This window comes from Desulfurococcaceae archaeon MEX13E-LK6-19 (genome assembly GCA_029637525.1).
GTDB lineage: Archaea > Thermoproteota > Thermoprotei_A > Sulfolobales > Desulfurococcaceae > MEX13ELK6-19.
Genome location: CP072660.1, coordinates 1,499,457 through 1,614,799, shown reverse-complemented (window position 1 = coordinate 1,614,799; position 115,343 = coordinate 1,499,457). Strand labels below are relative to the sequence as shown.

General features: G+C 41.7%; 106 protein-coding genes (2 of these 106 cut by a window edge). 52 read left to right on the top strand and 54 right to left on the bottom strand.

Annotated elements, in window-relative coordinates; genetic code table 11:
* On the top strand, positions 1–119 hold the end of the coding sequence (locus tag J4526_08380) for a YkgJ family cysteine cluster protein (protein WFO75075.1). The gene continues 442 nt to the left of window position 1, outside the view; only the last 119 of its 561 coding nucleotides appear in the window; its start codon lies beyond the left edge, outside the window; it ends in the stop codon at positions 117–119.
* Between the two features lie 81 nt (positions 120–200).
* The gene (locus J4526_08375) at positions 201–1,220 is read left to right on the top strand and encodes an RsmB/NOP family class I SAM-dependent RNA methyltransferase (protein WFO75074.1); all 1,020 of its coding nucleotides are present in this window, start codon (positions 201–203) and stop codon (positions 1,218–1,220) included.
* Between the two features lie 262 nt (positions 1,221–1,482).
* Here J4526_08375 and J4526_08370 read toward each other — a convergent pair whose 3' ends face one another.
* The 3 genes from J4526_08370 to J4526_08360 all read right to left on the bottom strand — a co-directional run bounded on the left by J4526_08370 (position 1,483) and on the right by J4526_08360 (position 6,019).
* Positions 1,483–3,900 carry a hypothetical protein gene (locus J4526_08370; protein WFO75073.1) on the bottom strand — a complete coding sequence of 806 codons (2,418 nt, stop codon included), beginning with the start codon at positions 3,898–3,900 and terminating at the stop codon, positions 1,483–1,485.
* Positions 3,901–4,026: 126 nt separating this feature from the next.
* Positions 4,027–5,316, bottom strand: coding sequence for an ABC transporter permease (locus J4526_08365; protein WFO75072.1), 1,290 nt, complete (start codon positions 5,314–5,316; stop codon positions 4,027–4,029).
* Positions 5,291–6,019 carry an ABC transporter ATP-binding protein gene (locus J4526_08360; protein WFO75071.1) on the bottom strand — a complete coding sequence of 243 codons (729 nt, stop codon included), beginning with the start codon at positions 6,017–6,019 and terminating at the stop codon, positions 5,291–5,293. Before J4526_08360 ends, J4526_08365 begins: the two co-directional genes overlap by 26 nt.
* Positions 6,020–6,139: 120 nt before the next feature.
* Between J4526_08360 and J4526_08355 the strand changes: the two genes are divergently transcribed.
* From J4526_08355 to J4526_08325, 7 genes are all read left to right on the top strand, one after another.
* Positions 6,140–6,931 (top strand): hypothetical protein, encoded by a 792-nt coding sequence (locus tag J4526_08355; GenBank protein ID WFO75070.1) that lies wholly within the window; start codon positions 6,140–6,142, stop codon positions 6,929–6,931.
* Complete coding sequence (locus J4526_08350) at positions 6,922–7,371, top strand: sigma-70 region 4 domain-containing protein (protein WFO75069.1); 450 nt, start codon at positions 6,922–6,924, stop codon at positions 7,369–7,371. Before J4526_08355 ends, J4526_08350 begins: the two co-directional genes overlap by 10 nt.
* Positions 7,372–7,501: 130 nt before the next feature.
* Positions 7,502–8,209 carry a hypothetical protein gene (locus J4526_08345; GenBank protein WFO75068.1) on the top strand — a complete coding sequence of 236 codons (708 nt, stop codon included), beginning with the start codon at positions 7,502–7,504 and terminating at the stop codon, positions 8,207–8,209.
* 94 nt (positions 8,210–8,303) lie between these two features.
* The gene (locus J4526_08340) at positions 8,304–9,227 is read left to right on the top strand and encodes a hypothetical protein (protein WFO75067.1); all 924 of its coding nucleotides are present in this window, start codon (positions 8,304–8,306) and stop codon (positions 9,225–9,227) included.
* On the top strand, positions 9,224–10,156 hold the full coding sequence (locus J4526_08335; GenBank protein WFO75066.1) for a 2-dehydropantoate 2-reductase: 933 nt from the start codon (positions 9,224–9,226) through the stop codon (positions 10,154–10,156). The genes J4526_08340 and J4526_08335 overlap by 4 nt, the downstream gene beginning before the upstream one ends.
* 238 nt (positions 10,157–10,394) lie before the next feature.
* Positions 10,395–11,234: a 3-methyl-2-oxobutanoate hydroxymethyltransferase gene (gene panB / locus J4526_08330; GenBank protein WFO75065.1), complete on the top strand. Its 840-nt coding sequence runs from the start codon at positions 10,395–10,397 to the stop codon at positions 11,232–11,234.
* A gap of 214 nt (positions 11,235–11,448) precedes the next feature.
* Positions 11,449–11,778 (top strand): carboxymuconolactone decarboxylase family protein, encoded by a 330-nt coding sequence (locus J4526_08325; GenBank protein ID WFO76386.1) that lies wholly within the window; start codon positions 11,449–11,451, stop codon positions 11,776–11,778.
* 39 nt (positions 11,779–11,817) lie between these two features.
* On the opposite strand, the gene J4526_08320 is transcribed toward J4526_08325, so the two are convergent.
* Genes J4526_08320 through coaBC form a run of 4 tightly spaced genes read right to left on the bottom strand, consistent with a single transcriptional unit; the run spans position 11,818 to position 14,911 of the window.
* Entirely contained in the window at positions 11,818–12,084 is a 267-nt protein-coding gene (locus J4526_08320; GenBank protein WFO75064.1) for a hypothetical protein, read from the bottom strand.
* A complete protein-coding gene (locus J4526_08315; protein WFO75063.1) occupies positions 12,084–12,866 on the bottom strand; it encodes a phosphopantothenate/pantothenate synthetase in 783 nt (260 codons plus the stop codon). The genes J4526_08320 and J4526_08315 overlap by 1 nt, the downstream gene beginning before the upstream one ends.
* Complete coding sequence (locus J4526_08310) at positions 12,850–13,707, bottom strand: hypothetical protein (GenBank protein WFO75062.1); 858 nt, start codon at positions 13,705–13,707, stop codon at positions 12,850–12,852. The genes J4526_08315 and J4526_08310 overlap by 17 nt, the downstream gene beginning before the upstream one ends.
* Positions 13,697–14,911: a bifunctional phosphopantothenoylcysteine decarboxylase/phosphopantothenate--cysteine ligase CoaBC gene (coaBC, locus tag J4526_08305; GenBank protein ID WFO76385.1), complete on the bottom strand. Its 1,215-nt coding sequence runs from the start codon at positions 14,909–14,911 to the stop codon at positions 13,697–13,699. Before coaBC ends, J4526_08310 begins: the two co-directional genes overlap by 11 nt.
* 111 nt (positions 14,912–15,022) lie before the next feature.
* Here coaBC and rimI point away from each other — a divergent pair, with 111 nt between their 5' ends.
* Together rimI and J4526_08295 are read left to right on the top strand one after the other, a co-directional pair.
* Positions 15,023–15,556 (top strand): ribosomal protein S18-alanine N-acetyltransferase, encoded by a 534-nt coding sequence (rimI, locus tag J4526_08300; protein WFO75061.1) that lies wholly within the window; start codon positions 15,023–15,025, stop codon positions 15,554–15,556.
* Positions 15,557–15,642: 86 nt separating this feature from the next.
* Positions 15,643–16,359, top strand: a complete 717-nt coding sequence (locus J4526_08295; protein WFO76384.1) for a beta-glucosidase — start codon at positions 15,643–15,645, stop codon at positions 16,357–16,359.
* Between the two features lie 7 nt (positions 16,360–16,366).
* Here J4526_08295 and J4526_08290 read toward each other — a convergent pair whose 3' ends face one another.
* Positions 16,367–17,752 (bottom strand): acetate--CoA ligase, encoded by a 1,386-nt coding sequence (locus J4526_08290; GenBank protein WFO75060.1) that lies wholly within the window; start codon positions 17,750–17,752, stop codon positions 16,367–16,369.
* A gap of 204 nt (positions 17,753–17,956) precedes the next feature.
* On the opposite strand from J4526_08290, the gene J4526_08285 reads away from it, so the two are divergent.
* The gene (locus J4526_08285; GenBank protein ID WFO75059.1) at positions 17,957–19,072 is read left to right on the top strand and encodes a family 43 glycosylhydrolase; all 1,116 of its coding nucleotides are present in this window, start codon (positions 17,957–17,959) and stop codon (positions 19,070–19,072) included.
* A gap of 20 nt (positions 19,073–19,092) precedes the next feature.
* Here the strand turns inward: J4526_08285 and J4526_08280 are convergent, their stop codons facing one another.
* Positions 19,093–19,839 (bottom strand): hypothetical protein, encoded by a 747-nt coding sequence (locus J4526_08280; protein WFO75058.1) that lies wholly within the window; start codon positions 19,837–19,839, stop codon positions 19,093–19,095.
* On the bottom strand, positions 19,814–20,416 hold the full coding sequence (locus tag J4526_08275; protein ID WFO75057.1) for a metallophosphoesterase family protein: 603 nt from the start codon (positions 20,414–20,416) through the stop codon (positions 19,814–19,816). The genes J4526_08280 and J4526_08275 overlap by 26 nt, the downstream gene beginning before the upstream one ends.
* Positions 20,417–20,568: 152 nt before the next feature.
* On the opposite strand from J4526_08275, the gene J4526_08270 reads away from it, so the two are divergent.
* Positions 20,569–20,874: a hypothetical protein gene (locus J4526_08270; protein WFO75056.1), complete on the top strand. Its 306-nt coding sequence runs from the start codon at positions 20,569–20,571 to the stop codon at positions 20,872–20,874.
* Complete coding sequence (locus tag J4526_08265; protein WFO75055.1) at positions 20,861–21,580, top strand: hypothetical protein; 720 nt, start codon at positions 20,861–20,863, stop codon at positions 21,578–21,580. Before J4526_08270 ends, J4526_08265 begins: the two co-directional genes overlap by 14 nt.
* On the opposite strand, the gene J4526_08260 is transcribed toward J4526_08265, so the two are convergent.
* Positions 21,561–22,634: a hypothetical protein gene (locus J4526_08260; protein ID WFO75054.1), complete on the bottom strand. Its 1,074-nt coding sequence runs from the start codon at positions 22,632–22,634 to the stop codon at positions 21,561–21,563. The two genes, J4526_08265 and J4526_08260, sit on opposite strands and share 20 nt — an antisense overlap.
* Before the next feature lie 112 nt (positions 22,635–22,746).
* Between J4526_08260 and J4526_08255 the strand changes: the two genes are divergently transcribed.
* The gene (locus J4526_08255) at positions 22,747–22,899 is read left to right on the top strand and encodes a hypothetical protein (protein ID WFO75053.1); all 153 of its coding nucleotides are present in this window, start codon (positions 22,747–22,749) and stop codon (positions 22,897–22,899) included.
* Between the two features lie 31 nt (positions 22,900–22,930).
* On the opposite strand, the gene J4526_08250 is transcribed toward J4526_08255, so the two are convergent.
* The 3 genes from J4526_08250 to J4526_08240 are packed head-to-tail and all read right to left on the bottom strand — an operon-like array spanning position 22,931 to position 26,229.
* Entirely contained in the window at positions 22,931–24,307 is a 1,377-nt protein-coding gene (locus tag J4526_08250) for a hypothetical protein (protein WFO75052.1), read from the bottom strand.
* Between the two features lie 24 nt (positions 24,308–24,331).
* Positions 24,332–25,330, bottom strand: coding sequence for a hypothetical protein (locus tag J4526_08245; protein WFO75051.1), 999 nt, complete (start codon positions 25,328–25,330; stop codon positions 24,332–24,334).
* Positions 25,331–25,359: 29 nt separating this feature from the next.
* Positions 25,360–26,229, bottom strand: coding sequence for a hypothetical protein (locus J4526_08240; protein WFO75050.1), 870 nt, complete (start codon positions 26,227–26,229; stop codon positions 25,360–25,362).
* A 144-nt stretch (positions 26,230–26,373) separates the two neighbouring features.
* Here J4526_08240 and J4526_08235 point away from each other — a divergent pair, with 144 nt between their 5' ends.
* Complete coding sequence (locus J4526_08235) at positions 26,374–26,613, top strand: Lrp/AsnC ligand binding domain-containing protein (GenBank protein WFO75049.1); 240 nt, start codon at positions 26,374–26,376, stop codon at positions 26,611–26,613.
* 2 nt (positions 26,614–26,615) lie between these two features.
* Here J4526_08235 and J4526_08230 read toward each other — a convergent pair whose 3' ends face one another.
* Both J4526_08230 and J4526_08225 read right to left on the bottom strand, forming a co-directional pair.
* A complete protein-coding gene (locus J4526_08230) occupies positions 26,616–26,888 on the bottom strand; it encodes a hypothetical protein (protein WFO75048.1) in 273 nt (90 codons plus the stop codon).
* A gap of 128 nt (positions 26,889–27,016) precedes the next feature.
* Positions 27,017–27,220 (bottom strand): hypothetical protein, encoded by a 204-nt coding sequence (locus tag J4526_08225; protein WFO75047.1) that lies wholly within the window; start codon positions 27,218–27,220, stop codon positions 27,017–27,019.
* Positions 27,221–27,501: 281 nt separating this feature from the next.
* Between J4526_08225 and J4526_08220 the strand changes: the two genes are divergently transcribed.
* Positions 27,502–28,476 carry a triphosphoribosyl-dephospho-CoA synthase gene (locus tag J4526_08220; protein ID WFO75046.1) on the top strand — a complete coding sequence of 325 codons (975 nt, stop codon included), beginning with the start codon at positions 27,502–27,504 and terminating at the stop codon, positions 28,474–28,476.
* Positions 28,477–28,498: 22 nt separating this feature from the next.
* Here J4526_08220 and J4526_08215 read toward each other — a convergent pair whose 3' ends face one another.
* The 3 genes from J4526_08215 to J4526_08205 form a co-directional block, all read right to left on the bottom strand.
* Entirely contained in the window at positions 28,499–28,681 is a 183-nt protein-coding gene (locus J4526_08215) for a 4Fe-4S binding protein (protein WFO75045.1), read from the bottom strand.
* A gap of 138 nt (positions 28,682–28,819) precedes the next feature.
* A complete protein-coding gene (locus J4526_08210) occupies positions 28,820–30,064 on the bottom strand; it encodes a hypothetical protein (protein ID WFO75044.1) in 1,245 nt (414 codons plus the stop codon).
* An 88-nt stretch (positions 30,065–30,152) separates the two neighbouring features.
* Complete coding sequence (locus tag J4526_08205; protein WFO75043.1) at positions 30,153–31,682, bottom strand: hypothetical protein; 1,530 nt, start codon at positions 31,680–31,682, stop codon at positions 30,153–30,155.
* 164 nt (positions 31,683–31,846) lie between these two features.
* Between J4526_08205 and J4526_08200 the strand changes: the two genes are divergently transcribed.
* The 3 genes from J4526_08200 (at position 31,847) to J4526_08190 (ending at position 33,375) form a co-directional block, all read left to right on the top strand.
* Positions 31,847–32,137, top strand: coding sequence for a 30S ribosomal protein S25e (locus J4526_08200; protein WFO75042.1), 291 nt, complete (start codon positions 31,847–31,849; stop codon positions 32,135–32,137).
* 136 nt (positions 32,138–32,273) lie between these two features.
* Positions 32,274–32,417: a hypothetical protein gene (locus tag J4526_08195; protein WFO75041.1), complete on the top strand. Its 144-nt coding sequence runs from the start codon at positions 32,274–32,276 to the stop codon at positions 32,415–32,417.
* A gap of 499 nt (positions 32,418–32,916) precedes the next feature.
* Positions 32,917–33,375, top strand: coding sequence for a hypothetical protein (locus tag J4526_08190; protein WFO75040.1), 459 nt, complete (start codon positions 32,917–32,919; stop codon positions 33,373–33,375).
* 134 nt (positions 33,376–33,509) lie between these two features.
* Here J4526_08190 and J4526_08185 read toward each other — a convergent pair whose 3' ends face one another.
* The 3 genes from J4526_08185 to J4526_08175 form a co-directional block, all read right to left on the bottom strand.
* Entirely contained in the window at positions 33,510–33,881 is a 372-nt protein-coding gene (locus J4526_08185; GenBank protein ID WFO75039.1) for a transcriptional regulator, read from the bottom strand.
* A gap of 185 nt (positions 33,882–34,066) precedes the next feature.
* On the bottom strand, positions 34,067–35,569 hold the full coding sequence (locus J4526_08180) for a leucyl aminopeptidase (GenBank protein WFO76383.1): 1,503 nt from the start codon (positions 35,567–35,569) through the stop codon (positions 34,067–34,069).
* A 32-nt stretch (positions 35,570–35,601) separates the two neighbouring features.
* Entirely contained in the window at positions 35,602–38,337 is a 2,736-nt protein-coding gene (locus J4526_08175) for a glycosyltransferase family 39 protein (GenBank protein WFO75038.1), read from the bottom strand.
* 439 nt (positions 38,338–38,776) lie between these two features.
* Between J4526_08175 and J4526_08170 the strand changes: the two genes are divergently transcribed.
* From J4526_08170 to J4526_08150, 5 genes are all read left to right on the top strand, one after another.
* A complete protein-coding gene (locus J4526_08170; protein ID WFO75037.1) occupies positions 38,777–39,274 on the top strand; it encodes an LEA type 2 family protein in 498 nt (165 codons plus the stop codon).
* Positions 39,275–39,416: 142 nt separating this feature from the next.
* Positions 39,417–39,977, top strand: coding sequence for a 2-oxoacid:acceptor oxidoreductase family protein (locus tag J4526_08165; GenBank protein ID WFO75036.1), 561 nt, complete (start codon positions 39,417–39,419; stop codon positions 39,975–39,977).
* A 6-nt stretch (positions 39,978–39,983) separates the two neighbouring features.
* Positions 39,984–40,274, top strand: a complete 291-nt coding sequence (locus J4526_08160; GenBank protein WFO75035.1) for a 4Fe-4S binding protein — start codon at positions 39,984–39,986, stop codon at positions 40,272–40,274.
* Positions 40,275–40,289: 15 nt separating this feature from the next.
* Entirely contained in the window at positions 40,290–41,549 is a 1,260-nt protein-coding gene (gene porA, locus J4526_08155; GenBank protein ID WFO75034.1) for a pyruvate ferredoxin oxidoreductase, read from the top strand.
* Between the two features lie 5 nt (positions 41,550–41,554).
* A complete protein-coding gene (locus J4526_08150) occupies positions 41,555–42,601 on the top strand; it encodes a pyruvate ferredoxin oxidoreductase (protein ID WFO75033.1) in 1,047 nt (348 codons plus the stop codon).
* Positions 42,602–42,862: 261 nt separating this feature from the next.
* Here J4526_08150 and J4526_08145 read toward each other — a convergent pair whose 3' ends face one another.
* Positions 42,863–43,054 (bottom strand): Lrp/AsnC ligand binding domain-containing protein, encoded by a 192-nt coding sequence (locus tag J4526_08145; GenBank protein ID WFO76382.1) that lies wholly within the window; start codon positions 43,052–43,054, stop codon positions 42,863–42,865.
* Positions 43,055–43,298: 244 nt separating this feature from the next.
* On the opposite strand from J4526_08145, the gene J4526_08140 reads away from it, so the two are divergent.
* Positions 43,299–44,612 carry a helix-turn-helix domain-containing protein gene (locus tag J4526_08140; GenBank protein WFO75032.1) on the top strand — a complete coding sequence of 438 codons (1,314 nt, stop codon included), beginning with the start codon at positions 43,299–43,301 and terminating at the stop codon, positions 44,610–44,612.
* Positions 44,613–44,774: 162 nt separating this feature from the next.
* On the opposite strand, the gene J4526_08135 is transcribed toward J4526_08140, so the two are convergent.
* Complete coding sequence (locus J4526_08135; GenBank protein WFO75031.1) at positions 44,775–45,560, bottom strand: DUF4234 domain-containing protein; 786 nt, start codon at positions 45,558–45,560, stop codon at positions 44,775–44,777.
* A gap of 341 nt (positions 45,561–45,901) precedes the next feature.
* Here J4526_08135 and J4526_08130 point away from each other — a divergent pair, with 341 nt between their 5' ends.
* A complete protein-coding gene (locus J4526_08130; GenBank protein WFO75030.1) occupies positions 45,902–47,383 on the top strand; it encodes a DUF2139 domain-containing protein in 1,482 nt (493 codons plus the stop codon).
* Positions 47,384–47,403: 20 nt separating this feature from the next.
* Here the strand turns inward: J4526_08130 and J4526_08125 are convergent, their stop codons facing one another.
* On the bottom strand, positions 47,404–48,084 hold the full coding sequence (locus tag J4526_08125; GenBank protein ID WFO75029.1) for a hypothetical protein: 681 nt from the start codon (positions 48,082–48,084) through the stop codon (positions 47,404–47,406).
* 166 nt (positions 48,085–48,250) lie between these two features.
* On the opposite strand from J4526_08125, the gene J4526_08120 reads away from it, so the two are divergent.
* The gene (locus tag J4526_08120; protein ID WFO75028.1) at positions 48,251–49,699 is read left to right on the top strand and encodes a metallophosphoesterase; all 1,449 of its coding nucleotides are present in this window, start codon (positions 48,251–48,253) and stop codon (positions 49,697–49,699) included.
* Positions 49,700–49,721: 22 nt separating this feature from the next.
* On the opposite strand, the gene J4526_08115 is transcribed toward J4526_08120, so the two are convergent.
* The 6 genes from J4526_08115 to J4526_08090 form a co-directional block, all read right to left on the bottom strand.
* Positions 49,722–50,663, bottom strand: a complete 942-nt coding sequence (locus J4526_08115; GenBank protein ID WFO75027.1) for an SDR family oxidoreductase — start codon at positions 50,661–50,663, stop codon at positions 49,722–49,724.
* Positions 50,664–50,761: 98 nt separating this feature from the next.
* Complete coding sequence (locus J4526_08110) at positions 50,762–52,528, bottom strand: DASS family sodium-coupled anion symporter (GenBank protein ID WFO75026.1); 1,767 nt, start codon at positions 52,526–52,528, stop codon at positions 50,762–50,764.
* 21 nt (positions 52,529–52,549) lie between these two features.
* Positions 52,550–53,341 (bottom strand): phosphohydrolase, encoded by a 792-nt coding sequence (locus tag J4526_08105; protein ID WFO75025.1) that lies wholly within the window; start codon positions 53,339–53,341, stop codon positions 52,550–52,552.
* Positions 53,342–53,644: 303 nt separating this feature from the next.
* Positions 53,645–54,526, bottom strand: a complete 882-nt coding sequence (locus J4526_08100; protein ID WFO75024.1) for a P-loop NTPase — start codon at positions 54,524–54,526, stop codon at positions 53,645–53,647.
* Positions 54,523–55,413: a P-loop NTPase gene (locus J4526_08095; GenBank protein WFO75023.1), complete on the bottom strand. Its 891-nt coding sequence runs from the start codon at positions 55,411–55,413 to the stop codon at positions 54,523–54,525. The genes J4526_08100 and J4526_08095 overlap by 4 nt, the downstream gene beginning before the upstream one ends.
* Positions 55,414–55,890, bottom strand: coding sequence for a NifB/NifX family molybdenum-iron cluster-binding protein (locus tag J4526_08090; protein WFO75022.1), 477 nt, complete (start codon positions 55,888–55,890; stop codon positions 55,414–55,416). It abuts the gene before it with no gap.
* 104 nt (positions 55,891–55,994) lie between these two features.
* On the opposite strand from J4526_08090, the gene J4526_08085 reads away from it, so the two are divergent.
* Positions 55,995–57,116, top strand: a complete 1,122-nt coding sequence (locus tag J4526_08085) for a radical SAM protein (GenBank protein WFO75021.1) — start codon at positions 55,995–55,997, stop codon at positions 57,114–57,116.
* A gap of 8 nt (positions 57,117–57,124) precedes the next feature.
* On the opposite strand, the gene J4526_08080 is transcribed toward J4526_08085, so the two are convergent.
* Both J4526_08080 and J4526_08075 read right to left on the bottom strand, forming a co-directional pair.
* Complete coding sequence (locus tag J4526_08080; GenBank protein ID WFO75020.1) at positions 57,125–58,129, bottom strand: hypothetical protein; 1,005 nt, start codon at positions 58,127–58,129, stop codon at positions 57,125–57,127.
* Between the two features lie 19 nt (positions 58,130–58,148).
* Complete coding sequence (locus tag J4526_08075; GenBank protein WFO75019.1) at positions 58,149–58,358, bottom strand: hypothetical protein; 210 nt, start codon at positions 58,356–58,358, stop codon at positions 58,149–58,151.
* Between the two features lie 106 nt (positions 58,359–58,464).
* Between J4526_08075 and J4526_08070 the strand changes: the two genes are divergently transcribed.
* A complete protein-coding gene (locus J4526_08070) occupies positions 58,465–59,082 on the top strand; it encodes a DUF1028 domain-containing protein (protein WFO75018.1) in 618 nt (205 codons plus the stop codon).
* A 160-nt stretch (positions 59,083–59,242) separates the two neighbouring features.
* The gene (locus tag J4526_08065; GenBank protein WFO75017.1) at positions 59,243–59,566 is read left to right on the top strand and encodes a hypothetical protein; all 324 of its coding nucleotides are present in this window, start codon (positions 59,243–59,245) and stop codon (positions 59,564–59,566) included.
* Positions 59,567–59,596: 30 nt separating this feature from the next.
* On the opposite strand, the gene J4526_08060 is transcribed toward J4526_08065, so the two are convergent.
* Positions 59,597–74,146, bottom strand: coding sequence for a hypothetical protein (locus J4526_08060; protein ID WFO75016.1), 14,550 nt, complete (start codon positions 74,144–74,146; stop codon positions 59,597–59,599).
* A 239-nt stretch (positions 74,147–74,385) separates the two neighbouring features.
* Positions 74,386–75,849 (bottom strand): tRNA 4-thiouridine(8) synthase ThiI, encoded by a 1,464-nt coding sequence (gene thiI / locus J4526_08055; protein ID WFO75015.1) that lies wholly within the window; start codon positions 75,847–75,849, stop codon positions 74,386–74,388.
* A 285-nt stretch (positions 75,850–76,134) separates the two neighbouring features.
* Here thiI and J4526_08050 point away from each other — a divergent pair, with 285 nt between their 5' ends.
* Entirely contained in the window at positions 76,135–77,730 is a 1,596-nt protein-coding gene (locus tag J4526_08050; GenBank protein ID WFO75014.1) for a hypothetical protein, read from the top strand.
* A gap of 96 nt (positions 77,731–77,826) precedes the next feature.
* Here J4526_08050 and J4526_08045 read toward each other — a convergent pair whose 3' ends face one another.
* Entirely contained in the window at positions 77,827–79,908 is a 2,082-nt protein-coding gene (locus tag J4526_08045; GenBank protein ID WFO75013.1) for a hypothetical protein, read from the bottom strand.
* A gap of 157 nt (positions 79,909–80,065) precedes the next feature.
* Between J4526_08045 and J4526_08040 the strand changes: the two genes are divergently transcribed.
* From J4526_08040 to J4526_08015, 6 genes are all read left to right on the top strand, one after another.
* Entirely contained in the window at positions 80,066–80,674 is a 609-nt protein-coding gene (locus tag J4526_08040) for a YIP1 family protein (protein WFO75012.1), read from the top strand.
* Positions 80,675–80,687: 13 nt separating this feature from the next.
* Positions 80,688–81,542 carry a hypothetical protein gene (locus J4526_08035; GenBank protein WFO75011.1) on the top strand — a complete coding sequence of 285 codons (855 nt, stop codon included), beginning with the start codon at positions 80,688–80,690 and terminating at the stop codon, positions 81,540–81,542.
* Positions 81,543–81,547: 5 nt separating this feature from the next.
* Positions 81,548–82,240, top strand: a complete 693-nt coding sequence (locus J4526_08030; GenBank protein ID WFO75010.1) for a winged helix-turn-helix transcriptional regulator — start codon at positions 81,548–81,550, stop codon at positions 82,238–82,240.
* Positions 82,241–82,429: 189 nt separating this feature from the next.
* Complete coding sequence (locus J4526_08025) at positions 82,430–83,749, top strand: DUF438 domain-containing protein (GenBank protein ID WFO75009.1); 1,320 nt, start codon at positions 82,430–82,432, stop codon at positions 83,747–83,749.
* A 1-nt stretch (position 83,750) separates the two neighbouring features.
* The gene (locus tag J4526_08020) at positions 83,751–84,152 is read left to right on the top strand and encodes a transcriptional regulator (protein ID WFO75008.1); all 402 of its coding nucleotides are present in this window, start codon (positions 83,751–83,753) and stop codon (positions 84,150–84,152) included.
* A gap of 112 nt (positions 84,153–84,264) precedes the next feature.
* Positions 84,265–85,026 (top strand): FAD-dependent monooxygenase, encoded by a 762-nt coding sequence (locus tag J4526_08015; protein WFO75007.1) that lies wholly within the window; start codon positions 84,265–84,267, stop codon positions 85,024–85,026.
* A 137-nt stretch (positions 85,027–85,163) separates the two neighbouring features.
* On the opposite strand, the gene J4526_08010 is transcribed toward J4526_08015, so the two are convergent.
* The 3 genes from J4526_08010 to J4526_08000 form a co-directional block, all read right to left on the bottom strand.
* Positions 85,164–86,918, bottom strand: a complete 1,755-nt coding sequence (locus J4526_08010) for a S9 family peptidase (protein ID WFO75006.1) — start codon at positions 86,916–86,918, stop codon at positions 85,164–85,166.
* A 115-nt stretch (positions 86,919–87,033) separates the two neighbouring features.
* Positions 87,034–88,050: a glycosyl transferase family 4 gene (locus tag J4526_08005; protein WFO75005.1), complete on the bottom strand. Its 1,017-nt coding sequence runs from the start codon at positions 88,048–88,050 to the stop codon at positions 87,034–87,036.
* Between the two features lie 200 nt (positions 88,051–88,250).
* A complete protein-coding gene (locus tag J4526_08000; protein WFO75004.1) occupies positions 88,251–89,081 on the bottom strand; it encodes a magnesium transporter in 831 nt (276 codons plus the stop codon).
* A gap of 215 nt (positions 89,082–89,296) precedes the next feature.
* On the opposite strand from J4526_08000, the gene J4526_07995 reads away from it, so the two are divergent.
* Positions 89,297–90,112: a hypothetical protein gene (locus J4526_07995; protein WFO75003.1), complete on the top strand. Its 816-nt coding sequence runs from the start codon at positions 89,297–89,299 to the stop codon at positions 90,110–90,112.
* Positions 90,113–90,114: 2 nt separating this feature from the next.
* Here J4526_07995 and J4526_07990 read toward each other — a convergent pair whose 3' ends face one another.
* Entirely contained in the window at positions 90,115–90,522 is a 408-nt protein-coding gene (locus tag J4526_07990) for a hypothetical protein (GenBank protein WFO75002.1), read from the bottom strand.
* Positions 90,523–90,832: 310 nt separating this feature from the next.
* Here J4526_07990 and J4526_07985 point away from each other — a divergent pair, with 310 nt between their 5' ends.
* From J4526_07985 to J4526_07970, 4 genes are all read left to right on the top strand, one after another.
* Entirely contained in the window at positions 90,833–92,788 is a 1,956-nt protein-coding gene (locus J4526_07985) for an aldehyde ferredoxin oxidoreductase family protein (GenBank protein WFO75001.1), read from the top strand.
* A gap of 5 nt (positions 92,789–92,793) precedes the next feature.
* Entirely contained in the window at positions 92,794–93,366 is a 573-nt protein-coding gene (locus J4526_07980; protein WFO75000.1) for a 4Fe-4S dicluster domain-containing protein, read from the top strand.
* A 66-nt stretch (positions 93,367–93,432) separates the two neighbouring features.
* Positions 93,433–93,960 (top strand): 4Fe-4S dicluster domain-containing protein, encoded by a 528-nt coding sequence (locus J4526_07975; protein ID WFO74999.1) that lies wholly within the window; start codon positions 93,433–93,435, stop codon positions 93,958–93,960.
* A gap of 2 nt (positions 93,961–93,962) precedes the next feature.
* A complete protein-coding gene (locus J4526_07970) occupies positions 93,963–95,234 on the top strand; it encodes an FAD-dependent oxidoreductase (GenBank protein WFO74998.1) in 1,272 nt (423 codons plus the stop codon).
* Positions 95,235–95,266: 32 nt separating this feature from the next.
* On the opposite strand, the gene J4526_07965 is transcribed toward J4526_07970, so the two are convergent.
* Entirely contained in the window at positions 95,267–95,995 is a 729-nt protein-coding gene (locus J4526_07965) for a hypothetical protein (protein ID WFO74997.1), read from the bottom strand.
* 162 nt (positions 95,996–96,157) lie between these two features.
* Here J4526_07965 and J4526_07960 point away from each other — a divergent pair, with 162 nt between their 5' ends.
* Positions 96,158–97,543 (top strand): hypothetical protein, encoded by a 1,386-nt coding sequence (locus J4526_07960; GenBank protein ID WFO74996.1) that lies wholly within the window; start codon positions 96,158–96,160, stop codon positions 97,541–97,543.
* An 18-nt stretch (positions 97,544–97,561) separates the two neighbouring features.
* Here J4526_07960 and J4526_07955 read toward each other — a convergent pair whose 3' ends face one another.
* The 4 genes from J4526_07955 to J4526_07940 form a co-directional block, all read right to left on the bottom strand.
* The gene (locus J4526_07955; protein ID WFO74995.1) at positions 97,562–98,488 is read right to left on the bottom strand and encodes a carbohydrate kinase family protein; all 927 of its coding nucleotides are present in this window, start codon (positions 98,486–98,488) and stop codon (positions 97,562–97,564) included.
* A gap of 55 nt (positions 98,489–98,543) precedes the next feature.
* Positions 98,544–99,368 carry a class I fructose-bisphosphate aldolase family protein gene (locus J4526_07950; GenBank protein ID WFO74994.1) on the bottom strand — a complete coding sequence of 275 codons (825 nt, stop codon included), beginning with the start codon at positions 99,366–99,368 and terminating at the stop codon, positions 98,544–98,546.
* A gap of 146 nt (positions 99,369–99,514) precedes the next feature.
* Positions 99,515–100,138 carry a mechanosensitive ion channel gene (locus J4526_07945; GenBank protein WFO74993.1) on the bottom strand — a complete coding sequence of 208 codons (624 nt, stop codon included), beginning with the start codon at positions 100,136–100,138 and terminating at the stop codon, positions 99,515–99,517.
* A gap of 215 nt (positions 100,139–100,353) precedes the next feature.
* Positions 100,354–100,728, bottom strand: a complete 375-nt coding sequence (locus tag J4526_07940) for a hypothetical protein (protein WFO74992.1) — start codon at positions 100,726–100,728, stop codon at positions 100,354–100,356.
* A 191-nt stretch (positions 100,729–100,919) separates the two neighbouring features.
* Between J4526_07940 and J4526_07935 the strand changes: the two genes are divergently transcribed.
* Together J4526_07935 and J4526_07930 are read left to right on the top strand one after the other, a co-directional pair.
* Positions 100,920–101,426, top strand: a complete 507-nt coding sequence (locus J4526_07935; GenBank protein ID WFO74991.1) for a hypothetical protein — start codon at positions 100,920–100,922, stop codon at positions 101,424–101,426.
* Positions 101,427–101,557: 131 nt separating this feature from the next.
* Positions 101,558–102,319, top strand: coding sequence for a hypothetical protein (locus J4526_07930; GenBank protein ID WFO74990.1), 762 nt, complete (start codon positions 101,558–101,560; stop codon positions 102,317–102,319).
* A gap of 14 nt (positions 102,320–102,333) precedes the next feature.
* Here the strand turns inward: J4526_07930 and J4526_07925 are convergent, their stop codons facing one another.
* A complete protein-coding gene (locus tag J4526_07925; protein WFO74989.1) occupies positions 102,334–102,771 on the bottom strand; it encodes a thioredoxin family protein in 438 nt (145 codons plus the stop codon).
* A gap of 141 nt (positions 102,772–102,912) precedes the next feature.
* Between J4526_07925 and J4526_07920 the strand changes: the two genes are divergently transcribed.
* Positions 102,913–103,239: a transcriptional regulator gene (locus tag J4526_07920; protein ID WFO74988.1), complete on the top strand. Its 327-nt coding sequence runs from the start codon at positions 102,913–102,915 to the stop codon at positions 103,237–103,239.
* A gap of 71 nt (positions 103,240–103,310) precedes the next feature.
* Here J4526_07920 and J4526_07915 read toward each other — a convergent pair whose 3' ends face one another.
* The gene (locus J4526_07915) at positions 103,311–103,814 is read right to left on the bottom strand and encodes a YbhB/YbcL family Raf kinase inhibitor-like protein (protein WFO74987.1); all 504 of its coding nucleotides are present in this window, start codon (positions 103,812–103,814) and stop codon (positions 103,311–103,313) included.
* Between the two features lie 115 nt (positions 103,815–103,929).
* Here J4526_07915 and J4526_07910 point away from each other — a divergent pair, with 115 nt between their 5' ends.
* Positions 103,930–104,223 (top strand): hypothetical protein, encoded by a 294-nt coding sequence (locus tag J4526_07910; protein WFO74986.1) that lies wholly within the window; start codon positions 103,930–103,932, stop codon positions 104,221–104,223.
* Here J4526_07910 and J4526_07905 read toward each other — a convergent pair.
* From J4526_07905 to J4526_07885, 5 genes are all read right to left on the bottom strand, one after another.
* Complete coding sequence (locus J4526_07905) at positions 104,204–105,010, bottom strand: hypothetical protein (protein ID WFO74985.1); 807 nt, start codon at positions 105,008–105,010, stop codon at positions 104,204–104,206. The genes J4526_07910 and J4526_07905 overlap by 20 nt on opposite strands.
* Complete coding sequence (locus J4526_07900; protein WFO74984.1) at positions 105,007–105,384, bottom strand: hypothetical protein; 378 nt, start codon at positions 105,382–105,384, stop codon at positions 105,007–105,009. Before J4526_07900 ends, J4526_07905 begins: the two co-directional genes overlap by 4 nt.
* Positions 105,385–105,389: 5 nt before the next feature.
* A complete protein-coding gene (locus J4526_07895) occupies positions 105,390–105,836 on the bottom strand; it encodes a hypothetical protein (protein ID WFO74983.1) in 447 nt (148 codons plus the stop codon).
* Between the two features lie 3 nt (positions 105,837–105,839).
* Positions 105,840–106,088: a hypothetical protein gene (locus J4526_07890; protein ID WFO74982.1), complete on the bottom strand. Its 249-nt coding sequence runs from the start codon at positions 106,086–106,088 to the stop codon at positions 105,840–105,842.
* A gap of 136 nt (positions 106,089–106,224) precedes the next feature.
* Entirely contained in the window at positions 106,225–107,196 is a 972-nt protein-coding gene (locus J4526_07885) for a D-cysteine desulfhydrase family protein (protein ID WFO74981.1), read from the bottom strand.
* 244 nt (positions 107,197–107,440) lie between these two features.
* On the opposite strand from J4526_07885, the gene J4526_07880 reads away from it, so the two are divergent.
* The 3 genes from J4526_07880 (at position 107,441) to J4526_07870 (ending at position 113,818) form a co-directional block, all read left to right on the top strand.
* Positions 107,441–111,136, top strand: a complete 3,696-nt coding sequence (locus J4526_07880) for a hypothetical protein (GenBank protein ID WFO74980.1) — start codon at positions 107,441–107,443, stop codon at positions 111,134–111,136.
* Between the two features lie 44 nt (positions 111,137–111,180).
* Entirely contained in the window at positions 111,181–111,564 is a 384-nt protein-coding gene (locus tag J4526_07875) for a hypothetical protein (protein WFO74979.1), read from the top strand.
* Positions 111,565–111,655: 91 nt separating this feature from the next.
* The gene (locus J4526_07870; GenBank protein ID WFO76381.1) at positions 111,656–113,818 is read left to right on the top strand and encodes a DEAD/DEAH box helicase; all 2,163 of its coding nucleotides are present in this window, start codon (positions 111,656–111,658) and stop codon (positions 113,816–113,818) included.
* On the opposite strand, the gene J4526_07865 is transcribed toward J4526_07870, so the two are convergent.
* Entirely contained in the window at positions 113,815–114,456 is a 642-nt protein-coding gene (locus tag J4526_07865) for a hypothetical protein (protein ID WFO74978.1), read from the bottom strand. The two genes, J4526_07870 and J4526_07865, sit on opposite strands and share 4 nt — an antisense overlap.
* Before the next feature lie 121 nt (positions 114,457–114,577).
* On the bottom strand, positions 114,578–115,030 hold the full coding sequence (locus tag J4526_07860) for a hypothetical protein (protein ID WFO74977.1): 453 nt from the start codon (positions 115,028–115,030) through the stop codon (positions 114,578–114,580).
* A 156-nt stretch (positions 115,031–115,186) separates the two neighbouring features.
* Here J4526_07860 and J4526_07855 point away from each other — a divergent pair, with 156 nt between their 5' ends.
* Positions 115,187–115,343, top strand: the start of a protein-coding gene (locus J4526_07855; protein WFO74976.1) for a methyltransferase domain-containing protein. Its footprint extends 782 nt past the window's final position; only the first 157 of its 939 coding nucleotides appear in the window; its start codon is at positions 115,187–115,189; the stop codon falls past the right edge of the window.

The window sequence follows — 115,343 nt, the reverse complement described above, 5'->3', positions numbered from 1 at the left end:
TAAAGTACATAACGCAGATAATGAGCTCTATGGGCTTAAACGAGGTTATAGGAGAAGAAACCGGGGACAAACAGGTCATAGATGTAGATGAATACATCACAATAGAAGTAAACGATTAGATGAAGAATTTCCTTAAGTCTCTATAATTGAGGTGCCTTAATATTGTCCCCAAGCTAGCTTAATATTTTAGTGAAGCTAGTATGGATTGGAAGAAAATCATTAAGGACATTAGGGTTAGGAGTGTCTCCGAGGAAGCCATTAGTCTTGCCAGGAAGTATGGGTATCGTGTCTACATGGTTGAACGCTACATTAGGCTTCTCGGACTAGAGGATGCCAAGAGACTTCTCGACGCCTTCGAGAAGCCGTTAAAACCTGTTATCCGGTGTAACGACCTTAGGATCGATTGCGATAAACTTGCTTCCCTCCTTGAGGATCTTGGGTTTAGACTAGAGTATATTCCATGGAGTATCCATGGGTACCGTGTTGTAGAGGAGCCCCCGAGACCTAGTATTGGTGCTACCCACGAGTATCTCAAGGGATACTACTACGTCCACCGGGATGCTGCCCCTCTCGCCGTGGCATTGATTCTCGAGCCCTCTCCTGAAGACAAAGTTCTTGATGGTTGTGCTGCACCAGGCGGAAAGGCGACTCATCTTGCCCAACTCATGAAGGGGAGGGGGCTTGTTGTAGCCAATGATATCGCTTTATATAGGCTCCGTGCCCTCGTGGGCCATGTGCTCAGGATGGGGTTGTGGAATATTGTTGTGACATGGAGTGATCTGAGGAAAATGCCTAGAATGACGAGGAGAAGGTATAATAAGATATTACTTGATGTGCCATGTAGTGCTGAAGGAGCGATAATGTTTGATAAAACACGTAAGAAGAAGACAACACAACTAGACCTAGCACGTATTGTTGCCCGCGAAATAGAACTACTCAACGCAGGTCTTGACCTGCTCGAAGACAATGGCATATTACTCTATGTGACATGCAGTATAGCACCAGAGGAAAACGAGTACGTTATAACAAGAATTCTAGAGATGAGAGATGATGTAGACGTAGTTGAGCCTCCAAGAAAACTATTCAACTGGAGCCCTGGGGTAACAAGATTCCATAAACTATTATTCGACAATAGGGTAGAGAAATGCATACGCATATGGCCCCATATCCACAACATGATGGGAATGTTCATGTGCATGCTATCAAAAACAAGGGCATAAACCGTGTTGGTAAAGGTCTTGTATAGGGTTTCTGGAAAGCTCTTTCCTTCACCATAGAACTTACGTTATTTCGTGAGTGGAGTTGTTAAGGGATGTGTATAGAGATGCCCGAAGCAATCATATATACGTTGATAACCCAACTGAAGCTATTTCCGATACTGGATCTCCTTGGATTAGTGATCTGTAGCTGTTGTGTATAAGAGCTAAGTATTGATGTTTATGTAAAAATTATATTTTAGATTTACTTATGAATATGAGTATTTTACGTGATATCTCTTATCATAGGGTTTACTTGTACGTAGTATCCATTGGAATACGCATCAATATATGCTTCCCCATTCTGTGCATTGGCATGAGCTATCGTTTTTATTATAAGGTAGTATGTTCCGGCTTCAAGTGTTATATTCTTGGTGAATAAGTATTCTTTAATTGAGAAAGTTAGTGGTGTTGGTATGTTTGGTGGTTGTGGAGGTTGTTCTTCTGAGAGCAATGTTATTGTCCATGAGTAGATTGTGTTACCATATTCGTCAACAATAAGTATCTTTTCTTCGAGGTAGACGGAGCCTTGTGGAGACCGGTTGTTCGAGCTGGTGAATCCATAGTCGTAGCTATATTGTATTGGTATTATTAATTGGTATTCTCCCGAGACATTGACTAAGATCTTGTATTTAAGCCATGAAGATGATGTAGAACTATATGGTGCTATAGCAACTGCTTTAGCCTTCATAATACCATTTTCTAAATCCTCATAATGAATACCGCTTCCTCCAAAAGACAATGGAGTTATATGGGCTGTATCATCAACTACAACTCTATACACCACGATCAACGGCAAATAGTCATCGTGAACAAGCAAAGGCAAAGTAAGCTTGTCAATCCTAACCAAAGCAGTAAAATCTGTATCTACAGATCTTACGCCGAATAATCTAAATACTGCCATGCTACCATAAGCAGTAAATTCAGCGTAACTAAATTGAGCAACAGCTGAAAGCCATATAGGTATCTCTGCTTCACTAACTATTCCGGCAAGTATACCGTTTAATAGTAGGATAGCAAGGTTTAACCATATACTCTCTCCTACACCCATATAGCTTGATAATCTAGTATTTGATGATACTGTAGATAAAATGGTGAAGTGAAGTATATCGTCTTCTGAAATCCTTGGATAGCCTTCTGTTACTCTAGAATAGAAAACAGTTCTGTATTCCCCTGACCAAGTAATATTGTATAGAAGCTCTTTATCTATGGACGAGCTTGTTAAAACCTTGATATTACTTAGGTCACTATATAGTTTATTGATGAGTGGTATGAACGTGAAGAAGGGGGTTAATTTCCAGTACTCTTTACCATTAATATTAACTATACTGATCGTGTAATTAACGAATATACCGTCTCCTTCAATACGGTATAGTGTCGGGACGGCTATTGCTCTAAAGCAGTCTGTATCGCGGGGTGTAATTGATGTGGTTTTGTTTGCTATTTTTGTTGTCTGGAAAGCATTTTGTACAAGAATGATGCCGTTGAAAGCTACACCACTGATTTTGATAGCATCTTTTCCTTCAATAGCATCTATTGTAAATGCTACAGGTTTCTTGGAAATGTAAGTGACGTTCGCCGCTATGTAAGGCATGTCGATAAGTACTTCTTTAGATTCTATTACACTCTTCCATCTGAATTGTGGTGGGCTTACATGGTAGAAAATGTTTATTGCTAGCTGGTGTATGTACTCGTCCAGTGTCCATAGCCCCGGGTGTAGGTTTATTGTAGCAAACCATGTAACGTAATCCTTTGAGAATATTTGTTTCTCGAAATAGTATGTAGTGGATAGTCTGAAAGCGAATGTTGTCCATAGCCTGTCTATCATGTAGGGTGCAGGCGCGTTTTTGACGTGGACGTACCATGTGTTTGGCGTATTGTTTAGGTTTTTCGCAAGTATTTGTGCCCTAGGATCACTGGATGTATTGGTGAAACTGCAGTAGCCTATTGTATACGAGCTACAGTATTTGGCTTGGAGTAAATTCACCGCCTTATTGTTTCCACTTTCTCTGATACTCACGGTGATGTTTGGTTTAGAGAACTCTGGTAAAGTCAATTTTGTTGCAGTGCTTGCCTCACTGGTTGTATTCTTTGAGTGATGCCTAAGTTTAAACAGGTACACTTTATTCACTACAACTACTTTATTTGCAAATGCTTCAAAGGGATCTCTTGCTGCAGCGTAGAAGGCTTCTCTGTATTTTAGTCCCTTGGATAAATAGTATTCCATTGGCGAGTACCTGTATGATCCAATGTAGTTGTTTCCATGATCGTCTACTAGTATGAAGAACATAGACAATGTTGGTAATGGTCTTTCACCTACTTTCTCTAGTATTTTCGCTTTCTTCAAGTAGAAGTCACGCCACTTCATCAGTGGTTCTGTTAGATCTAGCGTTATGACTTTGTTCGTCTTGTTTAAATGGAATACGTATGTGTAGAGCCTTATGGGAGTATTCATATATACACTAACAGTGCCCGCGAGATCACTGTTTTCAGCAGTCTTCAGCACGTTTTCACTAATATATATGGTGACTCTGTATTCACGCGCTTCAATCTTCAGTATACCTGTCTCTACAAGCGAGAACAGAATAAAACCTATGATTACTATCGTAAGTACTGGAACAGAGTACTTCCTCTTAATCCTCATAATAATTACCCAAGATTAAAGTATCTAAAGAATAGATAGTAAGAGATACTTTTTCTATCTACCGATCTATTTTGAAACAGGGTATATGTAGGTGGGATTACTGGGAATCTCTATTACTTTATGAATTTATGTTTGTGGTGCTATGAGTACTTTTTCTGTTGTCAAGGTTTTTGTTGATAGTATTATTATGGTTATGCTCGCGATTGCTAGTATGCTTGTGTGTAGTATTGCTTGCGTCTTGTATCCTAGTACGTAGTATTGTATTGCTAGTATGCTATGGGTGTATGGTATGATGTATAGTGGGTTGATTATGTCTTGCGGGAGCCTAGTATAGTCTACCATGAATCCTGTGAAGAACATTATTGTGCCTGCGATAGCTATTATGCTGGCTATGTTTGCGGCACTGCGTATACCACGGGTTCTTGTTATGAATGGTAGTGCTATTGATACTGTTACGAGGATTGTGAAGAACGCTACTATGGCGTGGAGTCCTAGGAGACCATAGTCTATTGGTATCGCCAAGGGGTTGCCTGTTATAGCCATTGACATGAAGCTCATGTATGCTATGAACCCTAAGGCGTCAGCTAGAGCCGTCAGGAGCCCAAGCATTGATGCTGCCATGAGTTTTATGTATATGATCGATGAGACCGATAGGGGTGTTGATAAGAGCATCTCGATTGTCTTCCTCTCCCTTTCACCGATGATACCGTCTATAATGAATGAAGTAGCCGGGGTCACGACGACGCTGAGAGCTATGACGAGCATTCTCGCGAGCAGATTCCTTAACTCATATTCTATGCCAACTTGTTTCCCGCCAACACTAATCAGTATTGTCCTCGGTTTCAAGGGGTACAGTATTGCCTCAACAGTGGCGTTGAGCCTGCTGTAGTCAATCAGTGCCTCGGTTTTTCTCTCGGCGAGGATATTGGAGTAGCCATAGACTATGCCGAGGATATCTGACTCGGCTCGTGATGCAGCCTGTATGCCGGCGCGCTTATAGATCACTACCTTGGCTTTGTATAGGAGACTAGAAGCATTCCTGGAATACCCAGGCGGTATAACAACAATTACATCAATACTGGTGTCATTGACTGCGCTAAGGTTCTTAGCAAGTAATACATTGTACCCTTTCGCCTCAAGATGACTCTTAAGTAGGTCTACTAGCTCACTCGAAGAGACAGTTATGTTGAGTACAGGGTTTGTGTAACTTGTGTTATCGAGATCCACTATTGCTATCGTTACTTCCTGTGTACTAATGAGGGCTAGGCTTATGAAGCCGAGTAATGGGAACACGATTAACGGGAGCATGATGCTTGTTGCTAGAGTCTTTTTGTCTCTAGCAAGATCCACTAGTTCTTTCCAGGCTAGAGCACGTGGTCTACCATTGAGTCTACTTAGCCGTCTCTTCAACTGCATTGATGAACGCCTCCTCTAGGTTACTACCCCCGAACTTGGATTTGATCTCATCGGGTGTCCCTATGGCTATGATCCTGCCCTTGTTTATGAAGGCTATACGGTCGCATAGATACTCTACTTCAAGCATATTGTGACTGGAAAGAATAACGGATGACCCAGATTCCTCTACAAACCTACGTATAATCTTCCTCACATTAACAGCAGCATAGACATCGAGACCGCTAGTAGGCTCATCCAGGATCGCTAGCTTGGGCATGGTCATTAGGGTTATTGCCAGCAGTAATCTCCTCTTCATACCCTTGCTATAGTTCCCGGCTTTATCATAGAGTCTGTTACCGAGTCCAGAGAACTCTATTCCACGCCTAATAGTCTCCTCGTCGACACGACCCAGTTTAAGCCACGTATAGAGCTTAATATGCTCATAACCCGTGAGCCTCGGGTAGACTTCTGCTTCCTCGGGCAAATAGCTAATCATTTCTCTTGCCTTCACAGGCTCCTTATGGACGTTAATACCCTTTATGAAGACACTGCCTTCATCTGGTTTGACGAGACTAGATATTATCCTAAGAGTAGTTGTCTTACCAGCACCATTAGGTCCTATGAGCCCAAATACTTCGCCCTCATGGACACTAAAACTTATCCCATTAACTGCTGTTTTCCCGTTATACTTCTTAACAATGTTATCTACTCTAAGCAATGTCAAGACAGCGTATCCCAGGCTTGGTAGTATGTGCAAAAACCCTTAATAACAAAAATGGGTCTTTTTTCTAGAAACTTTTTATACTGTTGTAAACCTATCTAGGTTTACAGGTGTTTACAAAAGATGTCCACGAAATACTGGCCATTACCTTACAATGGGATTCCATGTATACTACATATGATTGGAATGGCGCTGCTTGTAACAGCGTTGATTATACCAGTGGGGAGAATAGGTATTCCAAGCGAGTACAACATGGTATCATTTTTCCTTGGGATAATATTGATACTCATGTCTACAGGCAAGAGAGCAACGGTAACCAATAATAGTGTTATTCTCGAGTACGGATACCCTATAGCAATCTACAGGATCGTTGTCAGAGAAGTCGTCAGCGTACTTGATATCCCCAGTCTTGAGAGAGGAAGGTTATTCAAGTACTTTAAACTTCCTGTTGCCACTTTGGCAATAGTGATGACATATCCAATAATCTACATGATCGTTAAAGGAGTTGCCCCAGAGAAAATATACTACATTGGATTCCTGTTAATACCTATAGTTGTTTGTACAGGACTACTTGCTCATTTCTTGCTAACATATAGTGGGTACAAGCAATTCGTTAAAAGAGTAGGTGGTCTCCTAGGATCCCTTATTGTTATACTAAGCATGTTTATCGCATCTATATACCATAGCGCTACAGGCTCCTTTATAACAATGGAGACTAGACCGCTTGTAATTGCTATTATCTCCGAGTTGCTACTAGTAATAGCATTCCTGGCAATAGTTGTATTGAAGCTCAGAAGACCAATAGTAGTCATTGAGGACAGTAAAGGTAGGTACTATGCGATAGGTGCTTTAAGTGAAGAATGCGCGAAAGAATTGATCAATACTATAACACGGGAGGTGATGGGATGCAGCTGAAGCTCACCGAGAAAATGGAAGAAGTACTCATAATGGCTGCCAATGGTTTGAGGGAAGCAGAGATAGCTAGGAGACTAGGTATATCGAGACAAGCAGTAAACAAGACTCTTAGAGAAGCCAGGTCTAGGCTTACGTTGTTGTTTGTTGCATTAGCTGATGTATTTTACTCCGATATCGTGAAGATCAATGTTAATAAGGGGTATGCTGTTCTACGTAACCGTCAAACGGGTACAAAGCTCTACATGATCTATGTTCCCGGTAAAGGACCTCGTGTAGTTTTTAGAAACAATATAGATTGTACTTTGGAGAAAACACTTTGTGACGACATAATTTACTCATGTAGTAGACTAGGAATACTAGATGAATGCAAGGAGACTAAGCCTGCTAGTGAACAGCTGAGTGTATTAGTTAAGAGGATTCTGGATAAACTAGAAGAGTAGTTGTTTCTTTTATTCACTCAAGTAATGATACATAGATATTACTTGGATCCATAGAGTCGATCCACGGGTTCTCGTGGGAACCTGTGATAAGTATGGTTAGACTATAGTATGGTAGGCAGGTGGTAGAGTATTGTATATGGATTCTAGCGATATTGTGAAAGCGAGGGTGCTGGAGTTCCTGGAGAAGTATGGTGACAAGGGAGTAGTGGTTCTAAAGACGGCGCTAGAGCTAGCTTTTGACAACAATACTTCTTCCAGGAAATTAGGCGATTTTAGCTACCAGCAGCTAGTAATGCGTCTAAGGGCCATGGGCATCAACTATAATCCTGCTAATCTACTTCGTATACTTGAGAGAGAATATGGTATTATAGAGAAAACCTATGATTCAAGCAATCAGAAGTGGTATAGCTTTGTAGACATAGAGTCTACTAGACAGGCACTTGATGAGTACTTCGGCAATACGATCGAGCAGGAAGACCCTAGGGTGCAGTATATTAGGATAAAATACAAGGTGCTAGAGCCGCTGAAGACACTTAGGACTCTCCGTACATTAGCTTCGAGGAAACTGCTAAGCAAAAGTGACAAGAGGTTCTTTAAAGAGTTCGTGTTCACGGACTTATCAAAGATTGTAAGTGTGATGGAGGAGATGATGGAGTACCAAGAAGTCTTTGCTAGAGAACTACGTGTATTAAATGAAATACTAATGCTTTCAGCAAGGATTGCAGAAAATGTTGAAGGAGGACTGCCTACAGTAAAGAAGCTTAGTGATAGTATTGAAGAAGAAAAGATTATGGAGAAAAAAGCAATGAGTGTACATAGGAGTGAACTAGAGTTCTAGACATTGTTTAGTAATGGCGTGTTGATGATAAGGTAATATATTGCGTTTTAGATAACCTATACTCTTGGAAATCTATGAAGGAAGGTTGCTGGTGTTGACTCCATACGAGCTTATTGCACGTTACTTCCTACCAGAGATCAAGGCATTAGTTGCATTAGAGCTTCTTGGAAGAGGGTTTAGCCAGCTTAAAGTATCGAAACTTCTCGGAGTATCGCAAGCTATGGTTAACAAGTATGTTAGTCGTGGTAGAGAATACTTTGTCTCGAATCTCGAGAAAATAGGTTTCAATAGAGAAGAAATAGAATCCATGGTATCAATGCTTGTGAAACCATTGTTGATGATGGATGTGAGTATGTACAACTTATACTTGATGACAATGGTTAACAGACTTCTTGCCTCAGGAAGGTTTTGCAGACTACACCACAAATTGAACCCGAGTTTGCCGAGTGAATGTAGAGTATGCTACAGGATATTCTACTACACTCCAAACGATCCATTCATACTAGAGTTCATGGAGGCTCTCGACAAGATCACTAGTAACCCGTTGTTCTACAAACTCATTCCCGAAGTTGGGATGAACATAGTCTACAGCCCTCCTGACGCCCAAGATCACAGGGAGTACATTGGTATAACCGGGCGTATACTAAGGTCGGGCGATGGGGCAATTGTTGTGGGCAAGCCTGCTCGTGGCGGCAGTAGGCATGTAGCACGAGTACTATGGCTGGTCAAGAAAATTGATAAAGAGAAGAATGCTTGTGCATCAATACGCTACGACAAGGAAATCCTTAGTACTCTTAAGAAAATGGGGCTTCAAATACTGTACACAGGACCACATGAAGACCCAGAGAAACTAATGGATGAGCTGGAACGATCTATAAAGTCCAGTAAACTGGGTAGAATAGATGTAATCGCCGATGAAGGTGGAAGAGGTCTGGAGCCAATAATATACGTGTTCGCTAAGTCTCTCGATGACTTGGTCTCAATACTTAATAAACTACTTGGAGGACACAGGGAATGAAAATATGTATTGTCGGCGGAGGAGCCATAGGTAGTATTATAGCGTTCCACCTCTATAGAGCAGGAGCGTCTTCTATAGATGTATATTATGGGTCCCTGGAGAGTGTTAGAGAAGTACAATACAATGGTGGAATAACTGTTGTTTATAAAGGCAAAGAGTATCTGGTGCCAGTTAATCCACGTCACTACATGACTCCGGGGTATAAGTGCGATATAGTAGTTAATGCTGTAAAAGCATATGATGTCCCTAAGACAATTGATCTAATAAAAACAATATCTCATGAAAACACACTTGTAGTCAGTATTCAGAATGGTTTCGGAAGCTATGAGTATCTCGTTGAGAAACTGGGTTGCCATAGGGTTGCCATAGGTATAGTATTTTATGGTGCAATAAGGGTCTCCCGAAGTTTAGTGAAGGAGGCTGGTGTTGGAGAAATAATACTTGGTCAAAAACACTACGCTAATCCCCTGCTTATGGAGCTCATGGAAATGCTTAAACGCGGGGGATGCCCAGCTAGAATAACAAGCAATATCGACTGGTACAGATGGCTAAAACTAGCAATAAACTCGGTGATAAACCCGATCACAGCGATAACTAGGAAGCCTAATAGAATCGTGTACGAGAACCCGTATGCTAGAGAGCTAGCAAAGGAAATACTAGAAGAACTTGCCCGGGCCGCAAAGTACTGGAGCAATATAGACTTGGATGTCGATAGGCTACTAAACTATGTTATAAGAATAGCCAAGACAACGAAGGAAAACTACTCAAGTATGCTACAGGACGTACTGGCTGGGAGAAGAACAGAAATAGACTACATAAACGGGTGGATAACAAAAGTACTAGAGGAAATAGGGGTAGAACACTCAGTAAACAAGATAATAACGAAAATAATCCATACAATAGAAAACACCCAGACAAAAACAACATAGCAGATCAGTGGAATTCAAGACTCACTTCTTTGCTTTCTCAAGCAGTCTTTTAGTCCTTTTACCTGCAGTTATAGTGGTAGACAACTTCAGAGGAATTACTTAAAGGCTTGGATATAATGGGAGACCCATAGAAATTTGAACTAGGAGTCTCTGTTTTGAAAGCTGGAGAGCCGGACAAAAGTGTTAGGTTCTATATTTATAATTGTTTCTTCTTGTATGAGTTTCTAGGTGTGTTTAGTTGGAGGGAAAAATTAGTGTTAAAGATATTGTTGAATGTAAGGGTAAGCGTAAGATTGTGATGGTTACAGCCTACGATTACTCTATGGCTCGTCTTGTGGATAAGGCTGGTGTTGATATTATTCTTGTCGGTGATAGTCTCGGTATGGTTATGCATGGTCTGGATTCTACTATACCTGTCTCTATGGATGATATGCTGCATCATGTACGGGCTGTGGCTGCTGCCAAACCTCGTGCGCTTATTGTGGGTGATATGCCGTTTCTCAGCTATGAAGTTAGCCGTGAAGAAGCAGTACGTAACGCTGGTTTGTTGTTGAAAGCTGGTGCTGAAGCTGTTAAGGTAGAGGGTGGAGTGGAGATTGTCGACAGGATTGAAGCTATGGTGAAGGCAGGCATACCGGTAATGGGTCATGTTGGCCTGACTCCCCAGAGATACCTGGTCATAGGAGGGTATAGGAAGCGTGGAAAGAAGCTTGAGGAAGCCGAGAAGATTATCGAGGATGCGTTGGCTGTGCAGGAGGCAGGTGCTTTCGCGGTGGTAATAGAGTTTACAGCCAAGGAGGTTGCAGAGATTATCACGAAGAAACTAAGGATACCAACAATATGCATTGGCAGTGGCCCTGCGTGTGATGGTCAAGTACTTGTCCTCCACGATCTACTTGGTATAAACGAGAACCCTCCGCCTTTCGCGAAGAAATATGCTGATCTAGCTAGAATTATTGTTGATGCAGTCTCTAATTATGCAAGAGAAGTTCGCGAAGGAGTGTTTCCCGGTAAAGAACACTACTTTACCATGAAGGAGGATGATAGAAAAGAATTATACAGAAAATACGGTATTTAATGACCCCATAGTAATAACAATTCGAATAATATATCTTCTGTTCTCCTTTATACAAATAACATCATTGTTTGCTTAAACGTACTATGGTTTATATTATATTATCGTATCAGAAACACCATATATGGTAATAAGACGTTGTTCATAAGAGTGAACAATATTAGCTATTCTTTAATTATAATAGCAACGATGTTGTTAGTAGAGGTGTTTTATATTGATGAAGGAACTTCTGGAGGAATTCCATGAGTACATAAAGTTCTGGTATAAGAAATCACCGGAGCAAGTGAGGAAGTTTATGGAGTTTATGGAAGTTGTTGAAAAGAAAGGCGCTCTTGACACTAAGACCAAGGAGCTTATAGCTGTGGCCGTGGCTGTTGCAGCTCAGTGCCAATGGTGTATTGCATTCCATGTTAATGAAGCATTGAAAGCAGGGGCAACACCCGAAGAAATCAGGGAGGCAGGCTGGGTAGCGGTACTAATGGGTGGAGGTCCCCAGCTAGCTTATATGCAGTTATTGGAGAAGGCTTTGGAGGAGTTTAGTAAATAAGCATTACTATTAATGTTTTTTAATTACTTTTTGTAGTTGCTACAAGTGTTTCTCATGGTTTAGCTTATGTTCGAGAGTTTCTCTTAAATCATGGAAGTAGGTGTTTAGGATTAACGTTAGTGTGTCAATTTTTGTTTCTTTGCCAGCTTTTATTTCGGCGAGCTCAAGTATTTCTCGTGCAATAGGTCTTATCATCTCTACTTGCTTGTCTTCACTTGATTCAAGCCATTTGCTCCAGAACTTCTTGGCAATAGTTTCCATATGATGTTGTATTATGGAGTTGTATCTGTTTTTCTCTCCATACATTACTTGCCAACCTCTAGGATCATTTTCTTCTCTGCTACTTCTCTGAGTCTATTCAAGATCACTTTAACCATCTCACGGAGTACCCTATCATTATCATAGTTTTTAACGATCTCTTCAAGCTCCTTTTGTGGTTTCCCTTTTAGTTTGCTAGCCTCATTAACTAGTAAGGGCATTGCACGGACAATATTATCGACTATAGTTATGGATGCTGTTCTTGCTGTTCTCGAGAACGGGTTTATGTCTATTGCTATGACGGTCTTGCCCATTTTCCTCAATGCTTCTGTTCGATCGCCATCCTCTAGAGGGACAAGTACAACGTCTGCTATTAGTATCCCTCGAGGACTTACACGTCTTCTTTCACTAAAAAGCTCTGGTATTGATGCTGAAGCATCCTCTCCTACACCGAGTACTTCTTTTGCTCCATGTTTTCTAAGCCATTCAGCTATGGCCTCTTCTCTTTCACGTGTCCTATAGAATAGGTTGACTTCTATTTTCGCTCCAGTAACTTCTGCTAGCTTGACGACATGTTCTGGGACAAGAGCAGCCGTATTACCATTAACAGAGATTACAGGGTGTTTTGCCAGGAGCAACGCTGCTGCAGCCGCTCTTATAGCCTCTAATGCTGGTTCATGAGTCTTCTCGCCAAGAATATAATCAAATGCCTCGCCACGCCCGTGGGCTATTAGTCCTTCGAGTGCAACGATACCCCTCTTGTAGCCTTCGACAATTTTTTCTCTTATAAGAAGACTTTCTCTCCTAGGGTGGTTAGGGGGTATCCACAACTTCTACACCAGAATAATCTATGTTACCATGGATTACCTCGAATTTGTTTTCTCTAAAATAACTAACCACATCATCCACTCTATCCTTGTCCACAAAAATTACCCCAACACCTTTCTTGACGTAGTATCCAATGATCATCTTTCTGAGCGGCGCGACTAATTGATCTATTAACTTGTAATTAAAAAACCTCCGGGTAAACAACTGGCTTACTTCAATAAATACCTCTAGTGATGGACGCTCTATTAGTTTCTCTAGTAAGGTCTCGGCAATACGTGACAACTCTGGAGTGTATCTTGCAAGCATATCGCTTGTAAGCCATTTGCCTAGTACAATGGATACTACTCGTACACTAGGGTCGACAGGAATCTTGACAATAGATCCGATACCTGGTGCGCCGGGCTTAGTCCTGATCTCGAGTCCGCCATAATATTCTGCTATGACATCGCCGAGACCTGTTTTAGCCATAACCTCGGCTATATGTGCGCGAGCAGCAGCGTTTTCCAAGGTAATCTCCTCGCGACATACAATGGCTGCTGCAATAGAAACACCGAGAGCCAGCCCGCCACTTAATCCATAGCCAGCGCCCAGTGGGGCTTTTGTCCACGCTTCTACCCTAATGCTACACGGTATCCTGGTGAAAACATAGTTTACAGCATGGATGTCATCAACTCTATTGTCATTGAGATAGAATTCCTTGGCATTGCTCATACGAGCTCTTACAACTATCTTCGGTGTGATATTAACACCAGCACCCAAGCTACCTGTGTACAAAGGGTTTTCACGGTAAACAGGTCTCCAAAAACCCGTTATATGTAGTGGTATCCTTACTTCAACCGCCAATACGATCAACCGTCCAGTCAACTATTTTGCGTGCAAGATACGCTTTATCAACAAATCCTAGACACTCTGTTCTCCTCGGCTCAACAAGGCAGGCATCAATATACTCTGCTTCAAAACCACGTCCTTTAACACCAACAATATTAGCTACAATAAGGTCAAGCTGGTACTCGAAAAGCTTCTTACGCGCCTTATCAACTAGTTCTTCTCTGCTCCCAGCGGTCTCGGCGGCAAAGCCAATCATTATTTTGGGTCTGTTCTTAACACTACCGATAACTTTTCTTGTAGGCACTAGCCTCAACGTTAACTCGCCTTGTCTACTTGGTATTTTTTCTCGCGCAGGCTCAAGCACTGTATAGTCGGCTGGTGCGGCAGCGAAAACAGCTATATCATATACTGTTTTTGTTGTTAGTCTCTCAATGGTTTCAGCCATATCGTTTGTTGACTCGACACTAATGTTCTTAGTACAGTAGGGTGGATCGATTTTCAGCGGGCCGTGGACGAGTGTTACATCGGCGCCACGTGCATAGAATTCCAGCGCTATCAGTACGCCCATTAGCCCGCTTGACGGGTTAGTTATGATCCTAACGGGGTCTATGTGTTCACGAGTGGGACCAGCTGTGACGAGGACTTTCCTACCCTCCAGGTCTCTCTTCCTACATGTTATGCCATCAACTATTGCAGCCAGGTCTCTTAGTGGTGGATACTTCGCCTTGCCCTCCGATAGATATGGAGGTATAATGATTACTCCCATCTCCTTAAGTAGTTCTATGGCTTTCCTTGTCTCGGGTGAATTGTAGAGTCTAATATTCATAGCAGGGACGACAGCCACGTTCTTTCCAGAGCCGATCATCGCTATAGCTGTTAGTACAAGAGGATTATCGCCGATACCATACGCTATCTTAGACATTGTATTGAGTGTAGCTGGAGCTATCACCATGGAGTCTGCTTTCTCGGCAAAAATTATGTGTATAGGTTCACCGTCAAAACTTGTTATGACTTTGTTCCCTGTAGCCCACTCAAATAACTTGGGTGAGACGAAAGTTGTTGCATCTTTTGTCATGATGACGTGGACACTAGCCCCTCTCCTAATAAGCTCGCGTGCTAGATCAACAGACCTATATATAGCGGAACTACCGGTTACCCCGAGAACCACTGTTCTACCTTTTAATGATGTATAGAGTCTTGTTGATGGTGTCTCCAATATGTGCAACACCTTGTTGACACGTTAGAGGTTTTATTCCTCCACAAAAATATATTCTTTGAGACGTAGTAAAATAGGTGTATAGAGGACTGATGTCATTTGAGTGAAGACAGGATGCCGTGTGTTGAAGAGATATTCAGAGAGGCAGAGAACATACTCAAGGAGAAGGCTGGCGGCTACGTGATTAGAAGAGCTAAACACGACGATTTACCCAAGGTAATGCATATAAATAGAGTTTGTCTCCCCGAGAACTACCCCATGTATTTCTTTGAAGACCTTCTCAAACACTATGAGAAGACATTCTATGTAGCCGAGTCCCCTAACGGAGATATAGTAGGCTATATAATGTGCCGTGTTGAATGGAAACCAGGTTTCTTCGCGAAAACAATCCTCAAAAGCCTCCATGTAGTCAGTATCGCTGTTCTCGCAGACCATAGAAGGAAGGGGCTAGGCTACGCCCTCATGGCATATGCTATGTTTTCAGGACACAAAGAATACGAGTGCAGAGAAACATACCTCGAAGTGAGAGTCAGTAATCTACCAGCCATAAAACTCTACGAGAAACTGGGATACAAAGTAGTCAAAATAGCTTCAGCATATTATCTCGATGGTGAAGACGCATACATAATGGCTCGTCCTCTCCCATAGTAATACCACCTACTACCTATTTATCCAAGCAATACCTAGAATACTTGTGGTAGGTGAGTGTATCCTTGTCTAAAAAACCAGGTGTTATAGTATACAAGGTGAAAAATGGGGCTAAACAGGGTCTCTTAGTCAGATTCTATACTTGGCACGGCGATAACCCTCCTGAAGAACTAGAAAAACTAAAGCCGATCAAAGAGGATGTGCACCCGTGGATAAATTTCGTATGGTGGGATAACCCCGCCCCTGGTGTGCCGAGCGAGTTCTTTGCTGTTATGTGGAAAGGCTTCATATACATTCCGAGGACTGGTGAATACAGATTTTATGTTACAACAGATGATGGTAGTAGGCTTTGGATAGATGATACGCTAGTTATTGATGCATGGAAAGACCAGCCTCCGACAACTTATGTCAGCGAGCCCATAATGCTTAACTCAGGATACCATAGGCTCAAATACTATTTCTACAACAGGTACGCTTTCGCCGAAGCAGTACTTGGATGGATCCCGCCTGTAGGCGAACCCGGTGTTATTCCAAGTGAGTACTTTAGGTTCTGTAGTGGAGACAAGATAAGGTTCATAGGTCTCCCGGATGATTATGCGATCGAAGTTGTAACCAAGGAGTTTACACGGAAATGCTACTCTGTGGGCAAGATTTGTGATATAGGGATCTCGTGGAATGAAATCCCATTGAAAGCTAGGCTAAGGATTTATGATGAAAATGGCGAGCTTATTCATGAGTCGCCGAGTGAAATGGAATTATGGGGTGGTGATGAAGTAAAGATTATGATTACAGAAGTTAAGTAGGTTATGTTTAAGAAAGTTTTTCTTTAAATCTACGATACTTTATCATAGCCGCAAGACTTGATACAGCTCTCTCTGGACATGGATAAGCTGGTATTCTGTTCTTGTTAAGATGCTTTATGGCATTGAACACGTCTTCTCCGCCAACAAGAGCTGCCAGAATAGGTTTGCCCTTGTCTCTATGTTTCTCAGCTACCTCGACGATAGCTTTCGCGAGGTCTAGTGGGTCTAGTATTGCTGTACGACAATATAGGACGATGATGTTGTCTACTTCATCACTATTATATGCTGCCTCAAGTGCTTTCACGTAGTTATCCACGACAGCCTGTCCCGTCAGGTCAACAGGGTTCTTGGGGCTACCGAACCAAGGCATTGCTTCACGTAGTTTTGACTTGAGTTCCTCGCTTGGAACAACCAATGGTACGTCGTAGTCTTCTGCTGCATCAGTTGCCATGACACCTACTCCGCCGCCGTTGGTTATAATGATTGTCCTGTCGCCACGTGGTATAGGCTGGTTCGCGAATGCACGGGCCCAATCAAACATTTCTTCGACTGTATAGGCACGTAGTATTCCTGTTTGTTTGAAAGCAGCAGTGTAGACCTGGTCCATGCCTGCTAGGCTTCCCGTATGGCTTGATGCCGCGACTGCTCCACGCTTACTTCTTCCAGCCTTGATCACGATTACTGGTTTCTTCTTTGTAACCTTCTTCATTGTTTCTATGAATCTCTTTCCAGTGCCAGGTCTTAGTCCTTCGAGATATATTGTTATGACGCGTGTGTGCTCATCGTCTGCAAGGTACTCCGATATCTCTGTCACATCTAGGTCAGCCATGTTCCCTATGCTTACTAGTGCGCTGAGACCAATCTCCTCCATAACAGTCCATCCCATTAAGGCTATGCCTAGTGCTCCGCTCTGCGATATAAACGCTATGTTGCCTTCCCTGATTTCTTTGGGGCCGAAGGTGGCGTTTAGTTTCGAGGGGGTGTAGGCTACGCCGAATATGTTGGGTCCGAGAATCCTCATTCCATAGTTCCTAGCTATCTCGACAAGCTTTTTCTCGGCATCAACATTACCTACTTCGCCGAAACCAGCTGTTATCACGACAAGTACTTTGACTCCCTTCTTTCCACATTCCTCAGCTGCTTCCAACACTTTGTTCGCTGGTATAGCTATAACAGCCATGTCGACGTCTCCTGGTACATCAAGTATGCTTGGATAGGCTTTTAGTCCAAGAATTTCTTTTGCCTGGGGGTTAATCGGGTATATACGTCCCTTGTAGCCGTACTCAATAATGTTTCTAAGAATAGTATACCCTATTTTGCCGGGTTTTCTTGAAGCACCAATAATGGCGACGCTTCTAGGCTTAAAAAGAGCATCGAGTTCTGCTGACGGCAACACTAACACCTCTCGCGGCGTGATCAATTCTCACCCCTATCTAACGGTGGAATCCCGGTTAAAAATGTAGTCATAGTAGAAATAGTAAATCAATCAGTAATAGTTGAAATAAACCAACTAGTTACCTATGGAGTACTCTACAGTGTATAATTTTTCTAACTATATGTTCCACAATAGTTTCCGGGAGAGCAAAAGGTGTCGTTCATGAAGCCCGGGATAATACTCATTGTTTTCATGATTATAGTTTATGTGATGTCGTCTTCTTTCTTTATTAGTGAAGTATTGTTACCAGAGTCTAGAACTACTCATTTAGATACAGATTTTCTTAATAGACTTGTTAAACTAAGTAGGCCTGTACTCAAGCCTAGTGGTAAAGGCTTTGACGCTAAAGCTGTTTATAATCCCGCTGTAGTCTATGTTAATGGTACTTTCTACCTGTTCTATAGAGCACAAAAAGCGTGGCATGGTACATCGGTTATAATGCTTGCTGTTAGCCGTGATGGAGTCAATTTTGTTAGGCTGAATCTAACAGTATTGTATCCCACGCTTAGAGAAGAGATGGGTGGCGGATGCGAGGATCCAAGGATTGTTAAGGTGAATAACACCTACTATATGACCTATACTGCATACGATGGTGTAACAGCTAGACTCGCTCTAGCAAGGTCAAGGGATCTTATTCACTGGGAGAAACTAGGTGTTGTGTTCCCTGATTGGGGATGGAGTAAGTCGGGGGCAATACTCCCGGTAAAAATCAACGGGAAGTACGTGATGTATTTTGGTGACTCAAATATATGGATAGCATACTCCGATGACATGGTTCATTGGGTGACTAGTAGAGACTGGGTTGTCTTAAGGCCCAGGCCAGGGTATTTTGACAGCAAGCTCGTGGAGCCAGGTCCTCCTCCTATACTCACTGATGAAGGTATTTTACTCATATACAATGCAGCTGATGAAAACAACAGGTACTCTGTAGGTTGGGTTCTTTTCTCTAAGGATGATCCTACGAAAGTTATTGCTAGGTCCGAGAAACCTATACTTGAGCCGGAGTTTGAATGGGAAATCTACGGGCAAGTACCAAACGTGGTTTTCGCCACATCCCTTGTTATGGTTAATGATAGACTGTATCTCTACTATGGTGCGGCAGACACGTATGTTGGCTTAGCTGTGGCTTCTCTAGAAACTCTATTCAACGAGTCTACTACTAGCGCAGAAGTGTATACTGGTGGTGGAACTGTATTTGCTAATATTGTGGCTGTATTCCTTGTAGGATTCGTACTAGGGGTTGTCGTGGGATTAACTGCCAGACGGTATCTACGATAGTTTTCACCAAAACAAGACATCTACAATATTTTGAGTAGTTCGCGCCAAATACTTGAAGGGGATCTCGGTAGAACGGCATCAGCTATCTCGGTAACCCCCCAAGTACTTGTGTCGACAACCACGAGTTTTCTCTTGAATATACTAGCTACCAGCGGGAGCATATTATATGGAGCTAGTACAGGGTCTAGTCCGGCTACAATAACTAGTTCTGCAGCCGAAATCTCGACCACAGCTCTAATCCATTCCCTCTCACTAACTTCTTCATCGTAGAAGACTATATCAGGTCTAATAGGGTCTCCGTCGTCAGGGCATCTATACATTTTTTCCTTGATGACTTTCTCTGTGTCAAAGAAGTGGTTTCCTTTCATACATTTTGCGCGCCGTATGTTCCCCGATAACTCGATTATGTTTAAGGACTTGAATCTAGATAGAACACCGTCTATACTAGTAGTGATTACTGCTTGGACAAGACCTCTCTTAATCATTTCAATGATGCTCTTATACGTGTTATTGTTGTCGAGTTCTATAGCTTTCTCATATAATCCCTTGTAGAAACCCCATGCACCCTCGGGGTCTGCGGTGAAACCCTTGAGTGTTAAGTATTTACCAAGTTTTCTCCACAACCCAGTATGGTAGGGTGATGGCACGGTATAGCCTAGGTCTTCAGCGAATTTATCGCCGAGTACAATCACTGTATAACCAGATTTATCGATGAGCTCCGCGAGGCCATTGATATCTATTTTAGAGCCTTTCAAGACGCGCTTCAACCCCGCTATCACTAATGTCTATGACACTATAGTAGCCATGCATGAGCGGCCCCGGGTTCACTATAACGGTCTTGTCGTGGCGTGATACACCACGTGCTTCATGTATGTGTCCGTGGACGAATAGTATAGGTTTGTACTCATCTATAAAATTCTTAAGCTCGATTAAGCCAGCGTGTTCTCCAGTGAAAGTCTTGTCGTTATAGCCATGAGCAGGGTAATGGCTTAATACTATAAGGGGCTTACTGGGACTAGGACCCAGTTTTTCCTTGATCTTGTTGAGGTTGAGAGATAGGCTCAGCCCGCCTATGCCGGCGATAAGGCATCCACGATACTCTTCGACGACTCCATCTAGGAGTATTCCTTTGCTCCTCATGTATCTGTATATGTAGTTGTCATCAAGATTACCTGTTACGCCATAGACTCTAATCCCTGTATCAACAAACTCGTCGATAATATCACTACACTCGATATCCCCCGCCAAGAGAATCATGTCGCTGCTGGTTTCGACTGCTTTGTAGACTGCTTTGATCGTGTACGTGTACGAGCAATGTATATCAGCTACAGCGAAAACCCTCATATCCATGCCACCCTATGGCATTACACAATTATTATCATGCAATCACTCTATGCAAGTACTGTAGCGTCTGGGAACATCTATTTGTCGGGAAGAAAATATTATTGTTCCCGTATAGAAAGTACCTGAATGATAGTTTCATGGAGGAACAAGTTTTGGATAAAGAAAAAGCTCTAGAGTTGTTCATAGAAACACTACGAAACTACTTCAAAGCACGTGGAAGAATGATACGTAGCCTCATGGAGACTGCTGGACAAGACAGATTGTCCATAGAATTACCCGCATTGTACTGGTATTATCCTGGAGACAAGGTATTCAAGAAGTTCATGGATTTATACAGGTACCTCATTAAAGAATATAATGGTGTTATAGAAGTTCTTGGAGAACAGGTTAAGCTAGAGAAAGACAGGATTATCATACCAAAGAAACTAATAACGGTGATGATCCATGAGGAAAGATGATTGGATCAGAATATATCCTCAAGGTCTAAATGAAGATGCCGTAAAGAACTACTGTAGAGAATGTAGGGAGGAAACAAAGGAGCAGGGTAAACCCTCTCCTAAGGCAATGAATTGCTGGAAAACAGTTTATGAAGTAGAGTATGAAGACCTGTTCACTAAAGCATTAGATAAAGCAAAGAAAATAGTCTTAGAGACAAAACACTGCTGGCTAGAAGCAAGGAAACCCGACGAGTATACTGGTAGAAAAGGAGCAATAATAATTGTCTGCTGGGACCACAATGAATTCCGTGAAACACGTAGAAAAATAATAGAAGAATACATGAAAGAACAGTTGATCGAAGAACCATACCTGCCATACAGACGTGGAGGAAACTATTACGACAAAGAATATGGTCCATGGAGACTATGGGCACTAAAATACTACCCAGAGAAACTACCAGTACAAGACATTATAGAACTAAAAATAGTATGCCCAAATGATAGCACACCAATGGAGCGTGAAGCAAAAGGCTTCAAATGCGGTTTATGCGGCTTATACATTCCCGAGACAATAATCTACGAGGCAATAGAGCTAGGAGAAGCAGAATACAAGGTAAAAACAGGATTTCACAAAAACAATGTCTATACACTAAAATACAGACCACCAGACAGAGTAGAAATAGTAAGAAAACAAGCAGAAAGAGAACTCAGTTCGAGCGAAGAATAACATTCCAGTACTTCCTATACTTATTATACTCAATACCATGGATATACGGTAGAGAGAATCTTCTTGACTGCGACGAGAACCCTAGATGAATACGCTTCACATTATAGCTGAATTCCTTCTCCAAAGCATGCATAGTCTTCTCAAAAACAGGATAAGCCTTACCATTACCAAGAAACGTCAACATAACCGAGTTATCAATGTTAATAATACCACCAGTAAACATAGGAAACTCTGATGCAGCCTTCAACAAAGCCATAGCATCTCTATACGAGTCAGCTTTAATAAACGATATAAAGAAGAGATCAGCTGCCTTAATCCATGGGAACCAGCTAATTCTGATACCTTTGAATATTCCGACAGACTCAAACATTTTTACAGCTCTAACGACATCACGTTGCCTAACACCAGCTTTTCTAGATATCTCGTACATTGGTAGAAATGGATTGTACTCTATCTCTTTAAGGATCCTTAAATAGATCTCTCTGAGAACTTTAGGTCCTTTATATTCTTTAGTGAATATGGGTAAATCATCATCGGTCAAAGTCTCTAGATAATATCCTGTTCTTTGAATAATTTTCATCCATTCTTTTTCGCTGGCCATTTCATCAAAAGAATCAATATCCCATTTGTACAGCGTTAATAATGTACGATTTTCTTCAGCATATTTAGCGGTATAAACTTCCCTTATATTTGATGTATCAATTCCATATCTTCTCAATACATTATACACGAATGTATAGATATTGCTTTTTAATGGTGTAAAGAACGCCATATAAGTTAGGTTAGGTAGGAGTCTTATGTATGCTCTTAAGAATGGTATAGGTTCACTAATGTTAATAGTGTCTTCGATTAAGACATATGTTTTCCTTAGATCTATTTTTGTTAAGTCTATTGTGAATTTGAATCTGAAATTGTATGAGTAAATTTTGTTAATTCTTAGCATGAAATCGCTGTAATCCATTGAGAAATGCTTTGCCATTCTATAGACTCCGGGAAAACTTACGTCATAAAGTCTCTGTATAAATAGTGCTAGCTCGTACTCTATCGGGGGCATGATCCACTCCTATATATTTTTCCATTTTGATCACTTTATATAATTTCCTCTTCTGATGGCAAGTAATTGACAAATTCCATGGAGGTGTATAGTATACCCGGTGAAACCGGATATGAAGAACCTCAAGACAAAACTCCTCCTAAAACTCAGTGACCGCAGGATCCTAAGTGTAATGGTACTAGGTCTACTACTAGCACTAAAAACTGGGCTTGACATCCAGCCATTCGGTGACGATGTATCCGATAAAGATATAAATGTTGTCTAACTTGATGCGAGTTTTTAGTCTTTGTCTTTAATTATCCTTTATATAAGAGAAATATTCTCTTCTGTTTAATCTTGTCTATTAGTTCCTGTAGTTTCTCTAGCGTTTTATCCCATGTTTCCACGATTATTGTCAGGTATTGTAGTTCTGTTAGTGTTATGCTGTAGACTACGTAGAATACTTCGCAGAAAATCATTAGTGTCATGGTGTCTACGAGGTTCCATAGTGTTTGGTTTGGTTGTTTTATGTGTGCGTGGAACCACCAGCTTGTCGGGAATGCTATTGGCCATATTCCTATGAGTACTATTGTTAGTAGAGCTGTTATCCTTGTTGATAGCTTTCTTGTTTTTGCTGCTACTAGTAAGAGGAATGCTATTGTTGGCACTAGGTATTGGTGGTTGACACGCCAGTATGTTGCTGTAAATACTATGTATGCTAGACTTAACGGAAGGAGGAGTTCTCTTGATTTCATCATGTAGGCTACTATCATTAGTAGGAGTATTGTTGCTGGTATGTACCAGTATTTTATCATCCATAATGTGTCGTAGCCGCACTTGTCATGTATGTATGTTGCAAGACTAGATAATCCATTGAAGCTATATACTATGGGGTAGGTGTAGCCTGGTTTTGATGAAAAGAATGTTACTTTTATGAACACAGGTATGCTTTGCGGGCACCCTATTATGAATGGCGCTAGAGTGATGACTATGCTTACTAAAGCTCCCTCGAGTATTTTCTTCAATAATTCTTTCTTGTAGAGAACAATGTATAACACGAAGATTATTGATGGAAACAGCATTGTGTGTTTAGCTAGTATAGACAAGCCCAGGAATAATCCTCCCAGGAGGGGCTTCTCCTTATACAACAGTATAGCTAGTAACATGAATGCTAGTGCTATTGGGTCGAACATACCGTATATGCCTGATATATAGATCGCCATAGGGTTGAGATAGTATAGTATAATAGTCAAGACACCGACTACATTATCCCCACTAATCTTCTTCACTATAATGTACAGTAATAGTGCTGCAATAGTATCAAAGAATATTATTACAGCTTTTACAGCAACAATCCAGTCCATTGGCGCGTAAACATGGTATACTCCATCTGACCAATAGTGTTCCACGGGCGTGGGAGCTATTATGCGGAGTACACCTAGTATGTAGATCCATATAGGCCCGTAAACGTAGGGCCAGTTGTAAGGCCAGTTCTCTTCCTCCCATGAATGCCCGTCGGCATAGAGGTAAAAACACACGCCATGTCTCAGGAAAGTATCGGCGAATCCCGCGAATTGTGGTATATCAGAGCCTGTGGAATAGGGTGCTACGATAACTCTTATCGTGAGCCCTAAGAGGATGACTATCAGTATTGGAATAAAGTCTTTCCTAATGATCCCACGTATCGTCCTCATCTACTCCAGTCCTCCAATAGTGTTCTATTTTTGTGCAGGAATTACAAAGCCTTTATGCTCTAATGTACCCACGACAATTCTTGATTCTTTTGTTTCAGGACACCACTGTATAATCCCCTCGACTACAAGCCATCCTTCCTCGTATATCACTGGTAGGTACAGGTTTTCGAAAGACAAGAGTGTTCTTACTTCATCCTTTATACTTCCATAAAGTACTTCTAGTACACGATATTCTCTTACAAGAGATTTTGATGGATAATTCAGTGTGTGAGGAGTATTTTCGACAAGTACTTTTATCCTTGCTGCCCCTGTTGTCACCCAACGGTTCCCCGTGTACGGCTCCATGTGGTCTAGCGAGTATGCTAGAGAATATTCTCTACTGGATTCAAGTACTCCTCTTCTCCATCTCCTATAGATAGCGAGAACGTCTGTGACATCAATATTATGGAGTCTCGCTAACTGTAGTGCCCATTCGAAGAGTTTCTCGGGTGGAAACGGTTTAAAGAACTCTAGTCCTCCTTCAATAAAAGCCTCTAGTACTTTCTCGCAACACCTAACACCATAAATTATGTAGTCTATATCGCTTCTACCGGGATTATGTATTCGAGCGAGAATAGAGCCAGTAATGCCGATACAGTTGAGTGGAATATTTGCTTCCCTAGATAGTAATGTAGCGTAGTAGCCTGCCTCCTCCTCCAGGGGGTCTTTAGGCCTGGTAATGATTTCTCCAACTCTTATCCTAGGGTCGTAGACTCTAGTTATTCTGGATACAACCACGGCTGGTACATAGGTGTCATAGTATGGATCGTATATGCGTAGAGGGGTTTTACCGTGAACTAGTTCGGGCGTGTATGTAGGTATTACTCTCTCATAGCAAGTGTCGCCGCGGCACCAGATGGTCTTCTCGTGTGCAGGTCTGTATTTAAGGTAGGCATAAACGATCTGTGGAGGGTGCCTATTACCTATAACTGTGTAAAGGAACCCGTTCTTGTCCTCGATGTAGAAATGGTCTAGAAAAACCATTTCTTGAAACACCATATTTCTCTAATTATTTATTCCAGCTCCAATATTATTGGTTTAAGTACTCCATGATCGGGAACAAGTCTTAGACCTTTTCTTGTTTTCTCCAAGACACCGTTTTTAACGTAGAGTACTAGTCCTCTAGGCAGCTCTGTATATTTTATCCTATACGTAGTCATCACAATAATTTTGTCTTCATCAATTAGCCTCACTTTATAGTGTGCTGGTGTAGTATACGATGATATTTCCTCTAGAATTTCTATGGCACCACTATAGAATCCCACAGGCTTCGCTGGTTCAAGGCACTCAAAATATCCTCTACTATATGGTACAAGCCTTATACTATACCTAGTGTTTTTGTAAACCCCCTGAAGCACACTATTACTCCTGAGAACACGGTATTCTTCAAGAGATAGATCACGGTGCTTAACGTGCTCTTGTATGAGATGGATACCTGCTAAAGGCTTTATTACACCGGCTTCCCTCAAGGCCAGTAACGTATTATACACTCTGATGGTACTCGTTGCCCCATAGACAACTAAGTCGATATCTCCGCTACTAAACCCTATGGCACGACTACCCGTATAATAGATGTCCTCAGGATCTATGTCACTGTAGTCTGTGAGGAGTCTTGCAAACTCTCTCGATAAACTATCTATCCTTGGCATGTATGGCAGAGTATTATTCAATGGTACCACGGGTAAACGCCGATGTAGACAGTCCCAATAGATTGTTGATATGTACAGGTATGATTTCTCTATCCTAGATGGTGGTATAGTATTCAAGTTATATCTCGGGTAAGCAATGACGTATCCCGGTGGATGCTGGAATCCTTTCACAACCCATACTATGCCATTGTACACTAGTAGTTCTCCTTCGAGAAACCGTTGCGATGTATACAAGACTACTCAGCCTATGCTGGACTTACCGTAGGTTGCTCTAAATTAAAGTGATTGTAAGGAATATAATGAAGATAACTTTAAATCCCTGTTTACCCGTCAAAAGAGAGACCATAGTGTGGGAGCAGCGTGGGAGGAGTAGGAGAATTGAGTGAAGAGAAACTGATAGCATATGTTCTAGTCGTAACAAGTATTGGGCGTGAACACGATGTTGTAAAAGAAGTTGAGAAAATGGATGGAGTGACCGAAGCGGTTATAGTTTATGGAGAGTACGATGTAGTTGTTAGAATAGAGACCAACAAGTTTAAAGAAATAGATAAAATAGTCACCAAAATCAGGAGTCTACCTCAAGTACTAAGAACAGTTACTCTGATAGGCCAGCCTTAGCTTTACCCAAGTTCCTTCTTTTTAATACCAATTTCCTCAAGCTTTTTCTTTAGAACCTCGATCAAATAGCCTTCTTCTCCAGGAAGACCTATGAACACATCACTACCAGCAATTCTAAGTACCGGTAAATCGTTATCAGAGTCAACGGTTTTAACAACGAGCTCTACATCGTATTCTAGTTCAATTATATCTTTGACCTCGAGAACCCATTGTTCCAAAGTCCATCTTAGATAACTGGGTTTACCAACAATTTCGATGATAACGTGTTCAGGCATTATCATCATCCTCTATATAGAAACAATAACTATGTGTTGTTTCATGTACTTGGTGAGTCTGTAAACTAAATTAGAGATTAGATTAATGCCCCACTATGGTTGTCACATTAGTATTTATTGCAGTATATCTATGGCTTAAGGTATTTCTGGAATTTCCTGACAATCTCTATGGCTATTCTTCTGCTCTTCGTTTTAACGATAAGGCTGTTTCCGTAATCTTCTAGGAGTACTCGTCCACCATATAGACGGAGTAGTTTATCCCTAACACTCTTATCCAATATAAGTACGAAGTTACCATTAGGGCTTGGACGGCCGAGATCTTTTGACGACATAGCTGAGCACCTCATATCTATTATTGGGTTTTTACGGTAGCGCTTTCGGATACGATGTTAGAGACTATGATCATTATACGGATGGTATTACTGTGTATAGAATATGTTGTTAACACTAGTTTAAGTTTATTGGATCAAATGTATTGGTCAGCAGGGCGAACCCGGCCATCTATTTTTGAGCCGCCTTCTAAGCATCATCATCCATGTTATTTATGATCATATCACCTATATAAACATAAACACTGGATAAAAGACTTATCGTGTAGAGAAGGGGTATTGGTATGGCGAAAAGTATTATTGATGTTTATAGTATGCTCTTCTCGACAGCAATAGCGCTTGAGGCATCAGCTTATCCCAAACCAGGTAATGTACATAGGCTTCATGACTATCCTGATAAGAAGTACGAGGACTATATTGTTACGTCTATTGTTGTAGAGAAGTATTTTAGGAAGGCTTTGCTTCGTGGGATGAAGCTTGGTACATGTAGGTGTAAGACTCTTTTCTGTGATATAGTGAGGGAGGCTGTACTAGATACGCTATGTTTTACGGGAGGAAGAAACACCTCGCTTGGCACAATATTTCTCTTAACACCATTAGCTCTAGCAACAGGCTATATTCTCTCTAGTGGAGACACCATAGATATTCATAAGCTGGCTTCAACAGCTACTCTTGTTGTAGAGAAGTATTCTACTGTAGACGACTCAATAGAGTACTATAGAGTTCTACGTGTAATCAAGCCATCGTACTTGCGTAAAACAGATGAAACCCATGGTTACCCCAATATACATGATAGATCCTTTAAGAAGAAACTTGTTGAGAAAAACATTAGGTTATGGGAGCTACTAATCTATGCTTCGACAAAAGATGTTGTTGCTAAACAAATAGTAGACAACTATAGGGATTGTATTGATGCCTTGAAGTTCATGGAGAAAAGACTGGAAAGCCATGGGGATTGGAACAGGGGTGTTGTCGAGACTTATCTCTATATGTTGTCTCGTCTTAACGATACCATTGTCATGCTTAAACATGGTGCCAATGTAATGGATTATGTTAAGCGTAGAGCAGCTAGTATTCTTGAAGAAATTCTTTCTAGAGATAATGAATGGATGAGCTTGGTGGCTGTGTTAGATAACGAGTTGTACACTAAGAGGATAAACCCGGGGTCGATAGCTGATCTAGTGGCTTGTGTTATTGCGTTAAAGAAGATAAGTGATGAGAATATTTTGCATTGTTTGTTAGAGAAAAAGATACATTGATCTTTACTTTTATTTATCTACTTTAGTCTTCTACTTTAATTGCGCCTACTGGACAAGAGGATTCACAGACTCTGCAGCCGATACAGTTCTCTGGTGCTACAACCTTGGCTTTCCCGTCTTTGATCTCAAAGACACCCTGGGGACATACGCTGGCACATGTTCCACAGCCTGTACACTTCTCCTCGTCTACTACGGGTTTAGGCATGTTACCACCTCGTTTTTACCTAGATCCAACTATTAGCATAAAAAACTTTAACTCACTAGATCATAAGGGTACACAATAATTACTTTAAATAAATGATTAAATATTGTTTAAAATGATGGTGCCTCTTCTACTAGATTGCTATGAAACACGGGCTTCGAGCAGGGTTTCGGGGGCTACCTCGTAAACAAGCATGTTTTTCTCGTAACTTACTCTCTCGAAAGGTTTTTTGCCTAAGCCTATGATTACTTCGTTTAGCCTGCTTATGGGGACAGCGATTTCGTTTATTCTTACAGGTGATAGTTTGTCTTTCTCGGCGACCCAAGTGATTTCTGGTATTATTTTTATGTAGTCTCCGGTAATCTCTGCCTTAATGATCTTCGAGACAACAATAGATCTCCTTGACTCCATGAGCATTTCATCGAAACTCCATGTGCCATGTGCTACAATGAGTTGGTGGTGTAAGGGTTTTGATCTAGTAAATAACCCTCTTGCATTGCCTGGTTTACTTTCAGATCCTGTTCTACAAGTGGTTCTCGTATGCAAGTAGTCGACGACAACTCCTTTCTCGATAAGCTTTCTTCTCCAAGAAGGATAGAGTTCGTCGTCAAACAAATGTTTGAGGGGACCTGGATAGAATGGGTCTTCGTACATTGTTAGTTCTTGTGTTAGTGTAAATCCTTTTCTGAGCTTGATTGGCTCATCTCCTTGTAGTAAATGAGCTAACTCATGGTAAAATGCAGGTGAGGCTTCTCCTGTTAATACAACAAGCCACTTACCTGTGTATGCAGGGTTTAATCTACGTGCTTTAAGTATGGAGGCAAACAATGTTTTAATATCGTCCACGACATGTCTTGTCCTATCATAGAGGTCTCTAAGGGACTCACTTGCATAAAAGAATCCTGTAGATAATAGTCTCCCCATATACATTGTATACGGGTATATGTATAGCTCGTAGAGGTACCTTTCTTCAGTTCCTGTGGAACCTGTTGTAATAGACTCAATTTCTAGCTGGGTTTTTCTTGATACACCAATTACCTCTACAGCAAGACCAAGGCTACTCAATGTCTTTGCAATGTCTCTGACAAGGCTGTCAAGCTCCTTCTGATCCGATGGTTTCCCAAATGATACTCTGCCATTATAGTATTCTTTATCATACCATGGTAGAGTATCGATGCATACGGTGTCTTTTGCGCTTAAGTCTCTAAGAAGATCATTATGGTTTGAAACCTTGTTGGAGCTGCGTACTACTAGGCATCCTTTTCTATACACTCTTACGCCAAGTATTTTCTGGCTGGAAGTGTTGTATTCAATAACACCATTACGGTAAGCAGTCTCATGTATTTCTTCAACATAGGTTATTTTGTCTATATAGCTAGAAGACATTTTCTTCATCATGTATACTAGTTGATATACACTCTCTAAAACCTATATTGCAATAATGATTTAGTGCTACATGAACTTAAAGGCTCTTCTAAGATTCTATGTAGCTTTCTATAAGAGATAATGATTCATATGCTTCTCCTGAACTAATAATATCTTCTTTGACTAATTTTTCAAATCCTCTTGAAGCTGTATCAAGGTATTTCTTGTCCAGCAGATTTACTGTTAGTATCATTTTCCTGTACTCGGTTGTATTAACTATTGATTTAAGTCTTAGTGCTCTGCTGGCGAGTGTTTGTGTTTCAATAATTTTTGTTTGGCGTGAAAACATTGTTTTTGAAGCATATATTTTCACTAAGGGTATGATATCGAGTGATTCTATGCCTTCTGGCGTAGTATAGAGTATTGCAATAAATGGTACAAGATACTTGCCAACACCGAGGCTTGGCAGTTCAAGTAGTATGCTAGTTACCCGTTTTCTCAGCTCCATTGTCTGTTCAATTAATTTATTTATTGTTCTCTTAAGATCCTCTACTTCGTAACTAGCTTTTGTAACCATTTTATCTAATTCTCTTCCGTATCTCTCGAGTTCTTTTTCAAGATATTTCTGCCTCATTGTTTCGGCGCCTATGATTCTCTGGATTTTTGTTTCAATAGCTCTCTTCTGTTTATTCTTTATACGCTTAATACTCTCGAGGCGTTTTTCTAGTCTTTTCCTCTCCCTAACAAGCTTCTTGAGTTCTATACGGTCTTCTTCGCGGGCAATACCTTCCTCTACTTTACGGCGGAGCACTTCTATTCGCTCTTCGAGACTACGTATCTTGTCCAGGAGTTCTTTCTCCTCCATCGAGTATTTCTCATCAATTCTACTTTTCTCGATCTCTAGTCTTGCCTCGTATTCTTCTATCCGTTTTTGGATAACAAGTTTTATTGACTCAACTTCTTTCTCAAGCTCTTTCTTCTTTACTTCGTGTTCTACTTCTATTTGTTTACGCCACCTAGCGTAATGTTGGTCAAGGGAGTTCATCATTGATGTAAGTTGGTCAATTACTTTACTTGTCTCGTCAAGTATTTCCTCAAGCAGGTGTTTGACCTCATTTGTATCAATACTTTTCTCAGGTATAACAAGACCTGGTAATCCTTTTTGCGACGCAGTATTGACTAGGACACGTAGTTCGTCAAGTACATTCTTGTTATAGACTAGCCCCCTAATCTCATATCTTCTTGTTACTGTTCCTTCTTTTTCCGAGTACATTGCTTCAAGAAGATTCTTTATATTACTTATTTCCTCAATGAATGCCTGCCCCCTCATTTCGCCGAGAGCATTCAAGCGGTCGACAATGTCTTCTAGAATAGGTTTATCAAACACAGTCGTGTAGACAGGTTTTGTTATAGCATCAATTACAGCAGCATATTTACCATGTACATCAATTATATTGAAGGGGTAATATAGTATCGAAATTGCTTTAATTCTCTTTCTGGCACTGACAATAAGACCCTCTCTATGCTTTGTAACTAGATAATAATAGATGCATGCGAGAACGGAATCAAGCTCATGCTCAATAGGTTTTTCTCCAGTCATAATAAGTACTGCAGGTATGTAGTACTGTTGCTGCGTCAACTCCTACCCCTTCATGATACTAATTAGTATCCTAAAATATTAGGTTTTGCTTGACTCAAAGGATAGGGTACATGGTCTAAATCATTTATGGTTCCAGGCAAATATATAAATACAGTATTCATGTAAATTTGTTGAAAGAAAAACTATGGGAGGCGTAAACCTGTATGGCCAAGGGCAAAAAAGCTGCAAAGAAAGGTGGAGAACAAATAACAACATCTAAGACTGTGTCCTTGGAATCTAAAGTAGAGTTTACAGAAGATATTCTTAAGAAGCTTGAAAGGGATCTAAAGAGAAACACTTTCACAGTATTGACGCCGTATACTCTAGCACAAGCATATGGCATTAGAATTAGTACAGCAAAGAAAATCCTTAGAGCAGCTGCTGAAAGAGGGATCTTAGTACTCTATAGTGGAGGCAGAACCCCGGTATATGTGAAACCAGGTGTAGGAAAGTAGTAGAGAACATTAACAGTTCTATTAGGACTAATCTTCATATAATTGCAAATGTTTCTACAATAATCACCTTCTTCTAGAACATAATGGAAAGATTTAATAGTAGTATAAACTAATCAATCAAAACAAGGTTATAGAAATGAGTTCTCAAAAGAAAAACAAAAAGAAGAGAAAAACAAGATTCGAAGAATTAATGAAAGAAACTGATGAAGAGCTTCTCAAAGAATACTATGAGGAGCAAGGTTGTAGTGGATGTCCATTAAGAGGATTTTGTGGAGCGTAACCAAGATCTCTTCTAGACATTAATAACAGCAGTAAGTTAGCAGGATACATTAATGATGTAAAGAATGTGCGGGAGGCCATGACGCCCTGGGGGGAGCCTCCGCGTGCTCATCCATTCCCCGTGACAACGGGGTTGTCACACGGGCGTGTCAATTATAGTTTTGATGCACTTATTTTATAAACCTTGTTCCCTAGTTCTTTATGAGTCTAGTATAAGCCTGTTATATAGGCTGTTTCTCCTATCAGTTCAGTTGTAGTACTGTATAATGTTCTTTATATTAGCCTACAAGCTAATATTTGCAATATCTGTTTGTTAAATTAGTATCAATAATGTCGAGAGTTTTCGTGAGAGAACGATTGTTAATATATTAGTTTTTCCCATCCTCTATAATGTAGTACCCATGGGTAATACCTCTATTTTTATCACGGGTAAATGTAACCACGCTATGCCCACATTGATTGTCGCGATTACATATTATTACTGATAGGAGGCTACCTTCATGGTAAACATAGGTGTGTTTTGGAATAAAAAAGGTAAGGCTCAAAAAGGAAATGGGAGATCGTACATTATATACTTTAATGGAAATACACGTGTAATTAGTTTTAAGTTTCCAGAACAACTTGTTTATGAGATTGATAAGTATGTTGTAAAACTAGGTCTCAGGAACAGGAGTGATTTACTTCGTTTACTCCTTATAGCCTTCTTGAAAAACATGAAAATAGCCGAAAAAACAGGTCTTCTTGATGAAAATGACTCGGGGAAAAATATCAAAATAAATCTCGTGATCGAGTTTGGAGACTATCACGTAAGCCAGGTAATTGATATTACGACTTTTCTTGCAGGCTCTTATAGACTAATCAATGTTGTTGAGACTGAGAAAAATAACGAGATAAGTAATAAGGGAAGAATAGAAATTGCTGAATCATCTGATTCATCTTCATCAGTAGAAGCATTATAATGATATCAAAACTTAACAATAAATACATCATGAGTAAAGATCCTGATGCATTATTAGATATAAGAATATAGTAAGAAGAAAGAAAGAAAAAATATGTATTTGATAAAAGAACTTTTAGTTTAAAGTCTATGTCGTTATTTCTCCTTCTTTATTTTTGATAGGATAATCCTGACTATATCAGCAGGTAAGCCTATTTGGTGAGCTAGTTGTTCTACTGGCACATCTCCTAGTTCTTTGAGAGCTTCCTTGACGGCTGTTTCTGCTTCAATGTAGTATACTCTTCTGCTGATCCTTCTCCTAGCTACTAGGCCTAGTCTGTTTAGTTCGGCAAGATATCTTGATTCGATTGTTCTTGGTCTACCAGTGGCTTTTGCAAGGTCCTCGGCTGTTGCCTTCTTTAATTCAACAACAGCTTTTAGTGTCTTCCACAATGGTGGACTTAATGCCACACCTCTTTTCATAAGCAACCTAATATCATATATGCTACAGAATTCTTCTTCAGACATAACTAAAACCCCCCGTTATTTTTTATTCCTACCCTATATTATTGTGTAAAAGGAATATTTATAACTTTCTATCAGAATATAATGCTATCTGGTGAAAATTTAACAGATTGATAGTATAAATAAAAAATGTTCCAAAAATGGAAACAATGTTTTGGAAATAATAAGTAATATTATTTAACAAATGTTCAATTATGACAGTGGTATATAAGTATGTAGTAGGTTATTAACCTAACGCCTATTCCTGTAGCACCTTTTGGATAGTATGGTTTTTTCGGACCCATTTCTTGTACCCAGGCCGTGCCAGCTATGTCCAGGTGACTCCATTTCTTAGTGTCTTCAACGAATTTGCTTAGGAAAGCTGCAGCTGTTATCGCTCCTCCGGCTCGTCCACCTACATTACTTATATCGGCGACCTCGCTTTCGAGCTGGTTATAGTATTCTTTCCACAAGGGCATTCTCCATAGTTTCTCACCGGTGTACAGCCCTGTTTTGATTAGCTTCTCGGCCATGTCATCGTCCTTGCTGAAAAGACCTATTGCATGGTTTCCTAGAGCGATGACTATTGCGCCAGTTAATGTAGCCAAGTCTACTATCTCCTTTGGCTTGTAGTTCTTTTCTATGTAGGCTAGTGCGTCAGCAAGTATAATCCTGCCTTCGGCATCAGTGTTGTTCACCTCCACTGTAAGCCCATTATACATTTTTATGATGTCTCTAGGCTTGTAGGATTTAGGTCCCGGCAGGTTTTCTACTACAGGAAGCACGCCGAGTACATTGACTGGTAGTTTTAACTCGGATACAGCCTTCATCACTCCTAGTACAGCAGCGCCACCGCTTTTATCGAACTTCATGTCCGCCATGGCTTGCGCCGTCTTTAGATCAAGTCCTCCAGCATCAAAGGTAACGGTTTTACCGACAACAGCTATATCCCATTCACTGCTATCGCGTCCACGGTACTCAAGGATAATAAGTCTCGGAGACGACCCGCCGCCACTACCTACAGCTAGTATTCCGTTCAAACCAAGATTCCTGAGGTCTTCTTCGCGGAACACCTTGATACCAAGCTTGTTTTTCTCAGCCAGTTTCCTAGCCTCAGCCTCTATTCCATCAGGGTTCATTATGCTAGGAGGAGCGTTAGCTATGTCTCTAGCATAATTAACTGCTTCACCAATGATAACTCCACGTTTGATACGCTCTTCCAACCCACTTGCCTCTACACCAGGGTTAAGGAGTACCTGCTTGAGGGCAATTTTCTTCTTTGTTTTAGCCTTGTACTTGCCGCCTGGCTCGTATAGAGTCATAGGTATAATGCATGCAGCTTGTTCAACAGCATCACTAAGCTCTACGCCAAGACTATGTGGTATATGGATCACTATATCCGGGGCAAGATTCTTCACTTTATTTACTATAGACGCAACTGCTTGTCTAACACCCTCAAGTCCTTCATCGCCAATACTTGCCACAATGTATCTTGTAAAACGGGTTGATGTAGGGTAGAATAGTATTGTCTCCCCAGTTTCTCCCTTAAAATCACCGGCATCAATAGCTTGTCTTAGCAGCCCACCGAGTTTCTCGTCAATCCATAGAATAGGTGATGCATCCTTGCCCTTGATGATAACAGCTATTGTAGAGACAGGCGCATCGAGTGGGGAACCCTTATACAGGCTTATACTGACCACGGGTTTCACCAGAGAAAAATACTTTATGTAAAACCAATATCTGACTAAGAACCTGTTTGACCAGATAAATGTTTATCTCTTAATTCACTAGTGTATGCCAATCTTTCTCTAAATCCCTTGAAGGCTCTCTGTATAGTACTTATATCAATGTATCTAGTAAAGTGGTAAAGTATCAGTATCAACAGCAGTATACACTTCACGTAGTTTGCTATCTGTGGCACACTGAACTTGTCCATGGGATTACTTGTAAACCATGTGAGGATAACGGTTGTTGCCGAGAGATCCTGTAGTACTAGTATAGGAGTATATATTGTATCGAGTATGGGAACCCATAGCACGGCGATAATGAGATTGTATTGTGGTTTGTAGAGTGGTGATAGGAGTATTGTTATGGAGAGAAGCAGTACGAGTTTACCATAGACACCCTCAGCATCACTTGCCTTCAGTGGCAGTAATACGATAACCAGCCCTATGGTGAATGCCATGATCCAGCCAATATTAATGATAAGTGGGTCGCTGGGAGTCGGGGCTACAAGGAGCAACCAGCTTCCCTCGATATAGTGTCCAAAGAAATTGTTGAATACATCCGTTATTGAAGCAGGGTTTAGAAGTAGTGGCGTATAGCCAATGAGTATTGTTAATAGGAAGTAGTATATGATACCTTGGCTATTCCTCCTAAGCTCGTATAGGTACAGGAGCAATACTAGGCTGTACAATGGGTTAAACAGCGTTGCGATAGCAGTAAATACTCCTACGTACTTGTATTCTCCTTCAATAAACATTCTAAATGATCTCAAGAGGAACATTAATGCAATGATATCCCAGCTGTAGACCCCATACACTATTATTGATGGGAGTATAGCATAGAGGTATAATGGTATCCTCCTGGCTCTACTGGTTCTCCTGCCAAGGAACAAGAGGTCATCTAGAATAATGTATGCAGCGACGAAGGAGAGTAATGCATTGAATACATAGTATGCGTAGAAGCCCTTGTCTATACCAAGATAACGGTCGTAGCCTAGGAATAGTCTTGTCATAGTTGTTATCATGAAGACCCATGCCTGTCCGGGCATGTACGGGAACCTGTAGTCGATATAGGGTACACCATACGTCAACTGGGGTCCGTACCATTGTTGTGGAGAACCATAGATACTCCAGTAAATGCTATACACATCACTATAGATTCTTGGTTCAGACCATGGTGCATGGAGTATGGTGCTTAAACCGATGGCCACGACTATCAATGTTATTCCGATAAGTTTCTCGGTCTCCACAACGCCATGGTATTTTTCTAGCCACAAGAACTCCTTAATGGTTCTTAGTCCTGTCTTGTACCTAGCTATGAAGTCTTTGGGTAGCATACAAGCAAAGCCTACGACGAGATTAATGTAGAAGAATGGCGCGATCTGTGCCAAGTAGTAGCTATACTGAGTCCTGCCTCCAAGAATCCATAGGAGAACATAGCCTCCATAAACACCTATAAAGCCCAGCCATGCTTTTCTATAGGTTTTGTCAACTATAGCTAATGGTATAAGCATTATTGCCATTAGGAGACTCAAAAGGTAGAGAGACCAGTTTCCACGAGCCACTAAGGGTTCTCCGTTACTCCAGTAGTAGAGTACAAAACTGTTCTTCCCCAAAACCCAGTCTAGCGGGGTAGACACTACGGGTCCATGGCCTATCTCGTGTTTGATAGAGGTATGCCATCTGAAAGCACCGGGTATGGCTTGGTTAAACCATTCAAGTGGTCCAAGGTAAGCTATTAATGGTATTGATATGATCACTTGGACTATTATAAATACCATGAAGTACTTGACAAGTAAGTATATTGTATCAAATATTCTGTCACTAAACTTCTCGTACTTACCCCATACAAATTTCTCGAGCACATGTGCTATCCCTATGAATAAACCAGAGAACTTCGCCGTCGATGCCGACACAACACTAAAGATTCTCTTGTTGTCGTCAATTATTTTCACTAATATGTAGAATGCTATGAGGGACAGTAAACCAACATAAATATCGAGGAGTGCCAGCGCGCTCAAGTACTTGTGCACCGGATCGAATACCAGTAGTATTGGTGGAACCAAGGCTGCTATTGAGGAGAAGGCTCTTCCAAAACGTTGTCTAAGTATTTCTCTCGTCACCAGATACGCGAAAACAAGGATCAGTGCTCCAGCTACTATGCTTGGTATTCTCCAGCTCAAGGGCTTGTCCTCGAAAAGTATCATCGACAAAGCTATAATGTACTTGACCAATGGTGGATGCTCTGTATTAAGGTATTTATCTATATCCTTCGCCTTACCATAAATCCATCCACGAACATAATCACGTGTCTTAATCCCCAGTTTATCAAGTTCTTTTATAAAAGCTTCAAGATTGCTCCTACTACTTGCATTGACGTAGAGAAATATGTAGGCGTCCTTACCAGTTCTAACGTATTTATCAAGGATCTCGACGTTAGCCTTCTTGGCAGCTATATCTAAAAGGGCAGGAGGCATGGCGGTAGCGTTTTCATATAAGAAGACTGTATAGCATTCACCACAAGGAGTCCTAGGGTCTATACCAAAGATTTTATGAAGAATATTCCTGGCGGCATCCACATACCAGATCTCGTCAGAAATATATCCCTCATCACCTTTACTCAGAACATCATTGGTAATAGCTTCTACAAATAACATTTCACTATACACATAATATGATACAATAATTAATAATAGAACAATGCTAACGTATGTAAATACTTTTTCTTTGTCAAACCTGCTTAACCTATTACTCAATACCATGCAACCTCTAGATATTCGTACCGCAAAGCATTACATCTATGATGTGTAAGTAGGTTAGAATAAACAAATTAAGTTTTTGCAAACTCCTTTATAGAAACAACCACTTTATCCTCATGTAAGTAAAACAAATCTTCTATGTCACTACAGATCATCTATGGATGAAGCATATTGGGGTATGTTTCCAAGAAGCTATAGAGTAAATGAGAAATAGATACTTAAATATGACGTAATAGTAATGTATGATAAGAAATACGTGGTGATGAGGACCTTTGGGCTTGACTCCTGTGAGATTATGGGATGAAGAACCCACCCTTGGCTGACAACTACTATGTTTACGTCTATACCATAGTGGGCTAAATTGTTTCAAACGTGATACATTTTAGTAATATGTTGTGTCTAAGTATATCGAAGTAACGCACTGGGGTGTCTTTGGATGCGGGGACCAGCTATATCTAGGCTTTGGGGTATCATTACTGGTGTTATTGCTATCGGTCTTATTGTTTACTTAATACTTGTTGCTTTGACTGCCCAAGCTATTTCTGTTGAACTTAAAGAGATTAGGGCTGTTAGATACAAGATGATGGATAACAATATTGAAGTAGAGTTCGTCGTCAAGGTTGTCAACAATGGGCTCACTGATATTGAAATAGAGAAGCTTTACTATGAGGTATATATTGAAGGAAAGTATCTCGGTTCTGGTGAAAAAGAAAACATTATAATTCATCGTGGCGAGAACGAGATTATTTTGACTCTTGAAACAACACCCACGAGCGTTATAAAAACTATGCTACTTACTTTAACCCAGAACGAAATAGAGATCACTGTTAAAGGCAAGATACTATTCCCCATAAAGAGCTTCGGAGTAATAAGGCTCTGGACAGCCGAGATACCCTTTGAGAAAACAGAGACTGTTGTTCTCGAGCTCACGTAGTATTGGAGTGTTAGCTCAGTATTTACCCTGGTATCTATGGGGTATCTATGAAAGAGTAATTATTAATAAGGAGCCTCATGTGTAGATTATTTTTCTGAACATATGGTACGCGGTAGACAGTCTTTTATGGAGGGATCATGTCTTGTTAATTGAAGTTAGGTGGCATGGGCGAGGCGGACAAGGCGCTTGGACTGCTTCTAACCTTCTTGCAATGGCTGTAGCGCTTGCCGGCAAGCATACACAGAGCTTCCCAGCTTTTGGTCCAGAGCGTTCTGGTGCACCAGTACTAGCATTCACAAGAATAAGCGATGAGCCAATAGAAATACACAGCATGATCTATAACCCAGATATAGTTGTTGTACTCGACCCAACGCTTCTCGCATCAGTAAATGTTGTAGCCGGGCTCAAGAAGGGAGGATTAATCGTAATCAACTACGAGGGCGAGAAAGACAAGCTATTCAAGCTACTAGGAATCCAGCCTGGCGAATACAAGGTATGGACCGTACCGGCATCCAAGCTAGCACTAGACATTCTCAAGAGGAACATCACCAATACAGCGATGATAGGAGCACTTGTTAAAGCAGCTAACCTTGTTGACCTTGACAACGTGTTCAAGGCAATTAAAGAGAGATTCCCCGAGCCCGTAGCCGAGAAGAACATCGAGCTCGTCAAGAAAGCTTATGAAGAAGCCCGGGAGGTGTAAACACGCATGTCTGGTTCCAAACCTGAGCCTCGTGGATGGAGAGATTTACCGTTATCAGCTCTACCATACAAACTCTCACTAGAGTACAAGACTGGTGACTGGAGAGCACTAAGACCAGTGATAGACCAGAGTAAGTGTGTTAAGTGCTTGATGTGCTGGCTTTTCTGCCCTGAAATGGCGATCCTATGGGATGGAAAGCAAGTCTCTGTAAACCTAGACTATTGTAAAGGCTGTGGAATATGTGCACATGAATGTCCTGTAAAAGCAATCAAAATGATCCCTGAACCCACGGAGTAACGAGGTGGAAGGGTTATGATCTTCTTCTCCAAGAAATCAAAACCCAAGATTCCTCTTGAGAAACAGAAGCTCATGACTGTTAATGGAGACGAAGCTGTTGCTTACGCTGTAAAACAATGCTACGTAGATGTTGTCGCAGCCTACCCGATTACTCCCCAGACAATTATTGTTGAGAAATACAGTGAGTTCGTTGCCGATGGAGAAGTACACACTGAGTTCATACCCGTTGAGAGCGAGCACTCAGCCATGAGCGCATGTGTTGGCGCAGCAGCTGCTGGCGCAAGAGCATTCACTGCAACAGCCGCAAACGGACTAGCCCTCATGTGGGAGATCCTCTATATTGCTGCTAGCCTTAGGCTACCAATAGTCCTAGCCGTTGTAAACAGAGCACTATCAGCACCAATCAACATTCACTGTGACCACAGTGATGCAATGGGTATGAGGGATTCCGGCTGGATCCAAATATTCGCTGAAAACGTCCAGGAAGCATATGACACAACCATACAGGCATTCAAGATAGCTGAGAAAGCACTCTTACCTGTTGCAGTCAATCTTGATGGATTCTTCCTAAGCCACACACTCGAGAACATCTACATGCTACCAGACGATGCTGTATATGAGTTCCTTGGTGGACCCAGGAAAGTAGCCAAGACATACGTGGACTATCTTGGTAAAGAAGTTGAGGCTAAACTAGATCCAGCTAACCCGCTTAGCTTCGGTCCACTAGACCTATACGACTACTACTTCGAGCACAAGATGCATCAAGTCGAGGCTATGAAGGAGGCTAAGAAGATTGTGAAAGAAGTTCACGACGAGTACGCTGAGCTAAGTGGTAGAAGCTATGGCGATGGTATACTGGTTCCATACGAGGTAGAGGATGCTGACGTAATAGTAACTGTTCTCGGCAGCACTGGTGGTACAGTAAGATGGGTTGTAAAGAAACTAAGACAGAAGGGATACAAGGTTGGTACAGTGAGGATAAGGCTCTTCAGACCATTCCCATTCGAGGAGCTACGCGAAATACTCAAGGGAGCCAAGGTAGTAGGCGTCATGGACAGAGCTATTAGCTTCGGTAGCTTTGGACCATCATTCCTAGAGGTCAATACAGCACTATATGACTTGAAGGAGAAACCACTACTAGTCAACTACGTCTATGGACTAGGAGGCAGGGATGTACCACCAGATCTTGTCGAGAAAATGTTCATGGAGCTACTCGAGGATGCAAAGAAGGGTGTTGTTGAGAACAAACTCAGGTTCCTAGGTGTAAGAGAGTAAAGGAGGTGTCCCATGTGTCCCAACCCAAGCCCACGGAGAAACCCTATGACCTAATCATATTCGAGCCCGGGAAGAAATATGATCTTCCATTGACGCTTAACCTCAGGCAGCTGGCTGAAGAAAGAAGACCTATGATACTACCTGGACACAGGCTCTGTGCAGGCTGCGCAGCACCAATCATAGTCAAGCTCGTAAGCTTTGCTTTAAGAGGACCCACAATAATAGCCAATGCCACGGGCTGTCTAGAAGTAGCAACCACTATATTCCCATACACAAGCTGGGCTGTCCCATGGATCCACAATGCATTCGAGAACGCTGCAGCCACTGCAAGCGGTATCGAGGCAGCAATCAAGGCTATGAAGAAGACTGGTAGACTACCTTACGACCACATTGACGTAATAGTGTTTGCTGGAGACGGTGGTACCTTCGACATAGGTCTCCAGGCACTCAGCGGTATGGCCGAGCGTGGACACGACGTCCTCTACATACTATACGACAACGAGGCATACATGAACACTGGTATACAGAGAAGCGGTGGTACACCACCATTCGCCTGGACTACAACAAGCCCTGTAGGCAAAGTGATCCCAGGCAAGAGCCAGGAGAAGAAACCAATAGCAGATATCATGGTAGCCCACAGAATACCCTATGTCGCAACAGCTACACCAGCACACTGGGCCGACATGATAAAGAAAGTCAGGAAAGGAATCGAGGTAGATGGACCAGCATTCATACACGCTCTAAGCCCATGTAACCGTGGATGGAGACACGACCTAGACCTAGCAATAGAGATCTGTAAGAGAGCAGTAGACACATGCTACTTCCCACTATGGGAGTGGGAGAGAGGCAAAGGATACATGCTAACAGACAGAAGCCTAGCAATAGCCAAGAACCCACAGCTCAAACAACCAATAGAGAAGTTCCTCGAGGTACAGGGAAGATTCAGACACCTACTAAAACCGGAGAACAGGCACTTACTCAAGCAATTCCAAGAATACGTCGACGCTGTATGGGAAGACTTACTCAACAGAGCAGTCAATGCACCAAAGTAAAGTCTCTTTCTTCAAAACAATTATTTTTTACATAAAAATTAAGTAAAATATACAATCGTATTCCTATTGTGCGTTAAAGAACAAGACTACAAAAGTTTTCAATTCTAGAAATCAATACATGCCCATTTTCTTTCTTTCAAGAAAATTGTTAGCAATAATATTTACGTTTTATTTGTTTACTAGAATAAAAGATGAATAACAATGAACTTGTTTTGGGAAAAAGATTTGGGAATTATTTACTAGCACATGTATTAAAGAAAATTATTTCTTGCTTTTCCCTTCGACTACTATCATTGTGGTTGTTGTCCGGACCCCATCTATTTTCCTGACCTTGTTTATTATGATTTCTCTTATTCTCTCGAGTGTATCGGCTTCAATTAATGCTACCACGTCATATATTCCATAGACTATGTATACGTCTAGTATCTCGGGGAGCTCGTAGAGTTTGTCCATAACACTTGATTCAGCACCGATGTCAGTCTGAATTAATACGATCGCACGGGCTTTGGTTTGAGACAAGATGGAATTACACCTATATACTATTCTATTATCCACACTAATTAACTTATATATGGTGGGACAACGGATCCGCTATATGTGGAGTAGACTCTACACGTGAGGTTGAAGAGAATCCACCAAGGGTTTATCCTTGTGGACTCGCATATAGTATACATGGGATTGGGGGTGATTAAAGAACATGGGACAAGATAATGGTGTGGAGAAATACCTTAAAGCACTAGCTCACCCGGCTAGAAGAAAAGTACTTGTTGCGTTGGCTGAGAAAAAGAGTTTGAGTTACAGTGAGCTGATGAGAATTGCTGGGATCGAGGATAGTGGTACTTTCGCTTTCCATTTGAGGATGCTGCAAGGTCTTGTGGAAAAGGATCCGAATACAGGTGAGTACAGGCTCACAGAAGAAGGCTATAAAGCTTATAGAGCGCTAAAGATTCTTTATGGAGAAGAGAAGCCTCGTGAACCAACTATTGAAAAGAGTACCGTGGAGAAGGAGGAGAAGAAGGAAGTAATAGTGATCTCAGATAAGCTCTCCTTTGATCTAACCAGGAAGCTCGCGGAGAAACTCGCATCTGAAGGCAAGAGAATATTGATCACTGATGTTGTTACCGTGAATATCGAGGATATGCCTGAAGAACTTCTTGACAAGGTTCTTGAGGGCATGCGTGATGTACTTGTAGTTAATGTTCCAAAGCATTTGAAGCATATTGTTGACTTGAAAAGCAAAGACGTGTTTATTACGGGTAAAGGAGGTATTTTCGGAGGATTTATCGGCGGTTTAGTTAGAACCATAGTTAATGCTGTAGCTAGTAGTGTAGCCAAAGCACCCTGGCAAGCTATTAGTAAAGGAGAAAAATTCCATGCCAAACTAACTGGGGAAGTACCACCAGAGTACTCTATTAAAGCAAGTATTGATGCATCGAAAGTAAGTTTTAGCCCAAACACATCGTCTAGAGAAATAGTTGTCGAAGGAGAATTCTATAGAGGCAGTGAGCCCAAACTCAATATAGACGGAGACAAGGCGTCTATAGAAATAGATGTTGGATCGGCAACAATACTTTACCCCAAGGGGTTGTCCAGAGTAGACATAAAAGTTGATGCCTCCACTATAGACGGAGTCATAGAAGATTGTGTAAGAGAATTATCCATCGAGAGCGATGCAAGCAATATCGATTTAGAGATAGGTAAGCTTGGTAAAAGCGTATTCCACTTGGGGGCCGATGCATCAAACATTGATCTCGATATAGAGTACAGTGAATACGAAGGAGAATCAGAGATTACTGTAGACGCAGATGTCTCAAATATATCAATGAGGATAATAGTGCCTAGGGACACGAGAATACAAGCATTCATAGAAGAGGGGACAGGCTTTATAGATATTGATGGATACATGGGTAAACACTATATAGACAAGGATTATGACAACGCTAAGTCCAGACTAAAAATAATAGCTAAAAACGATAGCGGTAACACAAAAATAAGGATTACTAGAAAGTAATCAGCTCACGGCCGTTAACATCACGAGCTCAGCCCTAGAGAGGGCGAAGCCGGGCTTCATCACCCTAGATAGCTTTCTCTACTTCTACTAATAGATGTTTCCTAGTCCAGGTAAAGTGTAGAGAAAAGCATTAGTTTTAGTGATTAAGCATGGTATAGATTCTTACTGTGCTTGTTCTCCTTCACCACTAGTACTTGCAGTAATTGTTTTTCTCGCCGCAGCTTCTACGGCTGCAATAATCTTTTCTTCAATAATTTGGTGTGATTCAAAGTGCCTGTTGGGGTCGACTGTTAGTGTGTATATCCAGTATAGCCCGAATAAGCCTAGAGTGATTATTGTGAGTACTATGTAGAGTAGTGTACTCCTATTCGGCACCATGTATAGTCTGTCAATGTCTATAGTATATTCTGGAGCAATAGCTTTTAATCCATCGGCAAAACTTGATAGTATCAAGCGTTCTCTAATGCAGTGCTTTACGAAATCCTTGTTCAAGAAATGATACACGTAGAATTCAATGAATGGCACAAATATAGATAATATGACCCATAACACAGGACTTCTCTCTTCAAACACTATTTTAAGCTCATTTACTTGATTTCTTATTCTTGATGCTTCGGGTATTTTAAGTTCTTCAGCTATATCGGCTAACGTTGAGTAGAACATCATTGTTCTCCTGAAATGGTTGTTCATTCTGTCGATCCATTTGTATAGAACATATATCGATACAGCAAAACCAGCGAGTCCGCCGAATATCGCGAGAGCAAGCCCTGCCCCGAGAAGAATAAAGGTTTCCAGTAACGCGCCTAATATTATAATAAACATGGCTATAAGTACTAGTATCAAACCTATAAAGGGTAGCCACGTCGGCATTATGTAATCTGTTTCACTAGCCTTAGCTCTATATATCTTCAGCGTATTGAGAAGAGACCATATTTTCTCGTTTGACATAGACCTACACCTGCTGTTATCGTTTTGATAAATTATAGAATAAAAAGTATTCTAATAAACTTTTTATACAATGTATGGGGTGGAAATATTGTTTATGGTGGTTTAGGGTTGTTTGAGTTCTTTTTAACAACTAGGGCTGATGAGTATAGTGGTGACTCCCTAGGGTTTCTGAGAATAGCTCTTGCAGGGCGGTGAGGGGCCCAGAGGGACTGTGATGAGCCTGAGGCGATCTTAGAAATACTTTAAATCATTCTAATCTATTGCTCTCGGGTAAACGGTGTTTATATACCATCTTAATATACTATTGCCGAAGGATAGTAGAGTCTATTAGGTGCAAGGGTATGCCCGGAATTATCGATAAGCTACAGATACATCCACCTCGGTATGGTCCTGAATGGGGTAGCGGCGGGATATTCGGGTTAAAGTATCATCGTGGAGTACTCTATTACACTGTGGCGTTTGAGGCGGAAGCATATTTCATTAGAGAGGACTCTGTGAAAACCTATGGCTTCGAGAAGGTGGGTAGTCCTCCTACTAGTGGCGGGGACACATATAATGCTGTAGACGCCGTAGACGATCTGATATTCTTTGGTGGATGGGTTCACGCCCCAGCGAAATACGTTATAGAAAATGGGAAAAGAAAAATTAATTTTGAGAACAAGTACAGCCATGTGCATATCTATAACATTTCTGAAGACTCGATAGATCTCCTATGGAAGGATAGTGTTCATGAGAAAGAGAAATGGGTAGGAGAAGTATCCGAGATAATATATGATCCAGTGAATGATAGACTGTTACTTGCACGCGGAGATGGTATGGAGAACCTGGGGATTTACTCTCTTGATTACAAGACAAGGAAAATCACTAGGCTAACAGATAAACCAGTACTGAAGGGGACGCTTATTAGAGAACAGGCATGCTTTAATGTGCATATATTTGGGTTTGTTGGTACGGAATCTATACAGTGTGTAGATCTTGTTTCAGGGAAAATACAGGTACATTCTATACCAAGGAGTGGTGAACGAGTTGTTGACGGTGGATCTGTTGAAGCCCCGATGACTGGTGCCATGGCGTCGTGTTACGGTAGATTATTTGATTTCGTGCGCGGTGGCTTGTTCATAGGTAATCCTGCTGATGAGGAAGAACCGATGTATTTCCTGAGACTCTTTGACTTTGTTACAAGTGGCTACGGTCCTTTGAGGACAAAGGCAGTTAATATTGGCGGTGGAATACTGGTTGCCTACAATGCTTTTACTCACGCAGTATTAAGGCCTAGTAATGAGTTTGAGCAAATGATTAAAAAGAGTTTGAACACTATTGTCGGGCCATCGGTACTAGTCTATATTACACCGCCTTCAGCCAGAATTGTTGGTGTTTTTGGAGCCAGGATAACATCGATAGAGAAAGTAGGCGGCAATATAGTCCTTGGGGTAAGCAATGATGCTAACTACATGTGGTATGATGCAACACCAAATGATACTGGGACAAAGAGTTTTGTAGTACTTCCAGACTCCATACTAACAAAATCACCCCCGTCAGTAACGTATAGTGTGTATGGCTGGATGATTTCAAACAAGCATTGGGGAGGAATACCGCTTTACGGATACAGAGAACCACGACTAGTAATCAATGCATCTAAGAAGAATACTCTAGAGATCTATGAATACGATCTATCAATACCTCCTGCCGGTAGTGTGGTCGAGAAAATTAGTATAGATGAAGGAAAGAACATTATAGACTTGAAGTCATGCAGAGGAGCAATAGTATCGTTTAGACTTGTTGAGGAAGACGCGAAGCTTAGAGGACGTATAATACTTGAGTAGTTTTTCCTCCTACACATCATTTATTTTCCAATAACTATTCTCCCTAATCTGAAGTAGTATATCATGTGTTCGCCGTATCTCTCGTACTCCTCCGAATATATCAGGTAGGGTTTCCCGTCGGCTACATGTACTGAAACATGCTTGAATATTTGTCCCTGCATAGTAGTAGTCTCCCATCCCTTCAGGATGAATAGGTAGTCGGTATCGGGGGTTTCTTGTGTATACTCGATACACTTTATTATCCGCTCAATATTTTCCTTCACAAGCTTGGTGTACTCTTCTATTTCATCGTCTGTGACTTGAAGATATTCCAGGATATCCTTGTACCAGTCAATGGTGATAGAGGAATCACTGTTGTTTTCATGAATATGAACGTGATCGTGTTCCACAATATTATTCTCTAAAAGTATTTCGCCAAGTATGGTAACCTTCTTTTCAACATCCTCAGGTCTCTCGGATCTCTCACGTACTAGTCTTAGAAAAACGGCGTTCATCAAAACCATTGCGTCGATGTATCTACTGGTATAGCCTGGCTGTGTTTTCAGCTCGATTAGTTTAGTGTATGCTTCTCCCTCAATTTCTTTTACATGATCAACTATTTTCTTGAGTATATCCTTCTTCTTACTTATAGTATCTTCAAGTTTTTCACGCGATATACCAGTAAACATTATATCGTCATAAAACCACTCTATCTTAACCACATTCACAACCCTCCGTGTTAGAAAAAGTATGGGACTCAACTATACCATAGGGTATGTGAAGGTATTAAGTTTTGTTTCACAATAACCATATCATTATAGCTAGATATAAAACTGGCTTGCACACAAATATTATGTCCAAGGACTATTCTCGTTTAAGGGTGGTACCATGACTAAGGGCGGTGTTTTAGCAGCGGCAATACTTATCTTCGTTGTGGTACTGAGTTTCATGAATGCTATGGTGTTATGGGCAGAAGCAGGTGTTGATCAACGTTTATTCGAGAAGACCTACAGGAGTCTGCCACAGAATCTGCCATGGTATCCAGTTGTTGTAATAGGAGATAATAGACCTGAGAATACTAGTCAAGTTGAGTTACCCGAGGTCTTTTATGCTATTGTTGATGAATTAAAGGAGATCAGGCCATTTGCTGTAATAGGAACAGGTGATCACGTGGGTCTTGGCACAGAGGAGCAGCTCATAGAGCTCTATAATACACTCAAGGATCTCGAGAATGTATGGCTTGCCGTTGGAAACCACGATATTGAAGACGATCCCTATGCCAATTTATGGAAAAGTATTATAGCAGACACATTCTATGGAGTGTCAGAAATACCTGGATGGTATATAGCGTTTATTAATACTGAAGAAAGACTCAAGAGCGATTTTCTCTCCTTGACAAACCTTACTCTCGAACAGGCTCCGCAGGGAAGAAAGATTATTGCTGTATTTCATAGACCACTTTATCCATATGTAATGCATAATATTGACTCTGATAGAGGAACTCCCTTAAAGAAGATGCTGGAATACTATAACGTGACATTAGTACTCCAAGGACACTGGCATGGATATGCTGAAACAGTTGTCAACGGGATCAAATACATTATAACCGGTGGTGCTGGAGCTCCTCTATACGATTACCCAACCAGTATAGAGGATGGTGTGGTAGTCTTAGGGAAACACCACTATCTAGTCTTAATACTTTATCCTGATGGCAGGTACGAGTATGAGCCAATATGGTTTGAAGTAGACCAGGACGTGGGCTATCTCAATGTAAGCTATGTCAACAGCACATATGTTGTAATTCATAACACTAGACTTAACTTGTTCGGGGACCCAGTACCTATACCTGTTAGAGTAGAACTCAATGTAAGCGGATACATTGTGACAGTAGTGCTTCTGGCGAATCCTAATGGAGATACAGTAGTAGAAGCTAGCTTGAACCCAATACCGAATTCTAGGCAAGGAGAAATAGTTGTGTACAGTAATTCAACAAAATGGTATGCCTACATAGTACCTGAAGGAGATCTCAATAAAACAATTGTTGCAACACCGGGAGCTGATTCCAAGGCAAAATTCCTTGTAGAGTTGAAAGTAGAGACAACTACTACGACCACCACAACAACCACAACTACAACTACTACAACAACTACGACGACCACAACCACCACGACGACAACAACCACTACCACAACAACGACCACGACTACTACGACAACTACTGAAACAGAAACAACTCCATCACAACCATTGTTATCAACCAAACTATTGATAGCGACAATAGTAGTAATAGTGGTTGCAGGGATTATGATATTCCTTTACATGAAGAAAAGAGTCTAACACTATGTTTTTAAATACAATATTAGCCAAGTTGTTTTTTACTCACCATATACTTCATGTAATCAAAAGTCCTCCTTAATCCTTCCTCAATACTGACAACTGGTTTCCAGCCAAGCTTCTCTATGGCCTGGCTTATATCGGCAACACTATACCTTATATCGCCTGGTCTTGGAGGCCCATGTATTGGCTCTAGTTTGACTCCAACAATCCCCATTATTTTCTCGGCAAGCTCGTTAATTGATATGGCTTTACCTGTACCTATATTGTATACACCGGTCTCTCTTGATGACAATGCTATAACATTAGCTTTAGCTACATCACCTACGTACACGAAATCACGTGTTTGCTCGCCATCTCCATGTATTATCGGTGGCTTGCCCTGGAGTATACGTTCAAAAAACTTGTAGACAACACCAGCGTAATCCCCGGGCTTCATCCTGGGACCGTATACATTAAAGTATCTGAGACTAATTGTTGACAGGCCATAGGTTTCCTTATAGCTATACACGAGAGTTTCGCCAGCGAGTTTCGACGAGCCATAGACATTTTTTGGTCTACAAGGATGTGTTTCTTTAACGGGCAGTTCTATGGGATCCCCGTAGACAGCAGCACTTGATGCATAAACAAATCTTTCTATATCGTGTCGTCTCGCTGCTTCAAGCAAGTATAGTGTTCCAAGAGCGTTGACCCGATAGACGCGTTCAGGATCTTTTATTGATTCTTCTACACTGACTATGGCAGCTAAGTGTATGATTGCATCAGCATCTCTTAGAATAGTATCAAGGGCTTCTTTATCGAGAATACTCCTGTTAACAACGCTGATTTTCTCAGCTACATTGGATAAATTATTCATGGAACCCGACGAGAAATCATCTATTACAACTACATCATATCCCTCGGATACAAGAAGCTCAACCGTATGACTACCTATAAACCCGGCTCCACCTGTTACAACAACTTTCAAATAGACTACCTCCCTCGGTCAGCTAATGTATGTGAAGTATACGGGATTTAATATGTACGATGTGTTGGGAAAAAGATTATGTTTTTAATTAAAAATCCTTAGGGTGAAAGTAGTGCTATCCAGTAGTTTGTAAGCAACGCTATTATTAGGGTGTTTGCTATTATGCCGAACAACAGTCCATAAGCTATTAGATCTCTCATTCTTACTTTGCCAGTCGAGTATACGATAGCTGATGGCGGTGTTGATATTGGTAATGCGATAGCGTTGTTTAGTGAGACGACAGCTACAATTGATGCTGTTGCTGCACCTGCTTCGGCAGGTATGCCCATTATTGTTGCAAGTAATGCGCCAAGAGGTATTGTTAATGGTGCTACGAATGCAGATGCGCTTGTATGGCTTGATATGAATGTTCCTATGAGATAGGCTGTGAATCCTATGAGGAACCATGCTAGGAACCCTAGTGATTTCACGCCAGCCAAGTGGGCTAATACTACTTCAGCCCACCCGGTGTTCATGAGTGCTGTACCTAGTGTTAGGCCTGCGCCGAACAATACCATGAGGTCCCATGCTAGTTGCTTGAAGTGCTTTTTGACGTCCAGTACTCCTGTGGCGAAGAATACTATGAGTCCTATGGCGCCGGCGATACCGGTGTTTATGTGGTGTATTGGTTCTGTAAGCCATAGTCCTACTAGGAACAATATGTTGGCTAATGCTAGGATCTCGCGTTTACTCCATGGTCTCTTTTCTTTTCTTGCACCTATTTCACGTAGTTTCTCTCCGATTTCCTTTAGCTCGTGTCCAGCAGTGAATTTTATGAATAGTATTAGAAGTAGGACTCCAACCGTATAACCTATAACCCATGCCGGGAAGCCTATGAGTAGCCATTCGAAGAACCCTATCCTACTTGTCTTGTAGACTATGTCGTTGAGGAAGCCTGTGACAATAAGGTTTGGTGGTGTTCCTATTAATGTTGCTGTACCACCTATGCTGGCACCCATAGCTATTCCTACTAGGAGTAGTGAAGAGAACCTCTTGTCTTCAGCCTGGATCTCCTTTAGGAGTGCTAGAACAAGTGGTAGCATAACGTAGGTAGCGGCTGTATTACTCATCCACATGCTTAGGAAGCTTACTAGGAATGTTGCTCCAATAATTAGTCTTGTTGGTGATGAAGCTACTCTAACCAAGAGTCTTGCTACACGGTCGTCAAGCTTATTGTTACGTATTATGAGTTCTAGAGCGCTACCAGCAATGAATACGAGTATTATCGTGCTCATGTATTTTGTGAAAGCAGACTTTACGGCGATCACTCCTAGTAGTGCTAGTGCTACTGTCGAGTACAAACCTGTTATAACATAGCTTATGATGCTTGCACCAGCAAACAATATTATTGCTGACCCGAATACGAACCCGGCTTCTCTGGCCTTAATGTATGGCTGTATCTCGAAAACAACCCATCCATCAGAAGTCATTGACCGTGGATAGTAGCTGTATTCCCTCCCGTCAGGCGTCCTTACACACACTGTATAGCTTGACAGTGGCTTATGGACAGGCTCGCCATCAGCGAGAAGTCTAACCTTTAGATACCATTTCTTACCCGGCTCTATAACAGTTAGTTTTGATGCATACACTTCTATGGTATAATTCTTTCCGTCCACAATACTCCACGTTGTTACCGTGGTATCAGTTGAGTTACTGAGGCCAATAATGTGCTCTAGACTAGTCTTGATTTCTGTTTCGTCTGTTTTCACCGCTACATCTATGTGGTATGTTCCCGGGGTCCAGTCCGGTGGCGTAATGTTGTATATTATTGTTCCAACCATAAAAGCAACTATAATAAGCAGTAGCACCTTAGTGCGATCGCCCAATTTGCTTCCACCAAAGGATCATTATTGTGTGGGCGTATAGGTTTTTAGTTCTTTCCCGTTAACAACGGCACTAATCTCTATGTAATTCCTAAGCATAGTAGTTCTCAGTTTCGGCATGAGCACTTCGTCTACTTGGAATATACCTGCAAGCTCATCCATATGGACTACTATTTTCACGGGAGCTTTATCGCCTTCAAGGATCTCTACCTTCTTTATAGTTAACGCGGAGACACTATGGATGTTTACCTGGCCCATCCGGTATGGTACACGGGCACGTCCCTCAGCCATATCGAGGCCGTCGCCAACAGCTACACAGCCTGCTTCAAGTGTTAGGCATGATACGTCATAGGCTGTACAATGTATACTATGCATTATCTCTTGACGTAGCCTAATCCTAGTAGCTTGGTCATCAATAACTCTAGCCAGCGCTCTATCTATGAGAGGCTGTGCCAGTAGTGACCCTAGTTTCTCGTGGAGATCCCTATGAATAGCATTACCGACATCGTGTAGCAGTGCGCCATAGAGAACAACAATCCATGCTAGTTCCTCGTCGGAGATAACGCCGTCACGGACAAGTGTTGACTCTACACCGTGTTCCCTGAGGATCCTATAGATCTCTAGTGAAGCACCAGCAGCAATATGGGCATGGACAGGTCCATGGTCGTTATACCTAAGCCTCTTAACAGCCATAACATTACTCATATACCATAGTTCACGAGTCTCAGGATCACCAACAAGAGCATTATAAGCTCTCCTAAGTATTGGTCTAGTCTTCAAAAACTTATTGAGTAAATCAGGACCAACAACTACCATTCCTTACCCCTCCTCTTAAAGATTCATATTTATCCGTAATCGTGAGTCAAAGAGATGCAAAGCCGCTATTGCTAATAAACTCCTGTAAAACACACTAATAAACACTATTACCACAATAAACGAAATCACCTAAATGAGAATACCAGAAGTAGAGAAAAATGGAAGCCGCCCGACGGATCCTCTACTCATCGGTCCCCGTGGACACGGGGATCTCGTAGAGGCGAGGGCTCCGCCGTCCAGTAGAATAACTAGTTTTTATAAGGGTTTATTAGTTGTATTAAGCTCGCTTATGTCTTCTGGTCATTACTCTTTCTTGACTAGGTTTGCTAGTTCCTCTATTTTCGAGATAATATTTGGATCTGGGTTGTAGAGGATCAGTGGTTGTCCAGCAGTATAAGATTCTTGGACTAGTTTCGTGTATGGTATTCTTATGTATGGGAGTCTTTTTTGGGTGATTATTTCCTCTAGGGTTTTGTAGGCTTTGGCTGATAGCCCGTACTTGTTTACTACGATTATTGTTTTCGTATTCTCTTTGTATGCCTCTATTAGTTTGAGGAATTTCGTCAAATCGCTTATTCCCAGAGGTGTTGGCTCGGTTACGGCAACTATATGGGTTGCATACCTGAGAATAGAGTATAAGCCAGCACCCGTGCCTGGAGGCGAGTCTATGACTACGTAGTCATAGTTGTTGAACCTCTTCTTGTGTTCTTCAATAAGCTTCGTTATTAGTACAATACTTCTCCTGTTACCCGGCTCTAGTTCTCCTACAATAACATCAAAGCCTTTGTCTACAATACCGTACTTGAATACTCCTTCACGGCGCTCGCCCTCATCTATCGCATTTTGGGGGCATACGAGTTTGCATACACTACATCCGCCACAGAGTGTCTCGTAGAATACAAGCTTCTTGCCGGGTAGTAGCACCAAAGCGTGTTCGGGACAATAGTTTACACAAATACCACATCCATCACATACACTGTAGTTTATAACTGGTCTAAAGCTCTTGGATACGATTGTGTTGGTTATTTTTGCTTTAACAATAGTGAGAACACTGGGGTTTTCCACGTCAGCGTCTACGAGGAGTACACGGGATCCCTTATTGTATAAAGCATAGGCGAGGTTGACTGCAATGAATGTTTTTCCTACACCGCCTTTCCCACCGGCTACAACAATTATTTTCGTCATCCTTCTACACACTCCAATAGGTTCTTGAAAGTACTTGATAAAGCATGGGATACAGGATGATCCGGCTTGGAGTATAGTATAGGCTCCATGTTGGCATATGATTCGGCTACAGCTCTATCATAAGGTATTTTCCCTAGAACCTCTATGCCAAGTCTGTCAACTATTTCATTGGAGTATTGTGGGTCTAGGTCATACTTGTTGATTATGAGGAATGGTTTTACATTGAATTGCCTAGCTAGTTTAAGTAGTCTCTCAGCGCCTTGGAGAGATGGGGGCACAGGCTCTACGACTACCAGGAGAACATCTGATCCAGCTATACTTGATATAACAGGGCATCCAATACCAGCGGCTGCATCAACCACGATTACATCAGCTTTATTCTCATAGGCTAGCCTACTAGCTTCCTCCTTAGCTTTATACACTAGTTCACCAGTATTCCTACCGCCAACCACGAGATCAGCGGTCACTACGGGGACGCCGACACGAGATACATCGATTCTCACAACCCCGGTGTCCATGTTGTAGAACTCTATGGCATTAACAGGGCATACGATACTGCATGCACCACATCCTTCACAATACTCCCTGATAACACGTGGCTTATGGTTCTCTACTTCGAGCGCATAAAATCTACATACATCAACGCATTTTAGACAACCTATACACCGGCTATGTTCGATTACTGCTTTCCTAGAGCTGGATATCTTGTGGACAAGAATGTTTTCTTTAGGGCCTCCGAGGGCAAGCAGTAGATCAGGAGCCTCGGCATCAGCGTCAACAGCTACTACTCTTCTCCCTAGTTTATGCAGGTAAAACACAAGGTTGGATGAAATAAACGTCTTTCCTGTCCCGCCTTTCCCACTTGCGACAACAATCTCCATAGCCAACTATATCCTCGCAAGCCCGAGGTTCCTAAGTGCATCAGCGAGCCTTACGCCAGGAGGTACAGTATAGATAGCTACTCCTGCTTGCTGAAGAACCATAGCGGCGTTGGGTCCAACGTTGGGTGCTATGACAACTCTTGCTCCAGACGATATAACCCATTGGGCAAAACCCATACCAGCGCCCTGTGGGGCAGTAGCATAGGGGTTCTGGAAGCTCTTTACATCAACTACCCTACCGCCAGAAATATCAACAACAGTGATAAATGGTGCTCTAGCAAACCTTGGAGCAATAAGTGAGTCTAGTCCACGCCCATCAGATGTAGTAGCAACAACCCTCAATACACCGGGACCCGGTGGCTGTAGCGGCTGTAGTAATGGTTGTCTCACGAAAGGCGGGCCTCCACCGCCTCTACCACCACCAGCCCATGGTGGTGGGCCTCCTGCTCCATAGCCTTGTCCTCTGCCATAATACTGGGACATGATATTCACCCTCTAGATTTTGTGCAATAGCACAGTTATAAATATTTGCCTTGAAGACAACACCTATATAGCCAGATAACTAACGGCAATGGTGCTATATATTAATGTCTGATTGGATGCTTTTTGCAATAAAACCAAGTAGTTATATAAGTAGCCTGTGTTACTCCGTATTTAGGCTGGAGCCTTATAGTGGTTGTAGCTATGGTTGCATATACTGTTATGCTAGATGGTATAGATGGAGTAAACCACTTGTCAACCCGGGTAAATTACTAGGGTTGTGGAAACGTGTTGCACGTAGTCTACAAAAATCATTGAATCCCCCGATATACTTTAGACTCTCGACGCTCTCGGAGCCTTTCCAAGAAAACATTGAGATACAACGAGTCATCTCACTTGAAATGATGAGGATTGCTCTACGGTACGAAGTACCTCTTGTAGTCAACACAAAATCCTTGCTGGTTACGAGAAGCCCTTGGCTCGATGTTGTCCTCCGCCTCGCGGATAAGAGATTAGTTCTAATACAATATAGTTTAACAACAATCAATGAGTACCATAGAGTAAAACTTGAACCACATGCCCCTCCCTCATGGAGAAGACTAGAGGCAATAGAGTATCTAAGAGAACACGACGTGCCTGTTGTAGCACGGATCCAGCCGCTCATACCAGGTATTGAAGAAGAACAATTAGAGACGGCAAGACAAGCACTAGAACACGGGGCACAGGGATTGATCACGGAGTCTATTAGGGAGACAAAGGAAGGACTACAAGAGATAGCAAAAATTATAGGTATCAGCCCTGGAGATTACATGAAGATTGTTCAATGGGAGCCATACCAGTTCATAGAAGTAGACTACATGAAACCGCTGCTCCACCCCGATATCGGCTGGAGGGCAAGAATCTTCAGGAAACTAGAAACTATTGCGAGAACCTATGGTAAACCCTTGACATTATGTAAGGAAGGAGTATGGAAGGAATATAGTAGGCCGGGATTTGATTGCTGCCAGTTTTGGCATACACGAAGCTATTACGCGTTGAGGAAGACTCTACACGAGTATCTTAGTGATAAAATACGGCCGTACATTACAGCAAAAATACTTGATAAAAATGACTATACGAACTACCCGAAGATAATTAGGAGGCCTCTGAAACTCCATCACAATAAGCTCGAGAAAATAGTTGAACAAAAAGAGAAGCTATCTAAGCTAGTTGTAGACGGTCCAATATAGTATTGGTTTTAAATACGTTTTCTCAGCAGCAAGTATAAGGCAATAGCCAAAGAAGCTATTATCACTGTTATTAATACCAATGCTAGAGGCTTGGGTTCAATACTTATATTAAAGCATCTCTGTTCTTCGGAAACCAATACTGCTTTAACTATGGTGTCTGGGGACTCAACTACATTAATGTCTTTGCTAGGGCTCAGTAGATCATAGAGTGGCGGTAGGTCGGTCATAGCTTTACCGTGGTACTCAATCAGCAAGTGATACTCTGGGCTCCAATAAGATTCTGTACTATTTGTGGCGATTACGTGTTTATTGCCATTAAGTACAAGCATGTAATACGTAATAGTGAATGTCTTGCCATTAATGGTTTTGTTAATACGGTACTCTTCTATACTCCATGGCAGCTTATCTTTTACTTCGTTATAAATATTGAGGGCGTTTAATCCACAGACCACGCTGATAGCTTTACTTGTGTTCTCGACTATGGTGCAGTTTCCAGGCGTTCTCTCCAGTATCATGTTGGCTAGTCTGTAGTCTTGCTGGGAGGGATTGTATATTGTGAGCTTCTTTAATACAACAGGTTCTGCTTTGACGAGTCTCTCATAGCTGAAAGTCTTGTTTTCTACAGTATTTGATTCATCGTAGACAAGTAGTCCAGCAATAGGATAGGTGTTGTTGAACAATGTTATCTTAGGATTAGTGTATGGTATTGGTATAAGTGTTTCATAGAGTTCGCTTGGTAGGCTCCAAATCCATGGCATGTTAACACCGTTACCCTGTGTGAGAACCCAGTCTTTAATCTCATATGTTCTCTCCAGTACTATTCTTCTTGGTCTACATACTAGTAAGCCTCCTTCGTTCTCACAATCATTACTACTGATCTTAAAGTACTCCATTAAAGTCTCAGTATAGTTGCTGTCGGATTGATAGAATATTACCTTGGGATTTAACAATACTAGTTTAAATGATGATGTTATTGGAGCACCGTTTTTGTAGTCTATATCCAGCTGTAACATTGATTCATCAATACATATTCTACATATCACTACTATAGTGTGATACTCTGGGATTGTTTTTCTTGAGGACACCAAGTTCTATACAATTACTATGCTCCTTGGGCTCTATTCTATAGTATACAGTAATATGCTTTCTCGATCCCAGTATATTTGTGAGAAAAATGTAGGCTGCAAGAGAAACTACTAATAGTATAATAATTATAGCGACGAGTGTTTTTGTGTGAGACATTGTTCATCCGTACAGGTTCTACTTACAATTTGAATATATAAGATTATAACTTGCCTAGAATATTGATGAATTAGAGTCAAGAAAATGTTTAAGCGGTGGTATATAGTTGACTTACAGTATTATTGGTATCGATAAAGAGAATAACGTGCTCGGTATTGCTGTTGCCTCGGGCAGTATTGCTGTAGGTTCACGTGTTCCCTGGGCAAGATATCTTGTAGGAGGCGTCGCTACGCAGGCATATACTAACCCTGCTTTGGGGCCACTCATACTAGATTACCTTCAAAAAGGGCTTAGTCCTAATGAGGCACTAGAAAAAGCGTTAAGTAATGATCCTAGGAAGGAGTTGAGACAAGTAGCTGTACTAGACTGGAATGGTAGGTCAGCCTTTTACTGCGGCCAAGATATTCCTGATGAGTATGCAGGTTATTCTTTGGATAATTGTGTATGTATAGCTAATCTTGTTGTATCAAAAGACATACCGAAGGCTATGTGTGAGACATTTAAAGTGTCAATAAACATGGGGCTGGCTGAAGCTTTACTCGAGGCATTGAGAGAAGCTCACGACATGGGAGGAGATAGACGTGGTGATCTTAGTGCAGCAATAATAATCGTTGGCAAGACAGAGTATCTACCATATTACGACAAGATACTGGATCTGAGAATAGACTATTCAAAGGATCCTGTAAAAGAGCTCATAAGGCTTTATCGGTTGATCAGGGTATAATAAAGAACATTGTTAGAACGTAATTAACTCAATTATAACATTTGCTTATTGTTGCCCACTATTACTTTTCCTATTCTTTAATGCAGTGTTTTAGCGTAATGCTAATAAGTATTGTATGCATGGTATTATTGTAGGTCTAAGGTATTGTTGGGTGATGCTAATGGTGATTGAGCTAATAGAGGCTGAGTACGGCTTTGTAACAATTTTCGGGATCGTATGTTTCCTAATAGGTTTAGCTGCTGGCCTATCTAAAAAGCATGGAGTCAAGGTGAAGGGTATTCGTGTTGGTGATCTATTATTGTTCCTATTCGGCCTTGTAATAGGGTACTTCTTATCCCCTTATGCAAGTAGTACTGCTAGTGCTATAGACGAGTTTGTGAGGGATGTGCAGTCGATACCATCGATCATTATTGCTTTTGCGTTGATAGTGATATTGCTTATAAATCTTGGTATATACGCGAAGGTGAGCCGTATAATTAAATAAGAATAGTGTTTAGGGAAAAAAGATTAGGTTTTATGTTTTAAGGAGTTTACCTCTTCTCAGTAGTAATATAAGGGCTATGGCTAACAGGACTAGTACAGTTATTGCTACAGCAGTTCCTATAGTGAATCCTGGTGGGGTCGTTGTTGTCGTTGTCTCCGCTGTTGTGGTTGTCGTAGTTGTTGTTACTGCTTCTATCTTTTCTATTACTATTGTAGTGTTAGACTCGTGGCCTAGTTTGTCTACGGCATACAATGTTATCGTATGTACTCCTAGTGTTAGAGAGTCGACATCTATATTGTAGGTTGAAATACTCGTTACATCGACGGGTTCTCCATCAATGTACAGGATGGCTTTGTCTAGGTGTGGCTCTATTATGTTCCATGACACTGCTAGTATGCCTGACTCTACTTTTGTTCCATTGCTTGGACTCATTATGGTTACTTGTGGTGGTGTGTTATCTACGACTATAATTATTGATGATGTGTTGGTGTTTCCGGCAAGGTCTACTGCTTTTAATGTTATGTTTAAGTAACCGTCTGTATAGAGTGAAGTGTCTATAGTGTAGTTGTTGCGTCCAGTGACATTGTATTCTATATTGTTTATGTATAGGATTGCTTTGTAGAAGTTGGTGTCATTGTATGTGAACTCTATGGTTGTAGTTCCTGATACCAGTGTGTATGATGCCGGGCTTACTATGGTTGCTGTTGGTGGCGTGTTGTCTATAATTACTGTTACATTGGTTACATGATAGTTTCCTGCTTTATCACTAACATTCAGCATTACTACAAGAGCTCCGTCGGGATATATTGTTGTGTCTATTGTATAGTTATTACGTCCAGTTACATCAATAGATGTCCCGTTGATGATTAGTATTGCCTTGTCTATGTTGTCGTCGCTGTAGCTGAACTCTAAGACAGTAGCTCTGCTAACTACACTATTTGGCTGGGGTGCGGTGAATGTTGCTGTTGGTGGAGTGTTGTCTATGTTGAATTCTATTGTGGTTGTATAGTTGTTTCCAGCGTTATCAATAACCGTCACGGTCATCTGGTGTAATCCATCACCATAAATCGTTGTATCTAATAGATAGCTCCATGTGTCGTTCACTGGCTCTATTTCTATAGGCTCAGAGCCATCAATAGATATTGTAACAAACGCTACGCCGGATAGCTCATCGGAGACGATGCCGTTGATGAGTACTGAGTTTTTAACATAGGAATCATTATATAATCCTTCTACACTCATTGTAGGCGGAGTTGTATCTACATACACATAGGCTGTCTTTACTGGCTCGACGTTACCGACATTGTCGATACTATAGTATTCTACTACGTGAACACCATCATTACTGTGGTTGGCGAAAGCTTGTATCAGTATTATTGTGCCAGAAATCCATTCTCCTCCATCAACTCTATAGAAGGTTTCTGCTATACCGGATACGTTGTCAATAGTATCGAGGACTATGGTTACATCCCTGTTTAGCCATGCCGTAGTAGTGTTATCAATAGTTTCTGGTGGTGTATTATCTGGTATGAGTACTATTTTCTCTACCGTGGTTTTTCCAGAGAGATCCGTAGTGTTTACTTCAATGATCAATGGTATGCCGTCAGTATGGTTCCTAGTGTCCACGAGTATGTAGTAAGTGTTGTTGTCTAGGTATTGCATCGGGGTCCAAGTGCTGTTATTGATTCTGTAGAATGGAATATTTGGCAGACTGTAATACTCGTCATAAGCTGTTACATTAATCGCTATTTCTCTGGCTACAAAACTGTTGTTGGTCGGGGTTATGAAGTTTATTGTTGGTGGAGTGTTGTCCACGAGTAATACTAGTGTGCAAGAATCTATTGCACCACCGGTTGATGCTTCGACAAGTATCTTCACGGGGCCGTCGCTTAGTGTTGTCGTATTAAGTGGGGCTTCCCACTCGCCTATAACAAATCCTAGGGAAGCTATAGGTGTTCGCTCTTCTTCTTCAATGATATAAACCGTTACGTTAGCTGGCACGAGGCCTTTTACAACACCAGTTATTCTCGTTGTGTTTTCTACAAAACTCATGTTCGCTGGAGTCGTGACTTCAAGTAGTCTAGTAGAGTTGATTATTGCTGAAGCTTCTGGTTCGCCTAAGATATTGGGTGGTGTTGAGTCTGCTACAACAACCCTTAACACATAGACGCCTTTATCTATTGGTGTTACGTTGAAGCTATGGGTTATTGTTGTATCACTGACAATACTTAGCCTCTGGTTATAAACTAGTGTGTCATTAAGGTATGCTAGAATATTGAATGTAGCGTTGTCTTCACCTCTATTTGTAATATTTACTTCAACACTAATCGGGTTACCCTCAATGGTCGCGGTAGGTGTTGCCTTGAACCCTGTTATAGCGATTTCTACAGGTTTTACATAGTACAAGCCATAAGCATAAACATAGCCTTCCGGTAAATCACTTGTGTTTTCATATCTTCTCGTCCATATAGGGATTGGTTCGCCATTATAGTACTCTACATCGTAATCATTGTCCTCAAGCTCGTCAACTGTTATATGCTGTATTGTTGTCGACGATAGTGTCTCTAGGCCAACTATGTACATTGATACATCGGTGTATGTTGTGTTGTAGAAGCTTCTAGCCAGAACAGCTATAGTATTGTTGTAAAACGCTATTGTAGGCAGTGAGCCTCTACCGATCACGGTGTTATTTAGCCATGATGTACCATTGAATGCTATAACGTATAGGTAGTCCTCTTCACTACTCCATATAACGTATAAACTTGTCTGATTCGATACGGCGTCTACTGATATGGGGTCTGTAACGTTTTCTACTAGTTCAGGCTGGCTCCACGTACTGTTCTCATACATGATATAGTACATTCCGGTGTATAGTAGGATCTGTGATCCAGTCTCGTTCCTGTAGATGTCGCGTGTCCATACTATTACTGGCTTGTCGTCCATGAATACTGCAGCTATGCTACGTATAGATAGTGTCTCGTTATCAACTATGGTGCTTGTTAGTATCGATGGTGAAGTCCATGACATAGCCTCCATGATACTATAAGTTATGGCCTCCTTATCGTCTACAATAGTTTTCCATACGGCAAGAATCTTTTCTCCTGTTGAAGCAGTATCAAGTAGTCCTGCTACACCATGTGTGATAGCTGTTAGTGTAGACCATGTATTGCCGTCCCATATCGTGTAGTATAGTGTTTTGTTCTCTAGTATTGCTGCGACCTCTTCATAGGTCATATTCGTTGGGTCAAATGGGTCTATAGCGGTTACTAAGACAACGAGTTTTCCAGAAACAACACTGGTTTCAACACTAATATACCATGGCCCATCCGGGGCTGGTATCTGGCTTGGTTCACTCCAGCTAGAGCCATTGTATACTGAGTACATGATCTTTGTGGTGTTCTCGTTAGAGGCAATCCATACTGCAACAAGACCTACTCCAGGCATGTATGATAACGATGGGTTTGATGAGGAATACTGGTCTGCAAGAACTATATACGGGTAGCCTAGCTGATCCGCATAGAAGTAGTATTGTCTGGTTGTTGCCCCAGGATCGCTTAATGGTCTTACACCCCATTCCCATTTACCTGCAGCAACATTGTATCTTGCCAAGAACTTTACTCCCCATTCACCACTGTACGTGTATTCCCATGGACCAAATTCTAGTGAAACATCGCCTGCAACACTAACAGCGATCTTGCCTGTTGGGTTATTGTCCTCCCAACCTATATCACCTGTTAGCTTGAATGTGATCTTTAGTTTTGTGTCTTCACTAAGCTCGAGTTCTGCTATACCGGATGTCTCTATTCCTATGAGGAATGAAGGTATAGCTACTATGCTGAGGCGTTCATCGATTTTTATGACGACGTTGCTTACACCTATGAGTACCTCAGCATTAACTTTGACACCATGTTTATTGATGTAGGAAAGCCATGTTTTCGGTAATGGGAATGGCATGGTCTTACCGTACTTTAATGAACCACCTAGTGTACCACCAGTAAACTTCCATTCACAGTTCATAATAGCCCATCCTAGTTTACCATAGGCTTCCCCACGGACTATCTCGGTGGCAAACTTTAGCTCAAGCTTGCCTGCAAGAGTGATATCTATAGTGGTCAGTGTCTCCGCTACGCTACCCTCGATCTTGGCGTCTACCTCGATGAAACTCCCTAGAAGACCCTTTATCAGGTCTGGGAAACTAGTTATCTCGCCTATGTCAAGTGATATGCCTGACTTCAGTGTTCCTACTATCGCTTTTATGAGTGCTGGTGGTTTCTGTATTGTCTCACAATCGATTGGGTCTATGTGAACCAGGTTTGGCTTGAATATACTATAGACTTTCTCTCTAGCCTCTTCATAGTTTTTAGCAGCTACATAGTACACTCCGCCTTTGACATTGACTAGTAGCTCGAAACCTGTTGCAACAACGTAGTGTCCGCCATTCATATGCTCTGTATTTATCTCTATAGTTACTTCGGAGATCCCGCCACTTGGGTTAAGGTTTAGTACACTCAGAGGTACTTCTACGGCAACAACTCCTCTTGGGACATCATTACTCCACGAATACACGGGTGCACCATTGACAAGTATCTGTCCGTCATGAGGCAGAACATCTGATTTAGGTAGGAATGTTATGTAGAGTGTTGCTGTTCCTGTGTCGTCTGGTGGGTCGCTTGATATCCTCAGTTTTGTCGTGACACGAGGTCTATTGGTACAATACCAGTCATTTGCCTTAGCACGGATAGTTATGCTTTCCACCATAACTCTATAGATCTTATAGCCTTCTGGAGGTTTGAAGTAGTCCGTCTTGAACTCTATGTTTCGTGGGTCTTTTGTCTCAACAACAATTGTTCCCACAACTAAATTGGGGTCTTCTGGTAGCTGCGAGAGTATTGGTATGACATAGAATATTATTGTTTCGCCATGTTTGATCAGTATGTGGTTCATATCTGGGTATACATAAGCATATGCGCTTATGGGACCAACTAGATATACTGATAGGTCAGTTATTGTGTCACCGTAGTTCGTGAGCTTATAGACTTGTACAAGCGTGTAGTTGTCCATACCAAGGTACTCAAGCCTGATATCGAAGACGGGTTCCTCGATTATAATATGTATTGTCATGACATCCGTGGCATTGTTATCCAAGTTGACAAGTATTGCAGTGATGGTATAGTTTGTTGCTACAGTGTCTGCCGCGTGTATTACGAGCTGTAATCTTGCTGTAGACTCTGGTGATACGCGTAGTTCTTTGTCGATAGAGCCGCTGCCAACAAAGTTTAGTATTAAGTCTGGGTATGGGTTAGCGATCCATGCTACTATGGCATGGCTGAAGTACTTGTCATTGTTAACTACATCTATTGTTACGACCTGCATGTAGTCTCGTCTGATCCTTACAGTTACCTCGTGTTCCTTAAAGCCCACCGATGGCAGTACAGTGATCCTGTATATTTTCGTTGTAACTGAACCCGCGTCTGTTTCAGCAACTATATAGAACTCGTATGAATGGTTAACGAGCAGTCCTCCCAGATGGAATTCATGTTTAACGTCTTTGTCATAAGGTATTTCTATAAACGACTGCTCTCCTACTTCTCTGAAGTAAAGTGTACCATTTGTCGGTACATTAGTCCTCCAAGCGATAACTAGAGTGTTTGATGGTATGAATGTGTTATTCATAGGCATAATATCTATTATGATTGGATCCTCGTAGATCGTTATGTTAATTGACATTCTTTTTGATATATTATACTCAACTATGGTAACCTCTACCTCAAGTACGTACTTGCCAGGCGTGATTAGTAATGGAGAAGCATTTAGACAAACCCCGTAGGCCCCTGTTCTTGATACCATGAATTCTTGGCTACCTGTCATCATTACTGTTGCATTGCCTGAAAACCTTACAGTATAGTTGCTAGTGGGATAGAATGACGATGATATATGTATTGCTAGGTTGATTATGCCAGTTAAACTGGTCTCTACATAGCTTTGTGATGTACTGACACGGAACATTAGGTCCGGGTCTATGACACGAACATATATTTCTTCGGTCATTGAATAACTTGTATTGGTTTCAATTGTTATGACCACAGGGAATGAGCCTATGCCAGTGTATGATGTGTTGACATGCATTTCTAGGTCGATATGTTCTCCCGGTGCAAGCACTATTGTGCTATTATAGTCAATGGTTATCCATGGCTCATTGAATGTTATGTTAACTAGCTCTAGTGGTACACCACCAGTGTTAACAATTCTTATTCTAGACTCTTCAACAATCGTATACCATAGGGTGTATGTTTGCTCGCTTATGTCTAGTGAACGCACTAGAGGTGTTGTGAAGTATATTATGTTATTGGACTCGTTTGATTCAGGTATCGTATTAACGAAATCAGCATAGACAACATATTCTTGCCCACCTGGCGGTCTTGCAAATAACTGTATGGTAACATTTTTCTCTTCTCCTGTACTAAATTCTCCTTCTAAAACAACTCTCTTGATATACCAGTTCACATTGCCTAGCTTGACCACTATGTAGAAGAAGTGGTTGAAGCTCCATCCATTGTTCCTGATAGTGATTGTTATGTTGTATACATCTAGGTTATTGAGTACTTGTGATGCATTAACGTGAATTCTTGTTATTTCTATGTCTGGTAACGGTATACTCAATATTGTTGTATAGTCGTTGTTACTTTCATTGAGTTCTATAATTGCGTTGAATATGTCTACTACGGCTTTAATGCTATGGTTTCCTGGCATTAAGCCTTCGTATATGTTCTTGGCAACTGTTATTTCGTCGCCTGGTTCTAGTATAGTGCCTGCATGGATCAAGTAGTTGTTGTTACCTATACTTAGCAGTATATCTAGGGTGTCATTGAATTTGTAGTCGCCTATGTTCTTGATCGTTAAGTATACCGTGAAATTACCCCATGCTTTGGGTACGCTTGGATCTATAGTAATATTGGTTATGATGAGGTCTGGCCCGGGTACATAGATTCTTATGGATGCATTATTGTTTCCTCTATCTAGATCCGATATTTCGTGTCTATGCTTGTATATACATACGCCTGGAGTAGGGCATACCATGTAGTGGTCGTCAGCAATAACCTTAAACGTCCTGTTACCGCTGGTTAGAGCTATTGGTATGGTTATAGTAATGTTTTCGCCTACAGCGAGACTGTTTACTGCTACTTGTCTAATGAATTCATCGTTATCGAAAAATGACACATAGAATGTCTTGTTTATTGAACCTGGACCATTGTTTCTTATAACAGCCTTGACCTCTGCTTCAGCACTGTAATGGAGTCCACCGGATGTATTGATTTCTAGTGATACTACCTCTATATCGCTACTCAAGATAGTTACAATGATTGTGGCATTGTTGTTTGTTCTATTGATGTCACCAGTTTTTTCAGTAGGGTCAACAATTATCTCGAGCGTATGATTGCCTGCACTCAGTGCTAGTACAAAGCTTCTCGTGACATTATCACTTGGCATTAGTGGTGTATCTATGTATGTTGTGTCGTATGGTACACCGTCCACGTAAAGGTCTACATAGAATTTCGTCTTGGTTCCACCAGCACCTTTGTTAGCAACAGTAAATGCTACTGTTACTTCTTCTCCTTCGCCAGCAATAGATGGTTCTACAGTGAGGTTCTCTACAGATAAGTCTGGTGCTGGCAACGTATAGTTGATAGTGTATACGTTGTTGTCTCTATCTGGATCGGGGATCCTGTGGTCGGGATCTATGATTACCGTTATTGTGTGGACTCCTCCTCTCAGTAGCATGTAGAATATTAGGTTAATTGTCTCGCCTACATCTAGTCCTCCACTATAGTATGCTGATGACACGTATTCTCCGTCAATAAATAGTTTGACGAAGAATGCCCTATAGGTCTTGGCTGCGCCGATATTAGAGATTGTTACATTAAGTAAAGCCAGCCCGCCATCAATAAAATCAGTATAGCTCATGTTTGCACTAATTATTGCTAGATCCGGTGGTGGTGCGTAAAACGTTAATACGTATATGTTGTTTGTTTCATTCTCCTCGCCAATATCGTTGTCTGGATCAATAATTATTGTTACCTCATTATCGCCTCCTATTACAGTGAATTCTGCTGATAACTCTATTGTATCGTTGACATCTAGCCCGTTAACACTAAGTGTTCTGACAAGCCTTCCTTCATGAAGTACTCTTACATAGAATGTTCTGTGTGTATTGCCAGGCCCTAGATTGGTTATATTGAATGTTATTCTTGCTCTGCCGCCATCAACGAGTTCTCCATCAATAGAAGCATTTAGCACGAGTAGGTCTGGCTTCAGTACCCTTATGTATGCTGTCATGTTGTTGTTTGTTCTATTTGAATCGAATATAGTCTTCTCAGCATCAACAATAACAGAGATCTCGTCTATACCGCCAATAGCTGTGATAGGTGTTGTCACTAACACGTAATACCCAGCGAGAAGACCATGCACCTCAACTGTCTTCACTAGTGTACCGTTTAGGTAAAAGCGTACACGGAAGTCGTTGAATACATGGCCTGGACCAAGGTTGGTTATGTTTGCAGTCACAAGCACTATATCGCCATCGCCCGGCTCCTTGGGGCTCCATGTTATATTCGTTACGGTCAAGTCGGCTGGTGATACTGTGTAGGTTACATTCGTTAGTCTCCCATCGTACAATGTTATACCGTATACATAGCCTAGTCCTTCCAACCATAATGCATACTCTCCTCTAGTTAGATCAAATACTACTGTGCCATTATCATCAGTGTATTTTGAATCTATAAGATACTGTATGCTACCATCAGACCATGTAGTATAAACTTTTACTTCATAGTTTGCGGCAGGAGTACCATTATTGTATAGAAGGTTTACTTGGAGTCTCCCTAGTTTGATAACATAGTCTGTTAGCTGTAAAGCATATACGGAGACATTATATAGTCTAGTGTAACCATATTGGTTTGCATAATAGTATGGGAATGTTATTGTATAGTTGCCTGGAGTTAAAGCACCTTCTACAGCTACACCATTACTGAAATAAATTATTCTCACCTGGTCGCCTATACTACTGTCTTCACGTAAGTTTAGTCTAGCTACTTGTGAATCCATGATGGTCTCGTTTTCGACATTAAACAAGTGTATCCTGATCATTCCCGTAGGGAATACGGCTATTGACTCGTTTAGTTCTTGTACAGTAACATTCCTTTCAATAATCCACCCGTTGTCGATCCTTGATACAAGATGGTATGTACCGTTGTACGTGTAAATTGTTTGTTCATCATATATTGTTAAGTATGATAAGTATCCGTAGTTATCATCGTAGATTATTATCCTTATGAACTTGCTGTCATCGGGATGATGATCGTGGACTATACGTATTGCTCCTAGGCTAATATTTCTCTCAATAGCAGTATACGCATCAACATATACGACGTCTCTATGCGTGTATGGTATCACGTAGGTCCAGTAGAAGTAGTTTCCTTCAGTTATGAGGAATTCTGCATAGCCATTACTGTCCGTCCACTCGTATGTATAGCCGTAAGGGGCTTCTGTTGGACTTATGTATGTCAGTATGCCATTAATAGGGCCCCATGGACCCTCTACTCTAATTGTTAGCCTGGACATATTGAATATAATGTCTATTATTGAAGTATTTGCAGTGAATAATCTGACATCACCATAACCGTAAGTACTGGTATAGCCAAGACTCCTATATCCCGGTATAATTACTGCAGCTGATGTGTTTACAAGTATATACGTTGTTATAGTCTCGTTTATAGCTACATAGTTGCTTGTTATATATGTTCCTCTAGAACTAGAGTTTACATAGTCTTTATAGAATAAGATTCTAACGTATTCAGTATATGTTGTTATTATGGATGGTGGTGCACGTATAGTTACTCTTATTTTTGAGAACGTCTTATTGTAGTAATATATACCAATACTAGTTATATTGAGTGGTTCTTGGTCGTACGGATATACTGCTATATAGTATGATCCTTGTGTTAAGTATAAAATGAGCTCGCCGTCGCTATTAACCGAGCCTTCTCTTAGTTCAACTTGATCACTTGAGTAAACCGTTACCCATTGAGCGATAACAGGCTCGTTGTCGAAAGTCTTCAGGAATACGTAAACGGCTGATATATTGTATGTAAAGTATGCTTTGACAAGACCTGATATATTAACGGAGCCAAGGTCTGCCCCGTAACCTGCTGAATACCATGTATACGCTCCTATGTAGTATCTATCGCTCCAACCGTGGCTGTAGCCTAATAGCAGTATTCTGTAGGAACCGTTTGTTACATAGAAACTGGCTTTGCCACTAGTATTTGTGAGCATAGAGTTTATGAAAACCATGCTGACATTATCATAGAGTAGAACGGCTAGGTCATCGGCTCCACTTAGAGGGCACCCGATCTCGATATCTATTCTGCTGAGATTTATTATTACTGTAGTGCTATTGTTTGGAAACAGTTCTACGTTCCTGGCTAAACCATACCCTAGGTTTATGTTGTTGTAAAGACCTCCATTGTATGGTGAGTAGTAATAGTTTAACCCCTTGAGGACAATGGTATAGTTGCCTGGCTGTACGGCGAATAGCACTCTACCATACTCGTCGGTATAACCATAAGTTATAAGCATTGTATCATTAGTATATAGGTTCACAAGAGTGTTGATTACAGGTTCTCCATCAGGACCCTTCAGGTATACTTCGATGAATGATGCATTGATTGTAACATATGTTACTCCGCCTCTAGTGACATTGAATACTGTTGTACCGTAGGGTGTTGATGCGACATACGTTCCCTCCGTCAAATAGAAGTACGTGTACCCGTTGGTATCAGTGTATTTGAGGTATACTTCATATAGATCACCGTTGTATAGAGCGTATACATCCACTCTAGTTGGCGGTATTGATAATGAAGAATCGCTTGTGTTGATGCGGATTATAGCTAGACCCATCTCGTACTCTAGGAATGGTATATTGTCCATTGTTGCCGATACATTATACCATGTATAGCTGTGTCCCGCCACACCCCAGTAGGACCATTTGTAGCTATAGGGTGGGCCATATAGTACTACAGCGTATGTACCAGGGGTTACTAGCATGTATGTTGATGGACTTTGATCATAGCGTAGAATACAAGTAGTGATGTATTCGTCAATACTTGTATCGACTTGACTGTATAGCTTTGCGTAGATATTTCTAGGCAGCATGCTTAATGTTTCAAGTCTTAAAGCTATAGCTGTTAAGTTGAAGCGTACTATCTTGATCTCTGATTCATTGATGGTGAACTTAACTTGTTCACCATAGCCGTAGCGGCCCCAGTGACTGGTATTGATGCCGGGTAGCTCGAGAACGTAATGTCCTGGAGTCAAGTATATTGGTACAGGTTCATAGTCTGTAGCTGTATAGATGTAGTTGTAATTGTATGGATCGTTTGACAGGACTAGGTAGATATATGCTCTTTGGTCAAATGTAGTGTTTATGTATGCTAGTACAAGACTTAGATTAATCGTTGTCTCGGTAGTAGAACCAGCAGTTACATTGACCTCTATGCCTGTAAAGTTTTCACTATAGTAGTGTGGGTATATGGTGTAGGTCCCTGCTGGTAGGTATACAGTCAATGTACCATTGACGTCAGTGTAACCATCAAAATAATAATATGTTGGAGATTCTCCTTCAACATAGTAGTCTACAACAGGGCCGCCATCAGGCCCCCTAACATGTATTTTCAGTAACCCAGCTGGTATGGTAGTGTTATACGATGTTATCCCGAGGCCTATGGCTGTTACATTAAGGTATATTGGTTGATAATCGGGCGTCCATACTATGACCATGTATTCTCCTGGAGGGGCAGTAAATCTTGCAATACCATCAACTTCTGTCATGTCGTCTCCAAGATAGTATCCGTCTGACGTGTATAACTCAACCCATAGCCCGCTAACGGGTTCTCCATTATCTAGGAGAACTTGTATTTGTATAATACCAAAGTTATAGGATATATTGGTAATCCCGTTGGGTGATATGGCAACATTGTATATTACAGTGTCGTTAAACACGCCATAGTATGAACCTATTCCTATGGCGTAAACGCCTTGTGTTAGATCATAGTCGAAAACCATCGGTAAACTCCATATATACATGGACTTAATGACGTCACCATAAACAGGTGTTCCATTAACTGTTTTTTGTTCAAGTATGTAGATGAAATAATCTTCGTCAATATATGCTCTGTAATCGTATGGAGGATTAAGGTTCACTAAGAGTTTTCCTAGAGAGAAACTAACATTCACTGTATGGACGGTGTCGACTGTTAAGTTTAAGACGACTTCTCCATAACCTATTTTTGTCCACCAGTAAAATGTGATGTTTTCTCCAGGTATGGCTACAGCGTATGTACCGGGTACTATGTCTATTACAGCTATACCGTCTCCACTAGTGTATGTCGAGTATACTAATGTATTCCACACTGGTTCCCCTGATGTGGTATTGTAGGGGAATACCAGTATGGGTACGGAAGTACCCATATAATTGAATGTAGTTACATTAACTACTATTCTGCCTAGATGTATGCTCTTATATGTAATGACACCCTCTGTTATCACTATATTGTATATAGGCTCAGCTAAACCAATATCGTTGATGATAACTGTATAGTTTCCTGGAAGTAATGGCGTCAAAGAACCTGTTAGACCGGTGCCGACATAGTCGGTGTAGTAAGTAATGTTCCCAATGGTCTCCTGTAAATATACAGAGTAGTATCTTCTAACATTTCCTCCATCGACAGGTATTGTAGATAGGTTTAAGTAGCCTACAGGGATGTCTAGGGCTACATTGTATACACTGTTAACAGGGTTTATGGTAACAGTGAAGTTGTATTTTTGTGAACCCCAGCCAGCCACTAGCTCAAAGTAATATGTACCCTTAGGCAATGGTATTACTGTTGCTTGGCCTAGATCTATTGACCCAAGATTCCTGACTCTAATCATGCTTCCATCGTCAAGGAGCCTCCAGGCATTGAACCTAAGTGTTGTCTCCGGTAGTATACCTGTTATATTCACGGCCACTACGGAGAATGGGATCTCAACTGATACCTCACTATTAGAGTCTACGGTGAAGTTGATCAAGATACTTGCCTCTATATCGAGGTTCCCTACACTAACCTCCGTTACTTCAACTGCGTACTCGCCTGGCTTCAACCAGATGGTTGCTACTCCTTCATAGTTGGAAGTATAGGTATAGGTGTAGGGTACTCCGGGGACGGGACCGTATATCCGGTAACTGAAGTAGAATGGCATTGATGGTATTGGGGTGACTGCTCTTATGGTAACTTGTCTTACATCAAGGTTAAACACATAAGTGTGTTCTACACCTGCATTGGCAATAATGTCTTTGAAATACGTATTGTGCCCTGGAAGGTAGGGGCGTGCCATATACCTTCCTTCTACTATGTAGAAGCTAATTGATCCATTTGCATCAAGGGTTAGTGATGCTATCGGAGAGCCTTGTTCTACAATACCTCCAGAGGATAGTATTTGTTCATACAACGTAAATGATAGTCCTGGAATACCGTTTCCGGAAGAATCAGTAAATACTATGGTTAGCTTGCCTAAAAGCTCGGTTACATTAGTTGTTTTATTGGTCTCAACACGTATATCATGTATTTCACCGTAAGCTGCTCCATAGAGCTTGGCTCTATATACACCTGGAGGTAGCTCGAATTCAACAACACCGCTTCCATTGGTTAACCCATAGGAGACTCTGTCGGAGTAACAGTAACCAATATCACAGAGTGTCTCATCGTATATGACTACATAGACTCCTTGTAAAGGCCCAGTGGGTCCATAGAGTTCTAGATGAAGTTTACCAGGCTGCGTGAGCTCGGCCAGATTGACTGGTTCTCCCGGCTCCCAATTTGTCAAGAGGCTCCTGAATTGTTCCTCGAGATCTATTTTCGTTAGTATTGTGGCATAGAATGGACCGAACTCATTGTAATAGGCTATCCATGCCAGTACTTCAGCAAACCCCCACTTGTTTTCTCTGTATAATACATAGAATACCTGGTCATAGTAGTACCCATCACTGAAATTACTTGGTACAAGATAGGCGAAGAGCAGCCTATGGTAAAATAGGAATGAATCCTTATTGACAAGGGGATCAGCTTCTCTATTCAATCTATACATTCTGTAGCCTTCAGTTATTATTCTGTTGAAAAACGCGGTATAGTAGTAGCTATTGCTAAAGTTGCTTGGTATGAGGTACTTAAACAAGAGAACAGTATACTCATCCCTACCTACACCACTAGGTATTACTGTTTCCCAGAAGAACCTTTCAACCAATGGATCATAGTACTTGCCATCAGGGGGGATGATGTCCACAAGGATAAGGTTCAACAAAACTTCATTAGCAAGGGCTTCTTCCCAGACATCTATTTCGGATACAAGAGCATGCTTCAACAGATCAATACCTTCGACACTATCAGTATTCATTGTTAATGCTGTGGTACTAGGAGAGATCAGGCTTAGTACAATAATAGTGGTTATGAATAATAACAACAAGGGTTTCATAGACGTATATGGCATCCATATTCAACCACACTAACCTAAGTCCTAGTCCACTGTCCCAGAAACCCCTATGTCAGAGAAAAGAGTCTCCAGGGCGGTGAGAACTAGGCTTTATTAAGAATTTCCTTAACACTCTATATATTCGTTTCTATAGCTAATCCATACATTTAAACAGCTAGAACGTGGAAACTAGTAGGTATCGTAGAAACTATTTATTCACAGGTATAAGTAATCTGTTATATTTTCTCATTCATTTGTCATGGATGGTTAGAATTCTTAACTTTTAAAAGTAGTTTCTTGAGCGTGTTGAGCCCCCCACGGAGACTATAAGCCTTTATTCCTTGTCTCCGGAGAACTCTTGCCTGAATATAGCTTATATGCCCATGATCACAGTATAGGACAACTGTTTTACCCTTGAACATGTTCCAGTCTTTTACTTGTGATACATGTATTGCTTGTGGGTGTCTCCACTTCTCGTATTCTTCCTTGGTCCTTAGATCTATTATGACTGCTTCGTCGGGTATGTAATCGATCTCTATGTCCTCCTCGGGTAGTAGCTCTTCTGGTTTCGTTTCAAGTATATCTACTATCTTGATATTGGAGACTACATCGTCAATGATGGTGCTCGGTATCTTATTCAGCTCATTCTCAAGCTCGTGTACTTTTGCCTTGGTGGTTACGAGAGTAGGTGCTATAGCGCAGAATTCGGCTACACAACCCGATAGATCGTGTGTTCCTATTCTACGGCTCATATCGATTATTTCTTCTTTATCAAAACCTATGAGTGGTCTCAGGATAACCGTCTTTATATCAATGACTTTCTCTATGGCGTTAAGGTTTGCGAGTGTTTGACTGGCTGCTTGTCCAAGACTTTCTCCAGTGACGAGAGCATCGTAGCCTATCTTCTTCGCTACACGTTCCCCGACAATATACATGATTGCACGTAGTACTACTTGGCGATAGCTTCTCCTAACTTTCTCTCTAATAGCTTCTGTTATCTTCCTGAAGTCGGCTATGATTAGTCTTGGCTTGTACCCGTAGAGCCAGTTCTCGGCAAGATACCTCGCCACCTTGTATGCTAGGTAGGCTGACTGGGGGGATGCCATAATGTAGTGTAGGAAATCTACTTGTACACCCCTCCTAGCCATATACCATGAGGCTACAGGCGAGTCGAATCCACCGGAGAACAATACGAGTGCTCGTCCCTCAACACCGATCGGTAATCCTCCAGGTCCTTTTATCCTTGATTTATACAGGTATGCTTTGTCTCCACGTATCTCAACCCATACTTCAACCTCGGGATTCTCCAGATCGACGCCGGCCGAGTACTTGTAGAGAAGATTACCGATCTCTCTAGCGGCATCAATAGACGTGAAATCATGTTCTCCAGTACGATGTACTCGTACAGCAAACTTCTTACCTGCAACCATGTCCTTGGCTAGAGAAGCCACTTTCTCCGCAAGATCACGTAGATCCTTGAACTCCAGCTCAACAACCTCGCCAAACCTATAGATCCCAAAGATCCTCCTAAGCACGTCAGAGACATCAACAGGAGTCTCGACAAACACGCGAGCCCCATCAACCCAAACCTTATAGCCATCGATGCCATGTCTCCGCAGAGCATCCTCTATATTAGAGACAAGTCTCCGCAGAAACCTCGGCCTAGTCCTCCGAGACTTCAACACAACCTCTCCAGATAAAGCAACAATATACATAGGCATGCCACTGCATCCCTGCCCACGTAGTTGGTACCCGGTAAAACATTACCAAATAAATATGGTGCATAAACAATAATAAAACAATCTAAAGAACACGGAATAAGCATAACCGTCTTTTCCAATAAACTATATTATTAAATATAATCATGGCTGTGATATCTAAAAGAAAAATATTATATAAAATATCAACATGTCTCGCACTATAAATAGATAAAAAAATACCAGTGGTGAAATATTATATAAAATACGTGTCCTGTATGGATTACACGTCTATAGTGATCCAAATTGTTGTCTTATGGTAGATTATTTGTTATAGTAATTTTGATTACTGCAATATTGCTGACACCAGTATGTAACGTAGTAGATGTATCTACAGGTCCTTATGCGTCTATGTGGGATGAATTTGTTAAGAGATTAATGCATTCCATGTTGGATCAAAGCCATCCTTACTACTTATGGATCGCAGCTAAATATGCTTATGATGATATTCGCAGAGAATATATGAGCGGGTATTCTTTGAAAACTGAGAAAACACTTGGTGTTTTAATGGAGGTAATTGATTATGTTGGGGAAGGAGAAATCTATAGGCAATATTTAAACAGCACACCAACTAATGAACTTCTTATTGTTGGGGATGGTTACCTACAGTTTGATCCAACGTATAAGAATCAAGCAGTAGGCATGGCTTTATCATGGTTTAACACGTATTTCAGAGAAAACTTTAATGATCTCTACAATTATATCGAGAAATATGGTCTCTCAATGACGGTAGTTGAAGATAATAGTGATTTACTCAAGAAAGGATATACTGTTATACTATCTAGGATTCCAATTGATGTAAGTGTTGACTTTGTTGTTGTCGGTAATAAGCTTGTATTCGATGGATTTGACATAACTGTTATGATACCTCGCGATTACCAGGAAGAAGATGGTCTAGAGGAGCTGACGAACATTATAGAGAAGTACAAGTATTTCAACTATACAATGATTGCATACGACTACCTCGTAAATCACTACGGATTTAAGCTTAGACATCAGGGCTTCAAGATAGTGACTGTCCTAGAGTATAATAGAAGCTTTTTCGAGCTTGATAAAGACATTGGTGTGTCAATTCAGTTACGTTATGATAATAGAGTTGTTGCAATAATAAATAGTAAAGGAACATATTTTAGTGATGGAGCGGTGGCAATGGCTTTCTACTGGTGGGGTTCATCGACTTTTCACTTCAGTCTTGGTGGGTTGTCAAGCTTCTATAAAGTGGCCGAGATAATTAATAGTATGCCTGTATTGAAGAAGCCTGTCTGGAAGTATGATAGAGCTACTGTGACGAAGTTTTTGTCTCTAGAGCTGGGTGTTGATGTAGATTATGTGTATAAGAATCTGCAAGAATATATTGGTCTAACAACTAATGGCACTATTAGACCTGTCTACTTGTTCATGTACAAAGAAACTATAGGAAGAGGCCATGATGAATACGATAAATTAACAATAGCCTTGATTTATGCCGATACGGGAGAAGCTGTTATTACAACCTCTATTTCACCGCTTTGGGGTGCAGCAAAAATCAGGCCATCGTCTATAACGTTTAGGGTCCGTATTGATGATTTCTTTAACAGGTATTACGGTAGAACAAATAATGGAAACAATGAAGATGAAGAGAAAATAGAGGAGGTCTCGACGACAACGACTACTACATCAACGCCGATGAGTAACGCTGAGGTGAATAATACTGGAGAACCTGTGTCTACAGCCACAACCACAACAACTGAACAACAAAAACAAGAGGCAAAGACGTTGATTAGACAAGACATAGTCATCTTACTAGCAGCAATAATGGTCACCGTTATTCTGCTTCTCATCATGAAGAAGATGATGGTAAAATAATTGTTTTTCCAATATTTTCCCCACACTTTATGCTTCGGGTATATCCGTACTTTTGATGTTGTGCAACAGGGTGTTTTTGGTTTGTTTTTCTTACTTTTACTTTATCTTTAAAATAACTAAGAGAAGGATTATCGTGGCTAGTATAGCGATCAAGATGGTTAAGGCAACAATATTCCGGGAGCCTTCTTCGTGGTGTGTTTCAGGAGGAATAATATCTTGTGTTAATGCTGTTGTAGTACTTGTTTGTTGACTTGCAGTGCTTGCTGTTGTTGTAGTTGTTGTTATTGTGGGTGACATTAGTGTTTGGGTGGTGGTTTCTGTTTCTTCCTTTTCGCTGGTTTGTTCTGTGGCTGTTGTTGTTTGTGTTGTTGTGGTTTCTTCTATTTCTATTGGGAGTCCTTCTTTGTATGACTTGATGTATTTTATTGTGTCGTTGTATAGTTTGTATGGGTCGTAGTTGTTTTGGGCTGTTGCATCGTAGTGTGGCTCGATCATGCTTCTCTCGTGGTATTCGTTCCAGCTGTAGATCGCTACTATTCTTATCTTGTCTCTGTGCTCGACAATCCATCTCCATTGTTCACGGTATGCGTTGAGAGAATAGTCTGGGTCAAGGAGTCTGTAGGCGCATCCTACTCTAACACCGTGTTTACAGAAGTGCATGTCATCAAACCTAGGGGCTATGGCTACGTAGCCGTCTCTCCTAATCCTCAGCTCTATGTCCTTGGGTTTAGTCCATGGGGCCAAGTAGTCTGGCCACAGGTCCCAGTCCTGGTATTTTGCGTTATCGATATCGTTTCCAATGATCCTTACTTCAAATAAATTACTATTGGGTCTGTATGTCATTCCTATAGGATTGTATGCTAGAATCAACGGTTTACCGTTTAGGTAGAAGAACACGTCCGTGTACTCGGTGAGGTATTCCCTGTAAATGTAGTCGAATACAGTATTCCAAAACTCCTCGTCATAGAGATTAGGGTCTCCTCCAAGAAACGGCTCCACGAGTATAGCGGCTTTCAGCCCATATTCCCTGAGTTTCTCAAACACGATCCTTGCAGCCCAGTCTTCGTAGCTCTTGGGCCCCCACCATGATATAAATACCACGTCTATACCGGCTTTCTTCATCAGCGATAACTGCCAGTCTACTACGTTCTTGTTTAGACTCGAGTAGTATCCTATAACCGGCTTGTCTCCCTCAAGGACTAACCCGTAGACAGTATTGTTCCAGTGTCTTCCCTTCCCATAGCCTCCATCACCATACCATACGTAATAATATACCCCAACAACCTTGCTGTTCGAGAGTTTCGCAATAGAACCTATTATGTCTGGGTACCTGCTGTACAAAGCTAGCACAACAATACTTGTGGTCTCGGTGTTGGCGTCACCAGCATACACTACTCTGTCTCCTTCGATCCTGTAGTGTGTCACCATGCCCCCGTCTTCTCTCTGGAGTTGCACCAGGATCTCATAGATCTTGTTTATTGTATCAGTGTACTCGTCGACTATTGTTGAACCAGCTGCTTTTAGTGCACGGTAAAGGAATATTGCTAATGCGAGTTTGTATGTCTCATAGGTATCGCTACTGATATCAGCGAAACCATGTCCATCCCATTTACTCATTAGTCTCCTGAAGCACTCTTCGGCAAAACTAATATTGCCTTCAAGCATTTTATCAAGAGCCTTATAGACGATTAAGTCAGCGAAATTATACCAGTTGAAGAAAACAAGTGAGCCATTACGTACCTCGTATTTGATGACGAAATCAGTGTTGAATTTCTGGGAATAAACCCTGTCTAGCACATAGACCTTCGAAGTCCTTATCTCATCAGGTATGTTTATACCCAAGAGTACTTCGTGTAGAAAAGAGTGTCCATGGTTAGGATAGTTCATTAAATTCTTTTTAATTATATCAGCGAGAGGACTGCCGAGAACACGTAGAGCCCTAGAAGCAAGGAGGTTGTCTGAAGCAACATAGATGGTCGTGTTCTCCCCTTTAGCGTAGACAGCAGCTCTAAGCAATCCTGCTTCGGGCACATATTGTGATTCAAGAAATTTTCTCAACATATCCTTCGACGGCATCGGAGGCGTTGGGGTTAACACATTGCTTGTCATTGGTGATACCAGTGAAGATATTGTAAGTAAAACAAATATAAATACAATACACTGCCTTAGCTGAGACACTACATGTCTACCCCATAATGAAACTGTCACTATTATTTGTAGTAAAAAGACTTACCGCTGTAGCCAATGTGATAGAGATTCACATTACAGTGCTGAGTTATTCATGTGGTAAAAGCTTTTAAGCCAGTTAGGTTTCACATTAATGTGGTGTCTAAGTTTGACTGGAGTTCCAGCTTTCATAGAATACTTTGGCACAGCTGTTACGGCGCCAAGGCAGTTCGCTAAGATAGTGATGGCTGAGAGGAAAGAGCTGTACTATGGATTCGCTATAGTGCTGGTCTTCTCGATAATGGTGAGTATTGTATCAACTTACGCAGTTGTCATTAAGGCCATGGGTTTTGCACCTTTCCTACCAGGATTCGTGGTATCGGCTACACTTGGAGGTCTTGTTGTACTAGGTGTTATTGCATCAATCATACTATGGCTTATAATAGGATTGTTGGTGCATGGATTCTCTGTGCTTCTCGGCGGCAAGAACGGGTTTGAACAGACGCTAATGGCGTTATCGTTTTTCTGGATCCCATGGTTTATCCATGGTCTAGCTGCCCCGGTCTACGTGTTCGCAGACTATATGACATCACTAGTGATATGGATGCTTGTCACAATCATTAGTCTATGCTGGGGTGTAATACTTGTCGTATTATCTCTAGCAGAGGTACATGAGTATGGTGTTGGCAGAGCTTTTGCATCAATACTACTCCCCTTAGTGATCATTGTGTTTCTCTGTGTTATCATACCAACACTTGTAGTATTCTCATGGATATAGGGGGTGGTTTGTGATGGAGAATATCACAACTCAAACAATAATTGGGATATTCGTTTTAGCCGGTATTATAATGGGTTTGCTAGTACCTATAGTAGCTATTGTTACCGGGAACTACGGTACCCCTCTAGGTAGGTATGAGTGGTTCCATAAGTTTATATCATGGTTTAACATGACTAAGAAGCTCGTGGAAACCAAGGAGATCAATGTCACCGACTCAGTGATTCTTGACATAAGTACTTCCTCGGGTGCAGTAAGAATAGTAACCAGCAATACTAGTCAAATCATCGTCAAAATATATGAGATAGAACGTGTACTACCATTATTCTTCAGAACTACCGGTACAGAAGAATACCGTATTGTTACAACCAATAATACTGTTAGTATTAGTGTAGAAGGATACTACCTAGAGGTCCTTGTACCAGACAATATTACTTGGAGTCTAGTAGTTAACGTGGCTGGTGGTGCTGTAGAACTCGATATAAATGCGGGTAGACTAACGGGAGTGACAGCCACTATATCGGGGGGAGTAATAGACTTCAAGGCTGTAGACATAGGTGTCAGCAACATAACTCTCGATATTGACGGTGGTGTCTGCAACCTGGACCTCAAATACAGAGAATTCACAGGTTCATCAAAACTATCGATAACGGTATCAGGAGGAGTTCTTGACTCAACGATAAAGCTGTCTACAAGAACAAAAATAGCCATCACAGGCTCTATTACAGGAGGTGTTGAAACAATTACTGTGGACAACAACAAGATTAGCTTACCATATACTGAGCAAGGATACAACGAAGCATCCTCGAAACTAAACATAGCCCTCGATATTTCAGGTGGAGTAGCAGATATAGAAATCAATAGATGGTAAGCACGATGACGAGCGAGAAACTAGTAATACCCTACGACAGACCCCTAGCTGCCAGAAGGATTATTGATGCACTCAATAGTGGCCCCAAACTCAATATACTCAAGATACTGCTTGAAGAAAAAGAGAATGGTGTTACAGCTGGGGAGATAGCTAATAAGCTGAAGATAAAACTGCCGACAGCACTATCCCACTTAAATGACCTAGTCAAATCAGGTCTTGTGATCGTTAAGAATGTCAAGGAGGGCAGGAAGACGCTCAAGAAATACTTTCTAGCAGCGAAGACGATCACTCTGGAGATAAACCTTGAGTTCTTTCTCCGGCTCGACGAGAAATCCGTGGAGGAGGAGCTCAAAGAGATAGAAGCTCTTGCAATAGAGTATATCAATAAGAAGAGGGAAAGCGGTGTACTACCCCTCGCTATAAGCGTGAAGAACGTTGCTGAAACCTTGGGAGTAGACACCAATACAGCGATAAAAATAGTTGATTACATAAACACTTACACTGATAAAATCATAGAGTATCTTGTCGGTGAAGCACTAGAGGTCATGAAGAAGAAAAAGAAAGTAGGTAGCGTAAGAGAATTGGCTAAAACACTTAGAGTGCATGACTACTGGGCTGCTCTTATAGTCCAGAAAATGATTAGTAAAGGCTATGCGTATATGGAGCCAAGCGGTGAGATCACTTTATTAGCAGTGTAATTTGTATGAAAATATTTTTTGCACCTACTTATTTGTTATGCATTACAATATGTATATATTTAGCATAATTAAGTTTTTGCTATTATACTCGTTTATTATACTTCTCTTTTCAGAAAAACTATTATAGCGCTGTTATAATAGGCAGCTTTTTAAACTAGTAAAGCCATATGGATACATGGTGTATACCACGTGTCAATAAAGGATTCGAGAAAAATAGATCTCATTAAAAACCTCCTCAAGAGTATTCACCAGGGAGAAAGTGTTGAATCAATTAAAGAGAAGTTTAGAGATGTTCTCCTACAAGTGTCTCCTTTCGAGATTCCATTGATTGAACAAGAACTTATCAGAGAAGGTATACCTATAAGTGAGATCTTGAAGTTGTGTGATCTGCATGTTGAGCTTTTCAGAGAATTTCTTGCATCCAAGGAACTCAAAGATGTTCCTAAGGGTCATCCACTTGACGTGTTAGTGAGGGAGAACGAGTATATTCTCAAGAAAGCTGAAGCTCTTGGATTATATGCTAACGCTGTTCTGGGGGCGAAGAACGTTGATGAAGCACGTAGTAATATTGAGTCAATTAAGACAATTGTTAAAGAGCTCAAGAGTATTAGAGTACATTACCGTAAAGTACAGATGCTCATATTTCCTTACTTGGAGAGAAGAGGGATTGTAGCTATTCCCAGAGTTCTCTGGGGCCGTGAAGACCGTGTTTTGCTCAAGATAAGAGAGTTATTGAAGACTTTGGCTGAAACAGAGATAAAGAACCTTAAACAGGCTAGAGATGTAGCCAGTAAAGCTCTTGAGATAGCGCGGGATTTATCCGAGCTTGTGTTCAGAGAAAACAAGATCTTGTATCCAACTATTTGGACATTGTTTAGTGAAGGGGAATGGGTTGCTATCAAGGAGTTGAGTAAGGACTTAGGCTATCTGGTTGAGGTAGAGGAGGAATGGTCTTCTAATGCCAAGCCCGTGTACCCGTATGAGATAGAAGAAGCGGTTGTCCCTAAGGAACAGCTTGAGAAACTCCCGAAGGAACTACAGAGTATAATAGCTCATAGGGGTATAGAGCCCGACAAATACAGGATCAGGGATGAGAAAGATATTGATCTGGATACAGGATTTCTCAGCACCAATGAGATCAAGGCTGTTTTCGCTAGTCTACCTCTGGAGCTAACATACGCAAATAATGATGATAGAGTAAAGTTCTACACAAACAGTAGGATAGCCAAGGGCTTCATAAGGACGAAAACCATTATTGGAAGGAAGGTAGAGTATTGCCACCCACCTAGACTAGAGTACTTGGTCAAGAAGGTCATAAGGGAGCTGAAGGAAACTAGTAGGAACTATAGGGAATTCTGGACGAAAATAGGAGACAGGATTATCAGAGTACTAATAGTGGCTGTTAGAGACGAGAAAGGGAAATACCTTGGAACACTAGAGATAGTAGAAGACATGACAGAAGTGATCCGTAATCCCGAGGAAATAATGAAGAAGATAATGGTACTGTAAAATGCTAACACTATTCGATCTCGGATACAGGTATTTGTTCCCATCAATGAGAAGGAGGCTAGTGGAAATACTGCACAACGAACTTGGTCTCGAGCAGATAGAAATAGCGGAGAAACTAGAGATCTCGCAAGCAGCTGTTTCAAGATACTTGTCGATGAAGAGAGGAGTGCTCATCGATATTTCTAGGTATAAAGATGTTGATGCAAAACTAAAGAAGCTGGCTGAGGAAATCGCCTATGAAAACATAGACACATATACCATCTATAAGGGGCTCGTGAGCATAACAATCTACTTCCTCGCGAAAGGATATGCATGCAGGTATCATGCACGAATAGACCCAAGTATAGACCCTAGCAGATGTAGGATATGCCTAGAGATACTATCGAGACTTTACGAACAATAAACAAACCCGGCAGCGACTAATTTTATGCCCATATTCTCGTCTTCATCGCAACTATTATTAACGCATCTACAGTCTATCTAGACTATAGTATGGTCGTTATGGTGTATTGGCTTTGGATAAGAGTAATCGTATTAAATCAACTGTAGTAATTGTTGGTTTAAGCTATTCTGGTTTGGCAGCAGCACATAAGCTGCTATCACAAGGTATAGACGTTGTAGTTGTTGACAAGAACCCTGGCCTTGTTCCCTCGGCGTATTATGCTGGTGTCGAGGGGAAAGTCTATGTTGAACATAGGGTTCTCAGAGACGTTGGCCTAGAAACCCGCATGGATGCTGGCGACCCTCGTGGTGTGTGGATTGATTCACTGGAATTACTGTCTAGACTACTCGTGGGTATCTATGGTAGGAAAGGAGTAGTGATAACAGGTTATGATATAGAGCCGTTTTTTGTTGAGAAAAACGGGGAGCTATGGTTTGCTGGAGCGATTCTCAGAATACCTAGCGAGGACCACGGGTTAATGGAGGATCACTGTGTTGTTGAGTCAAAATACCTTATTGATGCTAGTGGATTGTCTGCAGAACCCACAATATCTGTTATCGAGAGCCTGAGACCCGGAGTAGTACCACAAGGCCCTGGGCCCGTTGTCCCTGGGTCACGGGATGTCGTTGAGAAAACACAATGGGTTATAGAAGACATGATCTTGGCGACAGGACTTGCTGCAGCAAGTATCTTCGGTGCAACACTACCATTCCCCGACGTAACTCCTCTGCTGGAAAGCGGTGTTAGAGCAGCAGACATGATAATTGAGTCCCTTAACAGCATCGAGAAACCAAGGAATAAAGAGAGAATAGATGATCTATATGGGTTAATGTAGTTCTTCGGAACGACCGAAACCTCATCACGTCTTCAGCCAGGGATCCCCACCACATCGTCTCCTTAAATAGTATCTGCTAAAGATTTTATTTATTTTAAAACAATGGGAGTGAAAAGAGCTTTGACTAGTTGTTTTTCTTACTTTAGGTTTCTCTCCAGGAATATTAGTGCTGGTAATAGTATTTTCACGGCATCATCCATTTTGACTATGACATGCCCCATGTCGGGTGCTATGTGTGCCTCGAATGTCTTGTTTTTCTCCAGTAGCTTGTTCATGTATCTTAGTACTGGTTTGAGTGGTGTTCTCGTGTCGTTCTGGGGGTGTATGATGCATAGTGGTTTCTTTACCTTGTCTACGTAGGTTATTGGTGAGCGTTCTCTCCAGAGTTCTTTCTTGCCGGCGAACAACACGTCTATGAATTGACGGAATATGGCGTCGCTCAGATCGTACATTTCCTCCCAGTCGACTACCCCTGCTCCAGCTACACCGCATCTCCAGATCTCTGGGTGTTTGCACATGGCTAGGTAGGTCATGTAGCCTCCATAGCTATAGCCCATTATGGCTATTTTCTCTGGGTCAGCTATCTTGTTCTCTACACCCCATTTCGCTGCATGGACTACATCCTCTAGATCACCGCCACCGGGATCACCTATATCCAGTATACGGAACTCGTCACCGTACCCAGTGGATCCACGGAAGTTGGGTGCAAGAACATGGTATCCCGATGCAACAAGTGACGCTATAGAGATACTCCATACGTCACGTACCTCGCTCCAAGGACCCCCATGCACATATACTACTGTTGGACCCGGTTTCCCTGCTTCATTTGAGAGAGCTATGTACATTGGTATATCGAGTCCATCGAAAGACTTGTATTTCACAAACTTTACTTCTCCTAGAGATTTCTCTATCTCTTTCGGTAACTTGTTGTCGATTAGTGTCTTCACCTTGTTCTTCTTGATATTGACTTCGAGTACTCTAGGAGGCTTCAACAACCCTGATACGGCAACCAACACTTTATCCTTGATGAACACGGGGTACCCATGGATAGTTCCTTCAGGAGTCTTTATCTCCTTGCCATCTAGGAAAAGCTTGCTCCTACCATTCTTTTTCCCGACAGCCCATACCAAACCATCTTGTGTCCAATTATAGGAGTCGTGTTCAACAGGATCATATTTCTCGTAGTCACTGTGCTTAAACACTAGTTTCTCTAGTTGATCCGATTCAGGATCATAGATGTAGAGCCTGTTCTTGCCCTCATAATTGCTTTCAAACATTATCTTCCCATTCCTTATCACAGGAGCCTTGTTTTGCGAGCCAGGTTTCGGAGTATATACTTTGAACTCGTTGGTCTCTAGATTGTATATGAATAACTCGAATGTACGTGGGTCTTTTCTCAAGTTGCCGAAGCCAACAACATACTTGCCCTCGATATCGGTTACGAAAGCCATTATATCCAGCTTGTAGAGCTTCTCCCAGCTCCCATCAAGTTTAGCGAGATACAATGCTATTTCTTCAGCTGTAGCACCAGTAAACACAATCCTTGATCCATCAAAGCCTATGCCGAAAATCCTCATCAAAGGAGTATCGGCAACTAGTTTCTCCTCGCCGCCACGGGCATCAATATAGAATAGTTTATGGAGCTCGTGTCCACGAGTAACATCCCTAGTGTAGACGACATAGTTGCTTTCCGGGACAACAGGTGCAACACCATGTACTTCTGTAGCAAGCTTCCTCCTATCACCGCCCTTGGAGTTCATAGACCAGAGACTCACTACGCCTTCGGCTGTACTAAGATAAACTATACGATTACCTGCAACACCAAGAAGGCTATACGATGGTACACGAACAATTGACTCGAGAACACGTACAATACGCTGGATACCATCCATAACAACTACACCAATTCATCTAGTATCGTTATTGTAAACAAAAAACCTTACTAGCTAAAACATCAAATAATCAAGTGTATAAAGAGTTCAATAGAACCAATAGTTTTTCACTGGATTATACTATAGGTGCTATCAGGAATGCAAGGATTGCGACAATGAGTTGCATTATGGATATTGTTGCTACGACCCCTTTCTCTGTCGCTTTTCCACGGATTTTCTTCTGGATCTTGATTGCTAGGTGTGTTAGCGAGTAGACTTTATCGTATGGTTCGTCGAGTGTCCCGTCTGGACGTGGTTTCCCGAAATTCTCCTTATACACGTGGTTTTTGAGGCCGCGGATGAAGAGTAGGAATTCTATGAAGTATAGTGTGAAGAGGAATACTCCGAATTTCTCGAAGTTACCAAGTATTACTGTGCTAGCATAGTATGCTCCCACACCGTAGGTCATGCTGTTGCCGGGGAATACTTTAGCCGGGTACTTATTGTACAGAAGGAATGCTATGAGTGCAGCAAGCATTACTAGTGACACGGATACGGCTACAGTAATGCCCTTCATGTAGGCGTAGATGGCTGCTGAGGAGAACAGTATGATCCCTAGTGTTGCCTCCAAGCCATTGTATCCGGCAAGCATATTATAGGCATTCGAGGCACCCAAGACACCTATTGGCACGAGGACCAATGGGTACAGGAGACCAAGGTCTACTCTGCCAAGGAACGGTATGGCTACAGTTGTTACACCAGCTTTGATGACCACGAGGGGGAGTGCTAGTGGAGCCATGAAGATTACTCTCTGCCATACCCGTAGACCCTTCTTCCACCCAAGTATATCGTCTAGGAACCCGAGAAAACTAGCCATGAACAACAAGAGGGATAAAGCCATGTATTCTGCTAAGTAGAAATCCTCGTTGAAAACATGTCTGTGGAAAGCTATGATCGTGAGAACCCCGAAACTCGCTCCAACACTAACCCATACACCGCCAGCGTTAACAGCATAGACTTCACCAGGCTTATTCATGTCACGGCTCATGAACCCGAGTTTCGAGCCTACGTTAATCCACCAGCTAACACCAATAAATGTGACAAGGAAACTGACAAAGAAGCCTATGATGCCAGTGAATAATGTAAAACCCATAAATAATCCACCATTCTGCTGCCATTAATACACGTGATCTCAATATTTCTCTAGTACTAGTAATTTAGATAAGCCCTCGTAGTTTTTAAACAAGATCCATATATCACCCGAATAAAGCATGGTATTCGCAATACTAAATACTAGATGAGAATTGTAAATACAGTGCTTTCCCCATGAAAATATGTTGGCTGATATCAGTTTTATATCCACTTCTTTTTCTTGAAGTATATTAGTTCGCTTACAGCTATTGTAGCCATTGCTATCAATACTATTGGGTATGAGAGTGGATGGTATAGTTCTGGCATGTACTTGAAGTTCATACCGTATATCCCGGCTATGAGTGTTAGTGGGAGGAATATAGCTGATATGATGGTTAGCTTAGTTATTAGATTGGATGTTTTCTCGCTTGTCACAGTGTAGTATAAGTTAAAAGCCTTCGTGATCCTATCTATTGTTGAGCTATATATGTTCTCGAGCATGAGAGTATCAGCGGCAAGCGATTCAAGCTCTTCATACGTTCTACTGAGTCTTTGCAAGCCGTAAAGGAGGCCGTGGACTCCTCTGTGGAGTTTAATTGACTTGTTATATAAGCGATACAGACTAGCTAGGGTACACTCTCCCTCAATGATTTTATTAATACTGATCTCAATAGAATGATCTAGATCAGCTAACTCCTTATGATAATGTCCTATCAGTGTTGAAAAAAGTGATTTAAGGCATTTCCGGGGAGTGATTTCTTTAGACTTCACTACATCACTCATAGACTCATATATGAGTTTCTCGACTTCCCTCGACCCATAAGTCTTCAACGAGTCCTCGCTAACCTCAATACAGAGGCTATGTAAACGCCCCATTACAGCTATAGGGAAACCTGCTCTCAGCACATTACCGGAGACAATGTAAAAGAATGATTTAGAGCACCATTTGGGCTTATGGACGGAATGTAGCCATACAGCTGACTTATCTGTTTCATTACATTCAGCGCCGCGGGCAATCGTCCCCTTGTAGATACATAGGTCAAACCAAGACATTGTAGCCACCTAGGACAAATATACGAGACCTTTTATGTTTTCCAAGAAATAAATGTGGTAATGTAGAGTTACACTTTACTGGTTTTTACATTATTGTATTATTTATAGTTATCTTTGAACAAGATTACTTACTGATACTTAATCCTTAGAGAAATTATCTAATATAGCTTGTGCATACCTAGTTTAAAATAGCATGAATGCTTGAGATGATGTGTATGAATGTGGTAGAGTGTTTTTCTAGAGGAGTTAATGTTGCAGGCAAGGTATTTCCATTAATATTGGTCAACATACTGTATAGTGTTATCGACTTTAATAGTATATCACGGGTGCTGAGCTTCAATGGTTTTCATGTTGGTTTTAAAGCGCTTCTCCCAGAAGAAGTTATTGATCTATGGGATCTTGTGTCTCTCCCAAATATTGGTGGGCAAGCCGTTTATGTAGAAATAGCTGGTATATCGTATAGTGTCACGGAGTCTACAATAGTATTGATGATAGTGATCGGCTTACTATTTACAATAGTCTATGGTATTGTATCGTTTATCTACTTGAGGTATCTTTTCGAGAAAGGTATTGGGCTAAATGGTGTTGCAGGATGGAATAGAGTTGTTGATGTCATTGCTTATAATTTGTTGTTCTACTTTGTTGTCATAGTGTTTGTAGTATTCCTGGTGTACGGGAATCCCATAGCTGCAGTGATGCTAGTAAGCGTGACCTTGGTGTTATCGTATTTTCTCTACGCTACGCCATTTATTATCGTCGCTAAAGACAAGGATATAACTAATGCGTTAAAGGCATCAATGTCATTTGCTGTAACTAGCGAGTACTTCAAGTACACGTTATTATTCTTGATCATTACAATTATTTGCTCCTCCATATTTACTCTAATTGTAGTAAACATGAAAATTTTTGGTATAGTAGTCATGCTAGTACCTGCAGGAATAGTAGGGCTATGGCTGACTTCTTCAACAGCCTTAATGGTGACTAAGCTGTTTGGAGAAAACACTTTACCTGAAGCAGCTTCCTTGAGCTGACATTATTTCATTATTTTTTCTCTTCTTTTTTGCAGTAGATACATATCCACTGCCAATAATAGTAGTGCAAGTATATGTAGTGGTGTTAATGTGAGTGCGAATATTGTGTAGAAGCTTGTGAAAGGCGGCTTTATGAAAGGTCTTATGGCTAGGATGTATAGGTTTAGTACGGTACCAATTGTTGCAATTACGGCTCCAATGTTCTTCCTGTATATATACACGATCCCTCCTATGACAAGCATTATTCCTACGACAAGAATGGTTAGATAGAATGAAGCTTCATCGGTCATTGGTATTAATTGGGTTCTTCTAAGGTTTGTTAGGGATTCAATAATATTCATGGCGCCAATTGTGACTAGGATCGTGATAGCTATTATTGTAAAACCTGTGTATCTATTAGTAGAAGACATTGCTATCACGTTAATAATATTGGTTTTGGAGCATATTAGTAAGTATTGTAAACATGTATGTACATTCATGTGTAGTCTTTGTAATTGATTTCCTCAATGTCAAAATAACTTATTTTACTACTAAGAATACTAGGACAGTAATGCTACTCTATTGACTATTCTGTATGCAGATCCTATGTACCTAGAGTGATTCTTTTAGACACTACAGTAGGGTCCAATAATATTGTTTGACGAGATGGGTAAAATTCAAAACTGTTGAGCCTTAACACCCTAGTTTCCGGGAAAGACTGTAGGGATTGGGTGGCTAGTTTTGGGCGAGAAAGTCTATGGCTGGGGAGGAACAGTTCTTATTGTGGACTTAAGCAGAGAAAAGATCATTAAGAAACCTCTTGATCCCGCTATCGCGAAAACCTTCCTAGGGGGTAGAGGGCTTAACTCCTACATGCTATTCAAAATGGTGAAGCCGGGCATAGATCCCCTGGGGCCCGAGAACGTTCTGTGTCTCGCCAACGGCGTCTTAGCCGGTACAGTGCTTCCAATGACTAGTAGGCTGCATGTAAGTGCTCTCTCACCGCTCTCGGGAATCCTTGGAGACGGTAATGCTGGTGGCGACTTCTCCGCAATACTAAAGCATGCAGGATACGACCAGATCGTGGTAGTTGGGAGGGCGAGCAAGCCGAAGTACATATGGATCGAGGACGATAACGTTGAGATAAGAGATGCATCAAGCCTATGGGGTATGACTACAAGCGAGATGGTTGATGCGCTCCGCGACGAGCATGGGGACGATATAGCGGTTGCAGGGATTGGTCCAGCGGGCGAGCACTTGGTTAGGTTTGCAACGACAATGGTTGACAAGTATCATTCTGCAGCTAGGGGCACTGGAGCAGTATGGGGTTCAAAGAACCTTAAGGCAATAGCTGTTAGAGGCACCAAGGGTGTTGAGGTAGCTGATCCAGAGACATTCTATGAGCTTGCCAAGGAGGATGAAGAGTACTTCAAGAAAAACGAGTTCGTGAAGAAAGTATACTCAACCATAGGAACACACTACGGTCTCCTGAACTGGTATCCTGGATGGAAGTACTTTGAGAAATACCTTGGGCCCGACGAGCTGCCAAAGGAGCTTAGCCCACAATCCCTGGCAAGGTACGAGGTTGGGAGAACACAATGCTTCAGCTGCCCTATAGCATGTAAGGATGTATACAAGATACCGAGTACAGGCGAGTACGGTGTCTCCAGCGAGTTCGAATCCATATACGCGCTGGGATTAAACAACTGTATCCTCGACCCAGAAGCAGTGCTAAAAATGGAGCACATGGCCGACGAGTATGGAATGGATGTTATAACACTCGGCGATACACTAGCACTAGCAAAGTTCCTTTACGAGAAAGGAATCATCACTGACGAGGATACAGGCGGTATACCACTTAAATGGGGTGATGCCGAGACACAGATAGAGCTCATACGTATGATCGCCTACAGGGAAGGGTTCGGCAATAAGCTAGCTGAAGGATACAGGAACTTTGCTAAACTAATAGGCGAGAAAGCATTGGAGTACTGCTACGACGTAAAGGGCTTGAGTAGAGGCTGGTACCACGTAGACTTCATGAACGGGATCTTCACGCTAGCACACGCTACATCGACTAGAGGAGCCGACCACTTGAGAGGCAGGTCCTGGGCTTACTGGGAGAACGACAGAAACATGGATCCCGAGCTCCCACTAAAGCTTCTCGAGAACGGTCTGCCTGACTATAGGAAGGATCCTGTTGGAGCACTGATAGTTAGTGAGCGTGCATGCGTTATCGCTGACTCGATAGGGAGATGTAAAGGCTCCATAAACTCGTGGCCACAAGCAGTACCACTCGTCTGGAAGTACCCATTATGGGGAGGTGTCGCAAGACTCCTTACAGCGGCTACTGGCATAAAGTTCACCGAGAAGGACATAGAAGAGATCGCGGACAGGATCTACTTGATTGAGATGGCTTTCAACATAAAGCAGGGTATTAAGAAGAAACACTACGCAGTACCATTACCTCCAGAGATAAAGAATACTCCACAGGGACAAGAAGAACTAAGGAAGCATTGGCAGATGGTCGAAGAGTATCTGAAGAGAAGAGGATGTGATCCAGAGACAGCGTATCCGAAGAGAGAAACCCTAGAGAGACTAGGCATAGGCTTTGTCGCCGACGAAATAGAAGGAAAAGAGTTCCCCGAATGGGATGGACCAAAGCTCTGGCCTCTAGACAAGTACCCGAGCGGGAGGTGATACATATGGTCAGGTACATTCTCGCCGTAAACTACGAGAAATGTACCGGCTGCCACCTCTGTGAACTCGCTTGCTCTCTAGTACACGAAAAAGTCTTCACGACAACCCTATCGAGAATAACGATCATAACAGGACCGGAGAAACCAGTATCAATACCAGTCTTCTGTCTACAATGCAAAGACGCTCCATGCGCCAGAGTATGCCCGGTAAACGCTATACGTTACGACGAGAAAATCGGTGCCTACCTAATAGACTACAATAAATGCATTGGATGCAAAGAATGTGTATACGCATGCCCGTTCGGCGCAATAACTCTAAACAAGGATGGAATGCCCATCAAGTGCGATCTATGCGGCGGCGACCCAGAGTGCGTCAAAGTATGCCCACACGACGCAATCATATATGGACCCGAGAATATTGTCTTAAGAAAACTCAAGGAGTCAAAAGTTGCTAGCACAGTATACGACGTATACAGCAGGATAACGCTTGAGCCACGGAGCGATAAAACATCAGAAGCAGAAGAAGCTGTGAAAACAATCTACAAGATATGGGAAGAGAGAAAGAAGCTAAACATATAATGGCGTGTCTTTCCACTATAGTCGTCATTTTCTTTTCTTTTTATTATTGTATATCCTCAGTCGATCATGATTATTCAAGCGAAGTATTGGCGGGTGGTTAATACGGTAAAGTATATACTTGAAGTAATTGAGGACAAGTGCGATGCTTGTGGCGACTGTGTTTATGCTTGTTCTCTCGCGAAAACAGGTATTCTTGACTATAGTTTGTCTGCCATAAGAATTCGAACAGAAGGGGGCATCAGAGTTAATGTAGTTGTGTGCAGACACTGCCATCCAGCACCTTGTGCTGAGGTATGCGAGTTTAATGCAATAAGAATCGATGAGTCTACTGGTGCGGTTGTTCTTGATAGATCTCTTTGTACTAGCTGTAAGGCATGCTTGGCAGTATGCCCCTTTGGCGCAATAATCGAGGCTAGCAATGGCTCATTAATTAAATGTGATCTATGTGGTGGTGACCCAGAGTGCGTTAAAGCATGTAGTAAAGGTGCATTAGTTTTCGTGAAAACACCCGTTGGCAGGCACCTCGTTAGAGAGAAACGTGTGGTCAAGACGCTGCTTGATATTGTTGAGAAACATAAAGTCAAGGAGGTATGACTATGGGTACGATAGGTGAACATTGTGGAGATACTGAGTCACGTATCTTGATCATTGGCGGTGGTATAGGCGGGGCATATACTGCTCTCAATCTCCTCCGCGAAGGAGTGCCAGCCAATCGTATAACCATAGTGGCTGATGAATGGCCAACGTATACTCGGCATAGGCTTGCAGAAGTATTAGGGAGCTCGGCGCCACTTGAGAGTATCTATCTTGGTGTTTCAGAGATTCTCGAAGAAGCAGGCGTCAGAGTGATCAAGGGGCGCGTGACAAGTGTTGACACTATAGATCACGTAGTCAATATTGATACCGGTAATGGCACAGTCAAGGAGGCTTATGATAATCTAGTCATAGCGTCTGGAGGCAAACCCTTCAAACCACCAATACCAGGGTCTAGTCTGAAGGGTGTATACAGTTTCCATGGCCTAGGCGACTTGAAGGCTCTTAGAACACTGCCACGGCACAGCAAGGTAGTAGTCATTGGAGCAGGGCTTGTTGGTCTCACAGCAGCTATGGCGTTGAACCGGCTGGGGCATAGAGTCGCGGTTGTCGAGATCATGCAGCATGTTCTCCCACAGTTAATCGATTACCCGTTAGTCAAGCCTATCGAGGAATACTTGTCTAGGAATGGTGTAAAGCTCTTCCTAGGGGTAGCAGCCAAGAAGATACTGGGAGAACACAGGATAAGAGGAGTACTCCTTGGAAACGGTGTCTTCATGTCAGCTGATGCTGTTGTCGTAGCTACTGGTGTTAGACCGAATACAGAGTTCCTAAGGGACGCGGGGCTAGAGACTCTAAAGGGGGCATTAGTTGTTGATGAATGGGGGAGGACAACGGTAAAAGACGTTTATGCTGTTGGAGACTGTGCATTGAGTAGAGACTATGTGACCGGTAAACAGATCTATAGGCCTCTCGGCTTTGTTGCAGCCCATTATGCGCGTTTAGCGGCTAAAGCAATCACGGGTAGGGATGACGGTGAGCAGAGTGTAAGAGGAGTTATTCCAACAATATACGAGAGGATCGGGTTACTCCATGTTACGAGAATTGGGTTAAGTATGGTTGAAGCAAATAAACTAGGTCTCTCAACGGAAATCAAGATGCTTAAAGAAGGTGTAGATAGTACTTGGGAAGCAGTAGTGATCGATAGCGACGGTAGAGTGGTAGGATGGGAGCATATAGCATTGGATCCCCCTAGACGGAGTAAGGCCTGGTGTTTCTACACAGCTATTAGGGATGGAGAAGACGTTAGTGCATGTCTTAACAACATTGCCTAGTGTATATGTTTTCGTAATAGAAATGCATAGCATTAGTTCTTCTTTGACGTATCCTCTTTACTGCCTGGTTCTCTCCATGGTGTGTTGAATATCGCGTAGATTTCTGTTGCACGTTTTTCTCCAATGCCTTCCACTCTCGTCAGCTCTGCAATGCTTGCATTGGCTACTGCTTTTAGTGTCTTAAAGTGCTTGAGTAGTTTCCTCGCCAATGTTGGTCCAACGAGTCCTTCTGCTACATAGAGTATTTTCTCGTGTAGAGTCATCGGCTTTTTCTCGGTTCTCATCCTCACTATTTTCTTCTCATTGGTTCTGCCTAGGCTCTTTGCTTTCGCTGCAATCCACTCTATAGTAGCCTTGATGTTGGGTGTATGGAGAACGGGGACTTTGTACTCGAGAATAATGGTATCTATTACACGTAACACGCTCTGGATCCGCCATTGCCTATACTTCTCCACAATACCCATCCATCCCTCAATAATAATCATTGGCTGTACACCATCTTTCTCGGCGGCTTCCTTAAGTAGCTTTGTTTGCTCCCAAATCCTGTTATCCCGGATACTATTGAGTAGATCACTCACAGTTTTTCTCTCAACTAGAAGAGGCTTTTTACCTGGGGCGGCAAGGAGATAGAAATCACCAGCTTCAAGAGCCTGGATTGATACCGAGAGTCCTCGTTTACGTAGTTCTCTCGGGATCTCTGGATGCTTGCTAGCCTCCCTAGAGTCTATGATCACGTCTACAGGAACTAGTAGTTGAGACATTACACTCCCCCATAACATAATTAAGATTTACAATGAATACTTAAATAAGCCACTGCAGTTTATATGTGGTTGGAACAACCCTATAAAACGGTGTCGTGTGATAATAAATATGGGGACATAGCGGGACGGGATTTGGTCAGTATCTCATAGGGGTGTAGCAGTATGCCAAAGTCATTTTCATGGGGAATCCAGGAACTAGACGAACTTTACGGACCTGTTCCAGGCGGGTATGTCATCTTAATAGAGGGGTTACCCGGTACTGGTAAAACAGCTTTCTCTCTACAATTGGCGACGGCTAATGCTCTTCAGGGAGACAAGGTATTGTACATATTGACTAATGAAGATGCTGGAAAACTGTTGAAAGTAGCTGAGAGCATTGGTTTAGATCTAAAAGAGCTTATTAATAAAAAACTGATAAATATCATAAGCCTGCCTATGATAAACGATACATCTATTGTAGACTTCTTGTCAAAGAGTATAATGGAGAGAGTCATTGGCGGAGCTAAAATAGTTATTATTGACAGCATCACTCCTCTAGTGAAAATCCTTAGAGACTATGGTATGAAAAGATCTTTCCTGCATACGGCATTGTACCAAGTATTCAAACAGGAAGACCTGCTACTAGTCCTTATTGCTGATACTCTTAGCTATTATGACGAGGACGTGAAACTTCTCGAATATATCGCTGATATCGTTATAGAACTTTCTGCATCTATCTATGGAGAAAAAAGTATTGTACGAAAATTAGTTGTGAAAAAGTTTAGGGGTAAAACAGTAAATGTATATAAGTTATTTATAGGTTTCACAAACACTGGTATCAAAATCCTTAGTTATGTAAGCAATAGAATAGCTGAAAAAATTCTGACAAGAAGAAAACCCGTAGAAGTGGAATGTTCAGCAGCAAGAAAGATTTTTGGTTCGAGACTGCTTCCTGGAACCCAGATCCTTATTCACTTTAAGGGACCGGTCTCTGGTGCTAGAAACTTTATCAAATACGTTCAGAAACTTATTGAGAAAAGCGTAGCTCTTCAGGGATACAACTGTGCTCTCATAAGCTTTACCACAAGAACTCTTGTCAAAATAGATGACTTATATAAAGAGTCTTCAGAGTTTATACGTGAGCATGTTCTCGAAGAAAAGAAGGCATTGGGCGATAAACTCCTTATATATCGTTTGGATCCCGGTCTCTCCTCTGGAGAAGATCTTTTAACGTTTGAAAGAGAGATTGTTGTTAGTAAAGATGTTGGAATAGTGGTTATTCATGGTTTGGAGAAGTTTGTTCAAGTCTATGGTGAAGAAGCTATTGATATTCATGTCCCGTATATTCTGAATGTTCTACGGAGACTAGGTACTATCGGGATAAGGGTATTCGTTTCACCAGTAGAGACTATAAGACCTCCAAGAGCCTACTACTTGTGGTGCGACTTGACTATAGAAGTTTACCCAGGTAAAGATGGAGAGTATATGATCAAGTCTATTAAGGGTATTGAATCTGTTGAAGTTAAGGACAGTATGTTTAAGGAATGTATCGAGAAAAACACTATTTAATAACGAATAATTCTTTTACTACCATAGACCATGCTCCCATATGTACTGGACTACTTCGCTGTGTCCGGGTACATTGTGGCTTCCAAGCCTGGTTACCTTTAGGGCTGCTACAGCGTTTCCATAGACTAGAGCTTTCTTCAAGCTATATCCTCTGCTTAACCCGAGTAGTAGTCCCGCAGCGAAAGCGTCTCCAGCACCTGTTGTATCGACTACTTTGTCTACATGAAATGCTGGTAGCTCGTACTCATTGCCATCACTGGTGTAGGCGTAGATTCCCTCAGCACCCTTCTTCACCACGACAAGACTTGGGCCATACTCTATGATTCTTCTGGCAGCTTCCCTGTAGTCGTCTAGACCTGTTAGATGCTTTGCTTCAAGCCTGTTGACTAGGACTATATCGGTGTTCTCTAGTAGTTTCTTGAAATAGTCTATACCCCTCCTAGCAAGCACGCGCCCAGGGTCCCAAGAGACTCTTGTATCACTCTTTTTCGCGAGCTCAGCTGCTCTCAATGATGTGTCTAGTCTCAGGCTAGCTATGTGGAGATACTTGGCTCTAGCAATGAATCTCTCGTCGACATCATAGGGCTCAAGCTTCTCGGACGCGCCCTTGAACCCATACATTATGATTTTTCCGTCGCCATTTATGATTACTATAGTAAACCCTGTTTCATCTATACAAACCCTGACACCAGAGACATCAACTCCTTCTCTCATCAACTCGTCAACAATCATTCTACCGAAGCTGTCTAGCCCAAGCTTGACAATAATACCGGCTCTACCACCTAGTCTCGACACATCGATTGCAACGTTGGCTGCAGAACCACCTACTCCACGCGCCTGACTCAATATAGGGCTTTCTTCATCAGGCTTAGCAAAGTGTTCAACAATAAACCTTATATCGATTAGCGCGTGACCTATGGTGACTACGTCATAGTCTTTCACCACTGCAACCACCTTGCTTGTTTCTTCACGAGAAAAAGAGTTATTTGAAAAAGAAGCTTTATCTAATTAGCTTGATTGCTTCCTCAGGCTCTTTGTCCTCATGTACAATAGCCATGATAGCCTTGATCATTCCCTGTGGGTTCTTGTGCTGGAAAACATTTCTCCCAACTACAACACCGCGTCCACCAGCTTGTATAACGTTCCATACATCGCGTAGGAAATCTATCTCCCTCTCCCTTCTAGGCCCGCCGCTCATCAATACTGGTACTCCACTGGCAGCCTTGACTACCTCGCTGAACGTCTCAAGACTACCAGTATAGTATGTCTTGATGAGATCTGCCCCGGATTCTGCTGCTGCACGTGCACCATACCTAACGATCTCCACGTCATACATGTTCTCAATAGCTGGACCCCTAGGATAAGCTAGTTGTAGACATGGAAGACCATAGGACTCAGCGGCACTACGTATAGCAAACCATCTCTCCAACATAACATCCTCAAACGGGCTACCCCAATAGACTGTTGCCGCAACAGCATCAGCGCCCAAGGCAACTGCTTCCTCTACTAGACCGAAAGTAGACTGGAGAAGCCTCTCGTCCTTCGGACGGAGATTGGTCTTACTAGTAATCTTCACTATGATGCTCGTCTTATTACCCCATATATCCCATGTTATCCTGGCCATACCTGGGAGCATCATAATAGCATCGACACCAGCCTCAACAACCTTGCCGATGATAACACGTGGGTCAATGTGCTCGGGAGGAAAATCACTTGGCCCATGCTCCACGCCGTGATCGAAAGCAAACACAACAGCTCTGCCACCACGGAGAATACGGTTAAGCCTAATCCTCTTCCCAACCTCTACATAACTAGGCCAAACCATATCGATCACCCTTCTACAGTGTCTATATAGTGATAGTTCTCTCTAATAAGTAAAATAAGCGGTAATCATTGAAAATACCGGTTTTTATTATCAATAACTACCAGTACTACATAAGACATCAAGACATATAGATGAAGTGAACTCAATTACTTGTTTTTCTTGTGTATAACAATTTTCTGATTAATAATATTGTTGTTAGGTACTAGAACAATATCTCCGTTTGCGCGCTTAAGAATAGTAAATAAGGTAGTGATATCAACTACTTCTACATTGCTTTCTTTCTCTTTCTCAAGATCAATAATATCTCCAATTCTATATGGTCTAGCTAATAGAATGAATAAACCAGCTATTGCTTGTCCAAGAACTTGTTGTGTAGCAAAGCCTACGACAATACCTATGAAACCTCCTAAAGCAACACCAGCAACGCCGCCTGCGATCCATCCAGCTATGCTGGCTAGTAATGCTCCGATACCAAGTATTTTAACGACACTACGGACAGCACCAGCACCTTGTCTCCCATAAACTTGTTCAAATAACTGATATAGCGTATTCGAAATAGAGTTGATGATAAGCCAGCCAGATACCAGGATAACAATTACCATAATGTAGCTCTTATACTCACTAATGATTTCGAGGCTCTCCCAAACACCTTCTAGTAAAGGTAGTATGCCTGTAAAGAAGTAGTCAATTAATGCTAGTATTAGTGTCAACAGGATTCCATAGACTATAAGTTTACCTGCAACAACACCTAATGCTCCCTTACCTCTCATGACGTACCCCTATGAAATTTGTGTATAATCCTATGTATAATCATAGATATGCTAGTATAATCTTAAAAACTCTTTTAAATACTTGCAATCTATAACTATAACCAGTAATAGCATTTAAATAACCGTTTATGAAATCCAGTACCATAATTAGTATTCTAATATTGTGGCAGAATAAATTGCGTTAAACAAACACCTAAAATAATGGTCTATCAAACCTAGTCTTCAACATACTCCTTGAAGTCAACTTCTTTGCCGTGTTTCACGAAACGTATTCTTAAATCGGGTTTAACTGGTATCCCGAGTCTCTGTAGTATAGCGTACACAGTGTACCCATCGAGTTCACTGATACTACCCGTTTGGATGAGGTACGCAAGCACCCTGATCACACCTTGGTATGCTTCTGGATATAGATTCTTTGTTTTCTCGAGTAACTCAGCAGCCCTATCATCGCTGACTTTACTCCAAACAAGCTTCTCAGGGTCGAGCATCTGGCTTTGCTGCTGGTTTTGCTTCATAGACTCCTCGGCAACCTTCTTCATAAGCTTCTTCATGATCTTTAGCTTCAACTCCTCTGGCAACTCCTCAGCCATATTACAGCACCCTTTTCTCTCTAGCTAACTGCAATAGAATACTTTTAGGGCATTAAAAACATGACCTACATAATGATATAGTAGATCCGCAAATAGTAAATCTTCCTCAGAAACACAATAACTGAATATAACTTAAATAACCAAGATAGATGCCTTGGTAGTGGTGTACACGGATTCTTTGGGGGACAGCGATGAACCGTCTTAAGGAGACTTGTACAGACCGTAGACGGAGAGCTGTGTACTCGCTGATTATAAGGACTTTTATACACGGTGTTTTGTCTATTCCTCTTGCTGTATTTATTTATCTTTTAATTCTTGGTTGGACTCGTTCAGGATGGAATCATCCTGGCTTCTGGGTTCTCTTGTTTCTCTGTATTGTCTGGTTTTATCTCTTCACGATTGAGGGGTTGCTTTGTCTTTATGGACTACTTAAATTCGATTGTAAAATACGCGTTAAAAGAGTTCTTGATGATTGCTTGAAGGATTTGATTAGAATACTTGATGAAACCGGTATTAGTTATGAAGTCAAGAGATTCATAAAAAGTAGAGTCATCAAAACTCGGTTTGGAGAAATCCTCCTTGTTGGACTCTCTCCGGCACACCCATACTATGACTCAAGCTACACCGCCATATTCTGTTCAAAATATTTCCTAGAACACGATGAATTTATGGAATATATTGAGTCATATTGTTTTTAAAGACAAGGGGTACAGAGACATGGTAGCCAGAGTCTTGTTCTCGGGAAAGACTTAGGATTTCTTGTCTAGGAAACAGAATGTTGTTTATGTAGTAGGTTGTTCGAATTAGTTAGTGTGGGAGGGTGTTGTTCGTGAGGACTGTTTTTGGTCTTCCATTGCTTGATAGTCTTATTGAAAAGGGGTTTCCACGTAATAGCTTTATTGTGATTAGTGGTCCTGTTGGTGTTGGGAAGTCTTTTGTGTTGAAATGGATTATTACTGCCCGGGTTCTCTTAAACGAGAAAGTTATTGTAACAACTCTTGATAATGATCCTATGGATGTTGTCGGGCATATTGTTGAGCGTGCTAGGAGTTATATGAAGAACATTATTGTCATCAACGGGTTTGGTGAGGGCACTAAGATCCCTGAGGACTTGATGGTTGTTGATCTCGAGACACTTAATCCTGAGGTCTTGTTGTCGAGGTTCGAACAGTTTCTCCGTGCAGACAATGTCTCGTTACTGACTATAGACTCATTGAACGAGATAATTCTCTCACTAGACCCCTCGATCACGATCTCGTTTATTAAGTCGATCAAGAGGTTGTCGAGGAAATACAATGTACTAGTAATGACGGTGCTCCATACGGGGATACCTGGTTTCGAGCAAATGGAGTCTCTGACATATTATCTTGCAGATGGTGTTGTTGTAATGGATTTCGACCCAAGGTTCGAGGAGATAGGTTTGCCGCTGAGGAGAGTAAGGATACTGAAACTCAGGTCGACGAAACACAATATAGGCTGGGTACCATTCCAGATCACCGATAAGGGGCTTGAACCTGTTGACATAAAGGCTCTACTAGACAAGATCAAGAAGGCACAACTAGAGCTTAGTGGTGAACAGGGAAAACAGTAAGCAAGGCTATAGAGTCAGTTTAGACAATTCGTCCTCCTCAAGGCCTTCTCGACAATATTCAGGAATACATCATATGGCACATAGCCCGGTATGCTCAACACGGGTTTACCGTCTATGAAGACTAGTGTTGTCGGCGTAGCCATGATGTTGTAGATGTAGGCTAGCTCCGGATTATACGATACATTTACACGTGCAAACAAGGCCTTGCCAATGAATTTCTTAGCAACTTCACTGAATATTGGATGGAACATCTCGCAGTAAGGGCATGTGATCGAGTAGAAGTTCACGAAGACAGTTCTACAAGTATTAATAGCTTCTTCAAGCTCCTTAATACCAGTGATCTCGATGACTCCCTCATATACCTTGCTACAACATACACTAACGCTTCTGCGCTTAAGAATCTCCTCTAACTTTTTATCCAAAATACTTGACAGCTCTTCATCCCCATACATGGGCATTGCACCATATGCTAAATCCATTTTTCGTGCCATAAATTATTGGGATAAGTATTTAAAATAATTGTCTAGACACAACCACATATTTACCTAGACTATCAAGTAGAATAACATATCTGGCATCCTAGGTGGTCTCTATTGTCTCTTGATGAGACTGTTCGTGAAAAGATAGCGAGGATTTTGAGGGAAAGCAAGACCCCGTTGTCTGCAGCAGAGATCGCGGCTGAGCTAGGCCTTAACCCTATTGGTGGGGAGAAAATTGTTTATGAGCATTTGAAGCATATTGCTAAGAGTGTTTGGAGAAGTAGTCGTGGGAGAGAGTCATTGTTCATGATACCCCCGAGGTGTATGAAATGCGGGTATGTCTTCAAGGATTTGCGTGAACCACGTAAACCAAGTAAGTGCCCGAGATGTAAGAGCCAATGGATTGAGCCGCCTAGATTCAAGATCATGGAGTACAAGTAGAGTATAAGGAGAATTTGTTCATTGTAAAAAATTATGCGTTCAACAGTTTTCACTTTATGTAGACAAGTGTTTTATCTACTATATGTTCCCATGTATAGCCCGTAGGCTAGTGCTTTCCCTTTAATGTACTCGGGTAGTCTCCTAACACTTATGCCAGGTTCTGCTTCAAGTGGGTGGCTAAGTGCTATTACTAGGAAGAAGTATCTATGGATGCCATGTCCTGGGGGAGGGCATGGTCCTCCATAGCCTATTGTTCCAAAGTCGTTGCTTGTCTGGAGACCATAGGGTGTTTCAAGAGTCTTGGGTATGTTTTCAGGCAGGCTAGTCTTGTCTACCGGTATATTGTATAGTCCCCAATGGTAGAATACTCCAATAGGTGCATCAGGATCGTACATTATTAATGCTAGTGCTTTAGTATTCTCGGGGATGTTCTTGATCTCTATTGGTGGAGAGACGTCTTCTCCCTCACAAGTGTATTTCGGTGGTATTCTCTCACCGTACTTGAACACCGGGATCGACACGTCAATACTCTTCTTAGCGCTGCCAAGTACTTTTTCTATGCTAGGAGGGATCATGGCACCCACCTTTTTCCCAGCCTCTAGTTTATTTGTATAAGAGGGATAATAATCGTTTATACTCTAGTACATCTAGTACAACAATACAGGATGTGGGAAACATAGGTGTGAGCTCATGGTTTTGCCAAAGAATCTCCTTAGATGGGTTAGTGCACGCGAACTAGATATGATCAACATGTTGCTCGAGAAACATGATATAGAAGCTAGTAGGCATGCCTACAGCTATAGGCTATTATACAAAGGGAAGATTATCGCAAGTATCCACTTGTACCCGGGTTTCGAGGAAGCAAGTATTAGGCTTTACAAGTACTCGAGAGATGAGGCTAGTGAGGTGAAAGATGTGATAGTAGGTGTTGTTAAAAAAGTGTTTCCAAACTACAAGATCAGTGTTAAATGGTACCCTCCGTAGACGTTGTCCCTTCTTCTCTCTTCATGGCTTCGCTCAGTATCTTCATTCTCTCTATAATCTTTGGTATTCTATTGAAACCTAGGATCACTAATATGTGTCCTATAATCCTTAATATTACGCCAATGACTTGCATCGCTATTACAGGCATTAGTATCGAAAAGTATTCACTGAAGAAATACATCGACTCAGGAGTTATTGGTTGATCTCCGTATTCTTGTATGTAGGAGTCGATCCTGTTTGCAAGCTGCATTAACTGGTTGTAGGTATGCGGCACTATGGCAAGCATCATTAATAAGAGTACGCCAGCTAGGAATAATAGTATCCATGAGAACACGTTGAATGCTTCTCTATACTCTTTCATCAGGTAGAAGATAGCGAGAGAGTCAATAAGGAACATGAGCCCCAGAATTGTGTAGTTGAGATAGGCTTGCATTGATGATAGAGCATCGGCTGTCAGTACTATCATGTCTCTGAATTTACTTAGTGTTAGATTCCCTGTAAAACCAGTTCCGCCCATGACTGAAGTGTAGGCACTTATACCCGTGACCACTAGGTAAAGTGATGTCGCGCCGCCAATCAAGCCTAGTATTGCCGCTAATATGAATATTGTTTTACGACTTACCTTGCTATAGCATTTTGCCCAACCTATACCTGTTAAGATGTAGCCTATGCCTGCAATGTAGCTTATCAAGTCCCCTATAACACGTACTATGTACCCGTAGAACAGTAGTTTACGTGAAGACTCATCAAACTCCTTGATCTCTTCCCTCAGGGGTACAAGGCTCATTTCTCCTTACCCAAGAATTTATCTATGATTGAGAGTATACTTTTTGTTTTCTCGTGTATACAGTAGTTTATACATTGTCTTATGAAGCTAGACAAGAAGTACTTCTTGAGCTCCTCCCGTACCTCACCATTAGCTATTTTCTTCAATGCTTTCGACTCACAATCTTTCTCACAATCCCTTATATCGGGCTCCACGATGTATAGATAAGGATACTTCGGGTCAGCAAGTCTTAGCCTAACAAGACCCCTCAAGCCTATGGTATTTATCGTCTTCCTAACGAGCTGTAGTTCCTGTTTCTCGAAAACAAAACACTGGACATTAGAGAAGGCTTGCCTCATCCTCTTGGCCATCTCGATTATCTCTTCCTCCGACATGGGGATCACCTCTTCTTCTCATCACCAAGCCTGGTTTTCTTGACAGGGATCCTTAGTCTCTCCGCGACAAGTCTTATGATCCAAGCGTACACGGGGTCGCCGATACTTCTCCTAAGCTCTCCATCACGGTATACTGCTCGGTACACTAGCTCCCCGTGGTAGTTATAGACCTCGATTACACCCTTTACTTTCCCGAGGAAGTTCTTTATGAATACTGCTTGTATAACATAGTCGCCATGCTCTAGGAGTACATCTATGTTCTTCGCCCAGCCACGAGCATACGTTGGCTTGGTCTCTTTTTCCCCGACAATGACCTCACGGTGTTTCTCCACATCAATTACACGTCCATCCTTCTTCAACACAAGCACTAGTCTACGGATCAAGTGTTTCTTGCTTCTACTCCTACTCTCCTCGACAACAAGACCACTAATCCTATAGCCACTACTGCTCAAAAGCTACTCACCAACAACAAGAATATTCTCGTTCTTAAGCCTTACACTAGGTTTCTCTGTCTCTATAATCAATGTAAACGGGTTTGACGACAACTGTGCTGACACGTATACTCTTGAGTTAACAATACTAACCCTCTTAACCCCCTTGAACTCCTTTTCATCAACAAGCCTACCGTCTTCACCATAAATAGACGCCCTAACATCATACTCCTCGATCTTATGATTCAAAGCCAGCAAAATCCTGTACACCATACACGCAACCACCACAATACACTACTCAACACTCATATAGCCATACTCTAATCTACTATCACAACCCAATAATATAAACTAGCGGCTCAGCCCAACTCCATTACCTTAATGACTGCTATATTGTTTCGGGGAATACTTAACTCGTTTCTGTACGTAGATACTCCTCGATCACACTGCTCAACTGGAATAGTATCGGTGTACCACCAGTATGTATGAACACAACAGTACTGTTCTTCTTTATGTATCCTTTCTCCACAAGGTCTACGAGACCATACATTGCCTTCCCGGTGTAAACAGGGTCGAGTAACAGCCCCTCTCTTCTAGCTATAGTGACTATGAACTTGATTATCTCTCTTGGAGTCACACCATAGCCACCGAGAACATAATCGTCGAACACAGTAACATCCTCGGGCTCAACAGATATGTCAGCCTTCAACAGCTTGGCAGTCTCGCTGGCTAGTTTGGAAACCCTTTCCTTCACTTCACTAGCTTTCCTACTAACACTAATACCGATAACCTCTACGTCATCTAGCCCTAGGAGTTTTAGTCCAAGTATGAGGCCTGCTTGTGTGGCACCAGTACCAGTGGCATGAACTATGTAGTCAGGCTTCCTGCCGAGCTCGTGGAGTTGCTGGATTATTTCGAGAGAAGCTGTCACATAACCCAGTACTCCATGCGGTGATGCTCCGCCGCCTGGGATAACGTATGGTTTCTTGCCCCTACTCCTTAGTTCACCAGCAATTTTCTCCATAAGCTCATCGGCTTCATCGTAACTACTTGCATAAAGTATTTTTGCTCCAAACAATCTATCCAAGAGAACATTCCCTTGGAACACGGGCTCCCCAGGCGGCGTTAGCACGAGGTATACGTCAAGCCCAGCCTTCCTAGCTGCTGCAGCAGTAAGTCTCACGTGGTTAGAATGGAAGGCACCTCTTGTCACAAGGACATCGCATCCCTTGGACAATGCGTCGCCAAGAATAAACTCTAGTTTCCTAACCTTGTTACCGCCGAGAGCAAGCTCCATTACATCATCGCGTTTAACATAAAGATCAATGCCAAGCTCCTTTCCTAAACGCACGGTCTTCTCAAGAGGAGTGGGAAGAGACACCAACCTATACCTTGGAAACAAGAAAGCTCTCCAGAGCATCACTATCCCTCCAGGCGAGTACTTCAAAACTATAAGTTTTAAGTAATTGGGTTTGCGAAGGAATTAAGATATGTTTAAGAGATAGCGTAAATACCTTAACAGAAAAGCTTATGTCTATTTATTTAACTAAAAAGTATTAATACTATGTACAAGTTATCAATAAATACTATTTAGCATAAACATTTTACCTGGGTGGTTTACGGGAGTGTTTAAGACCAGAATCATCGCTATAGTATTTATGCTTCTTGTGGTTGCATCATCTATTCCTGCAACGTGTTTAAAGCATGGCCAAGAAGAAGTCTTGTTTGATGGCTTTCGTGAATATATTGGTTATTCAAAGAAAATCGTCATTAAGGAAGTGCCTGAGAATGAGTCGGTAAAAGCTCTTGCTAATGGTACTATAGACTTGTATGGACACCCTGTCTCCTCGGAGATTTACCTGAAAGGAGTCAAGAATATAACAAGATATAAGGGGTTCATGACCACCATTACTGGAATCAATGCGCCTTTAGCGGTTATCGATGTATTATTCAATCCAGCACCCATACGCATGGTTTCACTCAAGGGCAATTATACACGTGAAGAAGCAGCCAAGGTCTTGAACATAAGTAGCGAAGCAATATCTTTCATAAAAGCATACAGGGATAGCAATGGTGTTGTGAGGACGTATATTGAGCTTGGAGCATATCCTGGCCGCGGCATTAATCCTTTTGCCTTCAGGGAGATAAGACGCGCGATAAACAATGCTATTAATAGGACTCTCTTGGAAGAGCTTCTCCGGGAAAACAATATTCTTGCGTCTAAAGAATACACCATAATAACTCGCCACGACCTATGGTATCCTAGTGTCGTCGATATAATAGTGAAGTACGGTATAGATAGATACGATTACAGAAAAGCCTTCAAGATAATATACGACAAGCTAACCAGTATCGGAGCCGAGTATGTTGATGGGAAATGGTACTATGAAGGAAAACCCGTCATATTAAACGCTGTTATACCCACGTACGATAAAGCGAGACTAGTTGTTGGAGAATATATTAGTGAAGTACTAGAGGATCTCGGGTTTACCGTAAATAAGACGTATGTAGAAAACTATAGGAGCTACTTTGAGATATTAATTAACACTTTTGCTATAGCGCATAAATGGCATTTAGCTATCGAGAAATGGAAGAACATTGGCATAAGTAAAGATGCTCCCCTCATAGCCCTCCATACATATGCAACATACATTCCGGGCAGCGGTCCAGTCCCTGTTTGGGGCGGCGACTTCTATGATACTAGATACTGGGTATATAGGAACAAAACAGTGCTTGATACTATAGACTTCTTGTTCAAGGTTTGGGTGGAGCGGGAGTGTGCTGATGAAGAAACTATTCTAGAATACTTGAGGAGGGGCTTGGACTTAACATTAAGTGAGTCCATAAGAGTGACAACGGTTGTCGAATACAACGTAGTACCCTATGCTACTTCTTTCTTGAATCCGCTTAGAAACGTTGTCAACTCGGGTATCGACTGGAACTACGTTGCCAGTATGCCTGTTACCTATAGAACAGTTTTTGTCTCGAACAGAACCTATGTGAAAATAGGATATCCTGATGTAAGAGAATATGGTTATACATTTAATATTTTCACCTACGGGAAAACATGGACAGCTGTATATGATCCATTGATTATAGTGAACCCGTTTACTGGCGAAAGAGTCCCCTATAGAGCAACAATTCATGTGAAGACTGCTACAGGAAACAACTACTTTACCGTACCACCAAACGCTGTCATATGGGATCCCTGGTCTCAGAAATGGGTTTATGTTAGAGAGAAAGAACCTAATGCTACTGCAGAGGTGATTATAGAAATCGATTTAAGTAATATTATTGGTAGCAAGTGGCACCATGGAATAAAGATCACGTGGGCCGATGTAATAGCTTCTTTTGCATACATTACTGATATAAGCTATAAAATAGTCTACGGATTATCTCTAGACCCGTCTTTAGAAAAATACTATAGTAGCGATAAAATTGATTGGATCCTTATTAACATAATGGTCGAACGCATAAAAGGCATTGTTTTTGATACTAAGAACAACAAAGTTATACTATACATAAGACAGTGTTGCGTATACGATCTAGAGAAAACATACTATGTATTAACGACTATTTCACTATTCGCCTCACCAATAGAAGTATATGCTGGTGTAAAGAAGCTAGCTATTGATTACAAGAAGTATGTTATAGGAATTCATGGTTCACCTAAATATATTCTACTCAACTTATTAAATAAAACACAAGCAGAAGAACTCCTCGAAAGCCTGGAGACTATTGACTTCAGTAGAGATGTAGGTGTTTACATAACGATAAACAAGACAGCCTATATGACTATTGATGAATGGGAGGAGAGAGTAAATGCTCTAAAGAAATGGTTTAGCGAGCACGGCCACTTAGTTATAAGTCAGGGGCCCTACTATATCGACAAGTATTATCCCGGTAACAAAACCCTTGTATTACTCCGTTTCACCGACGGATACCCCTTACCTCCATACTACATTTACTCCGTTATAGGGCGCCCTGTTGTCGATAAGCCTAGTATAGACCTTGTATACAAGGTGAACGAGGACAATAAAACCAAGATCTATATTTCAGTTAAAGGCGAGCCAGATTATATATTGAAGTACTTCATACGGAGCACGTCTAGCAACAAGATTATTTATAGTGGTGAAATCAAGAGTTTCAGCAATATTTTCGTGATAGAAGTCAACAACGATACAAGTGATCTAGAGCTTGTGCTCATACTATACAGCAATGTGTACGCTGAATCACTCTATTATAGTGTAATGATCAACGACATACTATCCTATACGATGCGTCCAATAGTAATTACGTCGCCAAGAATAAGTGAATACATTTTATCGGGTATAATACCTGTGAAGACAGTTGTTCTACACGGCTATGGGATAAAGTATGTTGCTGTAACTCTCGCTAATAGGGGAACACTCTTGATAACTCCTTTCAACCAGTTTATACTAGAACTTAACACCACTGGACTGGAAATGTACTCCTATATGCTAGACTACTATATTGTCGACGAGCAAGATCTTGGTTATGACGAGTTCTTCCTCATACTTGTCAACGAATATTTGGCTAAAAGCATATTTGATGAAATGCTTGTACTCAATAATTTCACGAGGAAAAACTGTTTCATCATAACCAGTGATTACAGTAGAGGACTCAGCTTTATCGTCGATGCAAGTGCTAGTAACATAACATTGGTTCTAGATACTAGCTGGATTAACCACATGACTGAAATAGTTTTAATTGATGACGAAGGGAATAGCGTCTATAGTACATGGATTGATCCTCTCGAGAACAGGGATCGTATTGTCTTGAATATCAGTACTAGTGGTGAGTCATATTGGCTTATAGTGTACAACCAAGTTAATAGAACTCTTACGGGAATACCTATCCGTATAAACGTTGATAAGGTAAAACCATTGATCATGTTTGCTGTAAAGGAAATTAATGACACAGCTGTATACATTAAATGGAGTATTATTGACGACACAATTGTCGCTAATGCAAGTCTAACCATAGACTCCACCAACATTACTATACCAAGCCAGGGCTCAATGGTACTCAACATAGGAGAAGGCGAACACGAGCTTCTCATTAAAGCCGTGGATATAATGGGTAAAACAAGCACGTATAGCAGGAAGATAGTGCTCGGCCTAGAAGAGAACACGACCACTACAACCACCACTATGGAAACAGTATTAGCGCCCCCGTTCACCATAGACTTAACTAACCCACAAGTCATGACAGTAATCATGCTAGCAATAATAGCGCTTACAGCACTCCTGTACTATATAGTGGCTAGAGCCAGAGTTAGTGGAAAGAAGGAAGAATAAGTTTAAGGAAAACCTTGGTATAGGTACACGGTGTTGAATAAACAATGTTTCGCGAAAAGATAAGAGAGTACATTAACAAGTATCGTGCAATGAACTATAAGGAAAAGGGTGTACGTGGAGTATTGTTCACCATAGGTTATATACTATCGCCTTTGTCGTGGTGGAATGATGCTGTAGTCAACATACCTTTATCCTATGTTATCGCTAGTATTCTCACGCTATTTTTTGGCCGTGATTTGTTTCCACTATTGTTTGTTGGAGCATACTTGTTTACTAATGTCCTCGGCTTCCTGCTTATGCATGTAGCGGCTTTGCGTGTAGGCGGTTATGGGGTCAAGGAGCTCGTTATAGATCTTGGTTTCGCCTTCTTGTACACAATGGCTATATATTACCTGGCTTTATACGGCATCATACCGCCCTTGTTCTAGGTAATGGTTTTGCTGAAAACTTCGTTGTTTTATATAGTGGGTTATTACTGTATAGGGGTTTGTGGGAAAAGAGGGTGTAAGGTTAGTTGTGTTGAAAGTAGACAGGCTTGTCGACTATGGGTTCCCTGTGGATGTTGTAGAGATTCTTAGGAAGCGTGGTATAAACGAGTTCAACCCCGTCCAGGAGAAAGCTATTGAGGCAGGGTTGTTTAGTGGCAAGAATATTCTTGTCTCATCGCCAACCGCTAGTGGTAAGACGCTTATAGCGGAGCTAGCGCTTGTCAAGGCTTTTCTTGAAGGCAAGATGGGTGTTTACTTGACTCCACTGAAGGCTCTTGCAAGCGAGAAATACGAGGAGTTCAAGGTTTGGGAGAGTATTGGCGCGAAAATAGGTATATCGACTGGCGACTACGAGTCTCCCGGTGAATACCTTGGTAGATACAATATTGTTGTAGCTACCTACGAGAGATTCGATTCACTCCTCAGACTCAAGCCATGGTGGCTCAGGAGAGTCGGTGTTGTTGTTATCGACGAGCTCCACATGGTTAGTGATGGAGAGCGGGGCCCTGTTCTCGAAATGATTATCGCTAGGATAAAAATGATGGACAACGTGCAGTTGATAGGATTATCGGCAACCATAGGCAACTCCCTAGAGTTATCACGGTGGCTTGGAGCAGAGCTCGTTAACATTGACTGGAGGCCAGTCAAGCTTGTTGAGGGTGTTTATGACAGGAAAGCCAAGGCAATATTCTTTAGTGATGGGCGTGTCGAGAAGATTGTCCATAGGCTATCAAATAACATACTGAGCGTGGTACTCCAGAGTATTACAAACGGGTACCAGGTACTAGTCTTCATCCATAACAGGAAGAGGACAGAAAACTATGCAGCCGAGCTAGTGAACCACATGAACCTCCTCGAGCACACTCTCGACAAGAAGCGTCTCGGAGAGTATGTTGAGAAGCTGAAACAGGAGTCTCCCAGCCGTATGGAGGCTGAGAAACTAGGCAATCTCATCATGCACGGCGTGGCTTACCACCATGCAGGGCTTAGTATGGCTGCTCGCCGTATAGTCGAGGAAGCTTTCCGTGAACGATTAATAAAAGCTGTTTTCGCCACACCAACACTCGCAGCTGGCGTCAACTTGCCGGCACGACGTGTAATAGTTTCCATCAAGAGATACGACCCTAGTAGCCGTAGGAACCGGGATATACCAGTATTCGAGTACAAGCAGATGGCTGGACGCGCTGGTAGACCAAAATACGATCCCTATGGCGAGGCGATTATAATTGATGCTGGCAAGAGGGAAGAGGGCTTCAAGAAGTATGTTTATGGCCGTCTCGAGCCCGTGGAAAGCAAGCTTGCCAGCGAGAGAGCTCTGAGGATACATGTCCTAGCGCTTATTGCTGGCGGCGAGGCGCCTAGTCTCGATGCTCTGCTCAGGGTTATGGAGAACACGTTGTTCTACCACCAGTTCAGGAGTAAGAGGTATCTTGAGGCGAAAATAGAGAGGATTGTGGAGGACCTATGGGAGTGGGGTATGATCGAGCGTAGGAGCAATATGTTGTTGCCAACAGAAATAGGCAGGATTATAACACATACATACCTCGACCCGTTAACAGGCTATGAGTTCCTGGAGAAAATGAAGGGGCAGGACAAGCCTGGTGTGCTAAGACTACTCCACATTATAGCTAGTACGCCCGATTATTTGAGGAGCAGACCCTACATTACCGCCTCGGTTATGGATAAGTTTGAAGAGGAGGCTTGGGAACAGGCTTCACGCGAGCTAATACCTGTCCCGCCCGACGACGAGGCTGATTATGTTTATTGGCTCCAAGCATATGTTCATGCACGCATGCTTTATGACTGGATCAATGAAGCAAGCGAGGACACTATAAGCCAGAGATACGGTGTCGGCCCAGGTGATATCTACTCGGCTAGAGACACAGCGGCATGGATAGCCTCGGGTCTCTCCAGGATAGCCAGGGTGGCTGGGCTTGGTGAAGCCTCGATGGCTCTAGAGAAGTTATCGATTAGACTAGAGTATGGTGTACGTGAAGACGCTCTAGAATTGATTAAACTAGAGGGTATAGGACGTGTTAGAGCAAGAACGCTGATCAGGGCAGGGATTAATAGTCTCGAGAAACTAGCCAAGACACCCAGCCGTGTCCTGGTTAGACTACCTGGTTTCGGGCCCAAGATAGTTGAGTCCATAAAGAAGCAGCTAGCTGACATGGGGTATAGTGTTGTCGACTAGCCGGCGGGTGTTTCCTGTTTACTATCTTTGTCCGGCTTGGTTTTGCCCTCAATTTCTTCTTTAACGCTATCAATAAGATCCCACATCCAGTTATGGCTAAACTTTAGAGCATTCAACGTGGGGTACAAGTCTAGTATAGCGAATAAGATCATTAGACCGCTCATGAACAATATCATGTCTAAGAGAAAACTTGTCCCCACAACATCTATAATGTATTCTGCTAGGGGGGTCAACGGCAATCCCTTGAATATATCGAACAAGTATAGTGTTGCAACGAAACCAGAATAAGCTATGTAGCCTCCTATAGCCAAGACTATGAAGTCTAGGAGAAGCCATGTATAGACGTACTTCCTGACATCAATAAATACCTTCAGCACCGTTCTGAGTCCTTCTTTCTCGGCTTTCACGACAACATGTTTCTTGTAATCACTTGGGTTATAGGCTTTCAATTTACCATGCTTGACCATGAGAGTATTCTTTTCCCGGTCAAAATCCACTCTAGCACCTTCGTCAACAAGTTTCTTCCGGAGAACCTCGAGTACTCTATCAGGCTCGCCGAAAACATCTCTTACCAAAACCTCGTTGACAACAAGAAACCTCGGCTTGATCTTCTCCTTAAGCTTCTCTAGGAAACCCAATAGGGAGTCCACCCAGAGACCTTTGGCTACAATATTAGTTTTATACGTGCTCTTCTATAAAAGAGGAAACGGATCTAAAAACAATCAAGCTATTTGGTATACAGAAAAGCATCCACTAATCCTATCGTGGAGCGGGAACCAACGAACCTTTATTATAGGGTTCAATGACTACTGTACTGTTCCCGTCAAGCTCATCCCTATACGGGGGCTCTACAACAATTTGTTTTTCTCCCAAACCAAAAGGTGATTCAATTGTTTGCTCAGAGATCGTCTTGTTGATTAACTCTATGAGCTCCCTCCCTACGATACTTGTTATGTTAATGTCTATCCCGGTATCATTGTCCTCTACGGACGTAGTGTTTACTGAAGAGAGCCAGTCCCATAGGATTACGGCAACGTTCTTAAAGTACTCTATTGTCGCCTCAAGAAGTCTCTCGAGCACGTGTTTCTCTTCAGCACTCTTCGCTAGTTCCTCAATAGTATTTACTATCCTGACTATGATAGGGACTATGGAGCCAAGTGAGCTCGCCATAATCATTGCTAGTAGGAAGAGTGCTCGTGCATCAGCAGACAATACTATCATCCCTTTGGTACATGTATACTATAGGCTGGGGCGGCTTACCTATATGGTAGTATTTAAATGGGATAGTTAAAATATGGGAGACAGTGTAATATCCAGCTAATACCCGGGTATCATCTAAGCAGGCTTGTCTTATGGTGGAATAGATCCTTGAGGCTTGTTACTAGGGAAGAATACCTCGATTATATTCGTGAGCACGACAGTATTGTTATTGAAGACCAGGTTGTTCCATTAAAGCCCATTACCATAGATAGGCTTGAACCTGATGAAGACGAGGACCAGCCCACTGATACTACTGTATGGAGTT

Coding starts and splice junctions, on each gene's coding strand:
- J4526_08325 (WFO76386.1), top strand. CDS start 11,449: ATGAAGGAACTTCTGGAGGAATTCCATGAGTACATAAAGTTCTGGTAT.
- J4526_07975 (WFO74999.1), top strand. CDS start 93,433: ATGATTATTCAAGCGAAGTATTGGCGGGTGGTTAATACGGTAAAGTAT.
- J4526_08170 (WFO75037.1), top strand. CDS start 38,777: ATGCGGGGACCAGCTATATCTAGGCTTTGGGGTATCATTACTGGTGTT.
- J4526_07935 (WFO74991.1), top strand. CDS start 100,920: ATGAACCGTCTTAAGGAGACTTGTACAGACCGTAGACGGAGAGCTGTG.
- J4526_07915 (WFO74987.1), bottom strand. CDS start 103,814: ATGATCCCTCCTAGCATAGAAAAAGTACTTGGCAGCGCTAAGAAGAGT.
- J4526_08320 (WFO75064.1), bottom strand. CDS start 12,084: ATGTATGGAGAGAAAAACAGATACAACTCCATAATACAACATCATATG.
- J4526_08020 (WFO75008.1), top strand. CDS start 83,751: ATGCTAACACTATTCGATCTCGGATACAGGTATTTGTTCCCATCAATG.
- J4526_08010 (WFO75006.1), bottom strand. CDS start 86,918: ATGGATGGTATCCAGCGTATTGTACGTGTTCTCGAGTCAATTGTTCGT.
- J4526_07965 (WFO74997.1), bottom strand. CDS start 95,995: ATGTCTCAACTACTAGTTCCTGTAGACGTGATCATAGACTCTAGGGAG.
- J4526_08195 (WFO75041.1), top strand. CDS start 32,274: ATGAGTTCTCAAAAGAAAAACAAAAAGAAGAGAAAAACAAGATTCGAA.
- J4526_08140 (WFO75032.1), top strand. CDS start 43,299: ATGGGACAAGATAATGGTGTGGAGAAATACCTTAAAGCACTAGCTCAC.
- J4526_08350 (WFO75069.1), top strand. CDS start 6,922: ATGCAGCTGAAGCTCACCGAGAAAATGGAAGAAGTACTCATAATGGCT.
- J4526_08160 (WFO75035.1), top strand. CDS start 39,984: ATGTCTGGTTCCAAACCTGAGCCTCGTGGATGGAGAGATTTACCGTTA.
- J4526_08130 (WFO75030.1), top strand. CDS start 45,902: ATGCCCGGAATTATCGATAAGCTACAGATACATCCACCTCGGTATGGT.
- J4526_07990 (WFO75002.1), bottom strand. CDS start 90,522: ATGTCTTCTACTAATAGATACACAGGTTTTACAATAATAGCTATCACG.
- J4526_08210 (WFO75044.1), bottom strand. CDS start 30,064: ATGTCTTCTAGCTATATAGACAAAATAACCTATGTTGAAGAAATACAT.
- J4526_08120 (WFO75028.1), top strand. CDS start 48,251: ATGACTAAGGGCGGTGTTTTAGCAGCGGCAATACTTATCTTCGTTGTG.
- J4526_08000 (WFO75004.1), bottom strand. CDS start 89,081: ATGTCTTGGTTTGACCTATGTATCTACAAGGGGACGATTGCCCGCGGC.
- J4526_08080 (WFO75020.1), bottom strand. CDS start 58,129: ATGTTACAGCTGGATATAGACTACAAAAACGGTGCTCCAATAACATCA.
- J4526_08215 (WFO75045.1), bottom strand. CDS start 28,681: ATGCCTAAACCCGTAGTAGACGAGGAGAAGTGTACAGGCTGTGGAACA.
- J4526_08065 (WFO75017.1), top strand. CDS start 59,243: ATGGTGATTGAGCTAATAGAGGCTGAGTACGGCTTTGTAACAATTTTC.
- J4526_08365 (WFO75072.1), bottom strand. CDS start 5,316: ATGCAGTTGAAGAGACGGCTAAGTAGACTCAATGGTAGACCACGTGCT.
- J4526_07875 (WFO74979.1), top strand. CDS start 111,181: ATGTTTCGCGAAAAGATAAGAGAGTACATTAACAAGTATCGTGCAATG.
- J4526_08005 (WFO75005.1), bottom strand. CDS start 88,050: ATGGGTTTTACATTATTCACTGGCATCATAGGCTTCTTTGTCAGTTTC.
- J4526_08265 (WFO75055.1), top strand. CDS start 20,861: ATGAGGAAAGATGATTGGATCAGAATATATCCTCAAGGTCTAAATGAA.
- J4526_08285 (WFO75059.1), top strand. CDS start 17,957: ATGAAGCCCGGGATAATACTCATTGTTTTCATGATTATAGTTTATGTG.
- J4526_07980 (WFO75000.1), top strand. CDS start 92,794: ATGGTCAGGTACATTCTCGCCGTAAACTACGAGAAATGTACCGGCTGC.
- J4526_07960 (WFO74996.1), top strand. CDS start 96,158: ATGCCAAAGTCATTTTCATGGGGAATCCAGGAACTAGACGAACTTTAC.
- J4526_08375 (WFO75074.1), top strand. CDS start 201: ATGGATTGGAAGAAAATCATTAAGGACATTAGGGTTAGGAGTGTCTCC.
- J4526_08085 (WFO75021.1), top strand. CDS start 55,995: ATGTCTGATTGGATGCTTTTTGCAATAAAACCAAGTAGTTATATAAGT.
- J4526_08035 (WFO75011.1), top strand. CDS start 80,688: ATGGAGAATATCACAACTCAAACAATAATTGGGATATTCGTTTTAGCC.
- J4526_08135 (WFO75031.1), bottom strand. CDS start 45,560: ATGTCAAACGAGAAAATATGGTCTCTTCTCAATACGCTGAAGATATAT.
- J4526_08250 (WFO75052.1), bottom strand. CDS start 24,307: ATGAGGACGATACGTGGGATCATTAGGAAAGACTTTATTCCAATACTG.
- J4526_08030 (WFO75010.1), top strand. CDS start 81,548: ATGACGAGCGAGAAACTAGTAATACCCTACGACAGACCCCTAGCTGCC.
- J4526_07900 (WFO74984.1), bottom strand. CDS start 105,384: ATGTCGGAGGAAGAGATAATCGAGATGGCCAAGAGGATGAGGCAAGCC.
- J4526_08105 (WFO75025.1), bottom strand. CDS start 53,341: ATGGTAGTTGTTGGTCCTGATTTACTCAATAAGTTTTTGAAGACTAGA.
- J4526_07995 (WFO75003.1), top strand. CDS start 89,297: ATGAATGTGGTAGAGTGTTTTTCTAGAGGAGTTAATGTTGCAGGCAAG.
- J4526_08335 (WFO75066.1), top strand. CDS start 9,224: ATGAAAATATGTATTGTCGGCGGAGGAGCCATAGGTAGTATTATAGCG.
- J4526_07945 (WFO74993.1), bottom strand. CDS start 100,138: ATGAGAGGTAAGGGAGCATTAGGTGTTGTTGCAGGTAAACTTATAGTC.
- J4526_08145 (WFO76382.1), bottom strand. CDS start 43,054: ATGGACAAACTCTACGAGCTCCCCGAGATACTAGACGTATACATAGTC.
- J4526_08090 (WFO75022.1), bottom strand. CDS start 55,890: ATGTCCCAGTATTATGGCAGAGGACAAGGCTATGGAGCAGGAGGCCCA.
- thiI (WFO75015.1), bottom strand. CDS start 75,849: ATGCCTATGTATATTGTTGCTTTATCTGGAGAGGTTGTGTTGAAGTCT.
- J4526_07925 (WFO74989.1), bottom strand. CDS start 102,771: ATGTATGGGGATGAAGAGCTGTCAAGTATTTTGGATAAAAAGTTAGAG.
- J4526_08200 (WFO75042.1), top strand. CDS start 31,847: ATGGCCAAGGGCAAAAAAGCTGCAAAGAAAGGTGGAGAACAAATAACA.
- J4526_08190 (WFO75040.1), top strand. CDS start 32,917: ATGGTAAACATAGGTGTGTTTTGGAATAAAAAAGGTAAGGCTCAAAAA.
- J4526_08260 (WFO75054.1), bottom strand. CDS start 22,634: ATGCCCCCGATAGAGTACGAGCTAGCACTATTTATACAGAGACTTTAT.
- J4526_08075 (WFO75019.1), bottom strand. CDS start 58,358: ATGTCTCACACAAAAACACTCGTCGCTATAATTATTATACTATTAGTA.
- J4526_08220 (WFO75046.1), top strand. CDS start 27,502: ATGGCGAAAAGTATTATTGATGTTTATAGTATGCTCTTCTCGACAGCA.
- J4526_07940 (WFO74992.1), bottom strand. CDS start 100,728: ATGGCTGAGGAGTTGCCAGAGGAGTTGAAGCTAAAGATCATGAAGAAG.
- J4526_08185 (WFO75039.1), bottom strand. CDS start 33,881: ATGTCTGAAGAAGAATTCTGTAGCATATATGATATTAGGTTGCTTATG.
- J4526_07970 (WFO74998.1), top strand. CDS start 93,963: ATGGGTACGATAGGTGAACATTGTGGAGATACTGAGTCACGTATCTTG.
- J4526_08245 (WFO75051.1), bottom strand. CDS start 25,330: ATGGTTTTTCTAGACCATTTCTACATCGAGGACAAGAACGGGTTCCTT.
- J4526_08100 (WFO75024.1), bottom strand. CDS start 54,526: ATGACGAAAATAATTGTTGTAGCCGGTGGGAAAGGCGGTGTAGGAAAA.
- rimI (WFO75061.1), top strand. CDS start 15,023: ATGCCGTGTGTTGAAGAGATATTCAGAGAGGCAGAGAACATACTCAAG.
- J4526_08230 (WFO75048.1), bottom strand. CDS start 26,888: ATGCCTGAACACGTTATCATCGAAATTGTTGGTAAACCCAGTTATCTA.
- J4526_08355 (WFO75070.1), top strand. CDS start 6,140: ATGTCCACGAAATACTGGCCATTACCTTACAATGGGATTCCATGTATA.
- J4526_07890 (WFO74982.1), bottom strand. CDS start 106,088: ATGGTGTACAGGATTTTGCTGGCTTTGAATCATAAGATCGAGGAGTAT.
- J4526_07950 (WFO74994.1), bottom strand. CDS start 99,368: ATGGTTTGGCCTAGTTATGTAGAGGTTGGGAAGAGGATTAGGCTTAAC.
- J4526_08370 (WFO75073.1), bottom strand. CDS start 3,900: ATGAGGATTAAGAGGAAGTACTCTGTTCCAGTACTTACGATAGTAATC.
- J4526_08275 (WFO75057.1), bottom strand. CDS start 20,416: ATGAGGGTTTTCGCTGTAGCTGATATACATTGCTCGTACACGTACACG.
- porA (WFO75034.1), top strand. CDS start 40,290: ATGATCTTCTTCTCCAAGAAATCAAAACCCAAGATTCCTCTTGAGAAA.
- J4526_08225 (WFO75047.1), bottom strand. CDS start 27,220: ATGTCGTCAAAAGATCTCGGCCGTCCAAGCCCTAATGGTAACTTCGTA.
- J4526_08255 (WFO75053.1), top strand. CDS start 22,747: ATGAAGAACCTCAAGACAAAACTCCTCCTAAAACTCAGTGACCGCAGG.
- J4526_07910 (WFO74986.1), top strand. CDS start 103,930: ATGGTTTTGCCAAAGAATCTCCTTAGATGGGTTAGTGCACGCGAACTA.
- J4526_08060 (WFO75016.1), bottom strand. CDS start 74,146: ATGCCATATACGTCTATGAAACCCTTGTTGTTATTATTCATAACCACT.
- J4526_07905 (WFO74985.1), bottom strand. CDS start 105,010: ATGAGCCTTGTACCCCTGAGGGAAGAGATCAAGGAGTTTGATGAGTCT.